At 34.1% G+C, this 115,343-nt stretch carries 94 protein-coding genes (2 of these 94 only partly in view); 45 read left to right on the top strand and 49 right to left on the bottom strand.

The window, feature by feature from the left end:
• Both ASC72_RS13945 and ASC72_RS13940 read left to right on the top strand, forming a co-directional pair.
• Window positions 1-378 carry the 3' portion of an alpha-L-arabinofuranosidase C-terminal domain-containing protein gene (locus ASC72_RS13945; protein WP_241775704.1) on the top strand. The gene continues 2,154 nt to the left of window position 1, outside the view, so the window shows 378 of its 2,532 coding nt (coding positions 2,155-2,532); its start codon lies beyond the left edge, outside the window; its stop codon occupies window positions 376-378.
• Window positions 379-697: 319 nt separating this feature from the next.
• Window positions 698-1,324, top strand: coding sequence for a hypothetical protein (locus tag ASC72_RS13940; RefSeq protein ID WP_241775703.1), 627 nt, complete (start codon window positions 698-700; stop codon window positions 1,322-1,324).
• Between the two features lie 394 nt (window positions 1,325-1,718).
• Here the strand turns inward: ASC72_RS13940 and ASC72_RS13935 are convergent, their stop codons facing one another.
• From ASC72_RS13935 to ASC72_RS13915, 5 genes are all read right to left on the bottom strand, one after another.
• Window positions 1,719-3,170, bottom strand: coding sequence for a glycoside hydrolase family 30 beta sandwich domain-containing protein (locus ASC72_RS13935; RefSeq protein WP_056191699.1), 1,452 nt, complete (start codon window positions 3,168-3,170; stop codon window positions 1,719-1,721).
• 111 nt (window positions 3,171-3,281) lie between these two features.
• On the bottom strand, window positions 3,282-5,483 hold the full coding sequence (locus tag ASC72_RS13930; protein WP_056191697.1) for a glycoside hydrolase family 3 protein: 2,202 nt from the start codon (window positions 5,481-5,483) through the stop codon (window positions 3,282-3,284).
• A gap of 165 nt (window positions 5,484-5,648) precedes the next feature.
• Window positions 5,649-6,434: a hypothetical protein gene (locus tag ASC72_RS13925; protein WP_056191695.1), complete on the bottom strand. Its 786-nt coding sequence runs from the start codon at window positions 6,432-6,434 to the stop codon at window positions 5,649-5,651.
• 30 nt (window positions 6,435-6,464) lie between these two features.
• The gene (locus tag ASC72_RS13920; RefSeq protein ID WP_056191693.1) at window positions 6,465-8,171 is read right to left on the bottom strand and encodes a RagB/SusD family nutrient uptake outer membrane protein; all 1,707 of its coding nucleotides are present in this window, start codon (window positions 8,169-8,171) and stop codon (window positions 6,465-6,467) included.
• Window positions 8,172-8,187: 16 nt separating this feature from the next.
• A complete protein-coding gene (locus ASC72_RS13915) occupies window positions 8,188-11,409 on the bottom strand; it encodes a TonB-dependent receptor (protein ID WP_056191691.1) in 3,222 nt (1,073 codons plus the stop codon).
• Window positions 11,410-11,758: 349 nt separating this feature from the next.
• Between ASC72_RS13915 and ASC72_RS13910 the strand changes: the two genes are divergently transcribed.
• A complete protein-coding gene (locus ASC72_RS13910) occupies window positions 11,759-14,632 on the top strand; it encodes a triple tyrosine motif-containing protein (protein WP_056191689.1) in 2,874 nt (957 codons plus the stop codon).
• 848 nt (window positions 14,633-15,480) lie between these two features.
• Window positions 15,481-17,241 carry an endo-1,4-beta-xylanase gene (locus ASC72_RS13905; protein ID WP_056191687.1) on the top strand — a complete coding sequence of 587 codons (1,761 nt, stop codon included), beginning with the start codon at window positions 15,481-15,483 and terminating at the stop codon, window positions 17,239-17,241.
• 53 nt (window positions 17,242-17,294) lie between these two features.
• On the opposite strand, the gene ASC72_RS13900 is transcribed toward ASC72_RS13905, so the two are convergent.
• Window positions 17,295-17,684, bottom strand: coding sequence for an IS30 family transposase (locus ASC72_RS13900; protein ID WP_371258459.1), 390 nt, complete (start codon window positions 17,682-17,684; stop codon window positions 17,295-17,297).
• A 223-nt stretch (window positions 17,685-17,907) separates the two neighbouring features.
• Between ASC72_RS13900 and ASC72_RS13895 the strand changes: the two genes are divergently transcribed.
• Complete coding sequence (locus tag ASC72_RS13895; protein WP_082564304.1) at window positions 17,908-19,164, top strand: WG repeat-containing protein; 1,257 nt, start codon at window positions 17,908-17,910, stop codon at window positions 19,162-19,164.
• Between the two features lie 460 nt (window positions 19,165-19,624).
• Here the strand turns inward: ASC72_RS13895 and ASC72_RS13885 are convergent, their stop codons facing one another.
• On the bottom strand, window positions 19,625-20,254 hold the full coding sequence (locus tag ASC72_RS13885; protein WP_056191679.1) for a nitroreductase family protein: 630 nt from the start codon (window positions 20,252-20,254) through the stop codon (window positions 19,625-19,627).
• Window positions 20,255-20,521: 267 nt separating this feature from the next.
• Here ASC72_RS13885 and ASC72_RS13880 point away from each other — a divergent pair, with 267 nt between their 5' ends.
• From ASC72_RS13880 to ASC72_RS13865, 4 genes are all read left to right on the top strand, one after another.
• Window positions 20,522-21,574: a DUF1852 domain-containing protein gene (locus ASC72_RS13880; RefSeq protein ID WP_117595793.1), complete on the top strand. Its 1,053-nt coding sequence runs from the start codon at window positions 20,522-20,524 to the stop codon at window positions 21,572-21,574.
• 30 nt (window positions 21,575-21,604) lie between these two features.
• Window positions 21,605-22,636: a methionine synthase gene (locus ASC72_RS13875; RefSeq protein ID WP_056191677.1), complete on the top strand. Its 1,032-nt coding sequence runs from the start codon at window positions 21,605-21,607 to the stop codon at window positions 22,634-22,636.
• A gap of 57 nt (window positions 22,637-22,693) precedes the next feature.
• Window positions 22,694-23,686: a bile acid:sodium symporter family protein gene (locus ASC72_RS13870; RefSeq protein ID WP_056191675.1), complete on the top strand. Its 993-nt coding sequence runs from the start codon at window positions 22,694-22,696 to the stop codon at window positions 23,684-23,686.
• A gap of 225 nt (window positions 23,687-23,911) precedes the next feature.
• Complete coding sequence (locus ASC72_RS13865) at window positions 23,912-24,364, top strand: Lrp/AsnC family transcriptional regulator (protein ID WP_056191673.1); 453 nt, start codon at window positions 23,912-23,914, stop codon at window positions 24,362-24,364.
• Window positions 24,365-25,063: 699 nt separating this feature from the next.
• On the opposite strand, the gene ASC72_RS13860 is transcribed toward ASC72_RS13865, so the two are convergent.
• From ASC72_RS13860 to ASC72_RS13845, 4 genes are read right to left on the bottom strand one after another with little or no spacing between them, the layout of a single operon-like run.
• A complete protein-coding gene (locus ASC72_RS13860) occupies window positions 25,064-26,248 on the bottom strand; it encodes a DUF3570 domain-containing protein (RefSeq protein WP_056191670.1) in 1,185 nt (394 codons plus the stop codon).
• 18 nt (window positions 26,249-26,266) lie between these two features.
• Window positions 26,267-26,500, bottom strand: a complete 234-nt coding sequence (locus tag ASC72_RS13855; protein WP_056191669.1) for a DUF4266 domain-containing protein — start codon at window positions 26,498-26,500, stop codon at window positions 26,267-26,269.
• Window positions 26,497-27,390, bottom strand: coding sequence for an FAD:protein FMN transferase (locus ASC72_RS13850; protein WP_056191667.1), 894 nt, complete (start codon window positions 27,388-27,390; stop codon window positions 26,497-26,499). Before ASC72_RS13850 ends, ASC72_RS13855 begins: the two co-directional genes overlap by 4 nt.
• A 40-nt stretch (window positions 27,391-27,430) precedes the next feature.
• Window positions 27,431-27,865 carry a thioredoxin family protein gene (locus tag ASC72_RS13845; protein WP_056191664.1) on the bottom strand — a complete coding sequence of 145 codons (435 nt, stop codon included), beginning with the start codon at window positions 27,863-27,865 and terminating at the stop codon, window positions 27,431-27,433.
• A 313-nt stretch (window positions 27,866-28,178) separates the two neighbouring features.
• Here ASC72_RS13845 and ASC72_RS13840 point away from each other — a divergent pair, with 313 nt between their 5' ends.
• From ASC72_RS13840 to ASC72_RS13830, 3 genes are read left to right on the top strand one after another with little or no spacing between them, the layout of a single operon-like run.
• Window positions 28,179-28,838 (top strand): BON domain-containing protein, encoded by a 660-nt coding sequence (locus tag ASC72_RS13840; RefSeq protein WP_056191661.1) that lies wholly within the window; start codon window positions 28,179-28,181, stop codon window positions 28,836-28,838.
• Window positions 28,839-28,863: 25 nt separating this feature from the next.
• The gene (locus ASC72_RS13835; RefSeq protein ID WP_056191660.1) at window positions 28,864-29,535 is read left to right on the top strand and encodes a BON domain-containing protein; all 672 of its coding nucleotides are present in this window, start codon (window positions 28,864-28,866) and stop codon (window positions 29,533-29,535) included.
• 10 nt (window positions 29,536-29,545) lie between these two features.
• The gene (locus tag ASC72_RS13830) at window positions 29,546-30,250 is read left to right on the top strand and encodes a TIGR00730 family Rossman fold protein (RefSeq protein ID WP_056191658.1); all 705 of its coding nucleotides are present in this window, start codon (window positions 29,546-29,548) and stop codon (window positions 30,248-30,250) included.
• A 116-nt stretch (window positions 30,251-30,366) separates the two neighbouring features.
• Here ASC72_RS13830 and ASC72_RS13825 read toward each other — a convergent pair whose 3' ends face one another.
• From ASC72_RS13825 to ASC72_RS13805, 6 genes are all read right to left on the bottom strand, one after another.
• Complete coding sequence (locus tag ASC72_RS13825) at window positions 30,367-31,011, bottom strand: hypothetical protein (RefSeq protein ID WP_056191656.1); 645 nt, start codon at window positions 31,009-31,011, stop codon at window positions 30,367-30,369.
• A 215-nt stretch (window positions 31,012-31,226) separates the two neighbouring features.
• The gene (locus tag ASC72_RS13820; protein ID WP_056191654.1) at window positions 31,227-32,057 is read right to left on the bottom strand and encodes a universal stress protein; all 831 of its coding nucleotides are present in this window, start codon (window positions 32,055-32,057) and stop codon (window positions 31,227-31,229) included.
• 68 nt (window positions 32,058-32,125) lie between these two features.
• Complete coding sequence (locus ASC72_RS13815; protein WP_056191652.1) at window positions 32,126-32,605, bottom strand: hypothetical protein; 480 nt, start codon at window positions 32,603-32,605, stop codon at window positions 32,126-32,128.
• 27 nt (window positions 32,606-32,632) lie between these two features.
• Window positions 32,633-32,803, bottom strand: a complete 171-nt coding sequence (locus tag ASC72_RS24105; protein WP_157849279.1) for a hypothetical protein — start codon at window positions 32,801-32,803, stop codon at window positions 32,633-32,635.
• A 212-nt stretch (window positions 32,804-33,015) separates the two neighbouring features.
• The gene (locus ASC72_RS13810; RefSeq protein ID WP_056191649.1) at window positions 33,016-33,684 is read right to left on the bottom strand and encodes a BON domain-containing protein; all 669 of its coding nucleotides are present in this window, start codon (window positions 33,682-33,684) and stop codon (window positions 33,016-33,018) included.
• A gap of 65 nt (window positions 33,685-33,749) precedes the next feature.
• Window positions 33,750-34,277 carry a hypothetical protein gene (locus ASC72_RS13805; protein WP_056191648.1) on the bottom strand — a complete coding sequence of 176 codons (528 nt, stop codon included), beginning with the start codon at window positions 34,275-34,277 and terminating at the stop codon, window positions 33,750-33,752.
• Window positions 34,278-34,539: 262 nt separating this feature from the next.
• Here ASC72_RS13805 and ASC72_RS13800 point away from each other — a divergent pair, with 262 nt between their 5' ends.
• Window positions 34,540-34,977, top strand: a complete 438-nt coding sequence (locus tag ASC72_RS13800) for an OsmC family protein (protein ID WP_056191647.1) — start codon at window positions 34,540-34,542, stop codon at window positions 34,975-34,977.
• 98 nt (window positions 34,978-35,075) lie between these two features.
• The gene (locus tag ASC72_RS13795) at window positions 35,076-37,568 is read left to right on the top strand and encodes a cation-translocating P-type ATPase (RefSeq protein ID WP_056191977.1); all 2,493 of its coding nucleotides are present in this window, start codon (window positions 35,076-35,078) and stop codon (window positions 37,566-37,568) included.
• Between the two features lie 8 nt (window positions 37,569-37,576).
• On the opposite strand, the gene ASC72_RS13790 is transcribed toward ASC72_RS13795, so the two are convergent.
• From ASC72_RS13790 to ppsA, 6 genes are all read right to left on the bottom strand, one after another.
• A complete protein-coding gene (locus ASC72_RS13790; RefSeq protein WP_056191646.1) occupies window positions 37,577-38,932 on the bottom strand; it encodes an MBL fold metallo-hydrolase in 1,356 nt (451 codons plus the stop codon).
• Window position 38,933: 1 nt separating this feature from the next.
• Entirely contained in the window at window positions 38,934-39,764 is an 831-nt protein-coding gene (locus ASC72_RS13785; RefSeq protein WP_056191645.1) for an ATP cone domain-containing protein, read from the bottom strand.
• A gap of 93 nt (window positions 39,765-39,857) precedes the next feature.
• A complete protein-coding gene (locus tag ASC72_RS13780) occupies window positions 39,858-40,307 on the bottom strand; it encodes an Hsp20/alpha crystallin family protein (protein ID WP_056191643.1) in 450 nt (149 codons plus the stop codon).
• 119 nt (window positions 40,308-40,426) lie between these two features.
• Window positions 40,427-41,476 carry a response regulator gene (locus ASC72_RS13775; protein WP_056191641.1) on the bottom strand — a complete coding sequence of 350 codons (1,050 nt, stop codon included), beginning with the start codon at window positions 41,474-41,476 and terminating at the stop codon, window positions 40,427-40,429.
• On the bottom strand, window positions 41,469-42,659 hold the full coding sequence (locus tag ASC72_RS13770) for a PAS domain-containing sensor histidine kinase (RefSeq protein ID WP_056191638.1): 1,191 nt from the start codon (window positions 42,657-42,659) through the stop codon (window positions 41,469-41,471). Before ASC72_RS13770 ends, ASC72_RS13775 begins: the two co-directional genes overlap by 8 nt.
• A 66-nt stretch (window positions 42,660-42,725) precedes the next feature.
• Window positions 42,726-45,155: a phosphoenolpyruvate synthase gene (ppsA, locus tag ASC72_RS13765; protein ID WP_056191635.1), complete on the bottom strand. Its 2,430-nt coding sequence runs from the start codon at window positions 45,153-45,155 to the stop codon at window positions 42,726-42,728.
• A 250-nt stretch (window positions 45,156-45,405) separates the two neighbouring features.
• On the opposite strand from ppsA, the gene dinD reads away from it, so the two are divergent.
• From dinD to ASC72_RS13750, 3 genes are all read left to right on the top strand, one after another.
• Window positions 45,406-46,284, top strand: coding sequence for a DNA damage-inducible protein D (gene dinD / locus ASC72_RS13760; RefSeq protein ID WP_056191633.1), 879 nt, complete (start codon window positions 45,406-45,408; stop codon window positions 46,282-46,284).
• A 76-nt stretch (window positions 46,285-46,360) separates the two neighbouring features.
• Window positions 46,361-46,798: a hypothetical protein gene (locus ASC72_RS13755; RefSeq protein ID WP_056191631.1), complete on the top strand. Its 438-nt coding sequence runs from the start codon at window positions 46,361-46,363 to the stop codon at window positions 46,796-46,798.
• A gap of 379 nt (window positions 46,799-47,177) precedes the next feature.
• A complete protein-coding gene (locus ASC72_RS13750; protein ID WP_241775708.1) occupies window positions 47,178-47,771 on the top strand; it encodes a heavy metal-binding domain-containing protein in 594 nt (197 codons plus the stop codon).
• A 95-nt stretch (window positions 47,772-47,866) separates the two neighbouring features.
• Here ASC72_RS13750 and ASC72_RS13745 read toward each other — a convergent pair whose 3' ends face one another.
• Window positions 47,867-48,073 carry a hypothetical protein gene (locus ASC72_RS13745; protein WP_056191627.1) on the bottom strand — a complete coding sequence of 69 codons (207 nt, stop codon included), beginning with the start codon at window positions 48,071-48,073 and terminating at the stop codon, window positions 47,867-47,869.
• 21 nt (window positions 48,074-48,094) lie between these two features.
• Window positions 48,095-48,799 carry a Crp/Fnr family transcriptional regulator gene (locus ASC72_RS13740; RefSeq protein WP_056191625.1) on the bottom strand — a complete coding sequence of 235 codons (705 nt, stop codon included), beginning with the start codon at window positions 48,797-48,799 and terminating at the stop codon, window positions 48,095-48,097.
• Window positions 48,800-48,890: 91 nt separating this feature from the next.
• Between ASC72_RS13740 and ASC72_RS13735 the strand changes: the two genes are divergently transcribed.
• Window positions 48,891-49,277, top strand: coding sequence for a DUF983 domain-containing protein (locus ASC72_RS13735; protein WP_056191623.1), 387 nt, complete (start codon window positions 48,891-48,893; stop codon window positions 49,275-49,277).
• Window positions 49,278-49,656: 379 nt separating this feature from the next.
• On the opposite strand, the gene ASC72_RS13730 is transcribed toward ASC72_RS13735, so the two are convergent.
• The 3 genes from ASC72_RS13730 to ASC72_RS13720 all read right to left on the bottom strand — a co-directional run bounded on the left by ASC72_RS13730 (window position 49,657) and on the right by ASC72_RS13720 (window position 52,061).
• The gene (locus ASC72_RS13730; RefSeq protein WP_056191621.1) at window positions 49,657-50,907 is read right to left on the bottom strand and encodes an aminotransferase class I/II-fold pyridoxal phosphate-dependent enzyme; all 1,251 of its coding nucleotides are present in this window, start codon (window positions 50,905-50,907) and stop codon (window positions 49,657-49,659) included.
• Between the two features lie 189 nt (window positions 50,908-51,096).
• Window positions 51,097-51,693: a methyltransferase domain-containing protein gene (locus tag ASC72_RS13725; RefSeq protein ID WP_056191619.1), complete on the bottom strand. Its 597-nt coding sequence runs from the start codon at window positions 51,691-51,693 to the stop codon at window positions 51,097-51,099.
• Window positions 51,690-52,061, bottom strand: a complete 372-nt coding sequence (locus ASC72_RS13720; protein WP_056191617.1) for a glycine cleavage system protein H — start codon at window positions 52,059-52,061, stop codon at window positions 51,690-51,692. The genes ASC72_RS13725 and ASC72_RS13720 overlap by 4 nt, the downstream gene beginning before the upstream one ends.
• A gap of 250 nt (window positions 52,062-52,311) precedes the next feature.
• Between ASC72_RS13720 and ASC72_RS13715 the strand changes: the two genes are divergently transcribed.
• Window positions 52,312-53,007, top strand: a complete 696-nt coding sequence (locus ASC72_RS13715; protein ID WP_241775702.1) for a Crp/Fnr family transcriptional regulator — start codon at window positions 52,312-52,314, stop codon at window positions 53,005-53,007.
• 190 nt (window positions 53,008-53,197) lie between these two features.
• On the top strand, window positions 53,198-53,926 hold the full coding sequence (locus tag ASC72_RS13710) for a YoaK family protein (protein ID WP_056191614.1): 729 nt from the start codon (window positions 53,198-53,200) through the stop codon (window positions 53,924-53,926).
• Between the two features lie 823 nt (window positions 53,927-54,749).
• On the opposite strand, the gene hemA is transcribed toward ASC72_RS13710, so the two are convergent.
• The 5 genes from hemA to ASC72_RS13685 all read right to left on the bottom strand — a co-directional run bounded on the left by hemA (window position 54,750) and on the right by ASC72_RS13685 (window position 58,658).
• A complete protein-coding gene (hemA, locus tag ASC72_RS13705; protein WP_056191612.1) occupies window positions 54,750-56,054 on the bottom strand; it encodes a glutamyl-tRNA reductase in 1,305 nt (434 codons plus the stop codon).
• A 167-nt stretch (window positions 56,055-56,221) separates the two neighbouring features.
• Entirely contained in the window at window positions 56,222-56,818 is a 597-nt protein-coding gene (locus ASC72_RS13700) for a hypothetical protein (protein WP_056191609.1), read from the bottom strand.
• A 17-nt stretch (window positions 56,819-56,835) separates the two neighbouring features.
• Window positions 56,836-57,270 carry a hypothetical protein gene (locus ASC72_RS13695; protein WP_056191601.1) on the bottom strand — a complete coding sequence of 145 codons (435 nt, stop codon included), beginning with the start codon at window positions 57,268-57,270 and terminating at the stop codon, window positions 56,836-56,838.
• A 132-nt stretch (window positions 57,271-57,402) separates the two neighbouring features.
• On the bottom strand, window positions 57,403-58,242 hold the full coding sequence (locus tag ASC72_RS13690; protein ID WP_056191599.1) for a DUF5777 family beta-barrel protein: 840 nt from the start codon (window positions 58,240-58,242) through the stop codon (window positions 57,403-57,405).
• Window positions 58,243-58,259: 17 nt separating this feature from the next.
• The gene (locus tag ASC72_RS13685) at window positions 58,260-58,658 is read right to left on the bottom strand and encodes a hypothetical protein (RefSeq protein ID WP_056191598.1); all 399 of its coding nucleotides are present in this window, start codon (window positions 58,656-58,658) and stop codon (window positions 58,260-58,262) included.
• Window positions 58,659-58,824: 166 nt separating this feature from the next.
• On the opposite strand from ASC72_RS13685, the gene ASC72_RS13680 reads away from it, so the two are divergent.
• From ASC72_RS13680 to ASC72_RS13650, 7 genes are all read left to right on the top strand, one after another.
• A complete protein-coding gene (locus ASC72_RS13680; RefSeq protein WP_035688608.1) occupies window positions 58,825-59,193 on the top strand; it encodes a hypothetical protein in 369 nt (122 codons plus the stop codon).
• 15 nt (window positions 59,194-59,208) lie between these two features.
• Window positions 59,209-59,748 (top strand): YceI family protein, encoded by a 540-nt coding sequence (locus tag ASC72_RS13675; protein WP_056191597.1) that lies wholly within the window; start codon window positions 59,209-59,211, stop codon window positions 59,746-59,748.
• Between the two features lie 49 nt (window positions 59,749-59,797).
• Window positions 59,798-60,337: a YceI family protein gene (locus ASC72_RS13670; protein ID WP_056191595.1), complete on the top strand. Its 540-nt coding sequence runs from the start codon at window positions 59,798-59,800 to the stop codon at window positions 60,335-60,337.
• Window positions 60,338-60,347: 10 nt separating this feature from the next.
• The gene (locus ASC72_RS13665) at window positions 60,348-60,896 is read left to right on the top strand and encodes a hypothetical protein (RefSeq protein ID WP_198528499.1); all 549 of its coding nucleotides are present in this window, start codon (window positions 60,348-60,350) and stop codon (window positions 60,894-60,896) included.
• A complete protein-coding gene (locus tag ASC72_RS13660) occupies window positions 60,893-61,630 on the top strand; it encodes a zinc ribbon domain-containing protein (RefSeq protein ID WP_241775701.1) in 738 nt (245 codons plus the stop codon). The genes ASC72_RS13665 and ASC72_RS13660 overlap by 4 nt, the downstream gene beginning before the upstream one ends.
• Window positions 61,631-62,146: 516 nt before the next feature.
• On the top strand, window positions 62,147-64,426 hold the full coding sequence (locus ASC72_RS13655; RefSeq protein WP_056191591.1) for an AAA family ATPase: 2,280 nt from the start codon (window positions 62,147-62,149) through the stop codon (window positions 64,424-64,426).
• Window positions 64,423-66,312 carry a UvrD-helicase domain-containing protein gene (locus ASC72_RS13650; protein WP_056191590.1) on the top strand — a complete coding sequence of 630 codons (1,890 nt, stop codon included), beginning with the start codon at window positions 64,423-64,425 and terminating at the stop codon, window positions 66,310-66,312. The genes ASC72_RS13655 and ASC72_RS13650 overlap by 4 nt, the downstream gene beginning before the upstream one ends.
• A 136-nt stretch (window positions 66,313-66,448) precedes the next feature.
• On the opposite strand, the gene ASC72_RS13645 is transcribed toward ASC72_RS13650, so the two are convergent.
• Both ASC72_RS13645 and ASC72_RS13640 read right to left on the bottom strand, forming a co-directional pair.
• Window positions 66,449-67,579 (bottom strand): hypothetical protein, encoded by a 1,131-nt coding sequence (locus ASC72_RS13645; protein WP_056191589.1) that lies wholly within the window; start codon window positions 67,577-67,579, stop codon window positions 66,449-66,451.
• Between the two features lie 405 nt (window positions 67,580-67,984).
• Window positions 67,985-68,455, bottom strand: coding sequence for a JAB domain-containing protein (locus tag ASC72_RS13640; RefSeq protein ID WP_056191973.1), 471 nt, complete (start codon window positions 68,453-68,455; stop codon window positions 67,985-67,987).
• Between the two features lie 234 nt (window positions 68,456-68,689).
• Here ASC72_RS13640 and ASC72_RS13635 point away from each other — a divergent pair, with 234 nt between their 5' ends.
• Window positions 68,690-68,965, top strand: a complete 276-nt coding sequence (locus tag ASC72_RS13635) for a helix-turn-helix domain-containing protein (RefSeq protein ID WP_056191968.1) — start codon at window positions 68,690-68,692, stop codon at window positions 68,963-68,965.
• A gap of 106 nt (window positions 68,966-69,071) precedes the next feature.
• Here the strand turns inward: ASC72_RS13635 and ASC72_RS13630 are convergent, their stop codons facing one another.
• Window positions 69,072-70,103, bottom strand: a complete 1,032-nt coding sequence (locus tag ASC72_RS13630; protein ID WP_056191588.1) for a DUF932 domain-containing protein — start codon at window positions 70,101-70,103, stop codon at window positions 69,072-69,074.
• Window positions 70,104-70,132: 29 nt separating this feature from the next.
• Window positions 70,133-70,522, bottom strand: coding sequence for a single-stranded DNA-binding protein (locus ASC72_RS13625; protein ID WP_056191966.1), 390 nt, complete (start codon window positions 70,520-70,522; stop codon window positions 70,133-70,135).
• A gap of 408 nt (window positions 70,523-70,930) precedes the next feature.
• Between ASC72_RS13625 and ASC72_RS13620 the strand changes: the two genes are divergently transcribed.
• The 4 genes from ASC72_RS13620 (at window position 70,931) to ASC72_RS13605 (ending at window position 75,264) form a co-directional block, all read left to right on the top strand.
• Window positions 70,931-72,592 (top strand): hypothetical protein, encoded by a 1,662-nt coding sequence (locus ASC72_RS13620; protein ID WP_056191586.1) that lies wholly within the window; start codon window positions 70,931-70,933, stop codon window positions 72,590-72,592.
• Between the two features lie 11 nt (window positions 72,593-72,603).
• The gene (locus ASC72_RS13615; RefSeq protein WP_056191583.1) at window positions 72,604-73,020 is read left to right on the top strand and encodes a hypothetical protein; all 417 of its coding nucleotides are present in this window, start codon (window positions 72,604-72,606) and stop codon (window positions 73,018-73,020) included.
• Between the two features lie 10 nt (window positions 73,021-73,030).
• Complete coding sequence (locus ASC72_RS13610) at window positions 73,031-74,125, top strand: hypothetical protein (protein WP_056191581.1); 1,095 nt, start codon at window positions 73,031-73,033, stop codon at window positions 74,123-74,125.
• 65 nt (window positions 74,126-74,190) lie between these two features.
• Window positions 74,191-75,264 (top strand): papain-like cysteine protease family protein, encoded by a 1,074-nt coding sequence (locus ASC72_RS13605; RefSeq protein WP_056191579.1) that lies wholly within the window; start codon window positions 74,191-74,193, stop codon window positions 75,262-75,264.
• A 31-nt stretch (window positions 75,265-75,295) separates the two neighbouring features.
• Here the strand turns inward: ASC72_RS13605 and ASC72_RS13600 are convergent, their stop codons facing one another.
• Window positions 75,296-78,349 carry a DNA polymerase III subunit alpha gene (locus tag ASC72_RS13600; RefSeq protein ID WP_056191577.1) on the bottom strand — a complete coding sequence of 1,018 codons (3,054 nt, stop codon included), beginning with the start codon at window positions 78,347-78,349 and terminating at the stop codon, window positions 75,296-75,298.
• 4 nt (window positions 78,350-78,353) lie between these two features.
• Window positions 78,354-79,538, bottom strand: coding sequence for a DNA polymerase IV (dinB, locus tag ASC72_RS13595; protein ID WP_056191575.1), 1,185 nt, complete (start codon window positions 79,536-79,538; stop codon window positions 78,354-78,356).
• Between the two features lie 394 nt (window positions 79,539-79,932).
• On the opposite strand from dinB, the gene xseA reads away from it, so the two are divergent.
• Both xseA and xseB read left to right on the top strand, forming a co-directional pair.
• On the top strand, window positions 79,933-81,372 hold the full coding sequence (xseA, locus tag ASC72_RS13590; protein WP_056191573.1) for an exodeoxyribonuclease VII large subunit: 1,440 nt from the start codon (window positions 79,933-79,935) through the stop codon (window positions 81,370-81,372).
• Window positions 81,347-81,556, top strand: coding sequence for an exodeoxyribonuclease VII small subunit (gene xseB, locus ASC72_RS13585; protein ID WP_056191571.1), 210 nt, complete (start codon window positions 81,347-81,349; stop codon window positions 81,554-81,556). Before xseA ends, xseB begins: the two co-directional genes overlap by 26 nt.
• Window positions 81,557-81,585: 29 nt before the next feature.
• Here the strand turns inward: xseB and ASC72_RS13580 are convergent, their stop codons facing one another.
• The 5 genes from ASC72_RS13580 to mobC all read right to left on the bottom strand — a co-directional run bounded on the left by ASC72_RS13580 (window position 81,586) and on the right by mobC (window position 87,408).
• Entirely contained in the window at window positions 81,586-82,569 is a 984-nt protein-coding gene (locus tag ASC72_RS13580; RefSeq protein ID WP_056191569.1) for a helix-turn-helix domain-containing protein, read from the bottom strand.
• Window positions 82,570-82,695: 126 nt separating this feature from the next.
• Complete coding sequence (locus tag ASC72_RS13575; protein WP_056191567.1) at window positions 82,696-83,205, bottom strand: hypothetical protein; 510 nt, start codon at window positions 83,203-83,205, stop codon at window positions 82,696-82,698.
• Window positions 83,206-83,276: 71 nt separating this feature from the next.
• On the bottom strand, window positions 83,277-84,371 hold the full coding sequence (locus tag ASC72_RS13570; protein ID WP_056191565.1) for a hypothetical protein: 1,095 nt from the start codon (window positions 84,369-84,371) through the stop codon (window positions 83,277-83,279).
• Between the two features lie 91 nt (window positions 84,372-84,462).
• The gene (locus ASC72_RS13565; protein ID WP_056191563.1) at window positions 84,463-85,314 is read right to left on the bottom strand and encodes a DUF3800 domain-containing protein; all 852 of its coding nucleotides are present in this window, start codon (window positions 85,312-85,314) and stop codon (window positions 84,463-84,465) included.
• A gap of 111 nt (window positions 85,315-85,425) precedes the next feature.
• Entirely contained in the window at window positions 85,426-87,408 is a 1,983-nt protein-coding gene (gene mobC / locus ASC72_RS13560; protein ID WP_056191963.1) for a conjugal transfer protein MobC, read from the bottom strand.
• A gap of 421 nt (window positions 87,409-87,829) precedes the next feature.
• Between mobC and ASC72_RS13555 the strand changes: the two genes are divergently transcribed.
• The gene (locus tag ASC72_RS13555; RefSeq protein WP_056191560.1) at window positions 87,830-92,647 is read left to right on the top strand and encodes a sacsin N-terminal ATP-binding-like domain-containing protein; all 4,818 of its coding nucleotides are present in this window, start codon (window positions 87,830-87,832) and stop codon (window positions 92,645-92,647) included.
• 143 nt (window positions 92,648-92,790) lie between these two features.
• On the opposite strand, the gene ASC72_RS13550 is transcribed toward ASC72_RS13555, so the two are convergent.
• Both ASC72_RS13550 and ASC72_RS13545 read right to left on the bottom strand, forming a co-directional pair.
• On the bottom strand, window positions 92,791-94,059 hold the full coding sequence (locus tag ASC72_RS13550; protein WP_056191558.1) for a relaxase/mobilization nuclease domain-containing protein: 1,269 nt from the start codon (window positions 94,057-94,059) through the stop codon (window positions 92,791-92,793).
• The gene (locus tag ASC72_RS13545) at window positions 94,044-94,436 is read right to left on the bottom strand and encodes a hypothetical protein (RefSeq protein WP_056191959.1); all 393 of its coding nucleotides are present in this window, start codon (window positions 94,434-94,436) and stop codon (window positions 94,044-94,046) included. Before ASC72_RS13545 ends, ASC72_RS13550 begins: the two co-directional genes overlap by 16 nt.
• 342 nt (window positions 94,437-94,778) lie before the next feature.
• Between ASC72_RS13545 and ASC72_RS13540 the strand changes: the two genes are divergently transcribed.
• From ASC72_RS13540 to ASC72_RS13525, 4 genes are all read left to right on the top strand, one after another.
• Entirely contained in the window at window positions 94,779-95,069 is a 291-nt protein-coding gene (locus ASC72_RS13540; protein ID WP_056191555.1) for a hypothetical protein, read from the top strand.
• A 212-nt stretch (window positions 95,070-95,281) separates the two neighbouring features.
• Complete coding sequence (locus tag ASC72_RS13535) at window positions 95,282-96,796, top strand: MauE/DoxX family redox-associated membrane protein (protein ID WP_056191553.1); 1,515 nt, start codon at window positions 95,282-95,284, stop codon at window positions 96,794-96,796.
• A 124-nt stretch (window positions 96,797-96,920) separates the two neighbouring features.
• Window positions 96,921-97,175, top strand: a complete 255-nt coding sequence (locus ASC72_RS13530) for a hypothetical protein (protein WP_131725816.1) — start codon at window positions 96,921-96,923, stop codon at window positions 97,173-97,175.
• A 103-nt stretch (window positions 97,176-97,278) separates the two neighbouring features.
• On the top strand, window positions 97,279-97,554 hold the full coding sequence (locus tag ASC72_RS13525) for a hypothetical protein (RefSeq protein ID WP_056191550.1): 276 nt from the start codon (window positions 97,279-97,281) through the stop codon (window positions 97,552-97,554).
• 63 nt (window positions 97,555-97,617) lie between these two features.
• Here ASC72_RS13525 and ASC72_RS13520 read toward each other — a convergent pair whose 3' ends face one another.
• The 3 genes from ASC72_RS13520 to ASC72_RS13510 form a co-directional block, all read right to left on the bottom strand.
• Window positions 97,618-100,236 (bottom strand): S9 family peptidase, encoded by a 2,619-nt coding sequence (locus ASC72_RS13520; protein ID WP_198528498.1) that lies wholly within the window; start codon window positions 100,234-100,236, stop codon window positions 97,618-97,620.
• A 61-nt stretch (window positions 100,237-100,297) separates the two neighbouring features.
• Window positions 100,298-101,683: a RagB/SusD family nutrient uptake outer membrane protein gene (locus ASC72_RS13515; protein WP_056191546.1), complete on the bottom strand. Its 1,386-nt coding sequence runs from the start codon at window positions 101,681-101,683 to the stop codon at window positions 100,298-100,300.
• A 10-nt stretch (window positions 101,684-101,693) separates the two neighbouring features.
• Window positions 101,694-104,714: a SusC/RagA family TonB-linked outer membrane protein gene (locus ASC72_RS13510; RefSeq protein ID WP_056191544.1), complete on the bottom strand. Its 3,021-nt coding sequence runs from the start codon at window positions 104,712-104,714 to the stop codon at window positions 101,694-101,696.
• 398 nt (window positions 104,715-105,112) lie between these two features.
• On the opposite strand from ASC72_RS13510, the gene ASC72_RS13505 reads away from it, so the two are divergent.
• The 6 genes in view from ASC72_RS13505 to ASC72_RS13480 are tightly spaced (at most 49 nt apart) and all read left to right on the top strand, a layout consistent with a single transcriptional unit that may run on beyond the window.
• Entirely contained in the window at window positions 105,113-105,469 is a 357-nt protein-coding gene (locus ASC72_RS13505; protein ID WP_241775700.1) for a helix-turn-helix domain-containing protein, read from the top strand.
• 49 nt (window positions 105,470-105,518) lie between these two features.
• Window positions 105,519-107,258 (top strand): DNA phosphorothioation-dependent restriction protein DptF, encoded by a 1,740-nt coding sequence (gene dptF / locus ASC72_RS13500; RefSeq protein ID WP_056191543.1) that lies wholly within the window; start codon window positions 105,519-105,521, stop codon window positions 107,256-107,258.
• Window positions 107,255-108,727, top strand: coding sequence for a DNA phosphorothioation-dependent restriction protein DptG (gene dptG, locus ASC72_RS13495; RefSeq protein WP_056191540.1), 1,473 nt, complete (start codon window positions 107,255-107,257; stop codon window positions 108,725-108,727). Before dptF ends, dptG begins: the two co-directional genes overlap by 4 nt.
• On the top strand, window positions 108,699-113,882 hold the full coding sequence (dptH, locus tag ASC72_RS13490; RefSeq protein WP_056191538.1) for a DNA phosphorothioation-dependent restriction protein DptH: 5,184 nt from the start codon (window positions 108,699-108,701) through the stop codon (window positions 113,880-113,882). The genes dptG and dptH overlap by 29 nt, the downstream gene beginning before the upstream one ends.
• A gap of 7 nt (window positions 113,883-113,889) precedes the next feature.
• Window positions 113,890-114,315 (top strand): hypothetical protein, encoded by a 426-nt coding sequence (locus ASC72_RS13485; RefSeq protein WP_056191536.1) that lies wholly within the window; start codon window positions 113,890-113,892, stop codon window positions 114,313-114,315.
• A 10-nt stretch (window positions 114,316-114,325) separates the two neighbouring features.
• Window positions 114,326-115,343: the 5' portion of a DGQHR domain-containing protein gene (locus ASC72_RS13480; RefSeq protein ID WP_056191534.1), read on the top strand. It continues 185 nt past the right edge of the window; the window shows 1,018 of its 1,203 coding nt (coding positions 1-1,018); it begins with the start codon at window positions 114,326-114,328; its stop codon lies off the right edge, out of view.

The raw sequence follows: 115,343 nt of genomic DNA, 5'->3' as shown, positions 1-115,343 counted from the left end.
ATGAAGCTGATCGTAAAATCGGACGAAGCAATTTTATACATGGACGGGAAACAGGTAATCGCTTCCCGGAACATTTCGGCTCCGAAGCAGTTTTATGCGGCAGGTTATGACGAAGCCTCAGGGGAAGTAATCGTGAAGGTGGTGAACAGTAGTAATCTTCCTTATGACCTGAATATTAAATTAGACGGAGCCACTGGTATAAAAAATACAGGAAAAATTATTTCCATGAAAGCGAACAACGAAAAAGAAGAAAATTCTTTTGAAAATCCCATGAAAATCTCTCCAAAAGAGGAAGTCTATAATTTCCCTGGTAATGATTTTTTATATTCTTTCGCCCCTTATTCATTCACGATAGTTCGAATGAAAGCGGATAAATAAAAAAATCAACTGATGAGGATATTATCATTCTAAAGATCTGTTAAACGGGAAATTTCCCCGCTGCTGGTCTTATGACCAACAGCATTGGGTCAATGGACAGCATGAGCCAATTATCAGTGAGGGATTGTTTTATCGTGTACAGGATGTTCTTGACAGTAAAGCACGGACATATAGGCCGAAAATTAAGACCATTGAGAATTTTCCTTTGAGAGGTTTTTTTCTTTGTCCAAAGTGCGGTCAGAAGTTAACAGGAAGTAAATGTAAAGGAAGAAATAAATATTACTATTACTATCATTGTGATAAAGTTTGTAAATGGAGAGTGAATTCCGAAATAGCTAACAAGGTCTTTAAAGACCATTTAAATAAATTTAAACCTTTAGAAGAAGTTAAGAAATTATATACCGCAGTTCTGCTTGAAGGTTACAGGGAGCATACTGGAGTAATAGCTGGCGAAAAAAAGAAGTCCCTTGAGCAGATTGCAGTTTATGAAAAGAAATTATCAGTAGCCAGAAATTTATTAGTTACCGAGAAAATAGATGCTGAAGATTACAATCTTATGAAAATTGAGTACAATGCAGTTATCAGTAAGTTGGAAAAGGACATTGGAAATGTAGAAGACGACAGGGCTAGTATAGAGCACCTAACCACGACTGGATTGGAAAACCTTTTAAAACTAGGTGAAGCCTTTGATGGTGGGACCTTAGCCGATTCTAGAGAAGTAATTGGTTTAATTTTTCCCGAAAATTTTACATTTTCAGAAAACAAAATCCGCACCGCCCGAGTCAATGAAATCATCAACTGTATCTACTTGGTAAACAATAGATTACGGGCAAAAAAAAACGGGACAAAAGATGATATTTTTCTTTTGTCCCGAGTAGTGACCTCGACGGGACAAATTTCTATAAAATTTATCGAAGATTTAAAGAGATTGGCTTACTGGAAGTAGGGGCTGTCTTTCATTGACTTTGTAAATTTGGTTTGGATGTCCTGTTGAGGATTGATGTAAATTTATATCTTTTTTTTGATATGTGATTTTATTACCAATCAAACTTAACTCAAATGAAGAGCAGATGATAAAGCGAGATTCGGACAAAATTGTCGCATCCCGCTTTATACTACATTTCTAATATTCTTTTTTGCTGTGCCATTATCTGCCATATAATTCAAAACAATTTTTAAAAGATTTGTATTATGATTTGTAAATGTCAAATAAAATCTATAATCCTGTAATATACAGTTTCTACTGTCCAGGACGCATGACATTTTAATTTTATGCCATCCTATCTCTTTTTTTAGTATTTTGATATGCCTTAAATAGTCAATATAACTCTCAAAAATGATTAATAAACTAACGTTTGAATCGCATGAGCAGGAATTACTATCATTGTTTCCTCTGAATCAATAATCAAATTATATGTAATTGTTTTATCAGACTGATTCATCACTACTGTAATCATTTTTCCGTCGGTATTGAGGAAAGAAGTGCTTAACATACTGCTTCTGCTTACTGCTGTACTGACCCTTTTGGCATCAGGGCGAATAAATTTCGAAAAATGACCTATATAATAATACGAAGGTGTATAAATTAATTCTCCCGTGTTAATATCTGCATGAATTGGTGCGAAGCAAAAATTTCCCACATGATTTGGGCCGCCGTTTTGGTCTAAAAGAATATTCCAGTCAGTCCAGCCTACAGTTCCATTATTGAAATCATTAATCATAGAAATTCCGTAGCGTTCTCCATTTGCCCAGAATTGATATTTTTTGGCATCAAATCTTTCAACACAGCCTTCAGTGAACAATAAATTTTTAGTTGGATAAACTTCCTGGACTTTACGTACATTCTCAAACATTGGTGTTCCGCCTGACCAGGATTCATACCAATGAAATCCCATGCCCCAAGCATATTTTGCGGCTTCCGGGTCTGAGAAAATAACATTCGCCCTTTGATTCATCAAATCGCGATTGTGATCCCAAACCATAATTTTTTTATCCCCTAATGCTTCTTTTTTCATTGTTGGCCCAAGATAGTTTTTCAGAAAATCTCTTTCAGCTTCAGCGGTAAAAATGCAAGATTCCCAGCTTTGAACTGCCATAGGCTCATTTTGAAGCGTAAGTCCCCAAATTGGAATGCCTTCCTTTTCATATGCTTTGATAAATTTTGTGTAATAATTTGCCCACGATTGGTAAAACTCCGGCAATAATGTCCCTCCTTTTAACATATTATTATTGCTTTTCATAAAAGCGGGCGGACTCCATGGTGAGGCATAAATCAATAATTTTCCTCCGGCAGTTTTTAGGGCTTCTTTGAGCATTGGGACGCGATATTGCCTGTCATGGTCAATATTGAAAGTCTTCAACGCCGCATCTCCCTCTTTTATATACGTATAGCTGTCACTGCTAAAGTCCGAACTGTGAATTGTTGTTCTGGCCAATGAGTAACCTATTCCTTTTTCTTTATCATAGTACGCGTTGATAAGTTCTTGCTGCTTGTCTTTTGTTAATTTTGCAAAAACTTCAGCACTGGCATCAGTGATTGCACCTCCAATTCCCATAAAAGTTTGAAACGTTTTTTTAGGATCAACAAAAACGCATATTTCAGATTCTAAAGGTTGTTTTGAGGGTGAAAAAACTAATTTATCTGTCAGTGCCAATCTTAATTTTGTACTGTCTGCTGTAGTATAAACAGTAACTGTTTTGCCGCTCGCTGAAAATGGTTTTGACTTGTTTTTTTGCTGGGAATATATACTAAATGAAACTAGTACGATCAGCACTGAGATGGTTGTTTTCATATATTTTAATTTTTAAAGTGCCGCCATTATACATTGCATTTGCCAGTGTTTTGGGCAGCACTTTTTTAAAACTAATAAGAAAGAAGTAAGTATTCTCTATTCTTTCTTTACTTATTTGATTGTTATTTTTATTTTTTTTGAAATATTATTTGATGAATTTCCTATATAAATTAAATAATCACCCTTTTCCAGATTCCAATTTGAAATGGACTCATCATAAAAGCTCAGGCTATTTACATCAATGGAAATTGTAAAATCAGCATTAGAACCTTTCGCAACTGCAATCTTCAGGAAGCCTTTTAACTCTTTTTCAGCTCTTTTAACTTTTGAATTTAGTTTGCCAATATATACTTGTACGACTTCTGAACCATCCCTGTTTCTGGTATTGGAAATATTTCCTGAAATTAAAATGGCTTGGTTTTTTGCATATTCTTTCTTCTCTGTATTCAATTTAGAAAGCTCAAATGTTGTGTAAGACTCTCCTTGCCCAAAAGCAAATAAAGGTGTGATTTTCTTGGTATCAAACCATCTGTAACCAACCAAAATGTCTTCTTTGTAATATTGATTGATACCATCTCCGGGATAGCTCAGTTCCCCGAAGGAATGTGCCGCATTGTCGCCTAATTTTTTAGGGAAAGAAAACGGTAATTTTCCTGAAGGATTTATATCTCCGCTAATCACATCGGCAATTGCATCCCCGGCAACACTGCCTAAATACCAGGTCTGCATTAAGGCTTTAATCTTGGAAATCCAGGGCATTTCAACAGCATTCCCACTAACTAATACAACTCCTATATTTGAATTAACTTTTAAAAGCTCTTTTAATAACTCGTCTTGCCCAAATGGTAATTTAAACTCTTTTCTATCAGCGCCTTCACAATCCTGAAGATGGTTTTTATTCAATCCACCAAAAAACAAGACAATGTCCGCTTTTGAAGCCACTTCAATTGCTTCTTGTTTTAGTTTGTTTGCATCTAATGTCGAAGGAATAACCCTGTCATAGGCAGAAGGACCGGAGGCATAACCCATTGCGTGGATTATAGTGGCATTTTTATATCGATTTTTCAACCCTTCTAATGGAGAAATTTCGGTTTTGGCTTTCAATTCGGATGAACCACCACCAACTGTCATTGATTTTGTAGCATTTTCGCCAATAACGGCAATAGTCATCTTTTTTGATGTATTGATGGGGAAAAAAGAAGCCTCATTTTTTAATAACACAATGCCTTCACCTGCGATTTTTCTGGCAGCATCTATATGTTCCTGATTATTCATTCTTCCAAAAGGACGATTCGGGTTCTTGTTTGTTCGTAACATTAGGCGCAAAATTCTTCTGACTTTGTCATTTAAAACCTCTTCCTTTATCTCACCACTTTTAAGTAATTTTAAAAAAGGATCAGCTAGATAATAAGAATCGTAAGCATTTTTTGTAGATGTTGTTAAACCATCTGTGCCTGTTCCCATTTCTATATCCAGACCATTGAGAGCCGCTTGTTTTGTATTATGGGCACCACCCCAATCCGTTATTACAACGCCGTCAAAATTCCAGTCTTTCTTTAATATCGTATTCAACAATATGCTGTTATGGCCACAAAACTGGCCTTTATACTGGTTATAGGATCCCATAATTGACCAGACTTTTCCTTCTTCAACCGCGGCTTTAAATGCAGGTAAATAAATTTCGTGTAAAGCCCTGTCGCTTACTTCAACATTTATTTTATCTCTCCATAATTCCTGATTGTTAAGTGCATAGTGTTTTACACATGCTGAAACTCCATTTTGCTGCACACCCTGAATGTAGGGAACTACCATTTTCGAAGCCAAAAAGGGATCTTCTCCCATGTATTCAAAATTTCGGCCATTTAAAGGGGAACGATACATATTCACGCCTGGACCTAATAACACATCTTTTTTTCTGTAGCGGGCTTCTTCTCCAATACTTCTTCCATAATCTTTTGATAAATTAGGGTTAAATGTTGCCGCTAAACAAGTCAATGCAGGAAATGCAGTTATAGAATCGTTTGTCCATTCAGCGTATCCCCAATTATCCCAATTAATTTCTCCCCGAACTCCATGAGGACCGTCTGACATCCATAATTCTGGAATACCAAGTCTTTCAACTCCCGGGGAACTAAATTTAGATTGTGCATGGCACATTGCCACTTTTTCCTCCATGGTCAGTGACGACATTATTTGGTCTATTTTAGCCTCTACAGATTTGGTGTTATTAATATCCTGGGCATTAGCACTTGCAACTGTCACTGTACAATAAATTATTATTAATAATTTATTTCTTAAAATATTCTTAAGCATAAATTTCAGTAGTATTATTTCTTGTTTAAAAATGAATAAAGTTTTGGGTTATTTTAGTGTTAACCTCTGCAATCGCATAGGGTCAATGTTAATAACCTTGAGGATGCAAAAATTCGAAACGGGAAAGAATTTAATCGTCCCCTTTCGAAAATAAACTAACTATATTTATTCAGGTTTGAAAATAAAGGTCCATCCGGTATTATAGGTCTCACTATTGCTTAGATAAAGAACCATTTTGTCATTTGTAAGCGATACAATAGAATATACGCCATTTTTATTCCCTGCTGCTGATCCTAACATTTTTGCATCTACAATTGTAAGAGTTTTATTTGTTACATCAAGTACAAAGCCACCCTTAGTTGGTGCAGCTGTATTACTTTCATAGTGATTATAATTTGTCGCTCCATTCAAATCAAAGTGCATTTTTCCGTTAGAATCACTTGGACCACAACAATCTCCAGCATTCCACCAGACAGTCATGGCACCATCCGGATTACCTCCAGGCGACATAAACCACCATAAATTGCCAGGTGTACTTTTATCAAAAACCCAGGTTTTGCCTGCAGCAGCATTTGTTCCTAACAAGGCTGTCCATTCAGGTGCTACAGGATGATCCAATACATTAATGGTAACAGGAACTGTTTTTTCGAAAAACTCTGCCCCTAAAGTCCCTTTGTATTTAAAATTAAAAGTCCCTTTGACTGGAAAAGTAACTGTATATCTATTAGTTAGCGCTTTTCCTATCATATAATCCCAATGTCCGCTAATCCCCGGGGTAAGCAATTCAAGAACAATTTTATTTCCACCTGTGGTAGTCTGGGTGGCTTTGAGTTCTACATCTTCAACTTTAACATTGTTCCCTAAATGATCTTCCTCTACAATTGGATCGCATGCTGAAAAAAGCAACATAAACGAAGCAAGGAGGAGATACAATACTTTACTATTTTTCATAATTATATTTTTATTGATAGTTATTCGATTTTACCAGCCTGGATTTTGATTATAAGCTCCATTTGACAATCTCACTTCCGTTTCAGGAATTGGCATCAAACCTTTAGTTTCGGCTCTGTATTTCACATTATAAGTTGCGTCGGTTCCGGAATTCCTTACCGGGAAAGAATCATTGAATGCTGTAGTAACATCTCCCCAACGAATCAGGTCAAACCAATGCAAACCTTCAAATGCAAATTCATGTAAACGTTCTTCTTTAATAGCATCTAATGAATAACCAACCGCACCCAATCCCGCTCTTGCTCTTACAGCATTCATCCCGGCAGGTGTTTTGGTAATTTCCGAATGCATTAATAAAACATCCGCAAAACGCATAAAGATAAAATCCTGTGCATGCATTAATTGCATATCTGTATTTGACCAATTATACATTTGTACAAACATACCTACATTGTTGCCGGCAGCATTAGGATGTTGCAAAGCTGTATATTTCTTATTGAAAAACCCTGTTTCGTGATCCCCTTTATCGGCAGCATAACTATCCGTTCCCTGTTCAGCTATACCAACCTGAATTATAGACCCTGCTTTTCTTGGATCAAGATCTGACCAATTGTTCCATAATTTAGGATTAATAGTGCACCATCCCCAACCTTGGCCAAAAGGAACCATTGAATTATCACGTATTGCAGAGAACAAACAAAGCCTATTGGTATAAATATTACCATTACTCCATGACCAGTCCCCAAAAGAAAATCTTTGTACAAACATAGTTTCCAGATTACCTGTACCGAAAGTAGGGGCTTTGCCATCCTGACCAACCCATGATAAATTATTAGCTGCAGCCCAAGGCAATACAGTTTTACCCGCACTTTTGTTTACGTATGAATAAGGCCATAAATTTCTAAAATCTGAAACTAGAGCATGACCACTATTATTGATGCAATCATTTAAATAAGAGGTAAGATCTGTAGCATTCAGCACTGCACCTCCAACTAATGGCAAATCTGTTGTTGCTTTTTGTTCTATATTGGTCATATATCCTGTGTAAAACAGATAGACACGTGCTAAATAGGCCTCAGCGACCCATTTGTTAGCATGGCCATACATGGCTGTCGGAATACTTGGAAATGATGTAGCGGGCATTGTTTCGATCGCTAACTTTAAATCGGAAGCAATTTGTGCAAAAGTCTCGCTGTAAGTTGATCTTCCAACAGTCCTTGACCCATCAAGAGAAACAATTAGGGGAACCCCTCCAAAAAACTTAGCCAATCTAAAGTAAAAAAACGCTCTCATAAATAAAGCCTCGCCAATTGCCTGTTTTTTAAACTGGTCAGCTTCTTCAGTAGTCTTAAAAAACGTTGTGAAATCAGCATCCTGGGTTTTTTCGATGATAGCGTTAGCTCTTGAAATTCCATTGTACGATTGTATCCACATATCGCGATAAGTGTCTTCAGCCGGATCTTCAAAATTATCAACCCACTTTGCTGATTTATCATCAGGACCTCCACCGCCTAACATCATATTATCCATCAAATTGGCCGCTATTTGTTCTTCACTGTGAACATTGGAAGTGTAGATTGCGTTGTACACACCGGCCATTGCTTCGTTGATGTCTGTAGGTGTTTTATAAAAAGTTTCCAGGTTTTTTCCGTAAAGATTCTCAGAATCTAAATAATCAGAGCAACCTGAAGCAACAAGAATTGTTGAAATAGCGATTATATATAGTAATTTTTTCATTGTCTTTTTATTTATATTAAAAATCGGCACTTAATCCAAACATTACGGTTCTTGCCTGAGGATACAGACCAAGATCTATCCCTGAAGCCCAGCTTGCATCATGTCCAAAACGAACTTCCGGATCCATACCTTTATAATCAGTAAATGTGTATAGGTTATTTACTGCAGCGTATAATTTCAGATTAGACATAAAGTTAACATTAGAAAGTAACTCGTTAAAATTATAACCAAGGGTTAAATTGTTAATTCTCAAATAGTCAGCATTATGCATGAAAATATCAGAAACATAATTGGTATTTCTGTTTGATGTAGCCGACAATCTGGGCATTGTATTTGAAGTACCTTCCCCATGCCAGCGATTGAAAATATCAGAGGTATAGTTTTGATCAAAATTATCGGCAAATGATCTGTAAGATTGCATAACCTGCATTCCAAATTTACCCGCCATCGTAGTATTTAAATAAACTCCTTTGTATTCAAAATTCAACTGAATACCCAATTCAAAATCTGGATTTGGATTCCCTAAATAAACCTTATCATCCTCATTAATGAAACCATCTTTATTTTGATCAACAAAACGAACGTCTCCGGGACGCTGATCATTAAAGTAAGGTGAGCCATTTACGGGACTCACGTAAGCATCCGCTTCTCTTTGGTTTTGCAAAATACCGGCAGTCTGGAAGCCATAGAAAAAGCCTATTGGTTGTCCAACTTGTACTCTTGAAATTTCAGAAGTCCCTTGAGAAAGTACATTGCTTGGTCCATGAATGATTCCATCAGCGTTGGCAATTTTAGTAACTTTATTTTTGTTATGGGCGCCACTTACTGTAATGCCATATTTAAAATCACCTACTTTATCATTCCAGTTTATAGACAATTCAACACCTGAGTTTTCAATGTCACCACCATTGATATAAGGGGCACCAGCGCCAAATGTACCCAGAATAGGAGCCACAACTAACCAGTCTTTCGTTGTCTTTTTATACCAATCAAAAGTAATTCCCAGTCTTGAATCAAACATTTTGGCATCAATGCCAAAGTCCAGCTGCTCTGAAGTTTCCCATTTAATATCAGGATTGGTAACTTTTGCAGGATAGGCAGTTGTGCCAGAAACAGGCTTAGTGTCTCCAAAAAAGTATCCAGGGGATACATAAGCAATTTGGGCAGAATATTGAAAGGGGTCAATTGACTGATTTCCATTTTGCCCCCAGCTCCCTCTCAATTTGGCAAAATTAAGCACCCCTGCGGTGTTTGACATAAAATTCTCTTTTGTAATCACCCAACCTGCTGATACAGAAGGAAAATAACCCCATCTGTTATCCGCAGCAAAATTCGATGAACCGTCAGCACGCATAGTTGCTGAAATAAGGTATTTCTCTTTGTAATCATATTGAGCTCTTGCAAAGAAAGACTGAATAGCTCCGCCTCCGGCAGCCCAATCAGCACCGCTGGTGCTAATTTCATTTATTGAATCAGGATTTTGCGTATTATTCAAGTAAGCATATTTTGGATCTCCGGGAAACAATAGATTGTTTCTAGAACCACTAACGTTATCATTAATTTGGTTTCGAATTAATTCAGTTCCTAGTACAGTAGCAATTTTATGGTTTCCAAATTTAGTGTCATATGAAAGTGTATTGGTCCAGGTTGTGTTAGCACCAAAGTACTGGGATTGTGAAGCCCCGTCCACAGCATCATTAAAAAGCAACCCTAAATGATAGGTTGGGTTCATCGATCTGCTATGTCCAAACCAGGAATCCATTCCATAAACTGATTTGAATTTTAAATTTAATACTGGCTCAACTTCGACAAAAGCATTTCCTGTGATACTATTACCTTTTCCATAATTATAGTTATTTCTGTAAAACATTACGGCTAAAGGGTTCGTTTGGCCGGCATTCAAACCCTCTAATGTAGGAGCATATCCAAATTCATTAATATTCCTGTCGACAGAGGGTTGCCAATAAGCAGGCTGCAATGGATTCTGCACTAAAGCATTATGTAAATCATTATAATAGATATTGCCAGTAGCAACATTTCTGTTTTCTGTATTTGTATAAGTGAAATTTTCCCCAACTGTAATTATACTATGCTGTTCATTCTTTTTCAACACCATTTGAGTGTTTAATCTTGTTGTAAGTCTTTTAAAACCTGCATCTGTAATGTTTCCGCCAATGATACCATCCTGATCGAAATAGGAAACACCCATAGAATAAACAATATCTTCGCTGCCTCCGGTAATGTTTAAGGAATGGCTCACTATTGGCGCATTCTTTTTTGACATTTCATTAATCCAATTTGTCCCTTTCCAATCAGCCTGAAGCTGACTCGAGATGTCATCACCCAATTGTTTGCCTGCTCCCGGATAATTAGTTTCCAGCCAGTTGTTGTTGTGCACGATTGCATTCCAGTCATTTGGTACAAGACCATCATTAACTCTTCCTTCATCCATAATGTACATGTATTCCTGTGCATTTAACGGATCCAGGTTTTTATATATATTTTGTATTCCAAAATAGGAATCATAGCTAATTTTTGCAGCTTTACCTTTATGCCCTTTTACAGTTGTAACCAACACAACACCGTTTGCAGCCCTGGAACCATATATTGCTGCTGAAGCTGCATCTTTTAAAATATCAATTGATTCAATGTCAGAGGGATTTAAGTAGTCTATACTCCCTACAGCTATACCATCTACAATATATAGAGGGTTCGAATTACCGATTGTCCCTAATCCACGAATGGTTACTCTGGTTCCTGCACCTGGCGCTCCATTGTTTTTGGTAATACTTACACCTGCTGCAATTCCTTGAAGGGCTTCCATAGCCGTTCCGGTATTCAATGCTGAGAGATCTTTGCCTTTAAAATTAGAACTTGCTCCTGTAAGTAGGCCTTTCTTTTGCGTGCCATACCCTACAACGATAACCTCGGTCAGGTCTTGCGTTGAAGGATGGAGTTCAACCTGAATTTCATTTCTTCCGTTAATTTTTTCCTGTACGTTCCTGTAGCCTATAAAGCTAATTACTAAAGTTCCGTCTTTTGGGGCCTTTATTTGGAACTTCCCATCAAAGTCTGTTGCAGTTGCTGATGTTGTTCCCTGTAGTACTATGGATGCCCCAGGTAGCGGCATCCTCTTATCATCAAGTACTTTCCCCGATATGGTAGCATCTTGCGCGTGGCCATAAACTGAGATTAATACTGACGAAATACAAAAAAATAATCTTTTTGATAATTTCATTATTTCTAAAGTTTTGGTTAAATAATTAGTAATTGATGCGATATTAGGACTATTTATTTGCTCTTAGGAATTATTATGCCCAAACAAAACCTTATCAAATTCAATTTTACATTACAATAAGACCAAAACAAAATCTTAGCATTTTTATTTTAATACGCTGATTTATAGATATTTGTAATTTAGTTGTATTACAAGTCAAAATGTTTTAAAACAAAATAAAATTACATTGCTAAAAAAAAAGATAATTTAGCCTTTTGATAAGCTGGTAATAGCAAGTATTACAAGTTAGGGTTAAAATGTTCAATCATTTTTTATAGTGAATTGGCGGCTACACTAAAAATAGATAATTATGAATCAGATAAAATTTAGCATACTTTTCTTTCTATTATTTGTAATGCCTTTTTTTGGTCAAGTCAAAAACATTGGACTTCCCGATATTCGAAATTATAAAAGATCCGATTATATGGGCGGTACGCAGAATTGGAATATTGACCAGGACAAAAACGGCAATTTGTATTTTGCTAATAATAATGGTCTTTTTCAGTTTGATGGGGCTTCCTGGAGCAGTTATGCTTTGCCAAATACGACAGATACAGCCCTTAAATCTTTGAAAATTGATGAATCCGGTAAAATTTTTGTGGGTGGTTATGGTGAATTTGGCTATTTTAAGCCTAATTCTAAAGGAAAGCTGGAGTATTTTTCGTTATCTAAAATGATAAAGAAAAAAAATATCAATTTAAGTGAAATTATTTGGAAGATACACATACATAAAGGAGAAGTCCTTTTTCAGTCAGTTACAAGGGCCTATATCTTTAAAAACAACAAACTCAAAATACTGGAAGCGCCCGCCAGATTCCAATTTTCATTCCAGGTCGACAACCATTTGTATTTTCAGGATGTTACAAAGGGAGTACTAGAATACAAAAGCGGGAAATTATTTCAGCTAAAAAACACGGACATTTTTAATAATACAGAAATCTGGGGTATCTTTCCTATGCCTGATAACAAACTGCTCGTTGCTACCTTAAATAAGGGACTTTTTCTTTATGATAATGAAAAAATAATACCATGGGATACTGAAGCGAATGGTTTTATCAAAAAGAATAGTTCGCTTGGCGGAGTTGCCATAAAAGATAAATTTATTGTACTCAATTCAGTTTTAAACGGGATTATTATATGTGATTTAAAGGGGAGAATAATCCAGCATATTAATCGAAAAAAAGGACTGCAAAACAATACGGTACTTACTTCTTTCCTTGACAGTAAAAATAATCTCTGGCTTGGCCTTGATAATGGAATCGCCTTTATCAATGAAAGCTCCCCTTTTACATATTTCGGATTCAGTTATGATATAAGCACTGTATATGCCTCGGTAATATATGGTGGCTATTTGTATGTTGCTACAAATCAGGGCGTATTTTATCATTCATGGAATGACACATTTAAAGAAGATGTTTTTACCCTGGTTAACGGCACAGCTGCCCAGGCATGGAATGTACAGGTTATTAATAACGAACTGATCTGCGCCAGCAACATAGCAGCATTAGTAATTAAGGGAGGAAAGGTTATAAAAGTGCTTGACGAAAATGGTTATTTCAGATTTCAAACGATCCCTGGCCGGCCAAATTTTGTTATCGGGTCGAATTATAAGGGGTTTGCTGTATTTGAAAAGACACCTGGTGGTTTAAAATTTAAAAATCAAATTGAGGGTTTTAATAAATCATCAATATCTTTCGAACTAGACAGCGATTATTTATGGTTACAAACAGACGAGTCCTTATATCAGATGATAGTATCAGATGATTTTACAAAATTTAAATTCATAAAAACGAGACATGATTTAACGGCTAATGAAAAAGGGATAGGCACGATTCAGAAAATAAATAACAGCATTTATTTTCAAACAAACAATCATTTTTACAGGTATTCAAAAGAGCAGGACCTGTTTTATGAAGATAAAAAAATGAGTCAGGTATTTAAAAACATTCCTAAAATTAGCTCTTTAACAGAAGATGCCATTGGAAATCTCTGGTATACATACAATGAATCATTAGGTGAATTAATGAAAAACCACAATGGCAGTTATAGAAATATTGTTACTCCATTTTCCAACTTAACCAGGAATTTAGTTAGTAATTTTATTTCTGTAAATACCATTAATTCGCGTAACATATTTATAGGATTAAAAGACGGATTAGCGCATTATAATTCCCAATTAGTTAACGATACCCAAACTAAACCTACCGTTTTTATACGAAGTTTTGCCTTTTCAGGTGATACGCTAATCTTTGGAAACAAGAAAAAAATAGCTGAAAAATATGTAATACCCTATGCCTCAAATCACGTTAGGTTTACATTTTCATCCCCTTCTTATGAAAATCTTGAAAATCTTGAATTTTCATATCAACTGGAAGGTTTCGATACTAAATGGAGCGCTTGGTCGACTAATACTAATAAAGAATATACCAATCTAAGGGAGGGTAATTATATAATGAAATTAAAAGCCCGGACTAATTTTGGTAAACAATCGGCGCAAACTATATTGAATTTTACAATTTCGCCTCCATGGTACAGACATTTTTTAGCTTATTTAGTTTATATTTTACTTGCTGTTACATCAATATTTTTTATACGTAACAGGGTAAAAATGAAAATCCGGAAAAATAAATATTATGAAACTGTGGTGCAAAGAAAACTTTATCTGGAAAAAGAATCAAAAATCAGACAAGAACAATATGAACTGGAAAAAGAAATTGAAAAATTAAAAAATGACAAGCTTAAAACCAAGATTTTAGCAAAAGACAAAGAGCTGGTTAGCAATTCCCTACAAGTGGTAAAGAAAAACAAAATTCTAAATGGAATCATCAACAAACTAAAAGATTTTAATGCCGAATCATTTGATGATGAAACCAAAATCCAATTTATTAAATTAAATAAAAGTATTGTAAAAGAGGTAAATTCAGATAAGAGCTGGAAAGATTTAGAAAAACACATTAAGAATGTCCATTTTGATTTTTTGAAAAGATTAAAAGAAAAACACCCTACAATTTCACCCCGGGAATTGGACCTGTCTACCTATTTACTAATGAATATGTCTACTAAAGAAATTATAGAAATCATGAATATTTCGAGTGGAGGCGTAGAAGTTGCACGTCACCGTTTAAGAAAAAAAATTGGATTGGATACAAAGGAAAATTTAGTTAGTTACTTGATGAGTATATAACAAGGAACTCTCTTATTAGAAAAGTATGTTATAAAAGCTTTTTTGAAAAAAGCTTATATCATGCATTAGAGGTAATAAAAAAAGTAAACGAAAACAAAATTAGCTAATATATTTATTATAGTTTTTTAAATAAAAAAATGGCGTCAATTGTCTTCAATTGACACCATTTGGCTTAAGTGACCTCGACGGGACAAATTTCTGTAAAATTTATGGACGATTTGAAGAGATTGGCTTACTATTAGTAATGCCTGTCTTTCAATGTCACGAGAAATTTGGTTTGGATGTCCTCTAGAAGATCGAAGCAAGAATTATTTTATTTTTAAGGCAATATAAAGTTTTGAACCTTAGTACGACAAAAAACTTGACTTGCTAGATTCTTAAACTTTCTTATAACGCAATAAAAATTAAACTACTTTTCAAGATCGAGATATTCTCAAACCTCATTTTTTTTAATGGGCTTTCATTAAAAGATATTCTTATTTCTCAATTTGGTAAGGAATGTTACGTAGTGTAAAGCATTTGTAACATTACGATAGGTGTGAACTTTAATTTCCAATTACTTTTGGAATATATTAAGTAGGATTAAATTTATTAATTCGTTTATATCAATATTCATAATGTGATACTGTAAAAAAGAACAAGGAAGCATATACATTTTGTAGATTAAAGATGATTTCTTAAAATCCATTTAATAATTAATATTTCGTAAGTGAAGTCCTTATACAAGGTGTGGTAAATGGAAATTTTGGTAGTTATATCAAAATTCCTTACGATTTAGGATTAATGCAAAACTTTTAAGAAATAAAGATTACATATAATATTAATAAAAAACATAAAAAGACATAATTATGAAAAATAATAGAATTTCAATTAGAATTCAGTGGGTATTGTTAGTAATAGTAGTTATAGTATTGGGCAATAATGCGCAAGCTCAATTGGGAAAATGTAAAGGAAAATATTTTGGAAATATTATTCAAAACAGTGTTCCAAGTAATTACAATACATTTTGGAATCAGACTACTAGTGAAAATGCTTCAAAATGGGGCTCGATTGAAGGTACAAAAGGAGTTTACAATTGGTCTGGTTCGGATGTGTCTTACAATCAAGCTAAAAACAGTGGCGGACTATTCAAGTTTCATACTTTAGTTTGGGGTAATCAAACACCAGGTTGGGTTGCAAGTGCTAGTATAGCAACGATACAAGCTTCGGTACAAGCCTTCATAAAAGCCACAGCTGATCATTACAACCCTTTGGGCGGTCTAAAAATGATTGATGTATTAAATGAGCCAGTAAATACCCCAATGACAGCTAATTATAAGGCAGCTCTTACTGCAGGTTATCGAGCAGAACCAGCCAATGCAGGTGATATCAATAATCAATATGGTTGGGTAATTTGGTGTTTTCAATTGGCTAGAAAAAATTTTCCAAATACTACGTTATTGATTAATGAATACAATGTAGAAATGAACTGGAACAACTGTCGTGCACCTTATATTGCGATGGTAAATGCTGTAAAAAATGCTCCAAACCTTACAAATGGAACAAAAAATCTGATTGATGGTGTAGGTTTACAGGCACATGGTATTGAAAATTTAACTGCTGCAAATTTTAAAGCATGTATCGATGAAATCTGGACAAAAACTGGTGTTCCAATTCATATTACTGAGTTTGACCAACCCGCTAATCCTAACGAGACCAAACAAAGAGATGTTTACGCTAGTCTAATTCCAGTAGCCTGGGAACATCCAAGAGTAGCCGGTATTACATTGTGGGGTTATATTCAAGGAAATACTTGGATCAATGGTAATGGTGTCTCTGGTGCTGGCGGAACTGATTCTGGATTACTTTATGGAAATTTTGTAGATCGCCCAGCAATGACATGGTTAAAATCTTATTTAGGCGGTCGCCCATCGCTTTCTTGTTGTCCTGCACCCGCTCCATTTGGTGGTTGTGGTACTACTGTGGTAACTCGTAATTTTGTAACTAGAGCTCGTGGTACTGCTACTGGTGCTCAATTACAATTGCGAATCAACGGAAATGTAATTGCTACATACAACCTCACTACGGCTTTTGCAAATTATAGCACGTCGTCAACAACTACAGGTGCTGTACGTCTAGAAGTTGTAAATGATATCGCAAATAGAGATGTAGAAGTAGATTATTTGCAAGTGGATAGTGCGGTTTTACAAGCCGAAAATCAAACGGTTAATACAGCATTTTATTCAAACAACGCTTGTGGTGGTGGCGGAAGCAGCCAGATGATGCATTGTAATGGTTATATTGCATTTGCAGCTGCTACCAATCGTATGGCAACATCAAAAGAATTTGTAACGCAAATTGAATCGGACGAAACCGAAATAATCGTATTTCCTAACCCAACTATTGATGGCAATACGAATTTAGAGTTTTATAATGAAAAAGAACAAAATATAACTGTTCGATTAGTTGATTCTAGTGGGGCTGCGGTTAAAGACATAGCTTCTCAAAAATTTGCAATAGGTAATTGTACTTTGGCAGTGGATTGTAGTAATCTCTCTCCAGCGATCTATTTTATTGTAATCGAAAAAGAGAATGCAAAACGTGTTACTAAAAAAGTTATCGTAAAATAAATTCTAGAAAAATGCATAACCCCAATAACTTGGGATTTGAATTTAGCTAATTATTAAATAAAATTTTGGTTCATATATAATCGGCTAATTGTATTTAGTGGTGATTCATATTCTAGGGTTTTTCTAGGTTTTTCATTAAGCTGATTTTGCACTTCTTTGAGTTGCTTTTTTGATATTAAATTAAAGTCAGTTCCTTTGGGGAAATAGTCTCTAATTAATCCTTTTGTATTCTCATTTGTTGGTCTTTCCCACGGACTATAGGGATGGGCAAAATAGACTTTTACTTTGGAGTTTTTAGTAAAGGTTTTGTGTTGCGCCATCTCTGTTCCGTTGTCATAGGTCAAAGACAGTTTTAAGTTGTCAGGAAGCTTTCTAAACTCCTTTTCAAACGCCTTTCTCACAGTTATTGAATCTTTCTTTTTTAAGGTACAATTATTAAAAATCGAGTCGTTCGAGACTATGAAATTTTTATCATTTACTAAATGATGAAATTAGTAATGTAATAGTATTATCGCATGTGCATCTTAATTTTAGAATACGATTCTTTCATTTTTAAAACCTAAATTTTTATGTTATTTTTGAAATGATTTTTAGCCTTAAAACTAAGCTTTTGATTTTTATTCAGATAAAACAATAACTTTTACCCAATTCCAAAAAAAACTTTAAATGAAAAAACAAATACTCTTACTGTTGACAACGTTTACAATGTTTTCGCAACAATATAAAATTCCAAACTACTACGAATTTGAACGAGAAGGCAAGTTTGGCAAAGTAAACTATAAAGGCCAAATCGTAATTCCAGCAATTTACGACTCTTTTGGTCAAGATGAAAACGGCTACTTTCCTGCTCAATTAAACGGAAAATACGGCGTTATTGACAAAAATAACAAAGTAATTGTCCCTTTTAAATATGACTATGTTGATCATATGAAGAATGATTTAGTCAGAGTACAATTAAACGAAAAATATGGCTGGATAAATCTTAAAAATAAAGTGGTTATTCCTATTATTTACGATTCAATAACATTATTGAACGACGGAACATTTATTGCTTCTAAAAATGAAAAGACTGGGTTAATCGATAAAAATGGAAAAGTAATTATTGATTTTAAATACAGTACATTTGGTATAGGCGATGCCATTCAGGAAATTGGCTACAGCGAAAACAAGATCGTTTTTGAGAAAGACGGTAAATCTGGATTTTTAGACAGACAGCAAAAAGAAATTATAGCACCAAAATTTGACGGCGCATATAGTTTCCATAATAATTATGCCATTGCAATTGTAGATAAATTATACGGAATTATTGATCAAAGCGGAAAATTTGTAGTTGATCCTACTTTCACCAACATTTATTACTACAAAGGGTTTTATGAAACGGAAAAAAACAAGAAAAAAGGCTACCTAAACAGTGATTTAAAAGAAATTCTGCCAACTGAATATTACGAAGTAGAAGATTTCAGTGAAGGTTTGGCAGTTGTTGAAAAAGACAAAAAATTCGGCTTAATCAATCAAAATGGAGAATTTATAATTCCCCTTATTTATGATGGCGCTCATGAATGCACAGAAGGATTAATTGCTGTTTTAAAAAATGGCTATTGGGGATTTGTAGATCCTACTAACAAAACTATCATCGATTTCAAATTTACTGGAAATGTCTGGCCTTTTAAAAACGGCGTAGCCTATTATAACAAGAGAGGATTTTCTTCTATGGGTAAATACAATGATGAAATTGTTGGATTAATAGACAAAAAAGGCGAAATCATCTTAGCGCCAAAATACAAGGAAATTGGTTATCTGAAAAATGATGGCTGTTTAATCGCGCAAAAAGACGGAAAAGATTATTTAATCAATCTAAAAGGCGAAGAAATTTTCCAATTAAAGGATACTGAGTTAGTTCCTATAATGGACTCATTGAATTAAACTTCAAATTACGAATCGTCAAGATTCTTCTGAAATTTTAAAAGCCTGCAAGGTGCATATTTTGTGGGCTTTTTTATGGAAATGTTTTACATGGTTTTTAGAAAATACACCTCCCTGTTCTTCGAAGAGTTCAGTCGAAATGCTGTGCGAATGTCTCAGACGTACCACCCGCATCTCAATCAGGTGCTATTTTATAAATTTAAAATAAACAAAAAAGCTCCAGATTTCTCTGAAGCTTTTGTCGTTGTGACCTCGACGACACAATTTCATGAACATTTTATACAGGATTTAAAGAAATTGGTTTATTTTCAAGTTGATTTGTAAGATAATTATTTTACTTTTTTATTAAGAAGCAGTTTGTATGTCTTGTTAAGGTTAAATGTTAAAACGTATGAATTTTGTAAATTTATTAAGTTGTAATAGCATTTGATAAATTTCTCGATAATAAATTTAGTAGCTATTAGTAAACTTTCGTTATCATTTCATCTATAGGTAAACGAACTTTTTTCGTAGCTGCCATATAGTCTTTTTCCGAATCACGATATCCTAAAGCGAGGATAACTGCAGAATGCAGCCCTTTCTCTTTCAAACCCAAAACCTCATCGATAATAGAAGCATTAAATCCTTCGATAGGAGTGGCATCCACTTTCAATTCTGCTGCAGCAATAAGTGCAGTTCCTAGTGCAATATAAGCCTGTTTGGCAGCCCAAAGTGCTTTTTGCTCTGCGTTAATAGCGCTGAAATATGAATGCAATCCATTTCGAAATCCTGATAAGGCACCAGCGTCAAGATCTCTTTGCTTTTCTGTCATTGCCATATAATCGTCAATGTAAGTCGAAGACATGTCAGTGAATGCAGCGAAAACCAACAAATGAGAGCAAGAGTTAATCTGTCCATTATACGAATCAGCACCTAATTTCTTTTGGATTTCCGGGTTGCTTACAACAAAAACACGGTAAGATTGCAGACCACAAGAAGATGCTGAAAGATTTATAGCCTCTAAGATCTGATCGATCTTCTCTTCTGTTACTTTAATGTTATTGTAAGCTTTTGTGGCGTAGCGCCATTTTAAATTTTCTATCAAATTCATTACTATGTCTATCTTAAATTTTGGCAAATATAAATGATATTGTTTTCTTTTTCGAGTTTTTGAAGTGCTCTGGGAAACTCCAAATCAATCATCTTAGGTTACTAAAGAATATTTATCTGTTTTCATTCATTATTATATTTATTTAAAGATTAATAATCTTTAAATATTGATGTAAAAAGAATAATTAACTGATTTTGTGTATAAATAAAAATATTTAATCTTTTATATTCAAATTTGCAGGGTAAAAAAACTAAACATTATCGTCAAATGAAAGCTAACATACAAGAAGATAGGGGAATAAACGAAAAGCAAAATATTGAAAACACCCAGAATACAATCAAGAATAATTTTGCATTCACACTAAAGAGCACTTGTTTAGATGAAAACTATCACCCCTCAAGTGAAACGCGTTTGACAACCAATTTTGCAAACCTGGCCAGAGGAGGTAATCGCCAACAAAACTTACGTAATGCATTAAATATGATTAACAATCGATTCAATGCATTGGCTCATTTGGATAATCCAAAAGCTGATCGTTACCTTGTAGAACTTGAAATCATCACAGTAACGATGAGTATTGATGATAAGAATGGTATTAACAATCTGCCGTTGATTGAAGTTTTAAAAACGAATATTTTTGACCGCAAGACTAGTCAGCGTATCGAAGGTATTGCCGGAAATAATTTTTCTTCTTATGTTCGTGATTATGATTTCAGTATTTTATTGACCGAGCACAATAAAAATAAATCTAATTTTTCTATTCCTGAAAATTTTGGTGATTTGCACGGAAAACTTTATAAATGCTTTGTGAGTTCAGCCACTTATAAAGAGCACTTTAAGATGTCACCGATCATTTGTCTAAGTGTATCGAGCAACAAAACTTATACTCGCACTGCGTATCAGCATCCGGTTCTGGGTTTTGAGTATCTGCAGGATCAGTATTCTATCACTGATGAATATTTCTCTAGAATGGGCTTAAAAGTTCGTTTTTTCATGCCTCCCAATAGTGTGGCACCGATGGCTTTTTATCATTCCGGAGATCTACTTGCTGATTATACTGATCTTGGACTAATCAGCTCAATCAGCACAATGGAGACTTTCCAGAAGATTTATCGCCCTGAAATTTACAATGCAAATTCAGTGGCGGGGAAAATCTATCAACCTACTCTTAAACACGAAGATTATTCAGTGACTCGCGTGGTTTATGACCGCGAAGAGCGCAGCCGACTGGCTGTTGAACAGGGTAAATATGCAGAAGAGCATTTCATTAAGCCTTACAAAAGTCTCCTGGAACAATGGTCTGCTAATTTTGCCCTTTAATTGATTACAACGCTTTAAAATTATACTATTATGAAGAAATTATTATTACCCACCTCTATTGTTGGAAGTTTACCCAAACCTGCCTGGCTTGCTCCACCCGAAAAACTTTGGTCACCATGGAAATTAGAAGGCGATCAGCTACTTGAAGGGAAACAAGATGCTTTACGAATTTCTCTGCAGGAACAACAATTGGCAGATCTAGATATCATTTGTGACGGCGAGCAGACACGTCAGCATTTTGTAACGACTTTTATCGAGCATTTAAGCGGTGTAGATTTTGAAAATCGTAAAACAGTAAAAATCCGTAACCGTTATGATGCGAGTGTTCCAGTGGTTGTAGGTGAGGTTGCACGTCAAAAAGCAGTTTTTGTTGAAGATGCTAAATTTTTACGTAAACAGACCAATAAGCCTATAAAATGGGCATTGCCAGGCCCGCTGACGATGGTAGATACCTTGTACGACGACCATTATAAAAGCCGGGAAAAATTGGCGTGGGAATTTGCGAAAGCACTCAATGAAGAAGCAAGAGAACTTCAAGACGCAGGGGTAGATATTATCCAGTTTGATGAACCTGCATTTAATGTGTTCTTTGATGAAGTAAACGATTGGGGAATGGCGGCATTAGAAAGAGCCATTGAAGGCTTACACTGTCAAACTGCGGTTCATATTTGCTATGGTTATGGAATACAGGCAAATACTGATTGGAAAAAGACACTAGGTTCAGAGTGGCGACAATACGAAGAAATTTTTCCGAAAATTCAAAAATCTAAAATTGATGTGGTGTCTTTAGAATGTCACAACTCCAATGTGCCTTTAAATTTAATGGAACTTGTTCGCGGTAAAAAAGTAATGGTCGGTGCCATTGATGTGGCAACCAACAATATCGAAACACCAGAAGAAGTAGCTGCTACCCTGCGTAAAGCTCTTGAGTTTGTAGATGCCGAAAATCTTTACCCTTCTACAAACTGCGGTATGGCACCGTTATCTAGAGATGTAGCCAGAGGCAAGTTAAGTGCTTTAAGCGCAGGAGCAGAAATTATACGTAAAGAACTTGGAATTTAGTCTCAATATATTAATAATGAATTCCGTGCCTCCACGGAGGAATAATATTTAAACACATTGAAGAAATTATTAGAAGTATTAAAAAAAGCAGGTTTCGACGGTTTCCTGTTAATGATAGCCACCATGATTCTGATGGCTTATTTTTTGCCAAAGCCAGGTATGGTCAAAGAACCTGTTTCGCTGGAGGAGATTGCCAATGTAGGCGTTTCGTTGATTTTCTTGTTTTATGGCTTACGTCTAAGTGTTGAGAAACTAAAAGCCAGACTTTCCAATTGGAAAATGCACATTGTCGTCCAGTTGACAACCTTTTTATTTTTTCCGCTCATTGTTTTGGCATTTCGCCCGTTGTTTGTTAATAACGGCTTCGAGTTGCTTTGGCGGGGCGTATTTTTTCTGGCAGCGTTACCGTCCACAGTTTCATCTTCGGTGGTCATGGTTTCCATCGCTAAGGGAAACATTCCTGCAGCCATTTTCAATGCAAGCATTTCCAGTTTGATTGGAGTAGTCGTTACGCCTCTCTGGGTTGGACTGTTTATTGCTTCTGCGACAGGCGATTTTGATGTCACTCAAATCGTCATAAAGTTGATTCTGCAAGTTTTGCTGCCTGTCATCATTGGGATAAGTCTCAATTCCCGTTTCGGCGTCATTGCCGAAAAATACAAGAAACAGCTCAAATATTTCGATCAGGCAGTTATTCTAACGATTATTTACACGTCGTTTTGCAAGTCATTTTCCGAACATCTTTTTGAAGGCTTCACCGCCCTTGAACTTGCCGGACTCGCTGCAGGGATGATGGCGTTGTTTTTTGCCGTATTCTTTTGTGTCGGACTACTGAGCCGCCTGCTTGGTTTTTCAGATGAAGACCGTATTACTGTCTTATTCTGCGGGTCTAAAAAGTCATTGGTACACGGCACCGTTATGTCAAAAGTACTTTTTCAGCACAGTACTATCACCGGCATCGTATTGCTGCCGCTCATGCTTTACCATGCCTTGCAATTGATTGCCGCCAGCATCATTGCTCAGGGTATGGCTCGACGAAAAGAATTATAGTTTTATTAATGACGTGGCCCTTTCTCTTTTTTTGATAAAGGCACCAAGGATAGCGCTCCCTGCTATAAAATATTACCATTAAGATTTTTATACTGTAAATATACGTTTTGAAGGTTGTTGTGTTTTTTACCTCTGTAAAATAAGATTTTTGTATTGTTTTGGGTTATATTTGAAGAATTTTATTCTGATTTAAAAATAAATTAAACATAATTAAAGTAATATTCTATGGTACAAATAGACGATATTGATCTTCAGTTATTAAATATACTTCACGATAATTCTAAATACACTGTAAAAGAGCTTGCTAAAATGGTAAATCTTTCTGCATCGCCTGTTTTTGAACGAATTAAAAGATTGGAAAACAGCGGATATATTAAAAAATATATTGCCCTGCTTGATGCAGAAAAATTAAATAGAGGTTTCATTGTTTTTTGTAATATCAAACTTAAACAGCACGATCGTAATATCGGGAATCAATTTGTTAGTGATATTATGAAAATAGAAGAAGTTGTGGAATGTTATAATATCTCAGGTGATTACGATTTTTTAATGAAAGTTTCCGCCAAAGACATGAAGCATTATCAGGATTTTGTGTTTAATAAATTGGGATCAGTTGAAAGTATAGGGAGTACCCAAAGTACCTTTGTTATGTCTGAGGTAAAAAATATGTATGGATAGTTCCGCGATAGCTTATTTATTTGAAATTCGCCTTAGCTTTTGTGACAGAAAATGTATTAAGTCCATTTTGGGATTATTTTATATTTAACATCAAAAACTGCGATAAACCAAAAGAGAAAAAAATCCTATATCCTTAAGAGGACTTCGAACCATCGTTCAGCTCCGATTAAATCTCAAATAAAGCCACTTTTAGACTGTTTATTTCAAACAGACTAAGAATTGTTATGAAAAATTCGAACCATAAAATGTTAGGTTGTAAAGGCTTGAAAAATCTAGAAATTTGTGTATAAAAAAAGAGACAACTATATAATAGTTGTCTCCTTAAGTGATCGACGGGACAAATTTCTATAAAATTTATCGAAGATTTGAAGAGATTGGCGTATTATGTTTAGGGTCTGTCTTTGATTGGCTTAAAGAATTTGGTTTGGATGTCCTGTTGGGGATTGATGTGAATTTGTATGTAACTTTATTTTTTTTATATGAGAACTGCATTAAAATCTCCTTATTTTTTTGTGGTAAAAAAGGTATCGCTCCAATTTCTTATTAGATCAAAATTATATACAGTTCTTTTTTAAAGTTTGGTCAATTCCTGAGCAAAATGATTCTTAAACAAAAGAGCACTGATTAGCTAAAATTAAAACCACCATCGTCAACAACTTTGGTGGTTTTTAATGAATGTAATATGAATTAAGTTTTTAACTATTTATATTTAATATTGATACTTATAATATCAGATGTCATATTAGTAGTCCTTGTATAATGTCCATAACGTATCTCTAAAGTATTCCAGTGCTTAAGACCAAAGATTCCGTTTAGTGGCGTAAATTTCATACCCATTCCAAAGAAACTACTGTCAAACTTTGACAAATCATAATTACTGGTGTAGTATTCGTCGGCAGCAGTATGTTCTCCGTATGGTTTGAAATACTTAGTTCCGGTTTGAGTATAATATCTATAAAACGGACTTAAGGAGAATGCCTGAGTTAGTTTTACAGGAATCTCAAGATCAGCGGTATGGGCTTTTAGACTCCAGTCGTCAGTATAATACCTGTAGTAAGCGCGGATAATTACATTATCACCTAAGAAATAACTGGCCCTGATTCCTAGTGGAATTTTTAGTCTGGTATCCGGCATTTTTTCCTGATGAACAGAACCATCTGTAAAATAAACCCTGTGGAACGGAAGACTCAAATAACCATTTTGACTGATAACATCACCCACGATCATTATTTGCAGATTTTTGTTTACAACCTGAGCGTAACTTAGAGTTCCTGCAAAAGTATTTCGGTTGGCACTCTCATAGCCTTCACTTCCCGGAAGACGAATTTCAACGGGTTCAATTAGTTTTAACTGATCGATAAAGGTTTGAAACTTAGCTGTAAATTCTCCGTTTTTGTCTTTTGTTTTTTGCGAGAAACTGATGTTTCCTCCAAAAGACTGGTAATCAAACTCAGTTGATGATGATACGCCAATTCCAATTGTTCGTCCTTTTTCTTCATTTTCTCTGAAGTATGTCAAAGAGGGATAAAAACGATTATCTGAAGATGAAGCAGATGAATTGGCACTCAAATCAATCATATCTGATGATGCAGAGGTATAATGATCAATGCCTGCTTCAATATCAAAGGTATGCTTAATGCCTGTTTCTCCATACTTGACTAATTTAACATCAATAGTATTGGCAATGTCGGTAAGATGTTCAGAACCAATCCCTCCGGTAACGGCAGAATTGTTTCCATCCTGACTATAGTAGCTTGATACTAAATTTACTTCTTCCAATTTTAATTTTTTGCTTTTATAACTAGTAGAATCAGTAGTAACGTTTTGCGCTTTTGATTGAAATAGTGCCAATAAAGCAAATCCTGTTATGAATATTCTTTTCATTTTTAATTTTATGAAAAATTAGTTACAACCACAGCCACCGCCGCTTTTTCCTGAATTTGCTCCGGAAGCTCCTTCACGGTAGGATTGAAAGCTGAGTTCTGTCTTTTCGATTTTCCTGTTAGATAATACCATTTCAGAATCGTTGATTTTTCCTTTTTGGTATTCTTTTACCGAAGTACAGGAGGTCAGCAGAATACCTGTAAAAGCAATGCTACACAATAGTACGAGCGCTTTTTGTTTTGGCTTTTTCATTTCAGGTTGATGTTTTTTGAAGTGTAAATTTTATTGTTGTCGTCAATGATAATACAATATAGATCCGGAATCTGGTCAATTAGAAACAGTCCTGCTTTAATTCCCATAACCGCTATTGGAGTGGCCATTGCATCAGCAAATTCAGCATTTGAAGCGATAATGGTAACACTTTTTATTCCGGTTATTGATAGTCCTGTTTTTGGATCAATGGTATGTGAATATTTTTTTCCGTTGATGGTGACGAATTTTTCATAATTTCCAGAAGTGGCAACTGCCTTGTTGGATATTTCCATATAAGAAAAAGCAGCATTCGGGGCGTCAGGATTGGCAACACCAATGGTCCATTTTTGCCCGTTTGGCTGTAGTCCCCATGCACAAAGATCACCACTGGCATTAATAATACCGCTCTGAACATTATTTTTTAATAGTACTTGTTTTGCCATTTCTGCGGCATATCCTTTTCCGATGCCACCAAAACCAATCCGCATTCCCTTTTCTTTTAGAAAAACAGTACAATTCTGTTTATCAAGAATGATATTTCGATAATCAATAAGGTGAATCATTTTTTTTGCTATCTGGGGGTCAGGAAGACTGGTCATTGTTTTGTCAAAATTCCACAGACTTTTGTCAAGACTTCCGTACGAAATATCAAATGCACCTTGTGTAATTTTCGAAATCCCTGTAGCTCTTTCAATAAGATTAAAAACTTCTTGATCTACTTTGACAGGCTCAATTCCTGCGTTTTCATTAATTAGATTGGTCTGGCTGTCTTCTTTATAAGTAGTAAGCAGTTTTTCGATTCTCTTGATTTCTTCAATAGCAAGATTGATATTCTCATTTCCTGTTTTCTCATTTGCGGCAACAACAGTAATAGTAAAGTTGTTTCCCATGAGTTTCAGGGATTGCGAATATTTTTTATTTTTCAGTATGTCATTTTGTGCTATCACAGATCGCTTTTATTTCGGCAGTCCACTCATCAGGTGTAGTTTCAGGTTTGCCGTGCCAGGTTTTAAGCACTTTGCCATCAGCATCAAGAAGAAGAGTTAGGGGGAAACTCCCTTCCTTATTGTAAATTTCGGCTAAATCTTCATTGCGTTTTACTTGTTCCGGTGTGCCTATATTTTTCTTTTTTCTTGGAAAATCAGCATTAACCAATACTAAATTGGCATTTGCCATTTCTGTAAAAACAGCACTTTCAAGATAGTCTCTGCGCAACACTATACAAGGTCCACACCAGTCAGATCCGGAGAAGTTCAATAAAATTAATTCGTGTTTTTCCTTAGCAATTTTTTTTGCATTGTTAAAATCAGGTTCCCAATTTATAGGAAGCACTGTTAATAACAGGAATAATGTAATTAGCTTCATTTGCAGTTGTTTTTGGCTACTAGCGAAATAACGAATTGTTGCCTTTCTTATTTTTTTTTAGTGCTTAAGATTTGATTAATTTTTATTGAATGAAAACAAATTGTTTTTAGGTGTCTAATTCTTTTTAAATATTGTCCGGTTACTTTTAAATAAACCAGTTTTTTTCTCAAATACTTCTGTAAATATATTAAATCTCTTAACTAGTGATAATGATTTGCATCACTTTTGAAACTGATGGGAATCATTTGTTTTTCAATCTGCTTTTTTCAATTTTACTTCATTGTAAAGTTATAAATTTTTAATTTTTTTAGCCATGAAAAAAAGTAATGATGTTTTGTGTAAAGAAGTAATAGAGGCCATTAAATGGGAACCTCTTTTAAGTTCTAATGAAATTGATGTTAGTGTCGACGATGGAATTGTTACCCTTGGAGGAACAGTGGATAATTATACTCAGAAGAAAGAGGCCGAACAAGCTGTTAAAAATATTGCCGGAGTAAAGGCGGTCGTGGATGAGATAAAAGTTGACCTGTATTTTTCAGCTATTAAAAGTGATACAGAAATAGCTGCTTCAGTCATTAAAGCCCTGCATGAAAATTGGGCAGTTCCTGATCATAGGTTAAAAGTAACGGTTGAGAACGGATGGGTCACTCTTGAAGGTATTTTACATTGGAATTTTCAAAGAAAAGCAGCAGACAATGCCATTCGTTATTTAAAAGGTGTCAGGGGGGTAATTGATAAGATAAAAATTGAAGCTGAAATAAAAAATGAATTAAAAAAGGAATTCGTTGAAAAAGCACTTCGCCGAAGCTGGATTCTGGATATCGATAATATTAGGGTTAGAGTGGAAGATAAGACCATAATTTTAAGTGGTATTGTGAGTTCGCTTTTTCAGAAAGAAGAAGCAGAACGAATTGCATGGAATACACCTGGTGTGTGGTATGTAGATAATGAGATTTTAGTTGAATTAGATTGATGTATACAAGACATAAATAAAAGAAATGAAAAGTAATGATATTTTGCAAAGAGAAATTCAGGAGGCGCTCAAATTTGAACCCCTTTTGCATGCGGCCGAAATTGGTGTTATCGTAAAAGAAGGTGTCGTTACCCTTATGGGAAATGTTGACATGCTTGTTAAAAAAGCAGAAGCTCTTCATGCTGCCAAGAAAATTAAAGGGGTAGCAGCAATTGTCGATGAAATAAAGGTAGTACTCGAAAAAGGCAGCAGTACTTCTGATCAGGAAATTGCCAGCCAGATTGTCACAAAATTTAAAGAAAATCAAATTGTTCCACAAAATACCGTTAACATAACTGTAGAAAAAGGAAGTGTGACGGCAGAAGGAATTGTGCCATGGAACTTTCAGCGAGAAATCGCTCTCGAGCTTATTAGAAATCAGAGAGGGGTAAGGGAAGTGATCAACAATATTAAATTAAAAAGGGAGGTCTACGATCAGGTAGAAAAAGAATTACTGGAAAAGGCATTGCAACGACATTGGGCCTTTGATGTGGACGAAATTGATATTGAAGTGGCAGGGGCAACGGTTCAGTTATCCGGTACGGTTGGTTCGATCTTTCAAAAAGAAGAAGCAGAAAGGATTGCGTATAAAACGCCCGGAGTAATCAGTGTTATTAATCATTTAAAAGTGAATCTTGAACAGCCTTATTTGTGTTAAATTTCAAAGTATGGTGCAGCAAAAAAATCAAAGTGATAAATCAGAAATCCAATTCCTGGAAGGTCCTCAATCGCGGTTGACTGAAATGAAATTTATATTTTTTACGTTATGGGAATTGATAAAATGCTTTCGTAAACTGCACTCGATAGGTCCGTGCATTACCTTTTTTGGATCTTCCCGGTTTAAGGAAGATCATTTTTATTATGAATTTACCAGAAGTGCGGCAGGTGAATTTGCCAAACTTGGCTTTACGATAATGACAGGTGGCGGGCCAGGTCTTATGGAAGCTGCAAATCGCGGCGCACAAGAAGTTGGTGGGAAATCCGTAGGATGTAATATCAAACTTCCGATCGATCAAATGCCTAATTCTTATCTTGATAAGTGGGTGGAGGCAAAACATTTTTTTATTCGTAAAATACTGTTGGTAAAATACTCTTTTGCTTTTGTAGTAATGCCTGGAGGTTTTGGAACCCTGGATGAATATTTCGAAGCGATTACCCTAATACAGACTGGCAAAATTAGAAACTTTCCGGTTATAATTTTTAATACCCAATATCATAGGGCGCTCATTGAACATATTGCTGTTATGAAAGAGCAGGGAACCATTAATGATGCTGATTCAAAATTATTCATGATAACAGACGATATTGAACAGGCAAGGCTTTTTATTATTGAGCATAGCATTAAATATTATGGACTAAAACCAAAATTTTAACCAGTACCATTTAATTTAACCTGATCGTTTTGAACTATCAATATCGTAATTTAAGTTCTTTGTCGAGTTAAGGACTTCTTTTTTTAGATAAGTACAATTTTGACAACAACTGTATTTTATTTTTGATTATGAAATTCCTCAATTATTTTATTTTCAAGCATATCGTGTATAATTAATTTTCCATACTCATGTGCGAGAATTGTCTTGCCTGAAGGATTAAAGGATTGTGTTTGTACTGAATATACTAACTTTTCCTCAGGCATTATAAAGAGATTGCTTTCCCAAAAATAATAGGTATCATTGATATAGTACCCTTCCTCATAAATTTTGCTGTAAATAGCAGTATAGTAAACCGAAAAATCATCATCATTGAATGGGGCTGTAAGTTCAAATGCATTTTTTGGTGCATGGTATTTTTCTTTTTGTTTGCTCAGTAATACAATTGTTAAAACGGCAGCTATGTTATGTTGCTCTAAATTCGAAATAATCTGTTTCTCATCAAGTCCTTCAAATGCTTTACTGCCATAAAGTTCGTTAGACGAAATGGCATCGTAACCAAGATTGCAAAGATCATCAGCCAGATGATTTTCCATTTGTTTATAAAGTGATTGGTCCGATTCTTTTATCAGTCCAACTACAACAATACGACCAGTTTTCAGATTGGTTGGATCTGATGACCGCCAGGAACTGACTATATTTGAACTGGAGCATTGCACCAATAAAACACAAGACAGTATAACAATCCATTTAATTCTTCTCATTTTGATCGTTTTGAATTAATTTTTTCTATTTATAGAATAAATTACGGTTTTTGGACTTGGCGAAAAATATAATTGCAGATACACTCTTATTATTATTATTATTATTATTATTATGAAGCTAAATTTTAGACGCTGTTTTTAAAAGACGTTTACTACTTAAGATCGGCATGCAATAGCAGTTAAATCAAAATAATAAATGATGGATCTGTATCGTGCTATTTTCTAAAAACAAGCATTGGAGTCTTGGTATTAAAACCTTTTTCAGAAGTTTTAAGTGGTTGAAATAATTGTTCCAGCCAGTTTCGGTTTTCTTTGGCAAACATTGTTATAATGGAAGGTTTCGTTTTCATAATGTCTATTTGCAGATGACGTAACAAAGATACTTCTGGATTTAGCTTTTTGAAATGAAAAAATACTTTGTCAGACTTAAATTTATGCTCTATTTTATTCAGTTTTTTGTTGATTTCTTCTTCCTCTGTAAAATAATCATAATGGTATACAGCAATTGAAGCATCAAATGAGGATGCAAATTTTTTAATCAACGGTAGTTCTTTTTCTAGATTTTCTAAATCTGATGGGTACAAAACGGTACTTAATTTTTTCATTCTGTAGTGCCTTGGAACAACCAGAAGTGGGACTGGAGAGTCATGTAAGATTCTGATCGTATGACTTCCCAATAGCTTATTTACAAGACCACCTCCTCTTGTGCTCATACATATATAATCAGCTTTAATTCTTTTGGCACAATTTAAAATGGCTTCGCTTACATCAAGTTTATTTTCCGCAATATAGGTTGTTTTACCTGGTTGTTTATTGGTTTGCCTGTAGAGTGTATGTACAAATTTTATAAGAGCTTGTTCCTGTTTTTTGTTATCTGGCTCCGGAAGATCTACAAAAGTAACAGATGAAAAGGGATCAATAATAAATGATGTATTTACATGTAGAAATGTAAGTTCATAATCTATTTGAGAGGCGAGCTGAATGGCAAAACGTAGGGCTACTTTGGAGCTATGAGATAAGTCGGTTGTAACAAGTATTTTTTTCATGCTTTCTAGATTTTTAGACGGGAAACGAAGCCCTAATTATTTTAATTAATGAGGAATTCAGTATAGTATTATTTTGAAGCAAACTTCATTTCATTAACATAAAGATTCATTTTTTTCCAGTGTTTGTGATCGATTGTCGTGGTATCAATATCAATGGTCCAGTCAAATCCGGGAAATAATTTTAACCTGTTTACAACACGTTTTTTATATCCAAATGAAAAGCGGTCCCCTCGCATTTGAAACTCTATAGTTTTATTATCATTTGTCAGGTTCTTGTATAAAATTGTTTGTGTTTTCCAGTCACCACCCCAGGTAAGGAAGGATTTAGTAAAACATAAGAGCCCAACAATAATGAATGCCAGTAACTGTGATTTTGTCCTTTTTAATTTTCCAACTAACTGGCCAATAATAAATACAAAAGTCAAAGCTGCAATAAAAAGGATGATAAAATGAAGTATTGAATTATTGATATAAAAAGAAGTATAACGATTTACTAGCGTAAGTGCCGTCGTTATGGAAAACAGAACATATAGTATTGTAGTTTTCATATTTTTAAATATTTACAGAATATAAAATCAAAATTTATCACAGTCATTTACTTCAGATTCTTCTTCATAGACATTTGAAGGTATGTTTAAATCTTTTTCGTATTGGTTACGATCTTTATTGTTTTGTATAAAGATGTAAATCATCACAATTAAAATTACGATGCTCAGAAATGTTAATATGATCCAGCCTGGTTCCATGGTATTGCTATTTAAAAGTTATTTTTTTTTGGATTTTGTCTTATATTATTAATCAGAATTACAGTTGTGATTGCTATAATTACCATTAAGGTTATGATTGTTTTCATGATTTTTTATTTTAAAAATAATTGTTAAGAAAACTGTCAAAATCAAACCTCTTTATGCCTTTTAAAAACTGGAATAAAAGGGAGAATTTCTTCTCCATTTTTAAGTTATTCTGATATAGCATATTTATGTTCCACAACAAGCTGATTATTGACTGACCAGATTCCCGGGGTTTTCCAAACTATTTTTTCTGCAAGATCTTTTTGAAAAAGTGAAGAAACAGCTCCTGTTAAGGTCACCGTTGTACCATCGATTTTAACGAATATGTTCTCAGAATGCAGTGTCCAGTTGCTTTCTAAGGCTCTTACAATATTTTTTTTCTCAATTTCATCCTGTATTTCAGATTTTATTTTGATACGGTTGGTTACGCCTTTCACACCGGTAAGATGGCCGATGGATTTATTGGCGGCTTCTTTTTGATAATTCCAGGTTACCTGACCCTCAAGGGTTACCCATCCTTTTTCAACTTTAATCTGAATCCTTTCCTGCGGTACATTCCAGTTATCTGTTAGAGCCTTTAAGGCATCCTTGGCAATATCTTCATCAGACTTCGTATTACTGGAATATTTAATTTCAATTTCTTCAACAACTGCTTTGACACCATCAACATTTTTGGCAGCATTTTCAGCTTCAATTTTTTTATAATAGGCGTCTACAGTTCCCATGAGGGTTATTACACCATCTTTCGCGGTTACACCAATTTCTGCGGCATTAAGCTGTGGTTCCCATTTGATAGCATTCTGCACATCTCTTTGCAATTCTTCATTTGTTTTCATATGATTTTCATTTAGATAGTTAAATAGTAATAGTTGCTTAATTTGAAATTTTTAGCTTTTATTTGTCAGAGGTGAAAAGCTTCGTTTTCTAATAAAGTTTGGTTTTCTTTTTCTCCTACCGAATTTTCTTTAGGAACATGAGTATTAAGTATGGTTCTCATAATTTCAATGTTGGCATTTGTTTCCTGAGCAAAGAGCACATATTTACGGGCTTTTACTTCGGTTTTATATTTTATGGTTTTGTCTTTTGAAAATCCCATACCGATAAGCGGCAATGTAGCGCCCAGAAGGATAGCCACACAGGCGTATATTATCGGTATTCTAAAGTAGGGAAGACTAGCAGTAAGGTTGAAAATAAAAAGTAATCCGAACAATAAACCGCATAACCCTATAACAAATAATCCGGTAGTACTCCATTTTTCCATTTTATCGTAAATGTTAAAATATCCAAGAACATTTTGTTCCGTATAGCAATCTTTACCAATTATTGAAAGTTTTGTAATGTCGTATCCACTTTTTTTTAATTTTTTGATTGCACCTTCAGCATGCTGTAGTGATTTATAATTTGCCACGAATAATTGTTGATTTTCCATGGCTATCTTTTTTTGGTTAGTATAAGATTCTATAAGGTTTTTAGAAATTAGAAGCTTCTGGAACTCTTAAAATCTAGAATCGCCATTATTTCCTTTTGATTTGCTATGTAAAATTGCATTATAACGCAAAAAATAAAAATGATCTGGATCATTTGTATTAATGACTTGTAGCACTTTTATTTTTAGTTTTTAATTTACTACCAGATAAAAAGATATGTTGAATATCATTTATTACTAATGAACAACTAACTAATTTAGTTATATGAAAACTTCACAGGAATATCAGGTAGATTTGGAATGTCATGTAAATGGAACTGCAAGAGTAAGCGCCGTCATCTTTAATAATGATATAGAAGTATCGTCTTATTCGTGTTTGAAAAATCTCGATGAAAATAGCTGGTCAGCAGAACATTTATTTCTCGCTGCCGTAGAAAGTTCGTATATGACAGCATTTTTTAATACAGCCAGACATAAAGGATTAAAATTTAAAAGGTTCAAAAGTATCGCCCGTGCGTCTATACTACTATCAGATGAGTTTTCAGAGTTAACGGATATTGTACTCAAACCTATGGTCGTTATTGAGGAAAGTAAAATGGTCAACAAAACATTGAAAATTTTATCAATTTGTAAAGAACATTGTTTGGTTTTAAAGGCCTTAAAAGTACGACTGCACATATTTCCATCGGTTAGTCTGGAATAAAAAAGCTATATTTTTTCAATACTTGAAGCCGCTGTTTAAAGCAAACTTATTTTGTATCTTTAAGATATTATACGGCGATGCTAATTTATGTACAAGCTATGAATAATAAGGAACAAGAATTACAGGGACTAAATATTGAAGAAGTACTTGACTTTAGAGCAAAATTTGGAATCAATAAATATAATTACAAAAAAGAGAACAGGTTTTTAGCTTTTTTAAAAAGCATCTTTGCAGAACCAATGATTCTTTTGTTACTCGTTGCCGCCGGAATTTATTTTATCAATAAACAATATAGTGATGCCATATTTCTTACCGTTTCAATTTTATTAATTGCAGCCATATCACTTTATCAGGAAAAGAGAAGCCAAAATGCTTTGGCAAAATTACAGGAATTTACAGAACCTTTATGCAAAGTTATTCGTCAGGGCAAACAGCAAAATATTAAAACACAAGATATTGTTGTTAGTGACCTGGTAATGGTAGAAGAAGGAGGATTGGTTCCGGCTGATGGTGTAATCATGCGTTCAAATGATTTTTCAGTAAACGAATCAATACTTACTGGTGAATCGATGAGTGTTTTTAAAGATAAAGAAAAAGAAGATAATAAAGTGTTTTCGGGAACTACCGTTGTCAGTGGACTGGCTATAATTAAAGTAACAGAAATAGGCAACCAGACAAGGCTGGGCAAAATAGGAAGTAGCCTCGAAGCTATTACCGAAGAAAAGACCCCATTAGAACTTCAGATCGGGAATTTTATAAAAAAAATGGTTTTTGTCGGAGTTGTGGTTTTTATTTTGGTATGGGCTATTAATTATGCCAGAATGGGTAATGTTTTAGGAAGTCTTTTAGTAGCCCTTACTTTGGCAATGAGTATATTACCAGAAGAGATTCCGGTTGCTTTTACAACATTTATGGCACTGGGAGCGCGCCGGTTAATGAAAATGGGAATCGTAGTAAAACAAATGAAAACAGTTGAAACCCTCGGCAGTGCCACTATTATCTGTACAGATAAAACAGGAACCATAACTCAGAATAAAATGGAACTCGCAAGTCTTTATCTGCCATCAGGGTTAGAGGTTGACGTTAATACTTTTAGAGAATTAAAAGAAACGGAGGATCTCATAACAATCGCTATGTGGGCAAGTGAACCCATACCTTTTGATCCGATGGAAATAGCCTTGCATACGACTTATAAAAAGTTTACAGCTAAAGATTTGACGGCCAACTTTAAAATGATTCATGAATATCCTTTATCCGGAAAGCCACCAATGATGACCCATATTTTTGAAGATGCAGCAAGAAATCGTATCGTTGCTGCAAAAGGGGCACCTGAAGCAATTTTTGAAGTTTGCCATCTGACAAATAATGAAAGAGAAGTTGTGCTATTGGCTATGGATACGCTAACTGGAAAAGGCTATCGGGTTCTTGGTGTTGCCAAAGGTGTTTTGGAAGGTAATAGTTATCCTGAAACGCAGCAGGCGATTCCATTTGTATTTAAAGGCCTGGTTGCTTTCTATGACCCGCCAAAGGAAAATATTTATGAGGTACTACAGTCTTTTTACAAAGCGGGAATAGGGGTAAAGATTATTACGGGAGATAATTCCCGCACAACAAATGCTATTGCTCAGCAAATTGGCTTTAAAGGATTTGATAAATCCATTACAGGAGATGAGCTCATGAAGTTGAGTGATGCAGAATTACAAAGTAATGTAATGAATATCAATTTGTTTAGCCGAATGTTTCCCGAAGCCAAACTAAGGATTGTCAATGCTTTGAAAGCAAATGGGCAAATTGTAGCCATGACCGGTGACGGTGTCAATGACGGACCTTCACTTAAAGCAGCTCACATAGGTATTGCCATGGGGAAAAAAGGAACAGCCATAGCAAAAGATGCTGCCTCGCTGATTCTTGTAGAGGATGATCTTTCTAAAATGGTAGATGCTGTAGCAATGGGAAGGAGAATTTATACGAATCTAAAAAAGGCAATTCAATATATTATATCAATACATATACCTATAATTCTGATTGTTTTTCTTCCTCTTGCTTTAGGATGGATTTATCCCAATATATTTAGTCCGCTGCATGTAATTCTGCTCGAACTTATTATGGGACCAACCTGTTCGATACTCTATGAGAATGAACCTACTGAAGCAGATACGATGCAAAGAAGACCGAGAGCATTGACCTTCACCTTTTTTAAGACAAAAGAATTGATAACAAGTATTTTGCAGGGTGTTGTTATTACTATAGGAGTATTAGGCATATACCAGTGGTCGGTATACAATCAATGGAATGAAGACAGCACGCGAAGTATGGTCTTTTTGACTTTGATTACGGCCAATGTTGTGCTCACATTGGTAAACCGATCTTTTTATTATTCATTATGGGTAACACTTCAATATAAAAATTTCATGGTTTCGTTGTTAATAGGCATTACTGTACTTTTGGTTATATTACTATTTGCAGTACCCTTTTTGCGTTCTTTGTTTAGTTTTGAAATACTTACAATTTTTCAGCTCATTTTATGTGTTGTGGCAGGATCAGTATCCGTATTATGGTTTGAGATCCCAAAATATCTGAGAAGGAAATGAAGAATCTTCTAGATTTCTATTTCACTTCCTATGAGCGGAACATTGCAGTTAAAACCATATCGATCCTGAATTTTAATTCGAAGTTCATCTGCCGGAAGATTTTCTCCATGTACTAAGTAAATACATTTAGGAACATTCTTAAGAGCTGAAAGCCAGTTGACAAGATCTTGCTGATCTCCATGAGCAGAGAGTCCTTCAATCTGAACTATTTTAGCCTCTACGTTATAGTAGTTCCCGTAGATTTTAATTTCATCGGCACCTTCAAGAAGTCTTCTTCCACGAGTGCCTTCTGCCTGATATCCTACCATTATAACGGTAGTTTTCTCAAGGCCTATATAATGTTCAAAATAGGATAATATACGTCCTCCTGTGGCCATTCCGCTTGCGGCAATGATTACTTTCGGCTGAGGATCTTCAATGATTCGCATAGTCTGTTCGTACTCAGAAACTATTTTAAACATTTTGCACATTTCATGACAGTCATTGGCAGAAAGTTTGTGCCATTGCATATTCTGTAAAAAAATATCCAGCACACTGGCGCCCATTGGGGTATCCAGAATATAAGGTACATTTGGAATTCTGCCTTCCGTTTTAAGCTGCCATATCAAATACATTATAGATTGTGCTCTTTCTACAGCAAATCCTGGAATAATGACCGTTCCTTTATGTTCTATTGTAGTATTAATATAGTTTTCAAGTTCTTTTTTTGCATCCAGATCTGGATGAAGGCGGTTACCATAAGTACTTTCTAAAAAAATGTAATCTGCCAGTAGGGGTTTTGTTGGCGGAAACATCAAGACATCATCATCGCGTCCAATATCTCCGGAAAAAACTAAAGTTTTACCTTCAAGTATTAGTGTAATAGTGCAGGCACCAATAATATGTCCTGCACTAGTATAAGTAGCAATAATATCCGAAGCAATATTTGTTGAAATGTCAGGCGGCACGATTTTAAAAAATGGAAGAACAGCTTCAGCCTGTTGTAAAGTATAGAGCGGTTCTGCTTTTTCATGTTTGGAATAATGTTCTTTGTTGGCTTTATTGGCTTCTTCTTCCTGAATTTTAGCACTGTCTAAAAGAACAAGTTTGGCCACATCCTTCGTAGGGGAAGTACAATATATTTTGCCTGTGAATCCCTGTGCAACAAGTCTTGGAAGCCATCCGCAATGATCCAAATGACCGTGGGTAAGAAGTACATAATCTATGGTGGAAGGCAAAACCGGCAAAGGATGCCAGTTAAGATCCCTAAGTGCTTTAAGACCCTGAAAAAGGCCGCAGTCAACCAATATTCTAATGCCATTAGTTTCGATGAGTGTCTTGGAACCTGTTACAGTCCCGGCACCTCCAATAAATTTTATTTTCATTTTAAATAAGTTTACAAATTTGCGAGGCTTCTTTTAATACATTTCGAATCCTGTTTTCACTAATTCCTATTTTATTAAGACTTTTGGAATCATTGATAAGATCTTTGACAAGTAATTGATCCAGAATAAGTAATTTTTCTTTTTCAACCATTGATAGTGTTGTCAGACAGGTAATAGGGTAGAGTCCTCCTTTGTCTATTTTATTTTTGATACTGTCATTTTCAGGATAGTCCCAGCTTAAAAGAGCTATTCCGCTACATATGGCAAAATTTTCAGCATCTTTGGTAAATCGGTTGTTAGTTACTATTATACAGGAATCGATGTTTTCGCTTCCGCTAAAAATAGTATGCTGTTTTGATTTGAGATCATTAAACCGGGACAGGATATACATCGGTACTTTTACATCTGAAGCGCCTTCTCTGCTACTGTGGAATTTGCATTCAACCATCCATACCCTGTTTTCTTTTTTGAGTGCTAGATCTACTTCATGCGATACACATTTTCCTTGCAGGGCTAGATTTGTCTTTGTTTTATAACCTTCAGCAGCATACAGTCTGGATATGAATTTTTCAAAGAAAAAACCTGCCGGACCTAGCATTTGTAGTGCGTAGCGCAGGTTATATCGTGCAGTATGCCCGTTTGATGCTTTTTTTAAGATCGCAAATGCCAGCTTATATATTTGCTTGGTGGTAATGCCTTCATACATTTGATTTTGTATCTGTACAAGGGATTCCCTAATAAGATCAGGAGAAGCTCCGGATTTTTGAAGAGAAAGTTTCAACTTTTCAATATCGAAAGGTACAACATGTCCTGAGTGCTTAATTACTTTCATTTTATTCAATATTACAGCAGATCCTGATTTAGTTAATCAAAAAATAAGATGTGTCTGGGAAATATATCCAATAGGCACATCTTATTTTTAGGTTTATCCGATTTTAATTTGTTTTGCAGGAGTTTTTGGACTGCTGTTCTTTTTCGGCAGTGTCAATTTTAAAATACCATTTTTATAATTAGCATCAATATTATCAGCTGTCACATTATCAGGTAAAACAAAAGAACGGCTGAAGGAGCTATAAGAGAATTCTCTTTTTCTAAAATTTTTGTCTTCCTCTTTGATTTCTTCTTCTTTTTCTGCGCTGATAGTTAATACTCCATTTTTAACCTCTGCTTTGAAATCTTTATTTTGAAGCCCAGGCGCAGCAAGTTCAATTTCAAAATTTTCGGTATTCTCAATAACATTAACATTGGGCATAAAAGCTCCTTTTTGATTTGTAAAAGCAAAAAAAGATGGCATGTCCAGAAAGCCATCATTAAAAAAATCATCAAAAACGTTTGGTAGAGAAACGTTTTTCTTGGTTGGCACTAGTGTAGTCATGATATTCTAAAATTTAAATTAAACATTTAATTGAATAGTTAATCAAAATTATAGCAGATTATCGGCAGATAAGATGACGCAAATCATGTGAGAAATTGATACTCATCACATTTGAAGAATTAGTTTTTTATTCTGCTTAGTTTTTCTAAATTAAGGATGTGTATCGTACTGGAAGTCTTTTCGATTAACCCTTCTTCTTTAAAATCGCTTAATGTACGGCTTACAGTCTCAGGTGAAGTTCCGGAAAAAGCTGCAAGATCATCTCTGGAAAATTTAATACTGGTTCCATCGGGGCTATGCTGCTTTAGGAGGTGTACAATGCCTTGGGCAATTCTTTTTCGTACTGACATATAGGCAATCTGCAGCAATCTTTCTTCTTTTTCCCGCATATCATTTGCGAGAATTTTAATGAATTTGGCACCTACATCGGGATACAGAAAAAGTAGTTTATCAAGTTGTTCTGTTGGCAAAAAGCTTAAGACGGTTTCTTCAAGCGCGATAGTCGTATCGTTATACGTATCATTTGAAAAAAGTATGCTAATATCCAGATAATCGTTTTCTTTATAAACACCTGTAATAAGTTCACGTCCTTCCTGAGTAAGCTTTACGGTTTTGACTTTTCCGCTTATAATATAATAGATCCCTAAGACATGATCTCCTTCATAATGAATATATTGATTTTTTTTATAGTGTCGGGTACTGCGATCCAGCATGATTTCTTTTAGTTTTACGAGTCCGTCTTCTTTAGAAATAACTGCGTTGAGGTTTTCAGCACTCTGTCCATAAAAAAGTTGCTGCAGTTCTTTTTTCTTCAATCTGGCTTCTATTGCCTTTAAGAGTTCGATATCATCAAACGGTTTGGTAAGATAATCGTCAACGCCCAGTTCCATGCCTTTTCGAATATCGGCCCTTTCTGCTTTGGCGGTTAAAAATATAATAGGTGTTGCTTGTGTTTCAGGGTGTTTATGAAGAATATGTAAAACGCCATATCCATCAAGTTCAGGCATCATAATATCACATAGTATAAGATCGGGCAACATTTTAAGGGCGGTTTCAACTCCTGTCTTTCCATTAGCTGCGGCAAAAACCTCGTAACCTGAAAGTTCGAGAATTTCAATAACATTTTCTCTAATATTGTCATTATCTTCAATAATTAGTATTTTAGTCATAACGGGGAAGTTCAATAGTAAATAAGGTTCCTTTATCAATGGCGCTTTTAAATGAGATAGTACCATCCATTAATGACACATAACGTGAGACAATATGCAGTCCAAGGCCTGTTCCCGGAATAGTACCGGTATTATGGGCTCTGAAGAAAGCTTCAAATAAATGCTTTTGCTCTTCCTCAGGTATGCCAATGCCATTATCTTTTACGTTTAGGGTTATCGTTTTGTCAGTTATAGAGGTCCACAATTCGATTTCGGTTTCCTCTCCTGAATATTTTATAGCATTTGATACAAGATTAATAATACAGTTTTTGATTAGGTTTTTGTCTAGTTTTACCAAAGTAATTTCAGTATTTGGGATGCTGATTATCTTTTGTTTCTTTTTTGTGAGAAGCTTCAGTTCTCCTATAATTTCTTTAATAAAATCATGGAGATTAAAAGTACATATTTCCAATGTAATTTTATTTGATTCTGCTTTTTCAAGCAGTAAAAAATCATTTAAAATTGCGGTCAGGTTGGCAATGGCGCTTTTTATTTTATGTATATGTGTTTCAATTTTTGGGTTGTTTAAATCTTCAATATATCGTTGGATTAAAGATGTGGAGAGTTGAATCGTGCTCAACGGTGTGCGAAATTCATGAGAGGCCATTGATAAGAGACGGCTTTTAATTTTGTTGAGTTCCTTTTCTTTTTCAAGGGTGTTGCTGACTTCCTCTTTTGTGAGGGTTAAGGCTTCAATGGTTTCGTTTAAAGCCTGTGTACGATCTTTTACTAGCTCTTCTAAATGCTGAGTGTATTGCATTAAACGGTTTTCTGCTTCTTTTTGGTGACTCATATCATGAATGAAACCTGCAAAAATTCTTTCTCCCTCAAATTTAACTTCACTTACTCCAAGTCTAAAAGGAAATATGTTTCCGTCTTTTTTCCTCCCAAGCACATCCCTGTCATGTCCAATAATATGCGGAATTCCTGAAGATTTATAGTTTTGTATATAAGTGTCGTGTTTTTCTCTGTCAGGAGACGGCATTAACAGTGAAATGTTTTTACCAATAACTTCCTCAGGAGTATATAAAAAAAGTCGGCACGCAGAGGGATTTATAGATTCTACAATTCCTTTTTCGTTGATTGTGATTATTCCATCGATTGCATTTTCAATAATTGCATTTAGGAGTGCCTGATTTTTCATTTTGCAATCGATTTTTGGTATAACAAATATCGTGAAATGTTTTTGATAATCAGTTGCCTACATTCTTTATTTATTGAAATGTGCTATTGCCATTTTAGCAGGCAATATCTGCTGTATTTTAGAGGCGTTTAATGCCGCATTTATATTTTTAATACCATTTATCAAAGCATCAGAATTGAATGAGATACTGCTAATTCCTGCTGCAACCAAAAAAAATGTAAAAGCTAGCGAATTGCTTGGTGCCTGTCCGCAAAGTCCTATTTTCTTTCCTATCTTGTTTGCTGTATGAATCATTTGAAAAATCATCTGTTTCGAAGCTTCATTTTCTTCATCAAATAAATCTGAAATTAATTCAGAGTCACGATCTATACCCAAGGTGAGTTGCGTTAAGTCATTTGATCCTATAGAAAAACCATCAAAAATTTCAGCAAATTCTTTAGCTAGTAAAATGTTAGATGGCAGTTCTGCCATAACGTATATTTCAAGGCAATTACTGTGCTGTTTCAAACCGTATTGCTCCATTAGAGCAATTACTTTTTTTCCTTCCTCGGGTGTACGGCAAAATGGGATCATGAGTTTTACATTGGTAAGTCCCATTTCATCCCGAACTATTTTCATCGCCTGACATTCGAGTTTAAATCCTTCCTTATATTTTTCGTGGTAATAACGTGAGGCACCGCGGAACCCAAGCATTGGGTTTTCTTCCTGAGGTTCAAAATAAGCTCCCCCGAGAAGCCCGGAATATTCATTGCTTTTAAAATCACTCATTCTCACAATGACTTCTTTGGGATAAAAGGCTGCCGCAATTGTAGCAACACCTTGCGAGAGTTTTTCAATGAGATAATCTGGTTTGTTATTGTAGTTTTGTGTGAGTTTTGTTATCGCTAGACTTTGCTCAGGGTCAAGTACCTTTTCTGGATGAATAAGGGCCATCGGATGTATCTTTACATCGTGGCTTATTATAAATTCAATACGAAGTAATCCTACGCCATCATTTGGGTAAAATGATAATTCAAATGCTTTTTCCGGTTCAGAAATTATCAGCTGTACTTTTGGTTCCTGCGGAAGCTGTATTTTGCTAAGCGGAAAAGTTTTTTGAAGGTATTTCAGTTTGCCTTCATAGACATAGCCTGTTTTCCCTTCTGCACAGCTCATTGTAACAAGATCCCCATCTTTAATAATTTCGGTAGCATTACCAGTTCCTACTATGGCCGGGGTTCCCATTTCTCTGGCTACGATAGAGGCATGACTTGTTCTTCCTCCTTTATTGGTAATGATTCCTGCGACTTTTTTAAGGATAGGATCCCAATCCGGGCTGGTAAAATTAGTAACCAGAATTTCTCCTTTTTGGAGTTTTGAAGCCTCTTGTGATGATAATAAAATTCTCGCAGTACCGCAAATTATGCGATTTCCTATAGCCTCGCCCTGAACTAATGCGATTCCTTTTTTCTCGAGTTTATAAGTACTTATGGATATAGGCTTTACAAGGGAATGCACCGTTTCTGGTCTGGCCTGAATAATATAAAGCTCTCCATTAAGGCCATCTTTTGCCCATTCAAAATCCATGGGTTTATTATAATGTTCTTCAATTACAAGAGCCCATCTGGCCAATTTTTCAATTTCAGAATCTTCAAGGACAAATTTGTCACACCATTTTCGGGGTGTAATTTTTAGAACCGTCGAATTAATACCGGAAGGATTATCATTATAAATAAGCATCTTATTTTTTGCTCCAAGATTTTTCTGTAAAATAGCTTTTTTATTGTTTTTAATGGATCTTTTAAATACAAGAAACTCATCGGGAGTTACTGTACCCTGCACGATTGTTTCGCCAAGTCCCCACGTTCCTGCAATATGAATGACATCCAGAAATCCTGACTCGGGTTCCAGTGTAAATCCAATGCCCGAACAAGCTAAATCGGAGCGAACCATTTGTTGAATACCCACAGAAAGAAATACTTTGTCATGATCAAAACCTTTATCGAGTCTGTATTTTATGGCTCTGTCTGTATAGAGTGATGCAAAACAGCATTTTACGGCATAAATCAGCGGCATTGTACCTTTAATATTTAGAAATGAATCGTGTTGTCCCGCAAAACTTGCATTGACTAGATCTTCTGCTGTAGCACTGCTTCTAACGGCAACAGCGAACTCTTTGTTTTCACATAGGAAGGAGTACGCATTTGAAATTTCAATTTGAAGATCCAGGGGGAATTTTGCATCAAGTAACAGCTTTCTTGCTTTTGAGCCAATTTCGGTTAAGTTACTAAAGTCTTTCTTGTCCAGAAGTAACATCAGTTCATTTAGCGCAAAATTTAAGTTATTGTATTTTATAAAATCTTTATAAGCGCTTGTAGTTATGGCAAAACCATTTGGTATTCTAATACCTTCAGGGCTAAGATTATTGTACATCTCTCCCAGAGAAGCATTTTTCCCTCCAACGTTACTAATATCTCCAATACCGATATCACAAAACTTTAAAATATATTTTTCCATTTTCGTTCCTTTTAAATCATTTTTATGGCTTTTAAATTTGTTTTTAAAGGTAGTCTGACAGGTAAAAATTGAAAATGATTACGATCATCTTTTTCATATTTAAATCTATCTTATAAGGTGATGGAAATCATTTTACTACTTAGATTAATAGATGATATTTGCTGTATTCGATTATAACTAAGATGTAATTGAGGGTAATTTTATTTTAAGATAAGTTAGAAAACAATCTCAGATTTTAAATAAAAGCAATATGAAAGCAAATAAATCACAACGCAAAAGCATATCTATATTTGAGAAACTTAAAAAAACCGATAATAACGGTAATGAATACTGGAGCGCTAAAGGACTTGCCAAATTATTGGGTTATTCAAAGTATAGCTCATTTATTCAGGTACTAGATAAGGCAAGAGCTGCCTGCATCAATACAGATCAGGAAACGGAATTGCATTTTAAAGATTTTAGTGCAATAAAATCAGTAGGTCATGATTTACAAAGAAATGGAGGTGATGTTAAATTATCACGCTATGGCTGTTATCTTATCATTCAAAATGCCGACCCTGCTTTAAAACCGGTAGCTCTTGGACAAGCCTATTTTGCTGTGCAGGCTCGCCTGCAGGAATTGAGTCAGCAGAAAAGTAAAAATTTTAAAATAGTTAAAGACCGAAGATATTTTCTTCGCAAAGAACTGGCTAAGAGAAACCTGCAATTAGCCGGAGCCGCCAGAAAAGCCGGTATTGTGAAGCCTTTGGATTTTGCATTTTTTCAAAACCACGGCTATCGTGGGCTTTATGGAGGTCTGGATGTAAAAGCGATCAGAGAGATAAGAAGTCTTGATCCAGATGAAAACATTCTGGATCATATGGACAGTATGGAATTAGCGGTCAATTTATTTCGTGTTGCCCAAACAACTGAAAAACTAAACGATGAGAATGTCCACGAAAGTACAAAGGCTAATAGTATTCATTTTGCTGTTGGATTACAAGCTCGTATGGCAATTGAAGACATCGGAATTTCATTACCAGAGAATATGCCCGTTATGGAAAGCATTGCATTGCAGCAAAAAACTGATGATGAATCACACTCAAAAAATAATCGTAGAAAGGAAACAGCAACACATGCAAGCTCTTGACGCGAATAAAAGCCAGGAAAACCTTCAGTAATAATATTTTAACATCAGATCTCAGGGAAATTAAAAAAGTAATATTATGAAAACAAAGTTCTACATATTAGCTATCATTACACTTCTATGTTGCTGCCAGAAAAAGGATTGGACAGATTCAAATGAAAATGACACAGGAATAGATTCTGCTGAAATGTCCGGCATCAATGATAATTTGCTTAGGAAATGGTTCTCATTGAACAGAGAATCAGACAGCATAATTAGATCGGCACAGTTGATTATTAATCAGCAAAGAGAAGAAGTCGAATCTCACCCACAGGATGAGCGTGAGTACATGAATACGTGCATAGAAGATGCTCAGCGAGAGCTTGACATATTGAAGAAAAAAGTGAAATTTACAAAAGAGTTTGCAGCTGATATTAAACATTATGATCCATCTTTGCAACCTACAATTGACTCATTAGAAGAGGACTATCTTCGGGGGAAATATAAACTGGAAGATGCATTGCAACAGTTAAAATAGTGCAAAGAGGTTATTTAAGCAGGCCTACCGCGATATTAAAAACCTCAATCATATAATAATTGAGGCTAATTTTACTGTTTAAACGATAGAAGATAAAACATGCTGATGACAATATGCTCATAACCTGCTCATCTCTTTCTGCGGCTGTTGTCGTAACCATACTCCGGAGTATGAATTAAAGATAAATTGAGCCAAAACTCTTGTATTTGTAGCTTTGGCAATATATCCGGGAACCTGTCTTTTTTAAGGCATTTGTAAAAACCTCTTGCGTATTCTTCCAAAAATGAATTTGATATAATAATACAAGTAATCATGTAAAATTAAAAAAATGAAAAAATTAATTATCGTACTAAGCGTATTCTTAGCAGTAAATACATTGGTGAAAGCTCAAGAAGTCTCACAAGCTCTGCAAAATGAAGCTCAAAAAGTAACTTACACTTGCCCTATGCATCCAAATGAGGTTAATTCAGATCCTGGAAAATGTACCAAATGTGGAATGGAAATGGTAAAAACCACCGAAAGAATTGATACCTATGCCACAAAAGGAAGTCAACCTATGAGTATAATTGTGGCGAAATATGTTTGCCCAATGGACGGCACAACGACTGACGAACCAGGGAAATGTTCTAAATGTGGAATGGGATTGGTGAAAACCACCGAGAAAGTTGATACACATGCTACAAAGGGAAGTCAACCCAAAAGTGAAATTGTGACAAAATATGTTTGTGCGAAGGATGGGATAACTTCTGAACAACCTGGTAAATGTTCTAAATGCGGAATGAAGTTGGTGAAAACTAAAGTAACAAAATACGATCACGCTGTTAAAGGAAGTCAATCTCGCAGTTATGTTGTCACAAAATATGTTTGTCCAATGGATGGTACAACTTCTAATGAATCTGGCAAATGTTCTAAATGTGGAATGGATTTGAAAGAAATAAAAGAACAAAAAATGGAAGAAGACCACAAACATTAATTATAATAATAGATTCTTGGACTTTAATAATCCTACAGAATCATTATACTATTTATGATTACAAAAAATCCGACATATATTAGTGAATTTATTTTCTAAAACAATTGCTGAGACTCCACCATCTTCATTGCAGATTGCGGCTGCATCACGGCAACATAGGTTTCATTGATTTCAAAGCAATCAATTTTCCGCATACTCAGACCTGCCTGTTGCAATGCTTTAGGAATAGCAAGAGCAGGAGTAGAGGTAAGCCACTCTGAAGTTTTCGTGGTATTAGCATGACCAGGTATCTTCGCAATCAATTACCTAAGTTGTTTTTTAAGTTATTGTAAATCAGCTAATTTAAGATCTAGAAACTGCAATAAGGGATATCTATTTTTTATGTAAATCTTTCGTTTGTCAATTTCAATAATTCCCTCTTCTTTAAACTGTTTAAGGTTTCTTCCCAGGCTTTCCTGCGATGTACCAATAATATTTGCCAGATCGTCACGAGTCAAATCAATTCCCTGAACCTTTTCAGAGTTTTGACTGAATCTCTTCTCCAATAGCAACAAAAATATTGCCAATCGGGTTTTTTGATCTTTTTGTGCCAGTACTGCGATGGTATTGGCCAGTACCCCAAATTCATGGCTAATGTTTTTTATAAAAGTGTGTTGTAGAGAGGGAATTTCTTTTAGTAATCTTAAAAAATCATCCTTGGCAATGAAATTTGCTTCTAAATCTTCTAAGGCCTGACAAGAATCCTGGTATCGCTCTTCACCCAACAAAGCATGGTAGCCTAATACATCGCCATCAGTATAGATGTAAAAAATTTGTTCATCACCACTAAAGCCGCGTTTGAATTTTTTTGCTTTACCATGTTTTATTTGGAAAATGCCCGTAGGGATTCCCTGTTCATAAAAGAGCATATTTCCCTTTTTGATAGTAAGGGGCTCCATAACATTGCAGACTAATTGATTTTCTTCAGGTGTTAACTCCTGAAAAAGTAGGTTGCTCTGAAAATCAAATTGGGTAAAAAAATCTTTCATACAACAAATATAATAAATAAGTATAACATATAGTATTATCATTTATAACAAATGTTATATATTTGTTGTGAATATAATAGATTAGTAGCAGATGAAAAAGGGATCTAAATTAAATAGTATTTTAACAGGAAGCTGTCCTAAATGTCAAAATGAAAATATGTATGTGGATAAAAACCCACTGCATTTAGGTTCTGTTTTAAAAATGCACGAGAAATGTAGCCATTGCGGGCTAAGATATCAGATAGAACCTTCTTTCTTTTTTGGAGCAATGTATGTAAGCTATGGATTGAATGTTGCTGTGGGAATTGCAGCTTTCATTATCTCATATCTTATTTTTAATTCCAGTCTAAAAACATCGTTTATTGCAATTGTTGTGGTACTGATTATTTTATTTCCAGTATTGCTGAGATTATCCAGGAATATTTACATCAATATGTTTATCTCCTATGATCCAAAAACAACCATAAAAGAGATTTAGTTTAAAAAAAACACCTGACTTAGAAAAGGGAGAGTCTTTAATTAATACTCTTCCCTTTTTAAAATTAGCCATCAGAGTATTGGGTGACATTTTTTAGTTTTTCGCATTATGATAGCGTATTATTTATATTACTCATTCGCACCTCCATTGTTTAATTATATTTAATTAATGTAATACAATACACACACCTGAATAGCCTAGCGATGTGCTAAAGAAACAGCGTCACCATTTACATTTACTTTTTCTGGATCCAATTTTAATTTTTGAGTGTTACTAATTCAACTCTAGAAACCCCTATAATATCCAGCATTTCTTTTGAGTCTTTTTGTTTGCACCGCTGTGGCGCGTTATAAATTGATCTGTTTTCATATTTTATGATTTAAACTGTCGCCTTTTCCTGTTGCTGCTCTTTTTTGTACTGTCCTGAATTCAGATTAGATCTGATTTCTTTAAACACATCTATGGTCCTTTGGACATCCTCTAAGGTGTGCACTGCAGTGGGTATCAATCGTAGAATAATCATCCCTTTTGGTACAACAGGGTATACTACTACTGAGCAGAAAATCTGGTAGTTTTCCCGCAAATCGCTGACTAGAGCGGTTGCTTCAGCCAGGGTGCCATTGAGGTAAACAGGAGTAACAGGAGAATCGGTATTGCCGATATCAAAACCTGCAGCAGTCAGGCCATTTTGCAGACTGTGGGTAATTTCCCAAAGTTTCTCCCTGAGTTCAGGCCTGGTACGCATTACTTCCAATCGTTTTAAAGCCCCGAAAACCATTGGCATTGGTAATGCTTTTGCAAATATCTGTGAACGCATATTATATTTTAAGAATAATATTGCCTTTTTAGTACTGGCAACAAAAGCGCCAATTCCTGCAAAAGATTTTGCGAATGTTCCAAAATAAAAATCAATACCATCCTGAACACCCTGTTCTTCGCCAGTTCCCGCACCGGTTTTGCCCATAGTGCCAATCCCATGGGCATCATCAACCAGGAGTGAAAAATTATATTTCTTTTTAAGGGCTACAATTTCTTTTAATTTGCCCTGATCACCTCGCATACCAAAAACACCTTCTGTTATTACCAGGATTGCACCCTTTGTTTCTTTGACAATTTTTTTAGCACGCTCGAGCTGTTTTTCACAATCTTCAATATTATTGTGCTTGAAAACGAAACGTTTTCCCAGATGCAGGCGCATTCCATCAAGGATACAGGCATGCGATTCTGCATCATAAACAATAACATCTTTTCGATCTACCAGGCTGTCAATGATAGATACCATTCCCTGATAGCCATAGTTTAATAAAAAGGCATCTTCTTTTTGAACATGGTCTGCAATTTTCTGCTCAAACTCTTCGTGCAGTTTGGTATTTCCGCTCATCATACGTGCCCCCATAGGATAGGCAAGACCATATAACCTGGTGCCTTCATTATCGGCTTCCCTGATTTCAGGATGATTGGCCAATCCTAAATAGTTGTTCAGGCTCCATACCAATTTTTTCTTACCATTAAAAAGCATTGTATTACTAATCTCCCCTTCGAGTCTCGGGTAGGCATAATATCCATGTGCATAATGAGCATGATCGCCTAATGGTCCAGGACGGATGCTTATTTTATCCATTATAGTCATAATATTTTTAAATTGAATGGTTATAATTTTTATTTTTTTTTAAATCTCGTTATCTTATTTTCTGTTTTTTTCTAATGACCTAAAGGACAATAGTGTGGTTATTAAATGAAATATTTTGTAAATGGATTTGGATTTCCAAAGCAGTACTGCTTTGCTTTTTTAATCCCAGCAAGTTTATTTCTTTATTCGTTAAGATGTTTTCTGCCAAAAGAGTAATAAGCCTCCGCGAGAAGCATATTCCAGTTCAAAACTATCCGGGATTTCCTGCCAATTACTCCAATAGGTAACTAATCTGGTGCCGATTGGTGTTTTCTCAAGCTGTTCTTTTACATATTTGGAGTAGGAATAAAATAATTCTCTTTCAGGAACTATTGTTTTATCAATGGAACATGAAAAATCAATATTTTCATAAAAGGAATTATAAAAATAGAAGGCTTCATAGTCAGAAAAGTCAATTTTATTGATATTGGAATGGATAAATTCCACATTAGTTACATCGTACTTGTCAGCAATTTTTTTCGATAGCCTAACAAGTGATTCTCTTTGCTCCACACCGTAAAATTTGCCTTTGGTAGAGGCCGCTCCCACAAGGCAAAACTTGCCTACCCCAGAACCTATATCCAATACTTTTTTATGAGGCTTATCAGCTAAATACTCAGCTGCAAATTTGGCAACTGCAACAGGGGTCCAATGGCGCGCTGCAAGTCTTTTTATTCTACTTGGGTAGAGCTCGTTGAAGGTGATGTCCTCAACAGCTATATTTAATTTGAGGAATTTAAATATCATTGAATAAGTGCTGTATATTCTTCATTGGTTAATAATCCGTAAGTGCTGGCAACTGTCGAAACCCTTAATAACCAGTGATTGTATGGATCTCGATTAATACTTGAAGGGCTTTTATCTAAATGAAAGTTTGTTTCCATAACCTTGCAATCAAAAGGGGTAAGGAGAGTAAAAGTTTGATTAAGTCCATAGATCTTTCCCCATAAAATTTCCTTTTTCATGTGCTGACTGTTTAGTTCGAGTTCAATTAAACTGATTTCGCCTATTTCTTTTTGGGCAAAATCAGTGATACCTACGAAATAATCGAATAATCCAATTTGTCTTAACCACAAGTGATTTTTAGTATAATATAATGCTCTGGGAATATACATATTATAAAGATTTAAATTTAAATAAAGGGAGTCTGAACAACAGTTGCGTTAAATTCCAATGGTTTTTTTTAGAGGCATCAATACCAATACTTTTGGGTTGTTCTATGTGTTTCATGATTCTCATTGAGATAAAATTTCATTTTCAATGCTACAAAAGTAGATAGATTTGAAATCGATTTAGTTGATTAAAATGGTATATAAAACTTGATTTAAATCAAGTTTATATAGAGAAGGGAAAAATATCGTAACTTTGAAATTAGCTATGATTTCAAAATTTATCTTCAATAATCAGTATGTTTTAAACGAGTTACCTCAGTGTGATAAGGATCTGCTTGAAAAGATAATGCAAAGTAAAAAATATGTTAAAAACCAGACAATATTCACTGAAGGTACATTGCCTACTGGTATTTTTTATATTCAAACCGGTAAGGTAAAAAAGTACAAGGTTGATAGTGATGGAAGGGAGCAAATTATTTATATCTACAATTCAGGTGAATTTTTTGGTTATACAGCTATACTGAGTGAGCAGGCATATGGAGATACTGCCGTGGTTATTGAAAATTCAATTATTTCATTTATTCCTAAAGACGACTTTTTTAATGTCCTTAATAATTCTGTAGTATTTTCGCGCTTACTTTTAAAATGCCTTAGTCATGAGTTTAGTGTAATGGCAAATTTGATGGCTGTTTTATCGCAGCGAACTGTGAGAGAACGTGTAGCGCTTAGCTTATTGATTTTGCACGACAAGTATAAAATAAATAAGGATCAAAAAGATGTTTTTATTACACTTTCCAGAGGAGATTTGGCCAATATGGTAGGTACTGTAAATGAAACCCTGGCAAGGGTACTTCATGATTTTAAGAATGAAAATCTTATTTGGATGGAGGGACGTAAAATTCAGTTAATGAATTTTCAGCAATTAACCCATATAGCCAATTTTTATTAAGGAAATTGCTGGAAAATTAAGCACTTCGGCGGGTAAAGAATAAAAATTTATTTAAAATCCGGGTAATTACTTTGTTTATAGGAATAATTTAGGAGCAGAGAAAAAGAGTACATAATTCATATTAGAAAAGGCATTTAGAATATAATGCTTTGGTAGTTAAGAACGATACAAACTTAAAAAAGGATTATAAATGTTCAAACACCACGGAAAAAAAAGAAATTTAAAACATAATCTAAAAATTGCTTCTCTTTTATCGTTTGTTGCCGGGATGGTAAATGTAGCAGGTTTTTTTTCAGTTCAGACCCTCACAACAAATGTCACGGGACATTTTGCTTTTTTTGTAGATGAAATTTTCAAACTTGATTTCTTCACAGCATTTATCTACTTTGGTTATATTTTTTTCTTTTTTATGGGCTCTTTCACATCGAGTCTTCTGATGGAATTAGTAGTCCGTAGAAGAGAAAATATTGTACATCTCATTCCTGCTTCCATTGAGATTGTAATTTTATTTTTTATTGCCACTTTTGGAGATGATCTAATCGTCAGTTTTCCCAATCTAATTTCTTTTACATTGCTCTTTGCTATGGGAATGCAAAATTCATTTGTTACAAGGATTTCAAATTCTATTGTTCGAACTACTCATTTAACAGGTCTTTTTACCGATTTGGGTATTGAACTATCTCAACTTTTCTTTTACAGGGAACAAAATAAGAAAGCCGAGCTTTTTTCTTCAATTAAGTTACGAATTGCAATTATCAGCTTTTTTTTTATTGGTGGCATTGCAGGAGGTGTTCTTTATTCAAGAATTGGACTACAGGTCTTATTTCTTGGGGGCTTTGTGTTGTTAGGAGGATTAATTTATGATAATATAAAACTAAATTTAATCTTATTGAAACGGAAATTAAAAAATAGAAAGTAAAGATTACGACTATCAACTCAAAGGATAGATTGTAATTTTTCTGGAAGTATTTTAGTTGGGTTCCTGATATATTTTTTGAAGTTCGCTATAAATATAAACCCGGTGACTCTATTGTCAGCTAAGTTGGGTTTTAAGTTTTCTGATTTTTTCATATACAGTTATACTCAAATAAACTGCTCTAATTTTACTCCTTTTTTGGGAAAAATGCCAACCCGAAGCTACTCTCTAACATAATTCAACTTTTTTAGATTAATAAATGTAGAATTATAGCATAAAAAACAAGTCGTTAACTTCTTTAACTCCTTTATATAAGGGATTGAACAAAATTCTGTGGCAGTTTTTCCTCCAGACTGAAACTGTCACGATTTTGCCACGGAGATTTTATTGCTCCAGAGGTTTTCGTGGATTTCTTCCTGTTCAGATTATCCAATCTTTTTGCTTAATCCCCAACTTTTGCACCTGATCCGAAAAATCTACATATTTGTGTATAAAAAAAGAGACAACTATTTACTAGTTGTCTCTTTAAGTGACCCATAAAGGACAAATTACGCACCATTTTATGGAGGATTTAAAGAGATTGGCTTACTGGAAGTAGAGGCTGTCTTTCATTGGCTTTATGAATTTGGTTTGGATGTCCTGTTGGGGATGGTGTACATTTTATATCTAATTTTTATTTTTTAGATAAGAGTTATAAATATTCGAACCATGTTTGCCACAAAATTAATAATATACCCCGGCTTGTATTTAAATATATAAGGCGGGTTTTTTGTTTTTATTTTGAATATTTTTTTTTAAAATAATTAAATTACAATACGTTTACTGCTTATGAAAGATTGATCTTGTATGTTTTTTCAATTTGAGAAGAAGCGTGTGTCGGTGAAAGCTGTCCAATTTGAAATACTTTTTCAATAAAGTCAATACTTTCATCCACGCAAGTATTTTCATTTTTCAAGTGGCTTGCAAAGTGGTTTGTTATTTTTTGAATAATCCTGGCGCTAATTAAATCAACCTGAGCGACATCAAAATTGCTTGTTTTCTTTCTCTGAAAAGCCAATTCGCTTGCCACAATATCATTAAGTTTAGCTTTTAACGCATGGATAGTTGGCGCATATTTTCGACCATTTATCCATGTATTGAATTCTAATTTCATATCCTCAATAATAGCTTCTGCAGCAGGAATATGTTGCTTTCTTCTCTCAAGCGTATCATCTGTAACCTGAGACAAATAATCGAGATGTATTAAAGTTATTCCTGGAATTTGCGCTACATCTGGATTTACATTTCGTGGAATCGATAAGTCCAAAATCAGTAAGGGTTTCTTTCTGTTAAGTAGTGTTTTGTCTATAGTTGGATTTTGTGCACCTGTTGCGACTATGAGCACATCGGTCTGTTTTATTTCTTCTTGTAAATTCAGAAAATCCTTTACAATAACGTTTAGTTTACCAGCTAATTCTATGGCCTTGTTCTTTGTTCTGTTTATAAGGGTAATATGGGTATTCTTTGTATGTTTTACTAAATTTTCGCACGTATTGCTGCCAATTTTCCCTGTTCCGAATAGTAAGATATTTTTATTTCTAATATCTTCTACATTTCTGATAATATATTGAACAGCTGCAAATGAAACAGATGTGGCACCGGATGAAATTTTAGTATCTGTTTTTACTTTTTTGCTAGCCTGTATAACCGCGTTTATTAAACGATCAAGGAATGTATTGATTAAGTCCTCGCGTTTGCTATTATTAAAAGCGATTTTAATTTGACTAATGATTTCAAAATCACCTAAAATCTGACTATCTAAACCCGTTCCCACACGAAACATATGGTTAACAGCTTCCTGATTCTTGTATATATAAGCGACTTGTTGAAATTCTTCTACCGAGCCCTTGCTGTTTTGGCAAAGTAATTTGATTAATTCATATGGATGATTGGCAAAACCATATATTTCGGTTCTATTACAAGTAGAAGTGACAATTAATGATTCGATCCCTTCTGCCTTTGCCTGCAACAAAAGATCAGATTGTGCTTTATTGTCCAAACTAAACTTCCCTCTAATTGCTGCATCTGCTTTTTTATAACTTAAGCCTAAAGCATAAAAAGTGGTATTTTTGGACATGTTATATTTTTCCATATTATGCTTTTCTTAAAGTTCAAAAAAATATTAGTAGGTTATTGCAAAACACGATGAAATCTCCTTTAGTCCTAAAGAATAATGGATTCAGACATAATTGTATATAAGTTGCCGGCAGGATTTAAATATAAAACGCTACCTGAAAAACAGGTAGCGTTTAAGAGAAATTATTTTTGAACTATTGGAGTTCTAAGTGATTCTAAGACCGCAACAATATCTGTATAAAGCTCTGTATTTGAAGCCACACCATTTGCATTTGCAGCTGCTCCTACATATCCTTCAAATTTTGTATAATCCGCAGTACTTGATTTTGTTCCCATACGAGGATTTTTCGCAGGATCGTGCGCAGCTACCATATTCAAACCAGAATAGGTATTTACGGTATTTGTACCACCAGTGTTAAACGAAAAGAAATCAGTCAGATTGTCTGATAGTTTAGCAATATTTGTAGACTGGGTAGTTCCTGTTTCGGCTAATACCGGGGCAAAATGCGCTTGTAGATTCCCCGCTGCATTCGACTGAACATCGGCAACAATTAATCCTATAGTTGAATTTACCACCTTGCGGAAACTCAAACGCCCCTGCTCGATCATTTGGCCAGCGTTATCTGGATCTGAAACCATTTTAGTTCCGCCTAATCTTTCGTAAATAGATGCCTTTACAGGAGGAGTTACCGGGGCGTCATCATCATTACTACTGCACGAAGCCAGGGTTGCAGAAGCTGCGAGTAATACACTAAGTGTAATTTTGGAATAAATTTTCATAATAAAAATATTAAAGGTTAATTAAAAAAACGGTTTAGTTTTTGAGACAATCTGTAGCTCAAACTATTTTGATTCACTGGACAAACTTCTTTGCCAGCCAAATTTTCTGGTAAAATATAACGCTGAGCATCATAATGTCCTATGGCTATCAACTGGTCAAATACTTTTTTAGAATTAGTGATTTTGTTGTTATGGAAGTAAACAACCACATTTCTTTTTACGATTATAGAATCAGAGGTTAATCCTTTGATAGATCTCAAATCTGAACATATTTGTTTGGCTTGCAACGAATCTATATTTGTTTTAAAATCAATTCGGCTTACCTGCAGATTTGGGCTTTCATAAACAGCAGGCTTAGCGGTAATAATGTGGAATAGAAAAATGGCAAAAAATAGTACCAAAATGATCAATCCCGTCCAAAGGCCTTTTTTAATAAATTTGTTAATTTTCATAAAGCTGATTTTTAAAATGATATTAGGTTTTCTAGATTATATACGAACCCTTTTTTGGCTTGGTTTTATTTAAATCGATTAAATAGTAGTTTAGATTTATTTTAAATAACAACACGCTGAATTACAGGGTTTTTAGAAAACTCTCGCCAAATTAAACCCAAAGAAAACATCTCCCTTGGTCCAGTCCCCTGTAGTTCTTCCAAGATATCCGGCTTCATCAATGGCTTGAGAACTGGTAAAATGCATTTGAAAAACGTGTCCGCCGGTTTCCAGGTCAAAACCAATGGATAATGGATTTTTATAAATAGAATTTGACGCCCTGTTTAAGTGTGCCGCATAATCCATATTCAATGACCAGCGTTTTGCAAACTTGTATCTACCACCAAAGCCAATGGCATATTGTGAATTGCTCTGTTCGGGGTCGAGCACAAAATTTTCATGGAAAAATGATGGAACTATTTCTAAAGATAATTTTTCAGAGAATTTTCTGGAAATTAAAAGCTGGGCTACATAGGTGAGCCTATTTTTAAATTCAAGTTTAGGATATAGACTTTCCTTTAGCGTGTTGTTGATAGACAAGCTATTAAACCCTGCAATAGTCACCGGAAATCCGTCTTTTATTTGCGGCAATAACATATATTTTGTTGCAAAGTCATAAGCAAATTCACTTCTGGCGGCACTTATATTAATCCCCGGGGTCAATCCGTATATGAATTTTATTTGTGTGTTGGCGTTATCCAGTCCATAGAATCCCTCAAAGCCGTCTTTTATAGAACCAAACCGGTGTGCTACAACAAAATACAAATCCCCTTTTGCCGCCAGTTTGGTCGATTCGAGATTGACAATCTTCAGGGCTTTAAATGCAGATGCCACCTTTTCTTTTGTGATTGGCGCTTCAACTCCGGATAATAGGTCGTCTTGCGAATAGGTTAGTAATGGAAATAAAAACAGTAATAGAATGAGCTTTTTCATGTGGTTAATTTTAATTGTTATTTGTTTTGGTGTACAAGGGAGGATTGATCTATTTTAAATTCCTGTAAGAGCTCATCATATCCTAAAAACCGTCCTTTAATTTTTAGCATTCTGCCAATTGCAATGTCTTTGGGCAAACTGTCTTTGAAGGTTGCAAATATCTTTTCGCCAATAACGATTCCCTTACTCGCGGGTTCAACATCCGTTACAATTGCAGTTACTTCAATTGTTTTGTCCTGGTATTTGACAGTAGCAAGGCTGTCATTGAAAGTAAATTCTTTTTCAAGTCCTTTAACCGTTACAGTATAATCTGCAGTTTCTGATTCGATATTCCTATGACCTTTGTAACTGTAGAGGTAAATTGAGATCCCGGTTATCAGGAAGAGGGGAATAATAATAAGTATTTTTTTTCTCATGGCTGGTTTTTAGTATTTGGATTATCTACGTTAAAAAATACCTATTGGATTTAAATGATCAAATATGACTGTTATTAAATCTGTATGATCCATTTCACCGTATATGATTTCAAAATGCTTTAAATATTAAAATCATTTAGCCTTTCTAAAACTAAAAACCAATCCCATGAATTTAAAAACTCGTTTGCTTATTCCATCATTTGCTTTACTACTAGTAAGTTGTACAGATGATAATCCTAGTACTTTAATTGACACTCCACCAATTACCGGCGTTGCCACATACAATCAGAATGTGAAATCCATCATTGATAATAATTGTGTTGTCTGCCATGCAGCTGTTCCCAAAAATGGGGCACCTATGTCCCTGGTTACTTATGACCAGGTTAAAAATGCGGTCTTAAATCGCGGGCTGCTCAACCGGATTTCTTTAGAAAATGGAAATAGTTCATTAATGCCACAGGGAGGGCCAAGATTGCCTCAAACCACAATTGATGTTATTAAAAAATGGGAACAAGATGGATTATTAGAGCAATAATCCATAGTAAAAAACATGAAAAAAATCATAGTAATGCCAATGATATTGGCTTCGTTCCTTGTTTTTTCGCAGGAAAAAATATTAACTAAATCATCAACAATCACTTTTGAAGCTTCGGTCCCGTCTTTTCAGCCGGTTTTAGGAACCAATACCAATGTAACTTTTGTTTTAAATCCGGCAACAGGTGAAATTGCATCCTTAGCCCTGATAAAAGGATTTCAGTTTGAAATGCCTTTGATGGAAGAACATTTCAATGAAAATTACATGGAGAGCGATAAATATCCAAAAGCTATTTTTAGAGGGAAAATAGAAAAGTTTGATTCGAATAATTTAACTGAAGATTATAAAGATTACCTAATAAAAGGAAATTTAGAACTTCATGGGAAATCAAGAGATATAAATGCCAGTGCAAAAATCACCAGGACAGGTTCCCGAATTACTATTATTTCAGATTTTGCTGTTAATGCTAGTGATTTTGGCATTCCAATTCCATCACTTATTAAGTATAAACTTGATGATAGAGTAAAAGTTCAAATTATTGCTGTTTTAAAATAAGCAAAAAAATTAAAAGGATTTTTAAACTAACATAATATAAAAGAAAACCATGAAAAAAATTATACTCTTTGCAATGCTTTATGTTTGCTCTATTGGTCTCGCGCAAGAAAAAATGATCAGTAAAGCAGGTAAAATAACTTTTGAAGCATCTGTTGCTTCTTTTGAAGAAGTAAAGGCAGTGAATACTAACGTCACTTTTGTCTTAAATCCGAAAACAGGGGAAATTGCAGCTTTAGCCCTAATGAAAGGATTTCGCTTTAAAGTAGCCTTAATGGAAGAACATTTTAATGAAAATTATATGGAGAGCGATCAGTATCCAAAAGCAACATTCAAAGGAAAAATAGAGGCCTTTGACCTGGATAACCTTAGCGCAAATCCTAAAGATTTTATCATAAAAGGTAAATTAGAACTTCACGGAAAATTGAAAGACATAAACATCCAGGCAAAGGTAAGCAAGTCAATATCAGGAATTAGTATTCTATCAAATTTTACCGTACTAGCCAGTGATTTTAATATAGAAATTCCAAGTCTGGTTAAAGGTAAGCTATCCAATAAGGTTAACATCTTAATCAATGCAGTTTTAAAATAAAAGATCTAAGATGAAAGAAGAAATAAAAGTCGAAGAGGACTTTACTATTGTCTGTTTTCAGAATGACAGTTCAGAACCTTTTTTTACGCGCTGTCAATTAAACAGTGCTCTAATACAGTTTCATTTTGTACTGAAGGGTAATGCCAAATTTTCGTCCAATGATGTTAATTATGATTTGGAATTGAATGAAGAAAAATCATTGCTGTTGTACAATGCACAATGGGATTTACCACTTCATTTAGAGCTTTCTCCAAATTCGTGGGTCATTTCTGTTATTGTTTCGATTAACAAATTTCATGCGCTGTTTTCTGTTGACACTAGTTTAATTACTTTTTTAAGTCCTGACAATAAAGTTAATAATTATTACAAAAAAGCAAATATCAGTCCGTCAATGGCAATTGTTTTAAGTCAGCTTTTTCATTATAACCTTCATCCCGGGTCAATGGACAGCATGAGCCAATTATCAGTGAGGGATTGTTTTATCGGGTACAGGATGTTCTTGATAGTAAAGCACGGACATATAGGCCGAAAATTAAGACTATTGAGAATTTTCCTTTGAGAGGTTTTTTTCTTTGTCCAAAGTGCGGTCAGAAGTTAACAGGTAGTAAATGCAAAGGAAGGAGCAAATTTTATTACTATTATCACTGTGATATTAATTGTAAGTGGAGAATTAACTCAGAGGTAGCTAATAAAATATTTAAAGAACATTTAAATAAATTTAAACCTCTACCAGAAGTCAAGAAACTATATACGGCAGTTCTGCTTGAAGGATATCGAGAACATACCGGGGTAATTGCCAGTGAAAAAAAGAAATCCCTTGAGCAGATTACAGTTTATGAAAAGAAATTATCAGTGGCCAGAAATTTATTAGTTACCGAGAAAATAGATGCTGAAGATTACAATCTGATGAAAGTTGAGTACAATGCAATTATCAATAAACTAGAAAAGGACATTGGGAATGTCGAGGACAACACTGCTAATATAGAGCATTTAACGAACACTGGATTGGAAAACCTTTTAAAACTCGGGGACGCCTTTGATAATGGCACTTTAGCTGATTCTCGGGAGATGATTGGTTTAATTTTTCCCGAAAATTTCACATTTCAAGAAAGTAAAATAAAAACCGCTCGAGTCAATGAAATGGTTAACTGTATCTATTTGGTAAACAATAGATTACGGGCAAAAAAAAACGGAACAAAAGATGATATTTTTCTTTTGTCCCGAGTAGTGACCCCAAAGATACAAATTTCAAACCATTTTCTCCAAGATTTGAAGAAATTGGCATACTTTTAATAATATTTTGCAAGATAATTTTTAAAAATATGTTTTGAAACGGTTTAATGTTACATAGGGGTAAAATGTTAAAACGGCCTATTTTTTAATAAACTTCAATTTTTGTAAGAGCATTAATGAATGAATTTTTAAGTAGAAGCAATTTATGATTTAGGAATTTGATTCAATATTTAAAATTAGATAAATATATTTTGATTATTAGCATCATAATTTAGTCTCATAATTGTGAACATTTTTTGGCTATATCAGGTTAACCCTAACAAATAACTATAAAGATTCATAATTCTTCAAATTAACTGTTATAAACACGTATATATACTTGCTTCGTAATTCTAGTAATTCAATATTTTTGAAAAAAAAATATTTTTCTTACGGATATCCGTAAGAAATTCAAAAGTTAAAGAGTAATATTTGTAAAGAACTCATAGAAATTAATTGATGCCTGTATTTGTATTTAAGATTTAGATATAAAACCCAAAATAATATTTTTAGTACTAAAAATTTAAGAAGACAACTTTGAAAATAAAACTTGTAGAACTACAAAATTTCCGCAAACTTAATTCTGTTAGAATTGATTTTGATAGTGAAACGACTCTTTTTGTTGGTGCTAATAATAGCGGTAAAACTTCAGCTATGGTTGCATTAAGATTCTTTTTAATCTCACCTATGCATCTTTCAATGAGAGATGTTACAATAGGAAATTGGGAAAAGATTAATAAAGTAGGTCATGCATGGGAAAAGAATCACCTTTCAACTTCCAACATTACTGAGTTTTTACCTAAGCTCGACGTCTGGCTTGATGTGCCTATTAACGAAATTTACCATGTCATTCATATTGTTCCTACAATTGACTGGAGCGGTGGATTGCTTGGCGTACGTCTTCAATATGAGGTTCAAGATATAGAAAAGTTAAAAATAGAATATTTAAGTGAGAGGAAATCAGCCGAAGCATTGAGAATTGCACTTTTGGCTAAAGATAAAGACAGTACTCCTAAAGTTTGGCCTTTAGATTTAACTGACTTTCTTCAAAATAAATCTTCTAAACACCTTGTGTTGAATGCATACAATCTGGATTCTAAGCTTTTACAATTAAATCTAGAAGATGGTGTTGCTGAACCTCAAGCGCTTTCGAAAAATGCAATTGTTTTAGAAAACAAGCCTTTTAGAAATATTATAAAAATAGATGAAATTAGTGCTCATAGTGATTTTGCTAATGATAAAAGAAGTTTTGGTCAAATAGACGAGCAAAAAGAACCAAGTTATCAACAAAGCAAAAAACCGCTATCAGAACAACTTCGCTCATATTATGACCGTCATCTTGATCCTATGAAAAAGATGATTTCGGACCAAGACCTAGATGCATTAAATGCAATACAAAAAGCAGAAAAAACCTTTGACGAAAGATTGAAAGATGCTTTCTCTTTTGCATTTCAAGACCTAGAAGACTTAGGATATCCCGGGGTCAACAATCCTAAAATAAATATCAATACACTTCTAAGAGCAACTGATGGACTTAAACATGGTTCAGCAGTCGAATATGAAGTGGCAGATCCTAGTGGAGATGGATCTAATCCTTTATTATTACCTGAAAGCTATTCTGGATTAGGATATCAAAGATTGATCTCAATGGTATTTATGTTAATGAGTTTTCGAGACGGTTGGATGAAAAAGTATAAATCACAAGCTGATGTTGGAAGTCCATCGGAAGATTTTATAGAGCCCTTGCATCTTGTTCTTGTTGAAGAGCCAGAAGCCCATTTACATGCTCAGGTTCAGCAGGTCTTTATAAAAAACGCTTACAGCTTACTTAGGAAACATCCTCTACTAGGCAAGGGCAATACTCTATCTACGCAATTAATTGTTAGCACGCATTCTAGTCACATTACTCATGAAGCAGATTTTGCAAATTTACGGTACTTCCGCAGACGTCAAGCCCAATCTAAAGATGTTACAGCAACTACAACAGTTGCAAATCTTTCATCTGTGTTTGGAAATGAAAATGAAACAACAAAGTTTGTTAAGAGATATTTAAAAGCAACTCACTGCGATTTGTTTTTTGCTGACGCTGCAATTTTTGTGGAAGGACAAGCTGAAAGAATCTTGGTTCCGCATTTTATTAGACATCATTTTAGTAATCTTTCTAAGAGGTTTATAACGTTGCTTGATCTTGGTGGTAGTCATGCACATAGTTTTAAGAAATTAGTAGAAGAGCTTGGAATAACAACACTTATAATTGCAGATTTGGATGCGGTCGTTCCAACTAAAATAACTCAAAAAAATGGAACAAAAAGTACTAGAAACAAATCTGTAAAACCACAGAAAGGCAAAGGACAGAAAACTTCCAATCCTGTTTTAAAGACTTGGCATCCAAAATTAGAAAATATAGATCTTTTACTTGCTTTACCATCAACTAAACATATTACACCTATAAGTGATGGATGTGATCTTTTCGTCGCGTACCAAAAGGAAGTGAAGGTTAATAAAGATACTTTTATTCCCAGAACTTTTGAAGATGCCTTGATTTTTGAAAACCAAGTATCCCTCGCTTCAATAGATGGTTCATCGACTACTAAAAAGGTGAAAGAGATAATTTCAGACGGGCTAACAGGTGAAGATCTTGCCGATGCAATATATGATCTTTTAAAGGATGCTGAAAAGGCCGCTTTCGCACTTGATTGCGTTTTGACGCAAGAGCCAACAAAAATAAAACCTCCTACCTATGTTAAAAATGGTCTTACCTGGCTGGAAGACACTTTAGATGGTAAAAATACTAAACAAGTAACCATAAAGAAATGACATTAAATCCCTTAACTCTAGCACCAGCAGATACAGATAATTCTGTAGATATTGAAATTGCTACCTATCTGAATCCTTCTGTGCCACAAAGCTTTTTTTTATATGCTGGAGCTGGTTCAGGTAAAACACGTTCATTAAAAAATGCCTTGCTTGAAATAAGAGATAAACATGGAGAATTTCTTAGAAGAACATCAAAAAAAGTAGCTGTGATTACCTATACAAAAGCAGCTCGGAATGAAATTATCTCGCGGGTAGAAGAAAATGCACTATTTCATATCTCCACAATTCATAGTTTTTGTTGGTCACAAATAAGTTCATTTCATTCTGATATCCAAAAATATTTACTCACAAGTTTACCTTTAAAAATTCTGGATTTAGAAGATAAACAAATAAAAGGTAGGGCAGGTACAAAAGCAGCATATGAAAGAGAGAAAAGCCTAGTAAATACATATCAGAGACTTGAATATTTAAAAACACCAAGAGAATTTAACTATAATCCAAATGGAGACAATTTTGGACAGTCTTCATTAACGCACAATGAAGTTATTGAAATAACTGCTTACTTTATAAGTAATAAACCTTCAATGCAGGTATTGTTAGTTAATAAGTTCCCCTTTTTATTAATAGATGAAAGTCAAGACACCAATAAACATTTAATTGATGCTTTTTTTAAGTTAGAATCTGCACATACTGGAAATTTCTCTCTTGGTCTAGTAGGTGACACAATGCAAAGAATCTATCTTGATGGAAAAATTAAACTGGGGGATATTATCCCGGACCATTGGAAAAAGCCAAAGAAATTCATGAATCACCGTTGTCCTCATCGTGTAATACAGCTAGGAAATGCTTTAAGATTAGATGGAGAAGAACAAATGGGAAGAGATGATGGTGAAGAAGGATTTGTTAGACTTTTTATTTTACCGTCTGACACTGCAAACAAGCAACAAAAAGAATTCGAAGCTGCTAAAATGATGGCCAAAATTACTTTAGATGATAAATGGCTTACACCAAAAGAATTTGTAAAATCTCTTACATTAGAGCATCACATGGCTGCTGTTAGAATGGGTTTTTTTGCCCTATTTTCCACTCTGGATAAATCTACAAGCCTGTCAACTGGTCTTAGAAGTGGGGAACTTGCAGGATTAAGATTATTTTCACAACGTGTAAAGCCATTATTTGATGCTGTTAAAAGAGAAGATGATATTGCTGTTATGGCATTGCTGAGGAATTATTCACCACTATTGAATAAATATATACTTAAAACTAGCGAAGCTTCTATAAATCCCCTTAAAAAAGTAAGGAAAGCAGTTAACGACTTACTGAAATTTGACAACAATAGCAAGGTTACATTTTTTGATATACTGCAATGTGTAGCAAAGCATAATTTATTTGAGATTCCAAATAGTTTGCAATCGTTTGTAAACGACTCCCAACTAAAACCTACCACTTTTGTTCATGATGATGAGGAAGATGAAGAACAAAAGACATCAAGTTTAGAAGCGTGGGGAAATTTTTTACAAACTGAATTCAATCAGATAGGTCCTTATTCAGATTATGTAACGAGTGTAGGTTCTTTTGATACTCATCAAGGAGTAAAAGGATTGGAATTTGAAAGAGTAATGGTTGTGATTGATGATTCTGCGGCACGAGGGTTTACATTTAATTATGAAAAATTGCTGGGCGTACAAGATCTTACGCCAAATGATCTGGAAAAGATGGAGAATGAAGAAAGTAATGTAGATCACACCCGAAGGTTATTATATGTAACTTGCACCAGAGCTGAAAAAAGTTTAGCATTAATAGCTTACACTAGTGATCAAAATAAATTAGAAAATGCGGTAATTAACAAAGGCTGGTTTCTCAAAAATGAGATAATTAAAATATAGAAATAAACTTTTAAAATCTCTGGAAGATAAAAAGTATTTTAAAGCCAATGACTGGCGATAATTTAAAGATGGTCAGCCAAGACTTTCAAATTGAGTAAGATGTAAGCTGAACTAAAATTTTAATTCTTTCTACTTTTTAATTATGGTAAATACCATGTTTTATTTTAAAATTCAAGGTATCTTTATCCACATCATCTAAAAAATCCTCTTTAGTATTCGTCAGTGGATTATACCAATCTAATTTCTTTGATGCCCAATTAAGCCATTCCTCTGTTTGAGATGATTTGTCTGGCTGAGTGTTTATAAAATCAAAATACTCTTTTAAGACATTATAATTTTTCCACCGGTGCGCATTGTTATAGAACTGTTTGAATTTATTTAATTCACTCTCCTTTTCAAGTTGTTTTGTGAGTTCTATTTTTTCTAATTCTTTTCTTTTTGCTTCTTCAAGTTTTCTGCGCTCTCTCATTTCATGCATTGCCAAAAAATCACTTTCAATTTTGATAAGAATTTTTGCAATTTGATCCTCAATTAGTTTTTTTTTAGAATCGACAAATTCATAAGTTCCAAATCGTCCCACTTTTACCGCAAGTTTTCCGTTAGGAATAAGCTCTCTGGTTTTCCATCCGAAATCACTATCTACTTGCACAGAATTACAGATTTCTCTAATAGAAATTTGCATTTCGTTCTCTTCATCCGCAATGATAGTTAACCCATCTTCTTTTAAAACAATTTTATAGTTTAACGTGCGAAAGTTTTTTATAAGATTATCGAGTATTCTTAAAGATCTCGAAATGTTTTTTGGAGCAACAATAATTTTTGGCATTCCTCTGCCTGTCTGTACAGCCCCTTTAATGCGACTGTAGTCATCTAGTTTTATCTCTTTTAAGTAGTTCTGAGTATTAATTATTATAATATCGGGTTTGCTTATTCTATCTGCAACTTTCAATACAAGATTCTTATTGTTTTTTATATTTTTAGAAATCAGATCAATTTTCGGATCTTGTTGATAATAGCTTGACTTTGATTGATCAATATTAATTTTAATTTGCTCTTCTTTATTTCTATTTGGCAACTTAATGACAGTAGTCATTTTTCCATATTGAATTTTCTGCCAGTGCCCCATTAAGGGTGTAGGTATGTTGTGCTTTTTACATATTTTCCTTAGCCCGTTATCCGATAAATTGAATTCTTTGGCTAAAACAACCATTGGAGTTGACCATACTTTTTCATACAGTTCCAGTCTTGTTAATATTAAAACATTCATGCAATAAGTTTATATATTAGAATTAGTAATCTGAAGATATGATGATTTAATGGAGTAAATAATAAAACTACAAATTATATATTTACTGCAATCATAGCGATGCGAAATTCGTATCATTTTTTTTTAATTTACTCTATAAAGTGGAGAAAAATTAATAAAGCGGATGGTAAATAAAAAATAGATTAGAAGTTAAGATTCTTATTCATATATTTTAATATGTTGTATGCTATTAGTTCAAGAATAACGCCTCTCACTACAACAATTGCATATGCGAAATTAGCCTCTGGAGGATATACTTGACAGCAGGGTGTAAATATAATATAAGCAGAAGAAATAAACTGAAGGAGCCTATTAAGAAATTTAAGGGCAGGTGCCCTGAGAATCTTTCATTAAAAAATAATGGCGCTATAGGGCGCCATCATCTGCAAAGGAGTAATAAATTTCAGGGGTAATAATAAGTGAATCTATAAGAGTGATATCAAGTAATTTTCCCGCTTCGCGTACTTTTCGGGTCATTTGTTTATCGGCTTCTGATGCTTTGACCTGCCCTGAAGGATGGTTATGTACCATCATAAGACAGGTGGCATTGGCTTTTAAGGCAGCCGAGAAAATCAGCCTTAGATCTACCATTGTACCAGTAATTCCTCCGGAAGAAACTTCGTAAATTCCCAGAACCTTATAGGCCTGATTCATCAGTATGATTTTGAACTGTTCGAAAAATTCGATTTTATCGGGATCCCAGGATGCCACTGCGATCTTATAGGCATCGCGTGAGGATTTAATCTGTGGTCTGTCTGAAGTTTTGACTTTGGTTTTGTAGATCAGTTCAATTTCAGATACCATCTGCCAGTTGCTGTTTTGATTTAAATTTTCCATGATTTCCAATATTTAAGGATTAATACAGCGCTTATGCCGGGCAGAGAGAAGCGAGCGCAAAAAGCAACGCAATAAAGCAGGATGGAATCCTGCATTTATGGGGGAATTTTTTGAAAGCGAACCGCCGGCTGTGCCCGAACTTTGTGATGGAATTAAGCGATAAAGAAAGAAGTGCATTTTGAAAAGGATGCCGGAATTTGTATTTTCAGTACTGATAATTTAAATCAGAAGGTTATGGAAAAAACAATATTGCTGCACTGTCTGAGTGTGGAAGAATTGAAAGAATTGATTCAGGAAGCGGTGCGAAAAGAACTGTCAGAAAGGACAAATCCAAAAGTACCGGAAGATCCTGAACTGTTGTTGACCCGTCAGGAAACGGCAGAGCTGCTGAGGATCAGCCTGACAAGTTTATGGAAATGGACTGATAAAGGAAAACTAAAAAGCTACGGACTAGGAAACAGGCGGTACTATAAGAGAAGCGAAGTGCTCGAATCCCTGACCGCCTTCTAATCTTTTTAAATTTCTTAAAATCCTATAATACTCTGTCAAAGATTCAGATGTCTGCAGCGCGCCAAATCAGGGACAACGCATTTATTACGCTGTCCCTGTAGGGCTGTTAATTCGAAAGTATGCCGTTTCCTTTCTGAGCAAAGGCGGTGCAGAGGTTAAAGGCATTCTGTGAACGCTGTTGCGCATTCCCGCCCAAAAGGATGGACTTGCATTTAGCCTCATCGTCTTTGTAAATGCGGACATTCTGGAAATAACCAGTTACGGCATTATAGGCGCCAAAGAGGGTGCCTTCGGTGGTAGGCATAAGCTGGGTTTCATCACTCATGGCATACGAAAAGGCATTTTCGACAATGTTGGAAAAGCAGGACGAAAGGCCGTCAAGCTCGTCATTTTTCAAATTCTGCAATACTTCCGCAGAGGGTGCCAGCGCCATGGAAATGAGTTTTTTTACTTCATTATCACTAATACGCACTGTTGACCATTTATTAAAGACCTGCTCTAACTGACTCGACATATTATCAGTGATTCCCATTACTTTATGTGCCTGCTCCAGTCTGGTCTTGGCATTGGAAGTATGGCGGATTCGTACCGTATTATTCTGGGTTTTAAGCGCTGCATTAAGCGTATTGGCACAAACGATTCTAACAGGTGTAAAGGCGGCTGTAATGGAACCGCTCCCGTCGTGCGAGGTGGTTAAAAAGAGATATTTTTCGATTAGGTCGTCTTTTCCCACACGGATATAGTCGGGCAGTTTGGCGGTGATAAAAATACGCTCGCCTTTTCCAAGTGCGCCTGCGGTTTCATAGAGAATGCCGTTTCCCCCGACAATGCTGTCAAAAAATGAAAAAGCATCTTTATTTTGTACAATGTGGTAATCTTTTCCCACCACCCCAAGCACGTCATGGTTATCGGTGCGCACTGTGGCGCAGTACTCAGGAATCCAAAAACGCCCATCCTCAGAGGTTTCTGTGTACAATGGTTTTTTTACAACCTCATAGTCCAGCCCTGCATGCACAATTGCCTCACTGCTGGTAGGATACTCAGAAACCAGCTGACCCAGATTATGCCAAGGTTTTTGGTTTACGGAAAAGAAAGAGTGTTTTTGTGTAATCTCGTTAAAATGAATTTGATGTGACATGATATGTAAAGTTTTAAGTTAATAATTGATTAGAAAGGAAGATCGTCGGGATCTTCATCAGAAGAGTTTTGCGAGGGAACTGCAGATGGAATATTTTCAGACTCCTTTTTTGCAAAAGCTAAAATTTTCAGGTGGTTGACATGAAAGGTCAGAGACCCCAGCGGGTTGCCTTCATGCGAGAGATAAACGCTCAGGCCAATACGGCCAAATAGGGATACGAGGCATCCTTTTTTAAGATAGGGAAGCAAAGCGGGGCTGAGCCAGTAATCACAGTTGATGTAAGTAACCACATGTTTGATTTCTGATGCGCCTTTGGGTTTGTAGGCATCATTGATGGCAATGCTAAAATTGATGACCTGTTTGTCTTTGCCGATTTTGGCAAGGATTGCATCTTTGGTAATGCGTCCTGTAATTTCCATAGTACTGTTTTTTAGGGTTGATACTGTTTCTTTTTCAGATCCGCCAGCGAAAACTGTTTTCAAAAGAAAAAACGGAAAAAAAGAAAGCAAGAAACCAGCAGTACTGTTTAATGGAGTGCTATAAGTCCCGAAGGGCGGGCAAGGGGAGCGCAGCCCGTTATGCGCATGGAGTAAAACGGTGCTGCTATCTTAGCTGCCCTTTTAGTCCGTTTCGATTGAAAATGATTATTATCGCATACTTAAGAAATATTACAATAAAAATTCTGATGAAAAACAGGTATTTATACCTGTGATAGTTCTTGATAGTAAGACTAAATTTAGCAAGAAATTAAATACCAATTTTACAACTTGTAAGAATGATAAAGCTTGTAGTTTATTTGTATTATCCTTTTAACCTATAAATGCACTATGTCAAAAAAATCAAATAATAGAAAAAATAGGATTTTAATTGCCTTTGCTCTGTTGCTGGTAAGTTTAGCGCCGATTCATGCTCAGGTTAAGGAAACTGTAGTTACTTATGATATAGATAAGCGTGAATTTGAAAGTGAATTACCTTTCGATGAAGTTTTTAAAATAAAGTTTAAATCTAATAAGGTTATATCGGGGATACACGTACGTTATAAGATCGATCTACCAGATACTATTGATGAAAAATTTATCAAAAAGTATTATTTTCAATTCCCAGATAAAAATGATCCTAATGCCTATATTACCAAGGAAGACCTGAATCTTTCCGTGCAAAATTTTTCAATATCTGCAATAGGTCCACTTCATCCCAATGTACCTTATAAATTTGAATTTTTTATTTATGAAAAAATTAATGTGAGTGAGAATGCTGCAAACGCACTTAAGGCAGATATAAAAAAGACAATAAACTGGTTGTATCTTGAGAACGAAGTTTTACCTGTGCCTGATACAATTGTGAAACGTTTCTCTACTGTATTGCAAAAACATGTTAAAGTGCTCTACAACGACAGTGGACGTATTGTAGGACCTCAAGATCTTTTTAAGAGCGATCTAAGGGATTATGCGAAAGGCTTAACCAAAGCAAACTCAGAGATTACTGGTGAGACTGATAATTATACATCAGCGTCAAGGCAAATTCTTCCTTTATTTTTGGGGAACCCGTTTTGCTATTATTTGAAAAAAATGGATGCAAAGGATATCAGCAATGCAAGTTTATTGGATGATCCCATGAATCTTTTGATCAAAGGTTTTAGTGATGTTACATTAAATCAGATGACCGTGTTCTACAGACGGAACTGCAATCAAGGTTTTAATTATTCTTCAGAGATAATTAAGGGTAATGTAAAATTTATTACTAATCTTGGGCTGGAGCGTCTTGACAAAGATAATATATATCAAAATGCGGAATCGCTGGAATTATTAAAGGCATCTATTGACGTAATGAGTAGCCTCAGGACAAAAAAGAATAATAAACCTTATTTTGATTCAAGTATTGATTCTCGTATTACTACGTTACTTGGACAAATGATTGAGTATTCTCAAAATATTACAAAAAATAAAAAAATAATTTCGACACTTAATGCGGAGATACCTGATGTACTAGCCAATAAATATTCACAAACCAAATGGCTTACACATTACGATGCAGTTCCTGATGTGGAATCTAAGGCAACTCCCTTTATTAACCTGGACTTAGGTTTTCTTTATGCGAGTGAATTAAATGATGCATTCGCCCTGCAGACGGTAAATTTTCACGTAAAACCGGTCAACAGGAATGCAATTTTTTCCAAATTAAAAGGCTGGGATAAGTTTCTTAAGCAAGCATGTCTTCAGATTGGTCTTGCTCAAAGATTAGGACCAAGTGATGATTCTTATGATACATTTTTAACTGGAGATTTAGGTACGCCTTACGTTGGTTTAGGATTTAGGGTCAACAGGATTGTAAGACTAAGCGGTGGGGTGATTCTTTACCAACAAAAAAATGACAATCCAATAATAACAGATAAAATAACCAAAGGTTCTTTTGCATTTACCATCACCATAAACTCGGCCTTATCATCTGCGCTGGGATATGTGGGGGGGCTCTTTGCAGGAGCTAATTAAATAAAGTTACTATGCCAACAGTAGTATTACAAAAACCTACGATCCAAAACCAATTTCCTCTTTTGAATATAAAGTTTGGTATAAAAAATGGGAGGTTGATCAGTGAACAATGCACGATTAGTGTGAAAGTTAATTTTCTGCATGGTGATGAAATGGATTGTGGATTAACGGTTGGGATTGCCAAATCCCAAAACAATTATTTTAAGATAGAACCTAATACTCCGGATTCCAATATGTTTGAAATATACAGACATTATGGTAAAATAGGCAATGGTATGATTGATACGTTTACTTTCTATCTGGTACCTCAACAGTCCCTTGATGCTATTAAGGCTTGGGCATCACCAGTTATTTTAGTTGCGACTGCCCATGATTGTTCTAATTCTAATATTAAAAGAGAACAAAGAATTTATTTGAACGTTATTTAAATTGTATGTTATGAATATCTATAAGCAATTTTCGACAGGATATTTTGTGGTGATTCTATTTTTAGCTTCTATGTTTTGTATTTCATGTGATGAGGAACATACTAAGATTTCAAATGATTCTATAATTGTTCTTGATGTGTTTGACCAAAATAATAAGCAGATAAGTGAACTGGCTGGTGATGGTGAAACATTATTAAAATTGCAGGCCAGAATTGCTCCTGAAGCGGATGATAAATACAGAAAAGTAATTTTCAAGATTTCCAAGGGACAATTTATGTCCACTGCCTCTGGCACTCAATTTGAGAAAATTGTTGATAATAATGGTATTGCGGAGGTTTACGTCAAAGTACCGCTTGATAGTGGGCCATTGTATTTATCAGCTGAAATCGGAAGTGATTCGGATAAGTATATATCTGAAAAGCAGATTAAACTTATTGATCCCGGGCAGATCATTAAGTTAGAAATTCTGGATCAAAATTCCACTCCCATAAGTGGTGAAATTAAAGCAGATGCAACTACGATACTTACATTAAAAGCTACTGTAGATCTTAATGCAGATGCTATAGGCTCAATTAAATTTTCAGCTTCTGGGGGTACTTTTTTAGGTGTTAATAACGAGAGTAATACTGTAGTGATTAAAAATAAAGTTGCAATCATCCAATACAAGGTTTCTAAAAGTGTGGGAGAGTTGTATCTACAAGCTTCGGCATCGACAAAGAGCAACATATTTTTAAATAAAACAATGCTGTTATCAAGGGCTTTTGCAGACCATTTAATTTTAGAACCAAATACTTTGTCAATTGATTCAGCTGATGATCAGGTTCAGGTAAAAACATATCTGACCAGAGATATCGGGAAGGTGAGTACTGGCACTGCAGTTTATTATAAGGCATTTCAAGCAGATGCAAATGGTATTGAATTCGAGGTTGGGAGGTTTACAGGTCTTGCTGAGGCCACAACAAATGATAACGGTCAAATTACATCTGTAAGTTTTGTTTCAGATACCGGAGACGTCGATTTTAATAAATCGATTATTATTAGAGTATCGACAAAAAATGACAAAAATGAGATGATATCTCAAAGTGTTACTCTAAATAAAAAATAAGACCTTATGTAATTATAGCGTTCAATGTTTATTTTCGTATTTTAGCCTGTACATAAGATGATTATATGCCTTCAAAAATTCTTGCTTTTCGCATGCAACCCCAGAAAAATACTAAATGGTGTTGGGCAGCTGTTACATCTAGTATTTCAAAACATTATTGGAAAAGTTCCCTTTGGACCCAGTGTAGGGTAGTATCAAACAGCCTTAAAGAAAGTAGCTGTTGTGATATGAATCTGCCTTCCTTTTGCAATGTTCCTTGGGCGTTAGATTATGCATTAAGAATAACAGATAATTTAAAAGCACATTGGAATTACTGGGTTGCTTTTCCAGTAATAGTAAGAGAAATTAATAACGGTAGAATAATTGGCGCTCGCATTGCATGGTCTAATGGTACGGGGCACTTTATTGCAATTGTTGGCTATTTGGATAGTGAAGAGGAAAAATTTTATGCAGTAGATGATCCTCGGCCAAAATCTCCCAAAAGTATTTTAATAGAGGAAAGCAGATTGATAAATAATTATCAGGGATCGGGAAAATGGTCAGATACTTATATAACGCAAAAACCTTCAAAGCGAAACATGATTAGATTTACTTATGTTGACAGACAATTGCTTAAAAGAGCAAATAAACATGTTGGTGTAATGTTCCCAAAAAGGCAGAGACGATTTAATTGGTCAGAATTAACTAATACGAACATATTACTTCCACACTTTGTATATGAAATACCCTTTAATTCACTTAAATCAAAGGATCATAATATGAAGGCCATAAGTTTTCGAATTGTTAATAGCGAAGAATTACTGATTATTGATGTTGATAGAAATTCTGAAGAAGCGAAAATTCAAGAGATCATTTATGATCAACAATACGTGAAGGATTATATAGATTTACTGTTTTATGTAATTGATATGGGGATGAATAGACCTGCTTCTTTTAGTATTAGCTTCGTAATACAGGCTGAGTTGAATTATTCAGCTTTTTGTCTAAAAAATATAGATAGTCCTCAAGAAAATTTATTCATAAGTTTTGATCCGAATGCTGAAAAAACTTTTTTATCCTATTCCGAAACAGAATATTTCAATATGCTTGAAAACTTTGCTCAAGATTCAAATTCTTATGAAGATAATTTTGGAGGGTAGTTCAGTAAATATCTAATAATTCTATATATTCTTACTTCATTTTCTGTCTTGGAATATTGATTTCATGCTCCTGTGGATAAGGGGCGCGATGCGTCATGCTCACATCTTCCTTAATTTTTTCATGGGCTGTAAACTGACGGTCATCCGCATTGGAGTAGCGTGGATCTGGAATAAAAGGCATCTTGGCCATTTTCGTTACCGTAATTGTTGGAAAATGGTAATCTACCTCAACATTACCCAGCAGCAGATAACAGCCGCCTCCCTGAAAAGGATAGTCCTTTAAGCTTCCGGTGAAATGGGCCGTATCAAAAAACTCTCCTTCGGCATCAATCCAGGTACCAAAATACATGGCCCCCATTTTTGTAGGCACGTGTTTTCTGGAGATCAGATAGGCCATCATACGCACTGTTTTTTTGTGATATTGGAGAAGATCCTTTGCCATTACATCACCTCTGAATTTGGTTTTGAGAAGATCAAAGGGAGAAATAGAAACCGGAAAGCTCAGTAGTTCAATCTCATCAAAGGCATCTTCAAATTCAGAGCGTTCCAGTTTAGGAAGCTCATATTCTCTCACAGGTTCCTGAATCAGCATTAGGCTCCTGTTTTCGGGTTTAAAATTAACCAGTATAAGTCGGGCTATTACCAGCAGCTGATTTTTTGTTTTCCCTGTAAAACGGAATGCGCCGATGAAGATTAAAATTTGTAAGCCTTCAATTCCGATTGGAATACGGTTGATAAAGTCCTCCAATGATTTATATGGCCCTTTATTCTCCCGTTCGCTCTGTATTTGAAGGGCGATTTTGGATTCAAGACTCTGCAGGTGCATGAAGCCCAGATATACCTCTGTACCATATAGCGTTGTTTCAAATTCACTTTTATTAACACAGGGATTGTGTATCGAAGCTCCTGACATTTTAGCTTCATGAACGTACACTTCAGTGCGATAGAATCCGCCCTGATTGTTGATGACTGCTACCATAAATTCTACAGGGTAATAAACCTTAAGATAAAGGCTCTGATAACTCTCTACGGCATAGGATGCGGAATGGGCTTTACAGAAAGAATAGCCTGCAAAGGATTCGATCTGACGGTAAATTTCCTCACTGAGTTGAAGTGGATGTCCTTTCTCGGCGCAGCAGGCAAAGAAATTGTCTTTTACTTTCTGAAGGGCTTCTTTGGACCTTCCTTTTCCTGACATGGCACGACGAAGTATATCTCCGTCAGCAGCGGGAAGACCTCCATAGTGCAATGCAATTTTAATCACATCTTCCTGATACACCATAATGCCATAGGTTTCACCTAACTGTTCCTGAAAAACTGGATGATAGTATTCGAATTTATCGGGATAATTGTGACGGAAAATATATTCTTTCATCATTCCGGATTGTGCAACACCCGGACGAATAATTGATGATGCAGCAACAAGTGTTTTGTAGTTATCACAATTCAGACGACGAAGTAGTCCACGCATAGCTGGGCTTTCAATATAAAAACAACCTATTGTTTTTCCTCTTGCCAGGAATTCATTGCACCTGATCTCATTCTTTGAAATTGAGGTATCTCGGATGTTGAGTCGTATGCCTCGATTCTTTTCAATGAGTTTCACACTGTCATCAATGTGACCGATACCTCTCTGGCTTAGGATATCAAATTTCTCAAGGCCTATGTCTTCTGCGATGTGCATGTCGAAAAGTACAATAGGAAAACCTTTAGGAGGCATTTCCAGCGGCGTATAATTGGTAATGGGCTCTTCTGAAATCAAGATGCCACAGGAATGCATGCTTCTCTGATTGGGATATTTTTCCAGCAGCATACCATACTGCTGCACCTGTTTCACTACTTTATTTGTAGCATGAAGCTCCATTGGATTTTTGGCCAATGCATCGAGTTCCTCTTTAGGAAGCCCAAAAACTTTGCCCACTTCACGAAAAATGGAACGGTATTTAAATTCCACGTTGGTCCCGCAGAAGGCTACGTGATCGTACCCGTATCGTGAAAAGATATATTCCAGAATAGTATCACGCTCTTTCCAGCTCCAGTCAATATCAAAATCGGGCGGACTCTTGCGATTCAGGTTTAAAAAACGCTCGAAATACAAATCAAGTTCCAAAGGGCAGATGTCTGTTATGCTCAGGCAATAGGCAATTATGCTGTTGGCTCCACTGCCGCGTCCAATATGCAGAAATCCCTGAGAATTGCTAAATCTGATGATATCCCAGGTAATTAAAAAATAGCCGCTGAATTCGAGCTGGTCAATAACCTTGAGTTCTTTGAACATGCGTGATTTGGCCTCTGCATTGTTTTTTCCATAACGCCACTCCAAACCCTGCTGGGCCAGAGTAGTGAGTAGGGTCATATCGTCTTTTCTGTTGTTGGTATAAAACTTCTTGTTCTTTGGTGTTTTGAAATCAAATTCAAAATTACAGTTCTCAAGTAAGTTCTTTGTATTGGCAATAATCTGAGGATAATGCTCATAACAACCAATCAAAGTTTCCTGAGGAACCATAACTTCTGAATCCTTACACTGATCCTCTACTGAAAGCCTGGATAAGATAAGATTCAGATCTATAGCGCGCAGTATGCGGTGAAGATTGTATTCTCTTTTGGTGCGAAAGGTAACAGGCTGGAGTATGACCATTTTTTCCTTTCTGTTTTTCCACTCAGATAATACCAGTTGCTGTAATTGTTCGGGACGGATTCCAATATATTCATGTTCTTTTAAAACAGAAGGGACATTCTCTAAGGGATATATAACAAAAACATCATTAAAATCTGGAGCAAAAGGGGGCAGGGATGTACCATCGAAATTGTACCGGGTTAAAAAACGGTTCATTTCTGCAAGCCCTGAGGCGTTTTTAGCCAGTCCGATAAAACGGAGCTGGTTTTCTGAGCGCAATTCCATTCCAATTACCGGTTTGATACCAACGCGAGCACAGCCTTTGATAAAATCATAAATTCCGGTTACAGTGTTGATATCGGTTAGTGCCATAGCAGTAATACCGCAGGCAGCAGCCTGCGTAATCAAATCCTCCAAAGGAATAGTTCCATAGCGAAGGGAGTGAAAAGAATGACAGTTGAGATACATGGAATTATTTTGATTTACGTTTTAAAATTTCATTTTTATTGTTGGGTTTAAAAGAAGCTCCGGCGCATCGCATCACAGCATCGAAACCATATCGGCTTTTCATTCGGTCCATGGCCTGATACAGGGCCAGCATTTCTTCGGTATCCTGAAAAAGATCAATCTGGTAGGTACCACGAACCAGTCCACTGAATCTGATTCCAATAAGACGAAGCCTCATTCTGCGCTGGTATAACTTTTCAAAGAGATCGGTTACGGTCTGGGTCAGGATATGATCAGCTGAGGTATATTGCACCCGGCACTGTTTGGTTTCGGTATCAAAATTGGCATACCGTATTTTAATCGTTACAGTGGAAGTCAGCCACTCTTCAGAACGTAACTGAAAGGCTAACTTTTCTACCATTCCCAGCAGTACTCTTTTAAGGCGGTCCATATCGATGGTATCCTGTGTAAAAGTATGTTCAGTGGATATGGACTTTCTCTCGGTATAAGGTTCTACCGGATTGTTGTCAATGCCATTGGCTTTTTTCCAGAGTTCTATTCCATTTTTGCCAATCATCTGCTGTAGAACGCCTGCAGGCATTTCCGATAGGGTCTGAATAGTCCTTATTCCGATTCGGGAAAGCAGCTGAAAGGTTTTGTCGCCCACCATTGGTATTTTCTGAATGGAAAGCGGATTTAAAAAGGACTGTACCAGATGCTGGGGAATTTCAAGGTTCTGCTTCTGTTTTCCTTCTCCGGTACCTATTTTGGAAACTGTTTTATTAATGGAAAGGGCAAAGGTGAGGGGCAATCCTGTTTCTTTTATGATGGTCTGGGCGAGTTCGTTTGTCCATTTGTAGCTGCCGTGGAATTTATCCATACCGGTGATGTCCAAATAAAATTCGTCGATACTGGCTTTTTCAACCACCGGCGCTTTTTCCTGAATAATTTCAGTAATATCATGAGATAGTCTGGAATACAATTCCATATCTCCTTTCATTATTTTGGCCTGCGGGCAGAGTTTCATAGCCATGTAAATAGGCATGGCTGAGCGTACACCAAAACGTCTTGCTTCATATGAGCAAGAAGCTACAACACCACGATCACCACCTCCAATAATGAGCGGTATACCATTTAAGGCCGAATTTGTGAGCCTTTCGCAGGACACAAAAAACGTATTCATATCGATATGTACAATTGACCTTTCCATAATCTTCTCATTTTATACCTGACAAAATTAGTACAGATCATAACATATTTACATAAAACAGATGTTCCATTTTGGAACAAAATTAGCAGTCATGTTTTTTCAATTTGATAATTGCTTGTAAACATTGAGATTTGTCAAGTACGATGATTATAAACAGATTTAATGAAGTCAATTTTTTAATGTGTTTATTCTTAAACTTTGTTTTAAGTCCACTTTGGATCCTTTACAACTATCGAAACTTAAGATTATAGAATTAATACCAATACAAAATAAAATTGAATTTAAACCAGAAAACCGGTATTGATGGCAATCCGCTTTTATGTAATTTTACATTCTGCCTGGTTTATCAATAAAAATGAGAAACCATAACATCTTAATAGAAAATTTGAACTGATTGGAAGCCAGCACGCATATAAAATTATCACAGCTAACAGATATTATCTCCAATACTATCAGAGCACAATTCAGTGCCCTAAAATACTGGGTAGTAGCTGATATTACCAATCATTCCTATAAGGCAGATAAAAGATATCACAATTTTGATTTAGTAGAAAAGGATTCAAATTCGAATAATATTGTTGCAAAAATTGCAGGGAAGGCCTGGGGAAATGGTTCTCTGAGCATTTCTGATTTTGAAAAAAATACCGGGCAGAAATTCACCAACAACATTAATGTTCTGGTACAGGTTTCCATAGAGTTTCATCCACTTTATGGTCTTTCTGCTACTGTTGTGGATGTGGATACGAATTTTACCATGGGGCTTTTAGAACAAAAAAGAAATGAAACCCTACAGAGATTAGTTTCAGAAAATGAATTTATAGAAAAAGTAGCTGATGGTTATCAGACTACAAATAGCCGTCTTAAATTAAATCCTGTTGTTCAGAGAATTGCTTTGCTGTCGTCCGTTAATTCTGCTGGAAGTGAGGATTTTAGGCATACCCTTGAGGTTAATAATTTCGGGTATCAATTTTTTGTAGATAATTATTACACCCATGTACAGGGGGAGAATAATTCGAAATTATTTTTAGACAAACTAATTCAGATTTATAATTCTAAAATTCAGTACGATGTAATTGTAATAACAAGGGGAGGAGGGGCACAGACGGACTTTCTTATTTTTGATGATTACCAGATTGGAAGGGCAGTGGCTAAGTTTCCTATACCGATTATCACCGGCATCGGACATCAGAAGAATATTTCAATTGTTGATTTAATGGCCCATACCCAAACCAAAACACCTACTAAAGCAGCGGAGTTTATTATAGCGCATAACAGAGATTTTGAACAAAAATTGCTTTCTTTTCAAAAATCTATCCTCATTAAGTCGCAGCAATTGTTTTTAACAAATTTTCAGGCACTCGGATCAATAAAGAGTACCATTGTAAATACTGCCAGAGATATTCTAAATGAGAAAAAAGATGAGATCGTGGCGATTAATCAGATAACGATCAATAGCTCTAAATCTATTCTTTTTAATCACAGCAGAAATCTTTTGAATACATCCTCACAGATAATATCAAAACCTAAAATTATTCTATACAGCAGGATCAGTGATATTAAAAACACAATCAGTAATTTAAAAACCTTCAGCAATCAGTATCAGAAAAATAAAAAAGGAGATTTGGGTCATTATGGTTCCCTTATTAAAATGATGGCACCTGAGAACATTCTAAAGAAGGGATATGCTATTGTCAGGGTCAATGATAAAATTACAAGTAATCCTGACGACTTAAAAATTGGAAGCGAAATGGAAATCATACTTGCAGATACCCTTATAAAATCAACTATTAAAGAAAAAATACCATACAATGGAAAAGATAAAACTAACTTATGAAGAAGCTTATAAAGAGCTGGCTCTAATTGCTTCTGAAATCGAAAATGAAACCATTTCAGTAGATGTGCTTGCTGTTAAAGTCAAAAGAGCTTCGGATCTAATTACATTCTGCCAGGCAAAACTGAAATCTACAGAATCGGAAGTCAATAAGATTATAGCTCAGATGGAAAACTCTACTCAATAGTGCTGTTATAGAATATTCAATAAATCAGGTTATGAATTAAGTACGTCTTCAACATTGCGCATAGAATCCATATGATCACTTTTAGGAAGTGAGTTTTCCTTTTTTTTCACCAGATAAATACTTTCATCTGCTACATTTCCAAACATAAACCTTTCAAATCGATATTTGTACGTCGACATTTTTGATGGCGATTTTTCACCTCCAAACTGGAATACGATGGTAAGTTCTCCCTGTGCATGAGCAGCTGGAATTTGAAGTATAAAGTCTAAAGATGTAGGAGCACCGTGACTTAGTAAAGGCATCGTATTGAAATACATTAAATCATGATATTCACCATTAATAAGTAACTGACCTTTTGATGTTACTATTCGCTTTTGCACATTAATATCATTGTTAAATGCTGAAGTATTGAACAATACATTTCTAAAGTATAAGAGTATATTATTTCTCCCATCATTACTAATTTGCTTTAAACGGAGATGACCAGTTAGGACAGGGAAATTTATCCCTTTCATCAGGGCGCTTATAAGATAATGTGGTGCAATTCTTGTCTGCCCGTCTAATCGAATATAATATCTATTATCAAATTGATGCGGTTTCTCAGGGCTTTTCTCTACTTCAATAACAAATACTGAATCCTGGTTTTCATTTTGCAAGGCTTGAACTCTGATACCGACAGGCAATGGAATAATGCTCGAAGACAAGATATTAATGAGTTTGTCTCTGTCTAATGCAGACGCAAAAGGGGTTAATTCTCCTATAGCAACCGTATTCTTATTTTCATCTCGGGTCTCAATTGGGGCGCCCCAAATAATTATACCTCCTTCTGAATTCAGCATGCCGCAAACCGCCTTTTTAATGGTATCCTCCTTTTCTTTGTATGCTCCTCTGGCATCATAGGATTTAAATTCCAGATACAAATTTTCATCTTTTGATGTTGAAAAAAATTCCTGGAGATATTCATACTCCAATTCATAAAGATCCCTGTTAAATAATGCCTCTGATGGTTTCATACTTTTTTTGGATTAGTGGTTTGTTTGTCAAATATTACAACACATCTATTTATTCATTACAGTCAAAAGTATTGAATGACTTTAATTTAATCTTTGAAGATAAATCAATTATCCATTTTTAGTTTATCATCTGAATTTTTTGACTTCCTTTGAAAAATTTCTATATGCCAGATTTATATCATATAAATTTTCAGCATTAAAAAACTCTTTCCTTTTTTGTTTTAATAAAACTACAAAATCATCTTTATCAGTAACAATATCCTTTGGATCTTGTGTAGTATTTAAATTAACTCCAGATATTCCTTTTAAATTTGAAAATAGAATATCTTGAATGGCCGTCAATGGTGAGGTATAAAACTTCGAAAAACTCAAACTCTGAGATTTTGAGTAAGGATGATCTGTGAATTTTTCAAGTGTTTCAATATACTCGCTGAGTTGGCGATACAATAATTCTTTAAGAGAATTTATTTCAGTTATCTGAATAGCTTCTTCTTTTAATTTTAGATGTTTTTCGTTTAATAATTTGCGTTCTTCTTCAATATCTTCAGAATTATATACTTGAGGAAATTTCATTTTTGATTCGACAAATTCCAATTCACTTTCTGTTTTTTCAATTTTTTGAAGTAATGTTGTCATGTTTTCATTTTTAGTTTGTAATAGATTGCTTTAGAAGAAACAAATTCATCGGACATTTGATTTTAGTAATGTTAACTTTTTAATTTAAAAGAAAGGACTTTCAAAATTGGATATGTTTTATCCCATTGAATCTGATTGTCGAAATAATATTTTTCGGAGACTTTCCTTTCGAAATCCTCTAAGTATGAATCCAGCCATTTATAATATTCCCAGCTTGATGATTTTAGAAACGAAAATTTACTGAATTCTACATTTATTCTGTAAGTTGTAATAAAAGCAGGATTATGATCAGGTTTTAAATTTAAGTACAATTCTTTAAACTCAATTGGAATATATGTGTTGACACCGCTTACTATAGTTTCAACAGTAATTTTAAAGCGATCGTTTTGAATAATTATTGTAGAATTTTTCTCCCGGCTTACTTTACTTTCATTAGGTAATACTAAATTAAAATGCTGAAACATTGCTCCGTTGTGATAACTGGATGTAACTTTCCCCTCAGTTTCTCCTCTTTTAAAATAGGTAACATTACGAAGTTGATCATTGTCCTGAAACTTGCTTCTCTGATCTACAGGCTTAGAAAATAATTCCAAAAAATAATTAGTGAGAAGTATGTAGGTTATGTCTTTTCTTTCGTATGTTCTTAGCCTATCATCACTAAAAGATGTATTATTAAAAAAAGCGGACAAATGCATTGACAAGTTATTCAAAAAATAATATTCTGATATACTCTCAATGATCGGCAATAATGTTTGTCGTTCGCTATGGATATTGCCAAAATCAGTTTTTAACCAATTATCATCTATACGAGCGTCTTCTGCTCGTGCAGAGTCCAAATACTCAAGAATATTATTGGAGTAATGGTAATTATCAATTTTTATAATATTTTTGTTTTCACGGTCAACAATAAAAAAACCTTCAATTTTTTTTTCAAATTTTCTCCTACCAAACAAATTTGATGCTAAATAAATCATGCTTCCAATAGTCATTATACTTCCAAGAAGTAAATAGGTATTGTTTTTATTTTCGATTTTGATATAGTCAAATAAGCTCGAACTAATGAAACTTACTCCAATTCCTAATACAAGTGAAATGATGATAAGTTCAATAACCTTTTTCCTATTGTCAAGTAAATTGTTTAGAAAATAAGAATGTGATTCTGCCATTTTTTATGTTCGTTTTATGCTTTGCTTTGTAAGTTGATATTAAAACTGTTATACTCAAGAGGATTATGAATTAGATTCAATGATTACTTATCTAATCCTTTTTAGAATCATCTTTCTGAGCATTTTTCCAAAATTCTAAATTTCCATCAATTTGTCTTTTCTGATATAGTTCATAATCATAATCATCTTTTTTAAATTCATCTATATCAACTTCCAGTTTTAAAACTCCTGTAGATGGTTGTCTTGCTAAAGCTTTAGAAAATGAGAATAACAGTGCTTTATCAAGATTAGTTCGATTCTCTTTTGCTGAAGTAGTTTGCATCCTGTTGACAGCATAAGCAAAAAAATCTGCTACCTGAATTAGTGTGCATTCTGCGGATGATTTATAGTGTACGGTATTATCGGCAACTCCTCCCAGAAATTCAAATTTTTCAAATTCAGTTTTATTATTTGCTCTCTGATCCATGAAAATCTCTATTCTATCATTTGCGTACTTTTTTTTCGCAAATTCTCTTAAGGTCAGTAGGAGTGAAAATATTGCATTATCTTCACTTTCTTTAAGATTTAAATTGCCCAGATTTAGTTCTTTTGAAATAAAAATCCCGTTTTCTTGTAAGGTTTTTTTATGAATAGTCTGTACAAAAAAGGGAAGCTTAAATTGAGCAAAAACATCTGCTATCTCATCGACCAATTTTATCGTTTGCTCGTAAGTAAAGCCTGAAAATTCATTATTTTTATTGACTATATCTTTAAAGTGAAATTCGGTAATAGGATAATCTTTTTTCAAAGTATCTAAAATTTCAGATAGAATTTTCTCTAAGATATGACGTAGTTCTGCGTGAATAAATACAGCTACAAGCGTTTTTCTATCTTCTTTTAAAAACCGTGTTTCATTAAAGTTACCAGGTGATCCCGTGTCATCAATTACAATAAGATGCTTCATAAGTTTTGGAATTATTATAAATTTATGTGAATGTTCAGCCTGTGTAAAATATCAGCCGTTTGCTAAATGTAGTATTTTTATCCAAATTTTAGAATTTTATAATATACTTTTTTACTTTTTAATAATGAGATGAGCACGCCCTTGATCGTTTATGATTTTTTCAATTTCAGAATTTATAACATCTTGTATATCCTGCTTAATTTGCAAATAATTTCTTTGAACAATAGAGTTATCAATCTTTCGTATTTGTGCAATTTCCTCATAGTTATCTATTTCTTTTTCGAGTGCCTTATGATCGTTTAAAATTTCGCTGTGAAATGTTTTAAGCTCAATTTTACAGTTGGGATCATCTGCTACCATACCCACAAACTGGCCTGAACTTAATGAAGAAATTTTAGAAGCCGGAACTGCTGATTCCAATTGTTTGGAACGACTGATTGAGGTATCGCTACTGTTAATTGAAAGACTCTCACGATCCTGCATGATCTTTCCAAAACGGTCTGAAAGCTGCTTGGCTGTATCTCCTGTTACCTGACCGCTTATTATATTTCCAGAGATATTTAATATTACGTCAGCCTGTTCACGTCCGTAATCTTTTCTAAGCTGACTGAAATCCTGAATCCCCAAACAGGTGGCCACTTTATTGCTTCTTGCAGTGGCGATCAAACTGTCCATATTATTGAGATAAATGGTAGGAAATTCATCAAATATCAGACTGCTTTTGAGTTTTCCTTTCTGGTTTACCTGTTTGATTAATCGGCTTACGTATAAGGATAGAACAGCTCCATACGTTTGAATTTTCTGCGGATTATTTCCCATGCAGACAATTTTTGGCTCAAGGGGATTATTAATATCCAAAGAAAAATCGCTTCCGGATAAAACATAATAAAGCTGTGGAGAAGCAAGTCTTGCCATAGAGATTTTAGCAGAAGCAATTTGTCCTTCCAGCTGATCCATAACATCTTTTAGATAAGCACTGACAAATGGATTAATAAGAACATCAATTTCTTTTTCTGTTCTGAGAATGGTGAAAAGATTGTCGTAATCCATCTGCATCAGTTCAATGACATGCGGCAGGGTACAGAATTCACCATCATTATATTTGCGCAGATACCATATAATGGCAGTCAGGAAATTAATGGGGGATTCTACAAAAAAATCCCCCTGTTTTTTAATCCATTCGCGGTTAAGACCAAGCAATATTGTGCGGGCTGATTCAGCTGCATCCGTGATATCTGTCATAGCTGAAGGATCTAAGGGATTACATCTGTGAGTCCGGCTCAGATCATCAAAATTTATGACATAAAATTTTGGTTCAACAGGGTAGAAATGCTTTGAGTTAAGCCATGTGTTGTAAGCAATTTTGGATAGATCATCGAACTTAAAATCATAGATAAACATACTAAATCCTTTTCTGATATGCTGGGTAATAACATGACGGATTACAAAGTATGATTTACCTGATCCAGGTGTTCCTGCAACGAGTAAAGACCGAAAAGGATTTATGATGTTGATCCAGCTATTTCGGATTTTGTCTTTCAGATAATATTGCGCCGGCAGGTTAATGGAATATTCATTTTCAAGCAGCCTTTCTTCCTGAGGAAATGTTTCGTTCTCTTTATTAAAAATATCTTTATGATTTATTCTGCTCGTTATAATTCGAGTGAGTAAAATACCGCCAGTCAGAAGAAGGAGATATCCACACGTAGTAAAAAACATGTACAGAACTACCCTAATGTTTGCAGGAAGAGGTAATATTATAAATACATAAGTGGAGAAGTAAAGACATACACCTGATATTAAATAGTATAAAGCCATTTTTAACTGCAGTTTTTCATTCTTTCTCCCTTTTGCACCCAATAGAGAAATTAGAAGAAAAGCAAGTACTAAGAGCTTTGATTTATGAAAAAAATTAAAGAGTCCTGTTTTATAAATATTGTCCAGAATGGTATCACTTAATGGACTTACAAGCTGCCATTGTTTAAAAGCGTTATAACCGTAGTAGTAAAAATGTATACCCAAAAGCACAATGCTGATAAGGCGGGTCATGTCTAAAATTTTTCTCAGTGCCTGTTCATTTTCTCCTGTCTGCATCATCAATTATTCAAAAGGTTACATAAAAAAAAATGTTGTTTACTTTAATTTGAAGCATTAAATTTAATGATGATTTAATGATTTATTTTAGTCAAAATATGGTGGGAAACAATATTAATATCAATCTTCTTCAGAATTGAATTCCTAATCTTATATCCATTTTTATTAAATAAACGCGTAAAACTACCTGCTCTTCTTTGTTTGTTAGTTAATATTTTTGAGATTAATAAATCAATTATGGTTTTACGTAATAACCTTTTAGAATAAATTCTAATATTTGTTTTTGGAATCTGTTATTGAGAACTATAGTACTGTAAATTAAAAGTTAATTTATAAATAGCAGCAAATGATAAATTTTGAACAGCTTATCTATAGCTTTTCGGAACCTAATCACTAAATAACATTGTTTAAAATTATTCAAATGGAAAAAGAACAAACTATATCAATTCAGGAAATAGCTAAAAATCAATTAGATATAACAAAAAAAGTATATTTACTAAGCCCTAATAGAATGTTTTCCGAATTTAAAGGAGAAAAAGAAAATGTTAAAAACTATAACAATAGGCAGCTTTTAGAAATGCTTCAAAATGCCGATGATGCTGCTTCTGAAGCAAAGAAAGAAAAGAAAGTTTTAATCAAATTAACGGGTAAAAAATTAATTATTGCTAATACTGGATATGGTTTCTCTGAAGAAGGTTTAAATTCCATTTTCCACAGTCATTTAAGTCCAAAAGAAGCGATGGAAGGCCAAATCGGCAAAAAAGGATTAGGATTTCGTTCTATTTTAAGTTGGGCAAAAAAAGTGACTATTGATAGTCATGACTTATGTGTTGGATTTTCAAAAGATTATAGTAAGAAGGTATTATTTGAACTTTTACAAAATCAAAAATTTAAGACAGCCTTCGAAAAATTAAAAAACAAGGAAGAATTTCCTATTTCAACTTTAGTTTGTCCAGAGGTAGAAGGTGCTGTGGTTGACTATTTTGAAGGAAAGGAAGATTTCGACACCATTATTCAAATTGATTTATTAGACAATGCAATAGAGCAGGTAATAAAACAATTAAGTCAGGATATTGACAGTGAAGTATTATTGTTTTTAAATAATCTTACATCCATTTATATAGATATCAATGGGATACAATGCAGTTATAAAAAAGAAAATATATCAAAAGATATTCTGAAAATTATAAATACTACAGAAGAAAGCGTAACTGATAATATTTGGAACATTTACAATATCGAAGGCAAATTTGAAGACATCAAAAGAGATTATCATTTGAGCGTTGCATGGCAAAATGATTTTGTTCAAACTAAAGATGTGGTTTATTCCTATTTCAGAACAAAAGTGCCTATTCAATGCAAAGGAATTATTCATGGATCATTTGAACTGAATGCTGATAGAAATCTTATTATTGATGATGAAGAAGATTATAATAAAAAACTAACCGCTTTAATTCCGTACTTACTTACAGAAGCTTCTGAGAAAATTGCCCAAATTGAAAATGATAATTTTAATTTTAAATCAGTAAGTTTTTTACAAGCCGATTTTCAGTCTTTAAACCATCTGGCAGATAATAAAGATTTAAAAAATAATATTTTAAACCTCATAAAAGATAAAAATATTTTTCCAGTTACAAGCAATCAATATATAAAATGGGATAATGATAATAAACCAGTTTATTTTGTTGAGCAAATTATTCCAAAGTATTTGAATCCCGATCAATACCCTGATTTGCTATTGCATACTGAAGATGAATTTGTTTTAAATTTTTTAGAAAATCTGGGATATGAGAATTACAATGTCGAAGTCGTAATTCCTAGTATTGCTGCCCATAGAAAGGATATTAACCTTCCGGATTATGCACTTTTAATAAAATCGATTGGTAATTATATTGGAAAAGATACGGAATTATTAAAAACCGAGGGCGTATTTTTTGATAACGAAAAGAATTTATTGTCTTTTGATAAACCAATTTTTCTGCCAAATCAAGGGGTAAAATACAACTTACCTCATGAACTAGGAATTCAAATAATCAGTAATGATTTAGCAGCCGAATTATTAAAAGTATATCAGTGTTCCGATTTCAAGAACCTAGCAGAAGCTCTTTCAAAATACAACTTAAAAGAGTTTAATTTTAATGAGGTTGTTGAAGCTTTAATTTCACATTATTCACAGCATGAAGAGGTTTCGTTAGATGATGTGAAAAACCTGCATAAAACACTTTTTGATATTTACAAATTGGAACCTCACACAGATTCTAATTGGAAGGGCACAGCTATTCATATAATCAATAAAAAAAATAAAATTGAACTGGCTAATAAATTATACTTCGGAAAAGAATATGGTAATCCGCTGGCGGAGGAAATCTATAGTTATGACAAAGCAAAATTAATAGCATCTCATCTGAAATTTGAAATAGAAGCTCTCAATACAATCAAATGGAAAAAATATATCGAGTGGCTGGGTGTAGCATATTATCCAAGAAAAGAAACTGTTAGAGTTAAAGATGATTATGCTGATTACGTTATGAAAAATTATAATTACAGAAATTCTGTAGGTGATTATACTTTCAAAAAAGGCTATAAACAATTTAAAGACACATTAACAGGTGGATATGGTCCGGTGAATGTTTTATCAATTGATGATTTTGATAAAATTTTATTGAATAATACATCAGAATCAATTATTAACTTAATTGACAAGGATTTAGAAATCTTTAATTCGATCGATAAAAATATAGAACCACATTCCAGTTTAATATATTTTGATTTTTTTAATACGAGGAATTACCGTAAAATAAATGGCAGTATGATGACTTCTTACATTAAATGGAAATTAGAACATTCTACTTGGTTGCAAACAGAAGCAGTTATTAAAACAGAGCCTTCAAAATGTTCATCAGCAGCATATATTAACGAGGAATTTAGTGGTTTAATTGAAAAGCCTAAAGTTGATTATGATGTTCTTAAATCAAAACAAGTTCAAAGAGAAAAAGTTGATTATATCTTAAGTTTAGTGGGAGTTCATAAAACTATAAATACACTTTCTCCTGAAATGATTTATACTATACTTCATAAATTACCCGAGATAGATCCATCAGGTAAAAAAGCGAAAACAATTTACAATCAAATTGCTGTTAACTATGATGAAAAAGCACTGTTTAAAATAAGCACTCTGGATCGTGAATATAAAAATTATATGACATCAGGAAGGGTTTTCTGCAAAGATGGAGTTGACTATCCTTTAAATGAAGTTTATTATGTTAATGACAAAAGATATGGTGAAACAGTAATAAAACAGTTCAATATCATTGAGATTGAGAGACGAAGAGGAAAAGATAAAATTAAAAAGATATTTGGAGTTCAGCCATTAGACAATATTGACTTAAATGTGGTTGGTATTCCCGAGGTGCATACTTTAAATTCAAAATTTGAATTGGAAATTGAAAATTTCAAACCTTATGTTTATGTATTGAGAAAAGAACAAGACAGTGGCAATGAGAAAAATATAATTAAAAATACAAAGTTTCAATTAGTATCTAATTTAACTGCAACACTAAGTATATCGGGACAACAAAAAATATTTGAATTAGATGATTTTGAATATTTATACATAAAAAAAAGAAATATAATTTTCATTAAAGTTCCAATATTCTTTGATGAAATTATTGATCTGAAAGAGAGCATATTTTTCTGTTCAACAATTGCAGAAGTTTTTTCGGCAATCTTAGATGTTGACGCACAGAGACTTCAAATTAGAGAGCTATTCTCTAAAAGTGCTTCGGTTAGAGATGAATTATTACGTTCAGAAACGGATGATATCAATTTGGAAAAACTTAACGATGCAAGAAAGAAATTAGGTGTAATCAGCAACCCTAAAATCGATTTTTGGAAAGCTTTTGTTAAGTGTTTTAAAAACAAAACGCTAAATATTAAGACTGATACAGATCAGGCAATATTAGAAGCATTAATGATACATTTTCCAAAAAATCAGGAACTAATTCTAAACACTATTGATTTTATTAATTATCAGGATTTAAATGAAGAAGTCAGCGCTGAACTTATAATCAATTTATTTAAAAGGACAGGTATTACAATTTCTCAATTCAATACCTTTCATTATCCATCTATTAATATTTCACTGCTTTATGAAATTAATTTTAAAGAAGCAGTTAATGATAACTTGGAAAAATTTAAGAGCATATTATATGATTTTTGTTTAGCCAATAAGTTACCTAAAAATAGATTTTTAGAGATGGTTAATACCTATTTAAATCTAACTTCTGAACCTTTTAATGAAGTCAATTTTGATGTAATAAGCGATTTAAAAACAATTACAAATGAATTATTTGAGATTGACTTGAACGCAGGTGGCGAAATAATCGACTGGAGTGTTCTGTATGCTTTAAATACTGAAAAAGTATGGGAAATGGTTAAGACACCTGATCTTGATAAGAAGCTTTTCAACCAATTTATTCAAGAGAGTTATTCCATACAATCATTACTGTTTTTTGAAAATGAATTTCCTCAAATTGATGTATCATTTAAAACCTGGCTTGGAAAAAATATTGCTGAAAAATCAGATTCAAATACAACTCCATCAAAATCCAACAGAATTGTATTTGGTAAAGAACCTATATTTTACAATGACTTATTAGATTTAAAAAAACAAATAGATAATTTATTATCTGATGTAGAAATAAAAAAAATTGGATTTGCCAATGTAAAAATTGCTAAAAAAGACATTATAAATGGAAAAGGCAGCCCATCAGGAAGTGGAAGATCAAGAGGCTTAAATACGAAAAAGCCTAAAGAAGAAATAGGTTTTTTAGGCGAATATATTGTTTACAAACATCTTTTAGAAATTAGTGAAAACAAATCTGATGTAAAATGGGTTTCGGGTTATGCCAAGGATTGCGGTGTTAATCTGGATGGTGTCGATGGGTTAGGATATGATCTGATGTATTTACCAAAAGGGGCCAAACATTCAAGAAAGGTAGAAGTAAAAGTAGTCGGATGGGAAGATGCATTTCATATAACTTCAAATGAAGTTAAGGTTGGAGAAAGACTAAAGAGAAACTATGAAGTATTTCTCGTTAGAAACATTGATAATATATCAGAATTAAAAATTGAAAAAATACAAGGATTGTTTGATTATAAAGGAAAATCCTTTACGGATAATGAACTTTTTACAGTCGTAAACGACAATTTTATTCTTAAATTTAAAAAAGCAAACTAATGAAATATACAAAAATAAAAGCTTAATAAAAAGATTCAAGTAATGCAATAATTTATCAAAGGAGCAAACTAATATGCAAGTAAAATAAAGAGGATAAACAGGATGTAATAAAAAATTTTATTACTTAAGTTATTTTTTAATTATTAAGAAAGTCCTCTTTTCCTTTTCTTGTTTCTTTTCTTTTTCAAATGATTTGGTATGTAGTCGGAAGTATATTCTGCATGTGTCAGCAAATCCAATATCTTAACCAGATCAGGAATATTTAAGTTTTCTTTTTGATATTGAAGGTTGTCAATTAAAGATTCTTTAGAAGGCAATTTTTCATACATCTGATTATTTTTATCTTTCACTGCATCCCTTAATCCACATCTTTCTTCTATAGCTTTTGCACTGTATTCTTTTCCCAGACTACTTCCGTTAAAAACATTTCTTGTCGTGTGGTCAATGTATGTAACACCGTAAAGCATACCTTCAGTACTTCTTCTAAAAACAGTACAGATTCCCTCTTTTTCTAATAGTTTTGCAAGTTTGCTTACTGGCATTGCGTGCTCTCTGAGCAATGCCATATTAATAGCATTTTTTACCCGCACCTTGTCGGATGTTTTTCTTATTTGATTCTGCTTAAATTTCTCTCCCAGCAGTTTTAAGGTAGGTTTAAAATAAAAATCACTGGCTTTAATGGGAACACCTGTAGGATTTCCTTTTTCATCCAATGTTCTATACACTAGTCCACTAGCTAAGAATACTCTTGATTTTTCACTGCCACGATCAGCCAAAACATTGTATTGTTTCAGTACCGCATTAAGTTCGGGAAGGCTAGAATATTTGTACTCATTTATTATTGTGTTTATAACATTGCTTAAGGCTTTCTTGGATTCAATCTTTCCGTAGCGAACTCTGCTTATTGAAATGGGTTTTAAATTAAACTGCTCTCTGTTTTTTCGCCCTTCTGCCTTTACAAGTCCAAATAATTTTTCTATTTCCTTTCTCGCAGGTTCTGACTTTCTTATACCCAAATGATGCAGATCAATTCGTCTGCCATCCCTTTCGATATTTATAGAAACTATATGTACGTGCGGATGTCCAGCATCGTGATGCTGATAGACGAGATAGGGTTGTTTTCCAAAGCCTATTTTGTCCATATATACTTCCGCAATACCCATTAGTTTATCTTTGGAATGATGTTCTGACGGATCAAAATTGAGGGATATATGTACGCTGTTTCTCTTGGTATTTTCGTTTAATGCAAGTCTTTTTGTAAAGCGATTTAGCTTTGCAAAATAAGTTAATTTTTCTACATCAACGGGATAGTTTCCTGCACCGATACACTCTGCCACACCTTTTTGTACTTTATTTTCATTGTAATTTAAAACACTTCTGATGGCATGGCTTGTTTTTATAATTGCAACCATATCTCCGTGATTTTATAAATATGATTTTGAATTTCATTTATCTTTTGAAAAAGAATCTTTCTTTCCTCTTCATAACGGACAATCCACTCTCTGAATTCAGGAATCTGCTGCAGGGTATGCATCTTTTTTACGACCTGATTTAAATTGTTCCCAACGGCATTAAGCTCATTACGCATTATTATAATTTCTTCCATAGCATCATCTATAGATTGATTTCGGTAATAGGTTGTTATGGGCTTGTTAAATAAATGCCTGCGTATATAATCGCTAAGCTTACGACACGTACTCTCTTTGTATTTGCGCTCAATTTTAGCATATTCTTCCAGTGTCAGTCTTAGGGTAATTCTACGTGATCTGTTTGAATTTTCTCTTTCCATCATCATTAATTTTCATTGTTATCAAACTCTTTTTTGGCTTCTCAGTGTCACTGATCCCGAGTTCCGAGGATAGATCAGCCAGATCCGGTTGTCCGACAACCGTTCATCTGGCCGATTGCAGGAACGTGGCAATCTTTAAGCTTCTATTAAATAAATGGCTAAATATGAAATTTAATTAATTGCGGTTTAAAAATTATAAAATTTAATTTGACTTATTAATCACAGTACGAAATTAGCAAAGCTTAAAAGGCTGTACAATCATCGCCAGATTTTGAAGTGAATAATATCAGAGGAGCTTCTTAATTTTACATCAGGAAATTATTAATATAAAACGCTGAAATTATGATTACAAAAGATGAAGTTTCCAAGGTGTATGATACAGTATTGAGTATCCCTGGAATGAGTGAGGTGGTGAAGATTGATTTGAAAATTTCACGCAAAAATGTACTACTTCTCAGCCATGTAATTGGCAAAGGATTGGATTTGAAGGAAGATGATGCCGGCCTGCTGTCAAGTATCTCTCAAGAAGGATTATCTGAACTCAAAAATCTTTCCGATGAATGCCTGCAAAAAGCAGGTCTTGTAGAACTCAACCAAAAATTAACAACCTTGAGCGACGCATGTAAAGCATAGTTAAAAAAAAATGAAAAATAGGCGTTTAATAGATTGCATTAATTTATTAGACGCTTTTCATTTAATAGGTTATCGTGTATTGAAATTGGCACGTTTCTTAATCTTTTTGGCACGTTTTTAATTATATCTTTCTGAGATAACACTCCTACATTTGTATGTGATCTTTTTCTGATTGTATTGTATAAAAGGAACACATGTAAAACTTTTTGATTATGAAAATTCAATTCAATTATAAAAGTGTTTTTGTAGAAGTTGTTGCTCTTTTATATGTACTGCTATTTGTTTATGCAGCAGTAAGTAAGTTATTAGATTTTGAGAATTTTCAGGTCCAGTTAGGGCAATCACCTCTTTTAAGTGCATTTGCTTCCTGGGTGTCATGGCTGGTTCCTTTATTTGAGCTGACAATAACGGCACTGCTTATCATTCCCAAGTGCCGTAGGACAGGCTTAAAAGCATCATTAAGTTTGATGACAATGTTTACTGCTTATATTTTTATCATATTGCATTATAGTTCTTTTGTTCCTTGTTCATGCGGCGGGATATTGGAAAAGATGAGCTGGAACGTGCATTTGATTTTTAATATTGTGTTTATGATTCTCGCCATGACAGCTATCAAATTCAGCAGTGATTTCCCAGACTACTTTGGCAATAGATCGAGACGTTTTAGTTCCATCAAATGGATTTCGGTTATTGTTTTTTTGAGCATCGGTAGCGTTATAATTTTATTTTTGAGTTCTGAAGATATAATGCATCATAATAATCCATTCATTAGACGTTATACACAACATCCGGTTGTGTTCAGCTCTGCAAAGGATTTAAAGTTTAATTCTTTTTATCTGGCGGGTTCTAATAGCAGCAAGATATTTCTCGGAAATTACACTGATCCGCTGCATGTTTTGTCAATGGACAGCATGCAAAATCTAGTAAAACATTCCATCGCTTTTGATCCTAAAAAGATACCTTTTAGAAACGTAAAGATTTTAGTTAAGGGATCCTATTTTTATTTGACGGATGGTTCTGTTCCCGCTATATTTAGAGGAAATATAAGCCACTGGAGAATAACAAAAGAACTTAAGGGGGTTCCTTATTTTACCTTAGTTTCACCGGTTGATAGCAGCACAGTTATATTCAGATCCAACAATGCAAAAAATGCGGCAAATGTTCTGGGAATTTTCAACAACGACAGTATTCCGAAAATAAAATACAGCAGAGAGCTGCTGCAGGCGCAGGGCGGTGGAATTTTTGATACAGACGGGACTATGCTCTTCAGTGAAGAATTAAAAAACATTATCTATCTGTATTACTACCGCAATGAATTTATGGTCATTGGAAACACGGGCAAATTGGTTTATAGAAGCCATACGATAGATACAATCAGGCATGCTAAAATTAAAGTATCATCACTTGATAATGGAAAACAATACGCGATGTCCTCACCGCCATTTGTTGTCAATGCACATGCTGCTGTCTGTAAAAATTTACTTTTTGTTCACTCGCAGGTAAAAGGAAAATTTGAAAATGACAAGCTATGGGCACAATCATTTATAATTGATGTATATGATTTAAATAAGAACTCCTACTTGATGAGTTTTCCAATTTACCACACTGAAAGTAATAAGCTTAATTCTTTTATTGTGACTCCTTCACATTTGTATGCCTTAGTAGGCAATGACCTAGTGGTTTACGAACTGCAACAAGTACTTAAAAAAGAAATGAAATCTATTTAATTTCATATTGAAAATGAAAAATATACTGGCCAGTGTCAGGAAAAAGATCGAACACCTGTAAAAAAAAGTAGATCAAATAATAATTTAAAAATTCAATATCATGAAAAAGTTATTTATTAAAAACATGGCGCCTATTGCTGTTGCCGTGTTGGGAATTTCAGGAGCTTTTGTAACAACATCTATGCAAAGTGCATCGAAAAGTGATGCTCCGCCTAAGATTGGATATCTTGCAAATGCTCAGGGTAAATGTACAGACACAGCTGTGAATTGTGATGATACCCCTAGCGCTTTCCTTTGTCGCCTTGGAATTACTTCAGGACCCGTGGCATACAACAAAGATGCACAAAATAACTGTGTGCAACCATTGTATCGCCCATAAGATGGAAGTACTAAAGTTCAGATCAAAAGGGCAATGCAGTTCCATTTGGAACTGCATTGTTTTTAGGTAAAAGTTATTATAAATTGAATTTAAAAATCACGATATGCAAAATTTATTATTAAAAAATATACTTCCAATTAGCTTTTCTATATTGGGGATTTTAGGAGCTATCGCAACTAAAAATACACAGAAAGTATTTGAAAAAATAGCTGTTCCAAGGATAGGATACGTGATAAATGCACAGGGGCATTGCACGGACATTCCGGTCAACTGCGGTGATTTAAGTCCTTTTATTTGCCGTCTTGGAATTACCTCCGGACCAATTGCCTATGGTAAAGATAATACTGGTAATTGTATTGAAATATTGTATCGGCCATAAGACATTATTATATATTAAAAAGGGTATTGCTGTTCTTTTTTGAATTGCTCTACCCTTAATAAGTTATTCTATGCCATCATTGATCCACTGAAAAGAATGGTCTTCTTTTAGAAAATAATCAAACCAGTTTAGTATCCTCTGAGATATATCCTTTTGGTTTGCAGGCTTCACGATAAGGTGGCTTTCATCTGGATATAATAGCATTATGTTTTGCTTTCGCAATCTGCGTAATGCTAAATAGAATTCCTGACTTTGGTCTGTATCAACGACCTCATCCTTCTTTCCAGTCCATATAAGAACCGGGGTTGTAATTTTATCGACCATCGTTATAGGTGAATTTGCATTATAGGACAAGGGAGCTTCATAGGGCGCTGCTTTCATTCGCCATTGTTCGGTTGCGAATCGCCACATGTCAGGCTTTCCAGAGAGCTGGCTTACTGTATAAAAAAAGCTGTTTAAATCTGTAATAGCACCGCTTGCAACGGCTGCTTTAAAGATCGAAGTCTGCGTAATAATAAAAGCAGATTCATATCCCCCGAATGAGTGGCCCGCAAGACCAATTTTATCTGGATCTATTATCTTTTTTTCAAGTACCTCTTTAGTTCCTGATATAACACAATCAGCGGCCGAAATCCCAGGATTTTGATCCTCATGGATAATATCCGGCAAAAAAACAAAATAGCCCTGAGTTGTAAGCACGCTTATATTAAAACCATTTTCATTGTAAAGAGTAGGATTATCATAAATGTGAAGATTCTTAGATTCGATTTCATAAATTTCCACAATCATTGGGTACTTCTTTTGTGGATCATAATTGGCAGGGTAGAAGAGTGCACCGTGCAGATTTTCCCCCTTTGAATTTTTGTATTTAATTAGTTCTGATCTTCCCCAAAAATACTTCTGCTGCTGAGGATTGCTTTCAAATAAAGAAATTGTTTTTCCGAAAAGATTCTTTACAAAAAGTTCAGGAGATTTGTCGAATTTTTGATTTCTGTAGAAGATGTGTTTTCCATTAAAATTGTAATGAAGTTCATCAATAAACCTGTCTTCAAATACAATCGGTTTTTCACCGGTTTTTTCATTCCATTTATAATACCCGGTCTTTAGATCTTCATCTTTTGCTCTAAGAAAAAGACCTGCTGAGAGATCATAAACGTCAGCCGTTGGCCCATTGTATAAATAACCGCCGCCTTTTTTATCAGAAGGTTTCGCTATTCGATAGGAGATTTTTAATTCTCGTCCATGAGTCAGTTTTCTAAAGTTATTTCCATCCGGCGAGATAGCCCACAAATCATATTGATCATAAATTAGAATTTCTTTGTCACCGGTTGTCCAGCCCGGACTACCGCAGAAAGTTTCAGGTGCAAGCTGTCTTTCTTTTGCAATAAATTTAGCTCCGGTTCGAATTGTAATATTTTTATGACTACCTGTCGAAATATCATAAACCCACCAGTTATTTTCTTTAAAGTATGCAATGTACTTTCCGCTTGGTGAAGGGATAATTGCACCTGTCATTAGGGATTGCCTTTTGAGAAGCAGTTTCTTTTCAAAAGTACTCAGATCCAAGATATAATAATCTCTTGGGCCCTCATCTTCAAACTGGGGCTCATAGTCTTTAGGATTTGATAATATAGCGGATTTAAAATCTCCAGAAAGCATAAGCGAAGGCAGTTCTTCCGAACTAATTGGATTAAACTGATTTAATGGAGGCTGCCACACAGCGACTTTTGGCGATGTTTTAAAATCTCCGACATGTTTTTCCTGGGTGTGAATCCATTTGTCGTTGCCATTCCATATCTCAACGTCTGATTCAGTTTTTTTTGTTTTATCAGAAGTTTTTTCCTTTACATGGAAGAAGACTCTTTGACTGTCAGCGGAAATCAAGATGTTATAAACTGAACCTTTCTGATACAAGATAGCTGTATTTGAGGGGAAATTTGGTTGAGTCTGCGGATTGAGTCTGCTTAATTTATCAGTATTTAAATTATAGAAAAAAATGTTACTAATTTCCCCTGCAGAGCTCGCTAGAAACGAAATTGAATTTCCTTGCATCTGCCATGTAAAACCATCTAACTGATCAGCGGAGTCTATATGAATCCATTTTTCAGTATTTAATTTCTTCAGATTAATTAGGGATAATAATTTTTTCTTCTTTAGTATACTGCTATATACCACCCAATTCCCTTTAGGACTCATTGAATACTTTTCAGCTTCCTGTATTTCCTTAACTGAGCCGTCTGCCAGAGATCGAATTACCAAGGTATTCTTGTTCGAATCTGATGTAATTAAATAAATCAAATGATTAGTTTCTTGGTTGTATGAATATTCATGAACGCCTGAGATAGTTTCCGATGTACCTGTCTGTAGATTTAGAAGCTCCAGATTTTCTCCGCTTTGAGATATAAAAAAAAGATTGCGGGTAAAGTTTGTATTGTAACCACCCGCAGTATGATAGGTTTTAAGATTGTTAATGTTGCGTACAAATACTGTATCAACACCATTTTCATAAGTTAAGCTATAACTTATCCATTGTTCATCTGGTGAAATTTTATCCAAATGAACCTCGCCCCAGAGATGATAATCAAAAGGGGTAAGCTGTTTTTTTTGCACCACCTGTCCCCAAGAGGGACAGGTTACTAATGGCAAAATAAAAAATAAAAATAAAACTGCTGTAAAAGGCATAGAACAAAATCTTTTGACTTTATAATAAATTCTTAAAATAGGAGCTAACATACTTAGTGATTTAATATCCGGGATTTTGAGGGCGAAGATTTGGGTTTGCACTTAATTCAGTCTGTGGAATTGGAAATAAACTATCACTAGTATTCCATCCGGACTTCACATTGCTTAAAACATTATCAAGTTGTCCAAAACGTTTTAGATCAAAAAAACGATGACCTCTCTCAGTAAAAAACTCCCATTTTCTTTCGTTTAATATGGCAGTCAGAATTTCTGGTTTCGATATGGCATCGGTATCATCTAAACCGGCACGATGTCTGATTTTATTTAAATCTTCTTTGGCACCAATAAGATCTCCTTGTTCTGCGCGGGCCTCAGCTCTTATAAGATATTGTTCAGCAAGCCTGAATACAACCGAATATTCTTTTGAAACTGATGTGGAGTTGTTTTCCTTATATTTATATACATGGTACCATATGGATGTTCCATCACTGACAGTTTTTATCCATTGAGTACGTCGGAGATCATTAGAAGCGAATGAATTTACTAGTTCATTGCTCAGGGAAACCTGAGGAGGCGGTCCTGAAGTAAAAGTAAAAAAAGAAGCCTCTAATGTATTTCGCCCTGATTCGCCTGACTGCAGCTGCCAGATTGTTTCTTTAGAAGTAATTAGAAAAACCATATTGATATCTTCGAGAGCATACAGGTCTTCCTGATTCAGAACAGCCGAAGCCATGTTAGCCGCTTCAGGATATGAATGGTTATACAAGTAAGTTCTCGCGAGCAGGGCTTTTGCTGCAGATATGCCAGGACGAACCCTTTCAAAATCATTTCCATTGTCTGATAGTAATGTAATAGCATCATTGAGATCGTAAATTATATTTTCATATACTTTTTCAGATGAGGTTCTGCTAACAACACTATTTTTTCTATAATCCGTCTGGGTAATATAAGGAACATCACCAAAAATATTTACGAGATATAAATGCAGTAAAGAGCGTATGAAAAGCGCTTCACCTTTTAACTGTTTTTTCTGCTGGTCAGATAGGTTATTACTTATTTCGACACCTTCAATTATAGCATTTGAGGCATATATCTGATTATATGATGCATTCCAATAGCCGCTAACAACTGTATTTGAGGGCAAGAGTGCATTATTATAAAAATTTAAGCTAGTGTTATTTGGATTCTGATTACTTGTAATTTCATCAGTGTAATTTCCTAACTGATTGGAAATACCGTATCCGGTTCCTGTTAAAATACCAATGTCTCTAATATTGGAATAGATATCCGTAAGAGCTGCGTCGGCAGTAGCATAATCTTGAAAAACGGCCACACTAGTTAATTGTGATTTTGGAAGATCAACTTCAACAAATGAATCGCAGGAAAAAATAGCTATAATAATGTAGCTGAGGAGAAGGTGTTTTGTTATAATATATACTGTTTTCATAGTTATAGATTTAGAATGTTAATTGTATTCCAGCTGTTATAACTTTTAAGGGAGGCAAAAATCCGTAGCTGGTAAATTCAGGATCGCCATCTTTATATTTGGTAAAAGTCAAAAGATTCTGTCCCTGCAGCATAATTTTGCATTGTATTTCTTTTAAATGAAGTGGGACATTATAGTTGAGGGAAATATTTTTTAATCGGATAAATGATGCGTCGGTTATTGATGCGTCACTTTCTGAATATAAATAATCACCAGTCAGCGCATCATTATTGTAGCCTGTTGTATAAGTTTGATAAGGTTTGGTATCGCCAGGATTTTGCCAGCTGTTGATTATACGCTCCTGCTGATTGGACATCATACCAGCTGGTCCCATTGGGTAGCTTCTGTTTTTTTGTTTTACAAACTGAAATAAGAAATCTAAGGTTAAATTTTTATATGTAAGCTGATTTTGAATTCCTCCGTAATATTTTGGATTTAAATCTGCTATAGTCTGTTGGTCTTCAGGAAAAGATATCCTCATGTCTTTATTTACGTCTTCAAACTCGTAAACTCCTGTTTGCGGATTAACCCCGTTATTTTTATAAAGAAGCTCAATGTTTAATGGCTGTCCTATACGATACTGCTGATTATAAGGCGAGCTTTCAAGTCCCGGAAATTCTATAAGTTTATTTTTAGCAAACGTTAAGTTTAGGTTGGTCGTCCAATTAAAAGAACCTTTAGTTAAATTTATAGTCCGAAGTGTTAGCTCCAAGCCCGAATTTTCAACAGTTGCATTAAGATTGGACTGTAAAAGTGTAAATCCTGTTGTACCGGGAAGCGGAACACCTACAAGCTGATTGGAAGAGCGATTTTTATACCATGCTATTGTGGTAAAAATTCGGTCCCGAAGGAAACCTAATTCAATTGCTGCTTCTAATTTTTCATTAGTTTCCCATCCAAAATCAGGATTAAATAGTCTCGAGGGTTTAAGACCAACAGTACCATTATAGAGAACTCCTGTGGTGGTATAGGTATTTAGAAACTGATAATCTCCGATTTGATCATTTCCCGTTGTTCCATAACTGGAGCGTATCTTACCAAAGCTCAGCCATGAACTGTTATGAAGAAAATCTTCATTAGAAAAAAGCCATGCTACACCTGCTGCTCCAAAATTTGCAAACTGATTTCCGGGACCGAAACGGCTTGATCCGTCCCGCCTTGCTGTAAGATTTATGATATAACGCTGTTGCCAATTGTAATTAAGCCTTCCAAAAAAAGCCTGATATTTATACTCAGTTTCATCATTTAAAAGTACGCGAGTAATTGATGCGGCTGCGAGGTTGTAAATGAGACTGTTAGAGCTGAATCCCGATCCGGACTGAAAAAATCTTGTGGTTTTCTGGTTTTGAAAGGTTGAGCCGAGAATAACATCGAGTTTACCGTTTAATATTTCTTTTTTCCAGTTTATTTGTGGTTCTACAATCCATGACGAACGATCTGTATTATTAAGGAATATTACTGAATTGGCTGCGCTGACATTGTAGGCAGGATTGTAAATGGTTGAAGGTATTATTCTTGTTTCTTTATTTGTCAAATTGGTATATCCCAGATTGCTTTTTACAGTCAGACCCGGTATTAATTCATAAGACACCACAGTATTAGCAACCAAGTCATTTGTCTTGGATTCAAATTTAGTATTGATGTTTCGTAGTGGATTTTCCCAAGTTCCATTTTCCCAGTTCAGTTGACCGTCCGCCTGATAAAGAACAGGAGCATTTGGAGGCAGTGATCGAGCATCATAGGTAAAATCGTAGGAAGGCTGATCATTGTTTTGAAGATTCAAGCCTGCTGAAAAATTTAATTTAAATTTTTGATCATCAGAATGGTGATTCAAATTTATTTGGCTTCCGCCTTTTTTATAAAGAAAATCACCAATAAAAACGGTAGATTCTGTATGATAATTACCGCTGATTAGGAATTGGGTGTTATCGGAACCGCCTGATATGCTCCCCTGCAGTTCAGTGATCTGGGCGGTACCTCCCAAAAGTTTTTTCTGCCAGTCTGTATATCTGTTCTGATCCCAAGTTCCATTAACATCATAGTCCCAGTCGTTGTAAGGTATACCGTCATTTAGAAATGCCTGTTTTCTCATTGCCAGATACTGCTGTGTATTCATAAGTTTCAAAAACTTAGTAACTTTTCCAGCGCCAGTGGAGGCAGTAAAGATGTATTTTGTTTTCCCTGATTTTCCTTTTTTTGTTGTTATAAGTACAACTCCGTTCGCGCCTCTCGAACCATAGATAGAGGTAGCATCGGCATCTTTTAGTATTTCAATGCTCTCTATGGAATCGGGATTAATGCTGTTGAGCGGACTTGTTACATTTGGAAATGTTGTACCCGTATAATTGGAGCCAATTGGATCGGAGCCGAAAGGCACTCCGTCGATTATATAAAGAGGAGAATTACCATCACTGCCAATACTGTTTTGACCACGTATTTTAATGTCAAAGCCACCACCAGGAACGCCTGTATTCTGTACAATGTTGACACCTGCCATTCGACCCTGCATAGTAGCAAGTACATTGGTTACAGGCTGCGTTTCAATATCTTTTGCGGTTATACGAGCAATATTTCCTGTACGCTCGCTTTCCTTTACGGAGTAATATCCAGCATTCACCCGCACTTCCTGTAGAGTAGTGGTATCAAATTCTAATTTGATATTTATACTGGTCCTTCCCTGAACTGGAATTATGGCTGTTTTAAAACCTATAAAAGAAACTATTAATACATCATCTGCGGACGCAGATATAGCATACTGTCCACTATAATCCGATATAGTATTAACATTAACTCTGTTTTTTATGGAAATTGTAACTCCGGGCAAAGGGTTAGTACCATCGGTGACAGTACCCTGAATTTGATGTTGTTGGAAAAATGAAGAGCCAGTCCGATTGGAATTTTTGGCTTGAACAGATGAAAAAGTCAAGAATATACCCATAAAAAACAGGCAATAAACAGCTTTCCCATCCTTGTAAAATGAAAAATTATTCATAATATTGGGATTGGTTAGTTAAATGTGATTTGATTAGCTACGGTCCTCTATGGTTGTTTGGCGACGAAGTAGAGGATCGTTTTTTATGTATTAAGTAGACGGCTTAATAAACATAAAAGAAATTATTTAATCCACAGGCAATGATATTTTTTAAAAGGTTTGACTTTTCTGATGCGAAACTTAAAGGAAAATTGAAGTCGAAATGCTAAGAGTCGTAAGTGAGTTTTTAAGCATAAAAAAAGGCGCGGAACTCAGCTTATCGACTTGAGGTACTGGAAATACCGAGGAACAATAAGTGAGCCCACGCCATAGGCGTGAGCATCTTACTTATCCTCTCGTTCCTTTTAAATTTCCAGTTTTCAAGTCGAGATTCTAAGCGAATGCTTCAAATTATTTTTATGAAGAATCGCAAATGTATACAATTAGTTGCAAATATAACAAAAATATTAAATGTGGTGTTAAAAACCCACACTATTTTTTATGTTTCTACTGAAATTGCTTTAATAAAAAAAGCGATGAATAATATTATAAAAAAAACTGATTTTCAGCTTGCATTCGGTAAGCAAGTCGAAAAATTCAGAACAGAACAAAATTTGAGTTATAGACAATTAGCTCAAAGATGCGACATAGATCATAGTAACATTAGTAAGATTGAAAAAGGGGAGATAAACATTCAATTGTCAACTATTTTACAACTTTCAAATGGATTAAACATAAATCCAAAATCATTATTTGATTTTGAAGATAATATTTAGAAATAATAAAAAATTTAATTTCTGAAACCTCCTTGAAAAAATAATAAGAATGGAAAATAAATTTTTAATCGAATTACAAAAATTAAGAGAATCATCTAAATATGCAATTGCGCAAGGTGCCTATTCAAATTTAAATGGGTTTAAAAAGTATCTACATATTGAACGAGACGTCGAGAAAAAATTAAAAAAAATCATTTCAAAGGCAAGTGAGAAAGCTGATGCACAATTATTGCTTGTTTGTGGCAATGTTGGTGATGGGAAATCACATATACTTTCGCATCTGCATGATGAGTTAGAAAGTATTATCTCACAATTTAGAATTCATAATGATGCAACAGAATCCCACAACCCAAATGAATCTTCCAATGAAACACTTTATAAATTATTACAGGGATTTAGGGATGACAATATAACAGCATCAAAAGACAAAATTATTTTAGCAATCAATTTAGGTACTTTAAGTAAGTTTATTGAGGAATTTGGTGATGAATTTCAATTCTTAAAAAACTATATTTCATCAAGTAAAATATTAGATACAGATTTAATTCATGATGATGAATTTGATAGTAAAAGTAATTTTCACCATGTCAATTTTACAGATTATCATATGTATTCATTGACTGAAGAAGGACCAACCTCGAAAGTAATTTCTAGTCTACTTGGAAAAATAGTTGAGAATAATTCAGCAAACACAATTCACAAAGCATACCTAGAGTATAAAGTTATTAATTCCGATAAATTATGTTGTCCAATACTTTACAATTACGAATTTCTCTTTAGTGAGAACAACAGAAATATTGTATCACAACTCATAGTGAAATCCATCATTAAAAGTAAAGAAATTGTATCGATTCGTACTTTATTAAACTTTGTATACGACATAATCGTCCCAGTTGATCTATCTGTAATTAATGAAGCTGATTATTTCAAAGTAATCGAAAGAATGAATGGATCTCAATATATATCAAATTTAATTCCTAACTATTTATTTGAGCATCCAGAGCTTTCCAGTTTATTTGAAAAAATTGAGACTTTGGACCCTTGTCTCCATAGAGATGCTGCTACCGATGATGTATTATTAACCTTGATAAATGCGGAGAATGCACTTGATATTTTTTCAAAACATATTGAAAATGAATATTTGGAGAAAATTGAATCGAAACTAATAAAGGTAGCAATTTCAAAACCTGACCTCTCCCGATTCTTTATGAGGTTAAACTACTTTAGTAACTACTTTGAAAAAGATTATTTGAAAGACACTGATTATAATGAGTATTTAGTTTGGCTCTTTCATTATAATAATCACAATCCTAGTTATGTTAAAAAAATATATAACCTTGTTGAAAATGCAGCCAGGAATTGGAATGGGGACCCAAAAGCAGATGATAAAGTCGTTATAAATGTTGGAAAAAAACAAACTCAGTATAGGGTATTTAAGGATTTTGAAGTCATTCCAGATGTGAATCCATTAAAAGAAAAAAAGGATTCCATAATAAATAAATTCACACAAGAATTTTCTTTGTCCTTTAAAATAAATAATGAAAGAGAAACTATAAGACTTCATGTCGATTTCAGTTTGTTTAAGATACTGAAAATGATTTCGCAAGGATATAGGCCGAATAAAAAAGACAACAATAACTATGTTTATTTTGTTAATTCCATCAATATTTTAATCAATCAGAACAACAATAAAGCCGCATTGTATATTGACGAAGTTAATATTGGAAAACCAGTGGATTACAAATTTTCCAAAGACGCTTTTAGCGGCTATAAATTTCAAGTGATATGATGCAAATAGAATTAAATAAAGCCGGATCAAATAGTCTTGAAAAAAGATATTTTAAGAACAAAACTTTTAGTCATGTCACTGGAAATCAAATAAGATTATTGCCATTTAAAACGAATCCCAGCGGTGATACTTTTACTGAAGATTTCAAATCCTTTCAAGGTATTATTGGTGAATTATTTAGAATTTTAAATAATAAATCACAGGTTGAATTGAATCAAACTAATAGTTCTTTCAAGATTGAGCTTAAAGAAACTATTGTAAAAAAAGCCATATCTAAAGTTGAAACTCAAAATATTGAGGAATTAAAAAACATGCTTTCCAAAATATTCTTTGATGAAGAAAATGGATTAATAAAATTCAACATTAAGACTCTTTCTTATATGAATTTTATTAATTCTAATAATGCCATCAAAGAAGTTTCAAAATTTATTTTTGATGTTTTTTTAAATGACAATTTTGATCCAAATAGTTTAGATGAGGATACAAATCATGAAAACATATTGCATCAATTAATACTTCAATGTTTACCTGAATTATCCGTTTTAACATCTAAATCAAAGGGTTTAACTTATCATAATTTATTTCCAGAAATAAAGGATCGTTTTGTAGAGGACTTTGCATTTTTAGCAAAAAATAATTCATTTCTATTAAAGCACGTTGAAGACTTTTTTAAATATTATTATTTTCACTATTTAAATCAGTTAATACTTCGTTTTAATGATTTTGGTATTTCAAAAGCAAAAATAAAACCTATCTATTACACAATGGATTGGGAAACTATATCGGAAACCAGATTACTAAGTCATACAGTTGGTTGGAAACAATTAAACAAATGTTCAGAATCGGTTTTTGCCCACGTAAACACTATAGAATTATTAAATTATATCTATGTTGATGGAAAACCAGTTGAAGACTACCAAAACATTATAAATATTTGCAACAGCTTGAGTCCTGATGAAAAAGAAAAATTTCAAGATTGTTTAAATGAATTAATCATTTTTTACACAGAAAATATTACCGTTTTTGACACAGGAAAAAACTGGACAGATTGTGAACGACTATTGGAGCTTGATTTATTTTATAACAATCTTTCAGATAATATACTTCAAAATATTTATTCACTTTGGTTTAAAATAAAATACCAATTTGAAAACTCGTCCAGAAGCAAACCTTATAGCGACTATTCAAAGTGGTATTCGCAGTTTGGTAAAGTAAATTACACTAAGTTCAGAGGAAGATTAGGTAATACAACTGTTTTATCACAAGAACTTTTATTATTCCTAACAAGAATATGTATTGGAAGTGAAGATAAAATCCGACTAAAAACATTATGGGATAAATTTAAAGACAGGGGTATTGTCTTTGATGAAACGACAAAATTGGAAATTACCAAATTGTTTGAAAAAATTAATTTAATAGAGAAAAAAAGTGATAGCGGAGATGCACAATACGTCAAGTCAACTATATAAATATGTTTCGAATTTAATAATCGGATATTTTAAATCCCAGAAAATTCAACCTGGCGATCGTTTCAACCTATATTTGGAAGACAAGGAAAATATTGAATTTCTTTATGAGTCGTTAGAACACTCTTCAACGGTAACTATTGAGCCATTTTCATATATTCATCCTGAAGGAGGCGAAGCGTACACTACTTTTTGTTTATTAATTGATGAAACTAAAGTAATTATAGCTTCCAGTACTTTTGCGTCTGAGGATTACTTCACCATGCTTAGAAATAAAGTAGCTGACCAAAATGATATTTTCGAAGGGACTGCTATTCTAATTTTATTTAGCGGGAAATTGGATAGTTTGCTAGGTGGCAGCGGTAGTTTAATCAAAGAAGGAATGCCTTTGCATTATTCAAGATTTAAAAATCAAATAGAACATGATATTGAAAATAATTCTACTTTAAAAAAGTACGAGCAGCAAATTTTAAAATCTGTATTAGATAGAAAAACAAAAAGTGTTGTTGAAGACAATAACTCTATTTTTGATTATGAACAAGTTATTAATTCATTGCAAAAAGGTACTATTGATTTAAAAGATTATCGGTTTTTAGGGCTTTTTTCGCAAGAAGAATTAGGCAGTAAACATGGTGACCTCTCAAAAGATTTGACTAGTAATTTTAGTCTTTATGAAAAATTTGAAAATATTTTTTTAAACGGAAATCCTGCTTCTGATTTAGAACAAGATTTACCAAGTGCAGCGCTTACCAGAATTATAAAAGAGGACTGGCATGATTTTGATTATTCGGAAATAGTTAAATGGATGGACAAGGAGAAAGAAAAAGCTCCACCTGTATTTCAGAATATTGAAGGGGATAATTTACTTCAAACCTTATGGTATAATACTGATGGTGATTCAGTATCTAAAAAGAGGAATGTAAATCTTATTGTGTTTAACCCTTCATTAGAGCTTCCATTCAAGATAAATGTAAAATATGATCAATTTATAAAAAAAGAAGGACTTAACATTAAGCTGGGTTCAAAAAACATTGGTGTAACCAATAGCGGATTCAGTATTGTTATTGAATTTAAGGAATTGGATGCTAACAATCTATTTACTTTAATTGAGTACAAAGATTCTGAAACGGATAAAAAGTATGTAATCAAGATATTGCATCTGCCATTTAAGCCAAATGTTATCTCGCAATTTGAAGGAAACTTTCAGTTAAATATACAAAAATCAAACTCTTACCTTCAAATAAAGGAAAGTCCAGTATTAGTTTTTAATCCTGATGGTGAAATACCGACTACTGAGATTTTAAGTTTAGACACAACTTTCAAAATAAATGAAGAAAATAAATTAATACTGAACTATGATTATTCTCTGGCTCAGGAGGATCTGATTCATTTTAAAATAGATTTATTTGATGTTATAATACCTATTGCTTTTAAAACTGATTTTGAGGCACCCAAACCAATATCAGGACTTGATGTATGGAAAGAAAAAAGAGTTAATTGTCTTGATTTTAAATATAAAAAAGAAGGAACCATAATTAAACTATTGTTTAAAAATAATGAAAAAACGGTTAGTGGTGAATTTAGAAATAATTTGATACAGGAAGAACAAATTATAAATTCTGAAGGATACTCATGGCTCTTAGGCAATGAAAATACCATTACTACTAATGACTTAGAATTGAGTGATGATGTGAAATTAGCTTTTAATAAACTCAGAGCTTATTATAAAACTAAAGAAACACAGCCTAGTTTAGTATACCTGAATGAAGAATTGAAGCAAATTGCACTGGAATACGTTAGCTGCTTTATAATGCAATTGGAAGAGTTAGAAGAAAACAAGCCGTTAACCTATAAACAAAAAAATCTTTTATGGTTAGGGGTTATTAAAGAAATTGGCGGTGAAGAAAAAATTAAATTTACTCCCTTACATCCACTCAATATAGCGTATCAACTTCAATTAAATAATGACCTAAAAAATGAAGAAATTTATAATGCTATCTTAAAACGTTTAAGCCCTTGTAATTTGATTCCTTATATTGAAGGAAAACCAAATGAAATCTATATACCAATCGAATCAAGTCATTCGCCAGAATGGCTTTATTATACTGTTTATTTAAATTCAGAGCAAGCTGTACCAAAGAGTTTTGTATCTAATTTAGTTACAGACAAGATTAAGGATTTTACCACAAATTTTGAATTTCTTTTTGATCAATCTAAAAAATCACCCATAAAAATCAATGTTATAAATCTTGGTGATTGTAGAGAAGTTGTAGATGGAATATTTGAATATTACAGAAAATATTTAAACAGTAATCTAACTAAGCGTTTGACTGACTTACTGCCTATTGAAGTAAGTATTTATGGTTCTGAAAAATTAGTTACCAAATTTGAAGAACTAACTTTTTACGAAAGAGTTGATGATATCGAAAAACATTTGAAGATAGAATTGAAAACAAAAAATTTTGAAAAGGAAGACCTTTTGAATTTTTTTCTTGAACGAGTAAAATTCTATTCTAAAAAGCAGCCAAAAAAATCAGAGAATTACGAGTATGCCCATATTACTTTTTATCAGTTTGATGTAACTAAAACTGAAAAATCGTATGACGAAATGAGTTTGGTGAAAACCGGCATTTCTTTTAATGGATTAATGGCTGATGTTGGTTCTACTCCTGGACATGAAAATTACAGGACTGGATTTGGTACATTGGATTTGCCTGAACATCAAAATGAATTAATAAAACTCACTTCTTTATTTAATTCATTTGTTCGCGTTGCGTCTAATAATGACCCTTATGGCCGTAACAATGCACTTTGTACCACTATTGATTATGATATTAAAAAACAATTAGAAAAGTTATACCATGATTCACAATGGGTAACATATATTGATCCGAAGGTTGATTTAGATTTTTTTAAGGAGAATAAGAATTTAGTTATCATTCATTATAGCGACCAATACAATAATTCTAATGGGTATGATGCTATAACCGTCAGCCGAAAAACCAGTCAGTATGAATTTGTTGTTAAAGAATTTTTAGAGAAACATCAAGTCCAATTTAATGCGGTTACAGATACAATTAATATCATTAATTTTTTTAATGCTATCAATGGCGAATGGCTATTGAAATTAATTCGTCAACACAGCCAGTTTCCAAGAGAAAAATTAAGTCTTTTGTCTGGTATTAAAACTTCATTAACTTTTTTGCATCACCCTAATATTATTTGGATTCCAATCTCACTAGAAGAAATTTTAAGAGTTTCCGGTAATGCCGGATTAAATATGGGAGAAGGTCTGTTTTCTACTAAAAATCTTGGTGCGATCGGTCCTTTTAGTGATGATTTATTATTTATCGGATTGGAAGAATTTGAAAATCAATTATTAATGCACTTATACCCTGTTGAATTAAAAATAGGCGGATTAGGTATTGTAAAAAAAGGAATTGATCAAGGTAAACGCACCGCTCATTTACTTTATGAACACTTAAACAGAGAAGGTTTTTTAAGTGAGTTTTACAAAAATTTCTTTGCCAAAATTGCCCTTACCAATGCTGAGAAAATGAAACTTTTTCACGTATGGGATAATCAAAACTGGGATACTATTACCAAAAATTATCGTAATGACTTATTGAATAATAACTTCACAATAAGCAATCGATTAAACAATACAATTGGAACTTTTGGATTGATTCATTTTGGAAATGATGTCTTTAAAAGAAAAATTAGCGTTACCGAAGAATATATGAGGGTAGATCTGCAAGAAGCTGATGGATATAACTTTCTTGTAAAATCAATCGATGATTTAATTCTTCTCTTTCACAGCACCGAAACTACCATTGATAAGGACTACTTATTAATAAATACCTTTTCAAACGCAAATTTAGAGTTATTTACACCTGTTGACCTTTTAGATGAAGAATCATTTGAACAAGAGGATAATAGACCAGATGAACTTCCTGCAAAGCCAATAGAAAGTTTTAAATCAGATGAAATACTTTTAGTTAATAATAGTGGTGAAGGAATTGAGATTGAATTTGGCACTGATTTGAATAGTTTAAAAACTATTTATTGGGAACCTAATAATACCAACAAAGTAATGCATACTAACACCGGTATTATTGGCACAATGGGTACTGGAAAAACACAATTTACTAAGTCACTTATAACACAATTAAATAGTGATTCCAATAAAAATATTGGAGATGAAAAACTCGGAATTTTAATTTTTGATTATAAGGGAGATTATATTAAGGAAGATTTTGTTTCGAAAACAAATGCAACGGTCTTGAATCCGTACCATTTACCATACAATCCTTTGGCACTCGATGCTAGTGAATCATCAAAACCAATGTTGCCTCTTCATACGGCCAATGATTTAAAGGAGACTATTGCCAATGCCTTTAATTTAGGAAATGTTCAAAAACAACGTTTACGGGATGTTATCGTTGAAGCATATGAAGACAAAGGCATCCATAAGGCCATTAAAGATTCCTGGACACGAAATCCTCCAACTTTGGGTGATGTTTGTGATATTTATTTAGGAAGTGAAAAAAACTCACAAGACAGTTTGTACGCTGCTATTTCAAATCTTTCTGAATTTGAAATCTTTGAGCCTGATGTTACTAAAACACAATCTCTTTATTCTTTGATTGAAGGTGTTGTAGTGATTAATTTATCCGGTTATGATGAATCTATTCAAAACTTGATCGTCGCTATTACCCTTGATGCTTTTTATACTCAAATGCAACGACACGGTCATAGTTTAATAAAGGGAAATAATCGTCAGATTAAGAAGATGATTTTGGTTGATGAAGCTGATAATTTCTTAAGTAAAAATTTCAATTCTATTAGAAAAATATTAAAAGAAGGACGAGAATTTGGTGTTGGAACTATACTTTCTACTCAATTTTTAAACCATTTTGCTACTAGTGAAAATGAATACTCCAATTATATTCTGACTTGGGTTATCCACAGGGTAAATGAAATCAAAATGAAAGAGGTCGAATCTCTATTTTCATTAGACAGTAAATTACAAAAAGAGAATTTGATTAAAACCATCAAAGGTTTAGAGAAGCACCAAAGTATTGTTAATTTGGCTGGGTCTGAACCAATTTTGATTAAGGATAAAGCATTTTGGGAGTTATTGAACATCAAAAAATAAATTATTAATGAAAAAGACAATAAAAAATAAATATTTTTTCTGGGCTATAGTTTTCTTCGGAATGTTGGGTATTTACATGCCAATAATTGTAAGGATATTTCAGAAAAGTAATAACATACTAATTCTTGAAGAAACTGTCTTCAATGTTGTTACATACTCAATTTCAATATTAATCACTTCTATTTATACAATAATAATAAATTCATCTGATGGTTCTGACAGCTTTAATAGTAAACTATTTGATCACATTGGTTATATAATTGGATCAATAGTTTTTGTATTAGTTATTAATTATATTGTCACACTTGAAACAAAATTTTACTGTTATTGGCTTCCTATTATATTAAGTTTTACAGGATGTCTTATTTCATGGAGAATGTGGTTTGTTGCGAACAAAGATGAAAGTTTTGGTACTGGGGCTTTAGGTAAATAAATTTAAAATAATGGAAAAAATAAAATTAAGAGCATTAAAAGTTTCTCAACCGCTTGGTGATTTTTTTGTAATAAGTGTAAAAGCAAGTATTTTGAAAAAAATATCTTTTTCAGAGCCGTTAACTTATTTGACGGAAGATGGTGTTTTAAAAGGCAGTCAAAGACCTATAAATGAAAAGAGACTTAATGAAATAGGCAAATATATAGACACAGCTGAAATGACATTCCCTAATAGTATAATTCTTTCAGTAAATAATAATGAAGATGGTTCTATAATTGAAAATACTGAAAATCGTTGGGAATTAATAAATGAGAATAATGAGTATTTTTTAGAGTTCCCTCCAGATATTAAGTCCGCTTCAATTATTGATGGTCAACATAGATTAAAAGGATTTGATTATATTAACGATGAGTCAAGATTAGATATGGAATTATTATGCTCCATATTTTTTGATTTACCTAATCCTTATCAAGCATATCTTTTTGCAACAATAAATGGAAATCAAAAGAAAGTAGACAAGAGCTTAGCATTGGAACAGTTTGGTTATTTTATTGAAAATGAAAGTAATGAATCTTGGACTCCTGAAAAACTTGCTGCTAATATAGCACGAAAATTAAATTTTGATAAAGCATCACCTTTATATTCGTTGATAAAATTGGCTCCAATTTATAACAATGATGATTTTATACAATTAAATAAAGCAAATTGGTTAATTTCTACATCAGCTATGATAGAGGGAATTTTAAGTTTATTTACTTCAAATTATAAAAGAGACAGGATTGAGATGATGAACAAAAAAATTTTCTATGGAAGGGACAGAAAAATGCTTAAAAATTTAAAAGACTCCAGTCCACTAAGAGATGAGTTTTTAAATTATAAAGATGACTATATTGAAAATGTAATCTCAACTTTTTTTAAAATTGTCAATGAAAAAATATGGTTAAAAGTGGATAATTCTTCTCATTTAAAAAAAACTATAGGAATTCAAGTATTATTTGATCTTTTGAAAGAATCTCTGAAAAAAAATA

This window comes from Flavobacterium sp. Root420, from assembly GCF_001427905.1.
GTDB lineage: Bacteria > Bacteroidota > Bacteroidia > Flavobacteriales > Flavobacteriaceae > Flavobacterium.
Note: the sequence above shows the minus strand (reverse complement) of the source record. Positions and strands in the feature narration are given on the sequence as shown.

Coding starts and splice junctions, on each gene's coding strand:
- ASC72_RS13825 (WP_056191656.1), bottom strand. CDS start 31,011: ATGAGAAGAATTAAATGGATTGTTATACTGTCTTGTGTTTTATTGGTG.
- ASC72_RS13575 (WP_056191567.1), bottom strand. CDS start 83,205: ATGACAACATTACTTCAAAAAATTGAAAAAACAGAAAGTGAATTGGAA.
- ASC72_RS13905 (WP_056191687.1), top strand. CDS start 15,481: ATGAAAAATAATAGAATTTCAATTAGAATTCAGTGGGTATTGTTAGTA.
- ASC72_RS13795 (WP_056191977.1), top strand. CDS start 35,076: ATGAATAATAAGGAACAAGAATTACAGGGACTAAATATTGAAGAAGTA.
- ASC72_RS13815 (WP_056191652.1), bottom strand. CDS start 32,605: ATGAAAACTACAATACTATATGTTCTGTTTTCCATAACGACGGCACTT.
- ASC72_RS13895 (WP_082564304.1), top strand. CDS start 17,908: ATGAAAAAACAAATACTCTTACTGTTGACAACGTTTACAATGTTTTCG.
- ASC72_RS13720 (WP_056191617.1), bottom strand. CDS start 52,061: ATGTATATTCCCAGAGCATTATATTATACTAAAAATCACTTGTGGTTA.
- ASC72_RS13840 (WP_056191661.1), top strand. CDS start 28,179: ATGAAAAAAAGTAATGATGTTTTGTGTAAAGAAGTAATAGAGGCCATT.
- ASC72_RS13800 (WP_056191647.1), top strand. CDS start 34,540: ATGAAAACTTCACAGGAATATCAGGTAGATTTGGAATGTCATGTAAAT.
- ASC72_RS24105 (WP_157849279.1), bottom strand. CDS start 32,803: ATGGAACCAGGCTGGATCATATTAACATTTCTGAGCATCGTAATTTTA.
- ASC72_RS13785 (WP_056191645.1), bottom strand. CDS start 39,764: ATGAAAGTAATTAAGCACTCAGGACATGTTGTACCTTTCGATATTGAA.
- ASC72_RS13930 (WP_056191697.1), bottom strand. CDS start 5,483: ATGCTTAAGAATATTTTAAGAAATAAATTATTAATAATAATTTATTGT.
- ASC72_RS13730 (WP_056191621.1), bottom strand. CDS start 50,907: ATGACTATAATGGATAAAATAAGCATCCGTCCTGGACCATTAGGCGAT.
- ASC72_RS13570 (WP_056191565.1), bottom strand. CDS start 84,371: ATGGCAGAATCACATTCTTATTTTCTAAACAATTTACTTGACAATAGG.
- ASC72_RS13700 (WP_056191609.1), bottom strand. CDS start 56,818: ATGAAAATTTATTCCAAAATTACACTTAGTGTATTACTCGCAGCTTCT.
- ASC72_RS13735 (WP_056191623.1), top strand. CDS start 48,891: ATGAAAAAGGGATCTAAATTAAATAGTATTTTAACAGGAAGCTGTCCT.
- ASC72_RS13820 (WP_056191654.1), bottom strand. CDS start 32,057: ATGAAAAAAATACTTGTTACAACCGACTTATCTCATAGCTCCAAAGTA.
- dinD (WP_056191633.1), top strand. CDS start 45,406: ATGAAAGCAAATAAATCACAACGCAAAAGCATATCTATATTTGAGAAA.
- ASC72_RS13535 (WP_056191553.1), top strand. CDS start 95,282: ATGAAAATTCAATTCAATTATAAAAGTGTTTTTGTAGAAGTTGTTGCT.
- ASC72_RS13835 (WP_056191660.1), top strand. CDS start 28,864: ATGAAAAGTAATGATATTTTGCAAAGAGAAATTCAGGAGGCGCTCAAA.
- ASC72_RS13920 (WP_056191693.1), bottom strand. CDS start 8,171: ATGAAAAAATTACTATATATAATCGCTATTTCAACAATTCTTGTTGCT.
- ASC72_RS13935 (WP_056191699.1), bottom strand. CDS start 3,170: ATGAAAACAACCATCTCAGTGCTGATCGTACTAGTTTCATTTAGTATA.
- ASC72_RS13555 (WP_056191560.1), top strand. CDS start 87,830: ATGGAAAAAGAACAAACTATATCAATTCAGGAAATAGCTAAAAATCAA.
- ASC72_RS13600 (WP_056191577.1), bottom strand. CDS start 78,349: ATGTATCTCAACTGTCATTCTTTTCACTCCCTTCGCTATGGAACTATT.
- ASC72_RS13875 (WP_056191677.1), top strand. CDS start 21,605: ATGAAGAAATTATTATTACCCACCTCTATTGTTGGAAGTTTACCCAAA.
- dptG (WP_056191540.1), top strand. CDS start 107,255: ATGATGCAAATAGAATTAAATAAAGCCGGATCAAATAGTCTTGAAAAA.
- ASC72_RS13780 (WP_056191643.1), bottom strand. CDS start 40,307: ATGACTACACTAGTGCCAACCAAGAAAAACGTTTCTCTACCAAACGTT.
- ASC72_RS13625 (WP_056191966.1), bottom strand. CDS start 70,522: ATGGAAATTACAGGACGCATTACCAAAGATGCAATCCTTGCCAAAATC.
- ASC72_RS13680 (WP_035688608.1), top strand. CDS start 58,825: ATGAATTTAAAAACTCGTTTGCTTATTCCATCATTTGCTTTACTACTA.
- hemA (WP_056191612.1), bottom strand. CDS start 56,054: ATGGAAAAATATAACATGTCCAAAAATACCACTTTTTATGCTTTAGGC.
- ASC72_RS13605 (WP_056191579.1), top strand. CDS start 74,191: ATGCCTTCAAAAATTCTTGCTTTTCGCATGCAACCCCAGAAAAATACT.
- ASC72_RS13510 (WP_056191544.1), bottom strand. CDS start 104,714: ATGAATAATTTTTCATTTTACAAGGATGGGAAAGCTGTTTATTGCCTG.
- ASC72_RS13670 (WP_056191595.1), top strand. CDS start 59,798: ATGAAAAAAATTATACTCTTTGCAATGCTTTATGTTTGCTCTATTGGT.
- ASC72_RS13610 (WP_056191581.1), top strand. CDS start 73,031: ATGAATATCTATAAGCAATTTTCGACAGGATATTTTGTGGTGATTCTA.
- ASC72_RS13515 (WP_056191546.1), bottom strand. CDS start 101,683: ATGAAAACAGTATATATTATAACAAAACACCTTCTCCTCAGCTACATT.
- ASC72_RS13505 (WP_241775700.1), top strand. CDS start 105,113: ATGAAGAATCGCAAATGTATACAATTAGTTGCAAATATAACAAAAATA.
- ASC72_RS13540 (WP_056191555.1), top strand. CDS start 94,779: ATGATTACAAAAGATGAAGTTTCCAAGGTGTATGATACAGTATTGAGT.
- dinB (WP_056191575.1), bottom strand. CDS start 79,538: ATGGAAAGGTCAATTGTACATATCGATATGAATACGTTTTTTGTGTCC.
- ASC72_RS13755 (WP_056191631.1), top strand. CDS start 46,361: ATGAAAACAAAGTTCTACATATTAGCTATCATTACACTTCTATGTTGC.
- ASC72_RS13565 (WP_056191563.1), bottom strand. CDS start 85,314: ATGAAGCATCTTATTGTAATTGATGACACGGGATCACCTGGTAACTTT.
- ASC72_RS13880 (WP_117595793.1), top strand. CDS start 20,522: ATGAAAGCTAACATACAAGAAGATAGGGGAATAAACGAAAAGCAAAAT.
- ASC72_RS13855 (WP_056191669.1), bottom strand. CDS start 26,500: ATGAAAAAGCCAAAACAAAAAGCGCTCGTACTATTGTGTAGCATTGCT.
- ASC72_RS13645 (WP_056191589.1), bottom strand. CDS start 67,579: ATGAATGTTTTAATATTAACAAGACTGGAACTGTATGAAAAAGTATGG.
- ASC72_RS13860 (WP_056191670.1), bottom strand. CDS start 26,248: ATGAAAAGAATATTCATAACAGGATTTGCTTTATTGGCACTATTTCAA.
- ASC72_RS13545 (WP_056191959.1), bottom strand. CDS start 94,436: ATGGAAAGAGAAAATTCAAACAGATCACGTAGAATTACCCTAAGACTG.
- dptH (WP_056191538.1), top strand. CDS start 108,699: ATGCACAATACGTCAAGTCAACTATATAAATATGTTTCGAATTTAATA.
- ASC72_RS13620 (WP_056191586.1), top strand. CDS start 70,931: ATGTCAAAAAAATCAAATAATAGAAAAAATAGGATTTTAATTGCCTTT.
- ASC72_RS13675 (WP_056191597.1), top strand. CDS start 59,209: ATGAAAAAAATCATAGTAATGCCAATGATATTGGCTTCGTTCCTTGTT.
- ASC72_RS13640 (WP_056191973.1), bottom strand. CDS start 68,455: ATGGAAAATTTAAATCAAAACAGCAACTGGCAGATGGTATCTGAAATT.
- ASC72_RS13725 (WP_056191619.1), bottom strand. CDS start 51,693: ATGATATTTAAATTCCTCAAATTAAATATAGCTGTTGAGGACATCACC.
- ASC72_RS13665 (WP_198528499.1), top strand. CDS start 60,348: ATGAAAGAAGAAATAAAAGTCGAAGAGGACTTTACTATTGTCTGTTTT.
- ASC72_RS13770 (WP_056191638.1), bottom strand. CDS start 42,659: ATGAAAAATCAGGCACTCCTAAATGCAATTATTGAAAATGCAATCGAT.
- ASC72_RS13685 (WP_056191598.1), bottom strand. CDS start 58,658: ATGAGAAAAAAAATACTTATTATTATTCCCCTCTTCCTGATAACCGGG.
- ASC72_RS13845 (WP_056191664.1), bottom strand. CDS start 27,865: ATGAAGCTAATTACATTATTCCTGTTATTAACAGTGCTTCCTATAAAT.
- ASC72_RS13530 (WP_131725816.1), top strand. CDS start 96,921: ATGGCGCCTATTGCTGTTGCCGTGTTGGGAATTTCAGGAGCTTTTGTA.
- ASC72_RS13865 (WP_056191673.1), top strand. CDS start 23,912: ATGGTACAAATAGACGATATTGATCTTCAGTTATTAAATATACTTCAC.
- ASC72_RS13695 (WP_056191601.1), bottom strand. CDS start 57,270: ATGAAAATTAACAAATTTATTAAAAAAGGCCTTTGGACGGGATTGATC.
- ASC72_RS13485 (WP_056191536.1), top strand. CDS start 113,890: ATGAAAAAGACAATAAAAAATAAATATTTTTTCTGGGCTATAGTTTTC.
- ASC72_RS13910 (WP_056191689.1), top strand. CDS start 11,759: ATGAATCAGATAAAATTTAGCATACTTTTCTTTCTATTATTTGTAATG.
- ASC72_RS13850 (WP_056191667.1), bottom strand. CDS start 27,390: ATGGGAAACAACTTTACTATTACTGTTGTTGCCGCAAATGAGAAAACA.
- ASC72_RS13580 (WP_056191569.1), bottom strand. CDS start 82,569: ATGAAACCATCAGAGGCATTATTTAACAGGGATCTTTATGAATTGGAG.
- ASC72_RS13630 (WP_056191588.1), bottom strand. CDS start 70,103: ATGTCACATCAAATTCATTTTAACGAGATTACACAAAAACACTCTTTC.
- xseB (WP_056191571.1), top strand. CDS start 81,347: ATGGAAAAGATAAAACTAACTTATGAAGAAGCTTATAAAGAGCTGGCT.
- ASC72_RS13550 (WP_056191558.1), bottom strand. CDS start 94,059: ATGGTTGCAATTATAAAAACAAGCCATGCCATCAGAAGTGTTTTAAAT.
- ASC72_RS13650 (WP_056191590.1), top strand. CDS start 64,423: ATGACATTAAATCCCTTAACTCTAGCACCAGCAGATACAGATAATTCT.
- ASC72_RS13635 (WP_056191968.1), top strand. CDS start 68,690: ATGGAAAAAACAATATTGCTGCACTGTCTGAGTGTGGAAGAATTGAAA.
- ASC72_RS13710 (WP_056191614.1), top strand. CDS start 53,198: ATGTTCAAACACCACGGAAAAAAAAGAAATTTAAAACATAATCTAAAA.
- ASC72_RS13775 (WP_056191641.1), bottom strand. CDS start 41,476: ATGACTAAAATACTAATTATTGAAGATAATGACAATATTAGAGAAAAT.
- ASC72_RS13925 (WP_056191695.1), bottom strand. CDS start 6,434: ATGAAAAATAGTAAAGTATTGTATCTCCTCCTTGCTTCGTTTATGTTG.
- ASC72_RS13615 (WP_056191583.1), top strand. CDS start 72,604: ATGCCAACAGTAGTATTACAAAAACCTACGATCCAAAACCAATTTCCT.
- ASC72_RS13520 (WP_198528498.1), bottom strand. CDS start 100,236: ATGCCTTTTACAGCAGTTTTATTTTTATTTTTTATTTTGCCATTAGTA.
- ASC72_RS13690 (WP_056191599.1), bottom strand. CDS start 58,242: ATGAAAAAGCTCATTCTATTACTGTTTTTATTTCCATTACTAACCTAT.
- dptF (WP_056191543.1), top strand. CDS start 105,519: ATGGAAAATAAATTTTTAATCGAATTACAAAAATTAAGAGAATCATCT.
- ASC72_RS13830 (WP_056191658.1), top strand. CDS start 29,546: ATGGTGCAGCAAAAAAATCAAAGTGATAAATCAGAAATCCAATTCCTG.
- ASC72_RS13790 (WP_056191646.1), bottom strand. CDS start 38,932: ATGAAAATAAAATTTATTGGAGGTGCCGGGACTGTAACAGGTTCCAAG.
- ASC72_RS13810 (WP_056191649.1), bottom strand. CDS start 33,684: ATGAAAACAAATGAAGAATTGCAAAGAGATGTGCAGAATGCTATCAAA.
- ASC72_RS13740 (WP_056191625.1), bottom strand. CDS start 48,799: ATGAAAGATTTTTTTACCCAATTTGATTTTCAGAGCAACCTACTTTTT.
- ppsA (WP_056191635.1), bottom strand. CDS start 45,155: ATGGAAAAATATATTTTAAAGTTTTGTGATATCGGTATTGGAGATATT.
- mobC (WP_056191963.1), bottom strand. CDS start 87,408: ATGCAGACAGGAGAAAATGAACAGGCACTGAGAAAAATTTTAGACATG.
- ASC72_RS13525 (WP_056191550.1), top strand. CDS start 97,279: ATGCAAAATTTATTATTAAAAAATATACTTCCAATTAGCTTTTCTATA.
- ASC72_RS13805 (WP_056191648.1), bottom strand. CDS start 34,277: ATGGAAAATCAACAATTATTCGTGGCAAATTATAAATCACTACAGCAT.
- ASC72_RS13885 (WP_056191679.1), bottom strand. CDS start 20,254: ATGAATTTGATAGAAAATTTAAAATGGCGCTACGCCACAAAAGCTTAC.
- ASC72_RS13915 (WP_056191691.1), bottom strand. CDS start 11,409: ATGAAATTATCAAAAAGATTATTTTTTTGTATTTCGTCAGTATTAATC.